This is a genomic window from Microbacterium suwonense, assembly GCF_030296555.1.
Taxonomy (GTDB): Bacteria; Actinomycetota; Actinomycetes; order Actinomycetales; family Microbacteriaceae; genus Microbacterium; species Microbacterium suwonense.
On the sequence record NZ_AP027728.1, the window covers coordinates 2978030 to 3088303 of the forward strand.

111 protein-coding genes, 1 tRNA gene and 11 pseudogenes (2 of these 123 only partly in view) are annotated in these 110274 nt (G+C 69.2%); 72 read left to right on the forward strand and 51 right to left on the reverse strand.

The genetic code is table 11. The features are described 5' to 3' along the window. From narH to QUE33_RS14850, 4 genes are all read left to right on the forward strand, one after another. Nucleotides 1–551: the 3' portion of a nitrate reductase subunit beta gene (narH, locus tag QUE33_RS14835; protein WP_286301020.1), read on the forward strand. 1150 nt of this gene lie to the left of the window's left edge; the window shows 551 of its 1701 coding nt (coding positions 1151–1701); its start codon lies off the left edge, out of view; it ends in the stop codon at nucleotides 549–551. Beyond that, nucleotides 548–1282, forward strand: a complete 735-nt coding sequence (gene narJ, locus QUE33_RS14840; protein ID WP_286301021.1) for a nitrate reductase molybdenum cofactor assembly chaperone — start codon at nucleotides 548–550, stop codon at nucleotides 1280–1282. The genes narH and narJ overlap by 4 nt, the downstream gene beginning before the upstream one ends. 5 nt (nucleotides 1283–1287) lie before the next feature. Beyond that, nucleotides 1288–2040, forward strand: a complete 753-nt coding sequence (narI, locus tag QUE33_RS14845; protein WP_286303180.1) for a respiratory nitrate reductase subunit gamma — start codon at nucleotides 1288–1290, stop codon at nucleotides 2038–2040. Between the two features lie 168 nt (nucleotides 2041–2208). Then, a complete protein-coding gene (locus tag QUE33_RS14850; RefSeq protein WP_286301022.1) occupies nucleotides 2209–2832 on the forward strand; it encodes a helix-turn-helix transcriptional regulator in 624 nt (207 codons plus the stop codon). 127 nt (nucleotides 2833–2959) lie between these two features. On the opposite strand, the gene QUE33_RS14855 is transcribed toward QUE33_RS14850, so the two are convergent. Then, entirely contained in the window at nucleotides 2960–3436 is a 477-nt protein-coding gene (locus QUE33_RS14855) for an HIT family protein (RefSeq protein WP_286301023.1), read from the reverse strand. 66 nt (nucleotides 3437–3502) lie between these two features. Between QUE33_RS14855 and QUE33_RS14860 the strand changes: the two genes are divergently transcribed. Further along, nucleotides 3503–3593: transfer RNA gene (locus tag QUE33_RS14860), tRNA-Ser, on the forward strand. A 58-nt stretch (nucleotides 3594–3651) separates the two neighbouring features. On the opposite strand, the gene QUE33_RS14865 is transcribed toward QUE33_RS14860, so the two are convergent. Continuing rightward, nucleotides 3652–3822, reverse strand: a complete 171-nt coding sequence (locus QUE33_RS14865) for a helix-turn-helix domain-containing protein (protein ID WP_286301025.1) — start codon at nucleotides 3820–3822, stop codon at nucleotides 3652–3654. Between the two features lie 205 nt (nucleotides 3823–4027). Between QUE33_RS14865 and QUE33_RS14870 the strand changes: the two genes are divergently transcribed. Next, on the forward strand, nucleotides 4028–4567 hold the full coding sequence (locus tag QUE33_RS14870; protein WP_286301027.1) for a YaeQ family protein: 540 nt from the start codon (nucleotides 4028–4030) through the stop codon (nucleotides 4565–4567). A gap of 42 nt (nucleotides 4568–4609) precedes the next feature. On the opposite strand, the gene QUE33_RS14875 is transcribed toward QUE33_RS14870, so the two are convergent. Beyond that, nucleotides 4610–5992: an MFS transporter gene (locus QUE33_RS14875; protein ID WP_286301029.1), complete on the reverse strand. Its 1383-nt coding sequence runs from the start codon at nucleotides 5990–5992 to the stop codon at nucleotides 4610–4612. A gap of 116 nt (nucleotides 5993–6108) precedes the next feature. Between QUE33_RS14875 and QUE33_RS14880 the strand changes: the two genes are divergently transcribed. Further along, nucleotides 6109–6510: a four-helix bundle copper-binding protein gene (locus QUE33_RS14880; protein WP_286301031.1), complete on the forward strand. Its 402-nt coding sequence runs from the start codon at nucleotides 6109–6111 to the stop codon at nucleotides 6508–6510. An 88-nt stretch (nucleotides 6511–6598) separates the two neighbouring features. Here QUE33_RS14880 and QUE33_RS14885 read toward each other — a convergent pair whose 3' ends face one another. The 6 genes from QUE33_RS14885 to QUE33_RS14910 all read right to left on the reverse strand — a co-directional run bounded on the left by QUE33_RS14885 (nucleotide 6599) and on the right by QUE33_RS14910 (nucleotide 10419). Next, on the reverse strand, nucleotides 6599–6943 hold the full coding sequence (locus tag QUE33_RS14885) for a hypothetical protein (protein ID WP_286301033.1): 345 nt from the start codon (nucleotides 6941–6943) through the stop codon (nucleotides 6599–6601). 114 nt (nucleotides 6944–7057) lie between these two features. Further along, on the reverse strand, nucleotides 7058–7288 hold the full coding sequence (locus QUE33_RS14890; protein ID WP_286301035.1) for a hypothetical protein: 231 nt from the start codon (nucleotides 7286–7288) through the stop codon (nucleotides 7058–7060). Between the two features lie 50 nt (nucleotides 7289–7338). Further along, nucleotides 7339–7677: a hypothetical protein gene (locus tag QUE33_RS14895; protein ID WP_286301038.1), complete on the reverse strand. Its 339-nt coding sequence runs from the start codon at nucleotides 7675–7677 to the stop codon at nucleotides 7339–7341. Then, nucleotides 7661–8479: a prolipoprotein diacylglyceryl transferase gene (locus QUE33_RS14900; RefSeq protein WP_286301039.1), complete on the reverse strand. Its 819-nt coding sequence runs from the start codon at nucleotides 8477–8479 to the stop codon at nucleotides 7661–7663. Before QUE33_RS14900 ends, QUE33_RS14895 begins: the two co-directional genes overlap by 17 nt. A gap of 1 nt (nucleotide 8480) precedes the next feature. After that, complete coding sequence (locus QUE33_RS14905) at nucleotides 8481–8714, reverse strand: hypothetical protein (RefSeq protein WP_286301041.1); 234 nt, start codon at nucleotides 8712–8714, stop codon at nucleotides 8481–8483. 73 nt (nucleotides 8715–8787) lie between these two features. Further along, the gene (locus QUE33_RS14910; RefSeq protein WP_286301043.1) at nucleotides 8788–10419 is read right to left on the reverse strand and encodes a radical SAM protein; all 1632 of its coding nucleotides are present in this window, start codon (nucleotides 10417–10419) and stop codon (nucleotides 8788–8790) included. A 257-nt stretch (nucleotides 10420–10676) separates the two neighbouring features. On the opposite strand from QUE33_RS14910, the gene QUE33_RS14915 reads away from it, so the two are divergent. Further along, the gene (locus QUE33_RS14915; RefSeq protein ID WP_286301044.1) at nucleotides 10677–11159 is read left to right on the forward strand and encodes an FBP domain-containing protein; all 483 of its coding nucleotides are present in this window, start codon (nucleotides 10677–10679) and stop codon (nucleotides 11157–11159) included. A 108-nt stretch (nucleotides 11160–11267) separates the two neighbouring features. On the opposite strand, the gene QUE33_RS14920 is transcribed toward QUE33_RS14915, so the two are convergent. The 4 genes and pseudogenes from QUE33_RS14920 to kynA all read right to left on the reverse strand — a co-directional run bounded on the left by QUE33_RS14920 (nucleotide 11268) and on the right by kynA (nucleotide 15190). Further along, nucleotides 11268–12065: a PaaX family transcriptional regulator gene (locus QUE33_RS14920; protein WP_286301045.1), complete on the reverse strand. Its 798-nt coding sequence runs from the start codon at nucleotides 12063–12065 to the stop codon at nucleotides 11268–11270. 159 nt (nucleotides 12066–12224) lie between these two features. After that, nucleotides 12225–13498 (reverse strand): annotated as a pseudogene (locus QUE33_RS14925) (kynureninase). 1 nt (nucleotide 13499) lies between these two features. After that, entirely contained in the window at nucleotides 13500–14321 is an 822-nt protein-coding gene (locus tag QUE33_RS14930; RefSeq protein ID WP_286301047.1) for an amidohydrolase family protein, read from the reverse strand. Nucleotides 14322–14335: 14 nt separating this feature from the next. After that, nucleotides 14336–15190, reverse strand: coding sequence for a tryptophan 2,3-dioxygenase (gene kynA / locus QUE33_RS14935; RefSeq protein ID WP_286301048.1), 855 nt, complete (start codon nucleotides 15188–15190; stop codon nucleotides 14336–14338). Nucleotides 15191–15315: 125 nt separating this feature from the next. Here kynA and QUE33_RS14940 point away from each other — a divergent pair, with 125 nt between their 5' ends. From QUE33_RS14940 to QUE33_RS14965, 6 genes are read left to right on the forward strand one after another with little or no spacing between them, the layout of a single operon-like run. Beyond that, a complete protein-coding gene (locus QUE33_RS14940; protein WP_286301050.1) occupies nucleotides 15316–17661 on the forward strand; it encodes a carbon starvation CstA family protein in 2346 nt (781 codons plus the stop codon). Beyond that, entirely contained in the window at nucleotides 17661–17909 is a 249-nt protein-coding gene (locus QUE33_RS14945) for a YbdD/YjiX family protein (RefSeq protein WP_378761006.1), read from the forward strand. Before QUE33_RS14940 ends, QUE33_RS14945 begins: the two co-directional genes overlap by 1 nt. Nucleotides 17910–17949: 40 nt before the next feature. Next, nucleotides 17950–19137, forward strand: coding sequence for a sensor histidine kinase (locus tag QUE33_RS14950; RefSeq protein ID WP_286301051.1), 1188 nt, complete (start codon nucleotides 17950–17952; stop codon nucleotides 19135–19137). Continuing rightward, nucleotides 19134–19862, forward strand: a complete 729-nt coding sequence (locus QUE33_RS14955) for a LytR/AlgR family response regulator transcription factor (protein ID WP_286301053.1) — start codon at nucleotides 19134–19136, stop codon at nucleotides 19860–19862. The genes QUE33_RS14950 and QUE33_RS14955 overlap by 4 nt, the downstream gene beginning before the upstream one ends. Further along, a complete protein-coding gene (locus QUE33_RS14960; protein WP_286301054.1) occupies nucleotides 19859–20263 on the forward strand; it encodes a heavy metal transporter in 405 nt (134 codons plus the stop codon). The genes QUE33_RS14955 and QUE33_RS14960 overlap by 4 nt, the downstream gene beginning before the upstream one ends. Then, on the forward strand, nucleotides 20260–21744 hold the full coding sequence (locus tag QUE33_RS14965; protein WP_286301057.1) for a sodium/solute symporter: 1485 nt from the start codon (nucleotides 20260–20262) through the stop codon (nucleotides 21742–21744). The genes QUE33_RS14960 and QUE33_RS14965 overlap by 4 nt, the downstream gene beginning before the upstream one ends. A 23-nt stretch (nucleotides 21745–21767) precedes the next feature. On the opposite strand, the gene QUE33_RS14970 is transcribed toward QUE33_RS14965, so the two are convergent. From QUE33_RS14970 to QUE33_RS14985, 4 genes and pseudogenes are all read right to left on the reverse strand, one after another. Next, on the reverse strand, nucleotides 21768–22334 hold the full coding sequence (locus QUE33_RS14970; protein ID WP_286301058.1) for a cysteine hydrolase family protein: 567 nt from the start codon (nucleotides 22332–22334) through the stop codon (nucleotides 21768–21770). After that, a complete protein-coding gene (locus QUE33_RS14975; protein ID WP_286301060.1) occupies nucleotides 22331–23782 on the reverse strand; it encodes a purine-cytosine permease family protein in 1452 nt (483 codons plus the stop codon). Before QUE33_RS14975 ends, QUE33_RS14970 begins: the two co-directional genes overlap by 4 nt. Before the next feature lie 121 nt (nucleotides 23783–23903). Continuing rightward, nucleotides 23904–25186, reverse strand: a pseudogene (locus QUE33_RS14980) (M18 family aminopeptidase). Nucleotides 25187–25231: 45 nt separating this feature from the next. Continuing rightward, nucleotides 25232–25888 carry a response regulator gene (locus QUE33_RS14985; RefSeq protein ID WP_286301062.1) on the reverse strand — a complete coding sequence of 219 codons (657 nt, stop codon included), beginning with the start codon at nucleotides 25886–25888 and terminating at the stop codon, nucleotides 25232–25234. A 231-nt stretch (nucleotides 25889–26119) separates the two neighbouring features. Between QUE33_RS14985 and QUE33_RS14990 the strand changes: the two genes are divergently transcribed. After that, entirely contained in the window at nucleotides 26120–27262 is a 1143-nt protein-coding gene (locus QUE33_RS14990; RefSeq protein ID WP_286301065.1) for a sensor histidine kinase, read from the forward strand. A gap of 295 nt (nucleotides 27263–27557) precedes the next feature. Here the strand turns inward: QUE33_RS14990 and QUE33_RS14995 are convergent, their stop codons facing one another. The 3 genes from QUE33_RS14995 to QUE33_RS15005 all read right to left on the reverse strand — a co-directional run bounded on the left by QUE33_RS14995 (nucleotide 27558) and on the right by QUE33_RS15005 (nucleotide 29453). Beyond that, a complete protein-coding gene (locus QUE33_RS14995) occupies nucleotides 27558–28295 on the reverse strand; it encodes a YidC/Oxa1 family membrane protein insertase (protein WP_286301067.1) in 738 nt (245 codons plus the stop codon). A 110-nt stretch (nucleotides 28296–28405) separates the two neighbouring features. Next, nucleotides 28406–28690, reverse strand: coding sequence for a DUF6412 domain-containing protein (locus tag QUE33_RS15000; RefSeq protein WP_286301068.1), 285 nt, complete (start codon nucleotides 28688–28690; stop codon nucleotides 28406–28408). 25 nt (nucleotides 28691–28715) lie between these two features. After that, complete coding sequence (locus QUE33_RS15005) at nucleotides 28716–29453, reverse strand: SDR family oxidoreductase (protein WP_434019602.1); 738 nt, start codon at nucleotides 29451–29453, stop codon at nucleotides 28716–28718. Between the two features lie 687 nt (nucleotides 29454–30140). Between QUE33_RS15005 and QUE33_RS15015 the strand changes: the two genes are divergently transcribed. Then, nucleotides 30141–30344, forward strand: a complete 204-nt coding sequence (locus QUE33_RS15015) for a hypothetical protein (protein WP_286301073.1) — start codon at nucleotides 30141–30143, stop codon at nucleotides 30342–30344. A 29-nt stretch (nucleotides 30345–30373) separates the two neighbouring features. Here QUE33_RS15015 and QUE33_RS15020 read toward each other — a convergent pair whose 3' ends face one another. The 3 genes from QUE33_RS15020 to QUE33_RS15030 form a co-directional block, all read right to left on the reverse strand. Continuing rightward, nucleotides 30374–30940 (reverse strand): FHA domain-containing protein, encoded by a 567-nt coding sequence (locus QUE33_RS15020; RefSeq protein WP_286301075.1) that lies wholly within the window; start codon nucleotides 30938–30940, stop codon nucleotides 30374–30376. Continuing rightward, nucleotides 30937–31368 carry a CBS domain-containing protein gene (locus QUE33_RS15025; protein WP_286301077.1) on the reverse strand — a complete coding sequence of 144 codons (432 nt, stop codon included), beginning with the start codon at nucleotides 31366–31368 and terminating at the stop codon, nucleotides 30937–30939. Before QUE33_RS15025 ends, QUE33_RS15020 begins: the two co-directional genes overlap by 4 nt. Nucleotides 31369–31494: 126 nt before the next feature. Then, complete coding sequence (locus QUE33_RS15030; protein WP_286301078.1) at nucleotides 31495–31659, reverse strand: hypothetical protein; 165 nt, start codon at nucleotides 31657–31659, stop codon at nucleotides 31495–31497. A 177-nt stretch (nucleotides 31660–31836) separates the two neighbouring features. On the opposite strand from QUE33_RS15030, the gene QUE33_RS15035 reads away from it, so the two are divergent. Together QUE33_RS15035 and QUE33_RS15040 are read left to right on the forward strand one after the other, a co-directional pair. Beyond that, the gene (locus QUE33_RS15035; RefSeq protein WP_286301079.1) at nucleotides 31837–32205 is read left to right on the forward strand and encodes a DUF7882 family protein; all 369 of its coding nucleotides are present in this window, start codon (nucleotides 31837–31839) and stop codon (nucleotides 32203–32205) included. 42 nt (nucleotides 32206–32247) lie between these two features. Then, nucleotides 32248–33291 (forward strand): NAD(P)H-dependent flavin oxidoreductase, encoded by a 1044-nt coding sequence (locus QUE33_RS15040; protein ID WP_286301081.1) that lies wholly within the window; start codon nucleotides 32248–32250, stop codon nucleotides 33289–33291. Nucleotides 33292–33424: 133 nt separating this feature from the next. Here QUE33_RS15040 and QUE33_RS16300 read toward each other — a convergent pair whose 3' ends face one another. Both QUE33_RS16300 and QUE33_RS15045 read right to left on the reverse strand, forming a co-directional pair. Then, complete coding sequence (locus QUE33_RS16300) at nucleotides 33425–33703, reverse strand: formyltransferase family protein (protein WP_350226474.1); 279 nt, start codon at nucleotides 33701–33703, stop codon at nucleotides 33425–33427. Beyond that, nucleotides 33655–34230 carry an ACT domain-containing protein gene (locus QUE33_RS15045; protein WP_350226475.1) on the reverse strand — a complete coding sequence of 192 codons (576 nt, stop codon included), beginning with the start codon at nucleotides 34228–34230 and terminating at the stop codon, nucleotides 33655–33657. The genes QUE33_RS16300 and QUE33_RS15045 overlap by 49 nt, the downstream gene beginning before the upstream one ends. A 179-nt stretch (nucleotides 34231–34409) precedes the next feature. On the opposite strand from QUE33_RS15045, the gene QUE33_RS15050 reads away from it, so the two are divergent. Beyond that, the gene (locus QUE33_RS15050) at nucleotides 34410–34622 is read left to right on the forward strand and encodes a hypothetical protein (RefSeq protein ID WP_286301082.1); all 213 of its coding nucleotides are present in this window, start codon (nucleotides 34410–34412) and stop codon (nucleotides 34620–34622) included. Next, nucleotides 34610–34759 (forward strand): hypothetical protein, encoded by a 150-nt coding sequence (locus tag QUE33_RS15055; RefSeq protein ID WP_286301084.1) that lies wholly within the window; start codon nucleotides 34610–34612, stop codon nucleotides 34757–34759. The genes QUE33_RS15050 and QUE33_RS15055 overlap by 13 nt, the downstream gene beginning before the upstream one ends. A gap of 31 nt (nucleotides 34760–34790) precedes the next feature. On the opposite strand, the gene QUE33_RS15060 is transcribed toward QUE33_RS15055, so the two are convergent. Next, nucleotides 34791–35507, reverse strand: a complete 717-nt coding sequence (locus QUE33_RS15060) for a glutamine amidotransferase-related protein (RefSeq protein WP_286301086.1) — start codon at nucleotides 35505–35507, stop codon at nucleotides 34791–34793. A gap of 99 nt (nucleotides 35508–35606) precedes the next feature. Between QUE33_RS15060 and QUE33_RS15065 the strand changes: the two genes are divergently transcribed. Further along, the gene (locus QUE33_RS15065) at nucleotides 35607–38153 is read left to right on the forward strand and encodes an ATP-dependent Clp protease ATP-binding subunit (protein WP_286301087.1); all 2547 of its coding nucleotides are present in this window, start codon (nucleotides 35607–35609) and stop codon (nucleotides 38151–38153) included. 89 nt (nucleotides 38154–38242) lie between these two features. On the opposite strand, the gene QUE33_RS15070 is transcribed toward QUE33_RS15065, so the two are convergent. From QUE33_RS15070 to QUE33_RS15085, 4 genes are all read right to left on the reverse strand, one after another. After that, nucleotides 38243–38980: a LysR substrate-binding domain-containing protein gene (locus QUE33_RS15070; protein WP_286301090.1), complete on the reverse strand. Its 738-nt coding sequence runs from the start codon at nucleotides 38978–38980 to the stop codon at nucleotides 38243–38245. Between the two features lie 29 nt (nucleotides 38981–39009). After that, nucleotides 39010–39690 (reverse strand): helix-turn-helix transcriptional regulator, encoded by a 681-nt coding sequence (locus tag QUE33_RS15075; protein ID WP_286301091.1) that lies wholly within the window; start codon nucleotides 39688–39690, stop codon nucleotides 39010–39012. Between the two features lie 111 nt (nucleotides 39691–39801). After that, nucleotides 39802–40167: a hypothetical protein gene (locus QUE33_RS15080; protein ID WP_286301093.1), complete on the reverse strand. Its 366-nt coding sequence runs from the start codon at nucleotides 40165–40167 to the stop codon at nucleotides 39802–39804. After that, nucleotides 40164–40937 (reverse strand): hypothetical protein, encoded by a 774-nt coding sequence (locus QUE33_RS15085; protein WP_286301095.1) that lies wholly within the window; start codon nucleotides 40935–40937, stop codon nucleotides 40164–40166. Before QUE33_RS15085 ends, QUE33_RS15080 begins: the two co-directional genes overlap by 4 nt. Nucleotides 40938–40958: 21 nt before the next feature. Between QUE33_RS15085 and QUE33_RS15090 the strand changes: the two genes are divergently transcribed. Then, entirely contained in the window at nucleotides 40959–41165 is a 207-nt protein-coding gene (locus tag QUE33_RS15090) for a hypothetical protein (protein WP_286301097.1), read from the forward strand. 57 nt (nucleotides 41166–41222) lie between these two features. On the opposite strand, the gene QUE33_RS15095 is transcribed toward QUE33_RS15090, so the two are convergent. Continuing rightward, nucleotides 41223–41747: a PspC domain-containing protein gene (locus tag QUE33_RS15095; protein ID WP_286301099.1), complete on the reverse strand. Its 525-nt coding sequence runs from the start codon at nucleotides 41745–41747 to the stop codon at nucleotides 41223–41225. Nucleotides 41748–41861: 114 nt separating this feature from the next. Here QUE33_RS15095 and QUE33_RS15100 point away from each other — a divergent pair, with 114 nt between their 5' ends. Further along, nucleotides 41862–43091, forward strand: coding sequence for an ATP-binding protein (locus QUE33_RS15100; protein WP_286301100.1), 1230 nt, complete (start codon nucleotides 41862–41864; stop codon nucleotides 43089–43091). Then, nucleotides 43084–43749 carry a LuxR C-terminal-related transcriptional regulator gene (locus QUE33_RS15105; protein WP_286301101.1) on the forward strand — a complete coding sequence of 222 codons (666 nt, stop codon included), beginning with the start codon at nucleotides 43084–43086 and terminating at the stop codon, nucleotides 43747–43749. The genes QUE33_RS15100 and QUE33_RS15105 overlap by 8 nt, the downstream gene beginning before the upstream one ends. A gap of 110 nt (nucleotides 43750–43859) precedes the next feature. Here QUE33_RS15105 and QUE33_RS15110 read toward each other — a convergent pair whose 3' ends face one another. From QUE33_RS15110 to QUE33_RS15125, 4 genes are all read right to left on the reverse strand, one after another. Continuing rightward, a complete protein-coding gene (locus tag QUE33_RS15110; protein WP_286301102.1) occupies nucleotides 43860–44267 on the reverse strand; it encodes a DapH/DapD/GlmU-related protein in 408 nt (135 codons plus the stop codon). An 80-nt stretch (nucleotides 44268–44347) separates the two neighbouring features. After that, a complete protein-coding gene (locus QUE33_RS15115) occupies nucleotides 44348–45121 on the reverse strand; it encodes a DNA-formamidopyrimidine glycosylase family protein (protein ID WP_286301103.1) in 774 nt (257 codons plus the stop codon). Continuing rightward, entirely contained in the window at nucleotides 45114–45869 is a 756-nt protein-coding gene (locus QUE33_RS15120; RefSeq protein ID WP_286301105.1) for an EI24 domain-containing protein, read from the reverse strand. Before QUE33_RS15120 ends, QUE33_RS15115 begins: the two co-directional genes overlap by 8 nt. Before the next feature lie 173 nt (nucleotides 45870–46042). After that, a complete protein-coding gene (locus QUE33_RS15125) occupies nucleotides 46043–50623 on the reverse strand; it encodes an ATP-dependent helicase (protein WP_286301107.1) in 4581 nt (1526 codons plus the stop codon). A gap of 83 nt (nucleotides 50624–50706) precedes the next feature. On the opposite strand from QUE33_RS15125, the gene QUE33_RS15130 reads away from it, so the two are divergent. Beyond that, nucleotides 50707–51321 carry a hypothetical protein gene (locus tag QUE33_RS15130; protein ID WP_286301109.1) on the forward strand — a complete coding sequence of 205 codons (615 nt, stop codon included), beginning with the start codon at nucleotides 50707–50709 and terminating at the stop codon, nucleotides 51319–51321. 86 nt (nucleotides 51322–51407) lie between these two features. Here the strand turns inward: QUE33_RS15130 and QUE33_RS15135 are convergent. Together QUE33_RS15135 and QUE33_RS15140 are read right to left on the reverse strand one after the other, a co-directional pair. Next, nucleotides 51408–53029 (reverse strand): annotated as a pseudogene (locus tag QUE33_RS15135) (ABC-F family ATP-binding cassette domain-containing protein). Nucleotides 53030–53390: 361 nt separating this feature from the next. Next, nucleotides 53391–54044, reverse strand: coding sequence for an alpha/beta hydrolase (locus tag QUE33_RS15140; RefSeq protein WP_286301110.1), 654 nt, complete (start codon nucleotides 54042–54044; stop codon nucleotides 53391–53393). 79 nt (nucleotides 54045–54123) lie between these two features. Between QUE33_RS15140 and QUE33_RS15145 the strand changes: the two genes are divergently transcribed. Both QUE33_RS15145 and QUE33_RS15150 read left to right on the forward strand, forming a co-directional pair. Continuing rightward, complete coding sequence (locus QUE33_RS15145) at nucleotides 54124–54711, forward strand: NUDIX hydrolase family protein (RefSeq protein WP_286301111.1); 588 nt, start codon at nucleotides 54124–54126, stop codon at nucleotides 54709–54711. Between the two features lie 678 nt (nucleotides 54712–55389). Further along, a pseudogene (locus QUE33_RS15150) lies at nucleotides 55390–56693 on the forward strand (M3 family metallopeptidase). Between the two features lie 182 nt (nucleotides 56694–56875). Here QUE33_RS15150 and QUE33_RS15155 read toward each other — a convergent pair. The 3 genes and pseudogenes from QUE33_RS15155 to QUE33_RS15165 form a co-directional block, all read right to left on the reverse strand. Then, nucleotides 56876–57942, reverse strand: a pseudogene (locus tag QUE33_RS15155) (threonine aldolase family protein). Nucleotides 57943–57972: 30 nt separating this feature from the next. Beyond that, nucleotides 57973–58608: an SDR family NAD(P)-dependent oxidoreductase gene (locus QUE33_RS15160; protein ID WP_286301112.1), complete on the reverse strand. Its 636-nt coding sequence runs from the start codon at nucleotides 58606–58608 to the stop codon at nucleotides 57973–57975. 162 nt (nucleotides 58609–58770) lie between these two features. Continuing rightward, nucleotides 58771–60191 (reverse strand): annotated as a pseudogene (locus QUE33_RS15165) (DUF6421 family protein). A gap of 72 nt (nucleotides 60192–60263) precedes the next feature. Between QUE33_RS15165 and QUE33_RS15170 the strand changes: the two are divergent. Continuing rightward, a pseudogene (locus QUE33_RS15170) lies at nucleotides 60264–60701 on the forward strand (Lrp/AsnC family transcriptional regulator); the annotation flags it as partial. 204 nt (nucleotides 60702–60905) lie between these two features. Here the strand turns inward: QUE33_RS15170 and QUE33_RS15175 are convergent. Further along, nucleotides 60906–61724 (reverse strand): PfkB family carbohydrate kinase, encoded by an 819-nt coding sequence (locus tag QUE33_RS15175; RefSeq protein WP_286301114.1) that lies wholly within the window; start codon nucleotides 61722–61724, stop codon nucleotides 60906–60908. 32 nt (nucleotides 61725–61756) lie between these two features. Then, nucleotides 61757–62524: a YggS family pyridoxal phosphate-dependent enzyme gene (locus QUE33_RS15180; RefSeq protein ID WP_286301116.1), complete on the reverse strand. Its 768-nt coding sequence runs from the start codon at nucleotides 62522–62524 to the stop codon at nucleotides 61757–61759. A gap of 63 nt (nucleotides 62525–62587) precedes the next feature. Here QUE33_RS15180 and QUE33_RS15185 point away from each other — a divergent pair. Further along, nucleotides 62588–63582 (forward strand): annotated as a pseudogene (locus tag QUE33_RS15185) (1,4-dihydroxy-2-naphthoate polyprenyltransferase). A 20-nt stretch (nucleotides 63583–63602) separates the two neighbouring features. Here QUE33_RS15185 and QUE33_RS15190 read toward each other — a convergent pair. Next, nucleotides 63603–63860, reverse strand: coding sequence for a DUF4229 domain-containing protein (locus QUE33_RS15190; protein WP_286301118.1), 258 nt, complete (start codon nucleotides 63858–63860; stop codon nucleotides 63603–63605). An 86-nt stretch (nucleotides 63861–63946) separates the two neighbouring features. Here QUE33_RS15190 and QUE33_RS15195 point away from each other — a divergent pair, with 86 nt between their 5' ends. Further along, nucleotides 63947–64288: a PLD nuclease N-terminal domain-containing protein gene (locus tag QUE33_RS15195; RefSeq protein WP_286301120.1), complete on the forward strand. Its 342-nt coding sequence runs from the start codon at nucleotides 63947–63949 to the stop codon at nucleotides 64286–64288. Further along, nucleotides 64285–65947 (forward strand): annotated as a pseudogene (gene menD / locus QUE33_RS15200) (2-succinyl-5-enolpyruvyl-6-hydroxy-3-cyclohexene-1-carboxylic-acid synthase). The gene QUE33_RS15195 and the pseudogene menD overlap by 4 nt, the downstream one beginning before the upstream one ends. A 152-nt stretch (nucleotides 65948–66099) precedes the next feature. Here menD and QUE33_RS15205 read toward each other — a convergent pair. Further along, nucleotides 66100–67674, reverse strand: coding sequence for a DNA recombination protein RmuC (locus tag QUE33_RS15205; protein WP_286301121.1), 1575 nt, complete (start codon nucleotides 67672–67674; stop codon nucleotides 66100–66102). A 76-nt stretch (nucleotides 67675–67750) separates the two neighbouring features. Between QUE33_RS15205 and QUE33_RS15210 the strand changes: the two genes are divergently transcribed. Next, nucleotides 67751–68605 carry a PPK2 family polyphosphate kinase gene (locus tag QUE33_RS15210; protein ID WP_286301122.1) on the forward strand — a complete coding sequence of 285 codons (855 nt, stop codon included), beginning with the start codon at nucleotides 67751–67753 and terminating at the stop codon, nucleotides 68603–68605. Nucleotides 68606–68608: 3 nt separating this feature from the next. Here QUE33_RS15210 and QUE33_RS15215 read toward each other — a convergent pair. Further along, nucleotides 68609–69321 (reverse strand): annotated as a pseudogene (locus tag QUE33_RS15215) (class I SAM-dependent methyltransferase). A gap of 154 nt (nucleotides 69322–69475) precedes the next feature. Between QUE33_RS15215 and QUE33_RS15220 the strand changes: the two are divergent. From QUE33_RS15220 to QUE33_RS15250, 7 genes and pseudogenes are all read left to right on the forward strand, one after another. Next, complete coding sequence (locus QUE33_RS15220) at nucleotides 69476–69943, forward strand: hypothetical protein (RefSeq protein WP_286301123.1); 468 nt, start codon at nucleotides 69476–69478, stop codon at nucleotides 69941–69943. Further along, the gene (locus QUE33_RS15225) at nucleotides 69943–70068 is read left to right on the forward strand and encodes a hypothetical protein (protein ID WP_286301124.1); all 126 of its coding nucleotides are present in this window, start codon (nucleotides 69943–69945) and stop codon (nucleotides 70066–70068) included. The genes QUE33_RS15220 and QUE33_RS15225 overlap by 1 nt, the downstream gene beginning before the upstream one ends. A gap of 137 nt (nucleotides 70069–70205) precedes the next feature. Further along, a complete protein-coding gene (locus QUE33_RS15230; protein ID WP_286301125.1) occupies nucleotides 70206–71471 on the forward strand; it encodes an isochorismate synthase in 1266 nt (421 codons plus the stop codon). Between the two features lie 118 nt (nucleotides 71472–71589). Next, nucleotides 71590–72650 (forward strand): annotated as a pseudogene (locus QUE33_RS15235) (polyprenyl synthetase family protein). Between the two features lie 14 nt (nucleotides 72651–72664). After that, complete coding sequence (locus QUE33_RS15240) at nucleotides 72665–74038, forward strand: FAD-dependent oxidoreductase (protein WP_286301126.1); 1374 nt, start codon at nucleotides 72665–72667, stop codon at nucleotides 74036–74038. 25 nt (nucleotides 74039–74063) lie between these two features. Further along, nucleotides 74064–75056, forward strand: coding sequence for an alpha/beta hydrolase (locus QUE33_RS15245; RefSeq protein WP_286301127.1), 993 nt, complete (start codon nucleotides 74064–74066; stop codon nucleotides 75054–75056). Then, on the forward strand, nucleotides 75035–75181 hold the full coding sequence (locus tag QUE33_RS15250) for a hypothetical protein (RefSeq protein ID WP_286301128.1): 147 nt from the start codon (nucleotides 75035–75037) through the stop codon (nucleotides 75179–75181). The genes QUE33_RS15245 and QUE33_RS15250 overlap by 22 nt, the downstream gene beginning before the upstream one ends. On the opposite strand, the gene QUE33_RS15255 is transcribed toward QUE33_RS15250, so the two are convergent. Beyond that, nucleotides 75166–75816 (reverse strand): GntR family transcriptional regulator, encoded by a 651-nt coding sequence (locus QUE33_RS15255; RefSeq protein ID WP_286301129.1) that lies wholly within the window; start codon nucleotides 75814–75816, stop codon nucleotides 75166–75168. The genes QUE33_RS15250 and QUE33_RS15255 overlap by 16 nt on opposite strands. A gap of 106 nt (nucleotides 75817–75922) precedes the next feature. Then, entirely contained in the window at nucleotides 75923–76411 is a 489-nt protein-coding gene (locus QUE33_RS15260) for a YajQ family cyclic di-GMP-binding protein (RefSeq protein WP_286301130.1), read from the reverse strand. A gap of 238 nt (nucleotides 76412–76649) precedes the next feature. On the opposite strand from QUE33_RS15260, the gene QUE33_RS15265 reads away from it, so the two are divergent. The 25 genes from QUE33_RS15265 to QUE33_RS15385 all read left to right on the forward strand — a co-directional run bounded on the left by QUE33_RS15265 (nucleotide 76650) and on the right by QUE33_RS15385 (nucleotide 100519). Further along, nucleotides 76650–77888, forward strand: a complete 1239-nt coding sequence (locus QUE33_RS15265; protein WP_286301131.1) for a sugar ABC transporter substrate-binding protein — start codon at nucleotides 76650–76652, stop codon at nucleotides 77886–77888. A gap of 72 nt (nucleotides 77889–77960) precedes the next feature. Beyond that, nucleotides 77961–79568 (forward strand): ABC transporter permease subunit, encoded by a 1608-nt coding sequence (locus tag QUE33_RS15270; RefSeq protein ID WP_378760949.1) that lies wholly within the window; start codon nucleotides 77961–77963, stop codon nucleotides 79566–79568. Between the two features lies 1 nt (nucleotide 79569). Beyond that, nucleotides 79570–80487, forward strand: coding sequence for a sugar ABC transporter permease (locus QUE33_RS15275; protein WP_286301132.1), 918 nt, complete (start codon nucleotides 79570–79572; stop codon nucleotides 80485–80487). A gap of 236 nt (nucleotides 80488–80723) precedes the next feature. Then, complete coding sequence (locus QUE33_RS15280; RefSeq protein ID WP_286301133.1) at nucleotides 80724–81056, forward strand: PadR family transcriptional regulator; 333 nt, start codon at nucleotides 80724–80726, stop codon at nucleotides 81054–81056. Further along, entirely contained in the window at nucleotides 81053–81601 is a 549-nt protein-coding gene (locus tag QUE33_RS15285; RefSeq protein WP_286301134.1) for an HAAS signaling domain-containing protein, read from the forward strand. The genes QUE33_RS15280 and QUE33_RS15285 overlap by 4 nt, the downstream gene beginning before the upstream one ends. Beyond that, nucleotides 81568–81732, forward strand: a complete 165-nt coding sequence (locus tag QUE33_RS15290) for a hypothetical protein (RefSeq protein ID WP_286301135.1) — start codon at nucleotides 81568–81570, stop codon at nucleotides 81730–81732. Before QUE33_RS15285 ends, QUE33_RS15290 begins: the two co-directional genes overlap by 34 nt. Nucleotides 81733–81960: 228 nt before the next feature. After that, on the forward strand, nucleotides 81961–82116 hold the full coding sequence (locus QUE33_RS15295) for a hypothetical protein (protein ID WP_286301136.1): 156 nt from the start codon (nucleotides 81961–81963) through the stop codon (nucleotides 82114–82116). 99 nt (nucleotides 82117–82215) lie between these two features. After that, the gene (locus QUE33_RS15300; protein WP_286301137.1) at nucleotides 82216–83310 is read left to right on the forward strand and encodes an ABC transporter; all 1095 of its coding nucleotides are present in this window, start codon (nucleotides 82216–82218) and stop codon (nucleotides 83308–83310) included. A 66-nt stretch (nucleotides 83311–83376) separates the two neighbouring features. Continuing rightward, nucleotides 83377–83871: a hypothetical protein gene (locus tag QUE33_RS15305; RefSeq protein ID WP_286301138.1), complete on the forward strand. Its 495-nt coding sequence runs from the start codon at nucleotides 83377–83379 to the stop codon at nucleotides 83869–83871. 49 nt (nucleotides 83872–83920) lie between these two features. Continuing rightward, a complete protein-coding gene (locus QUE33_RS15310) occupies nucleotides 83921–84568 on the forward strand; it encodes a spermidine/putrescine ABC transporter substrate-binding protein (protein ID WP_286301139.1) in 648 nt (215 codons plus the stop codon). A 120-nt stretch (nucleotides 84569–84688) separates the two neighbouring features. Next, a complete protein-coding gene (locus tag QUE33_RS15315; protein ID WP_286301140.1) occupies nucleotides 84689–85165 on the forward strand; it encodes a DUF2975 domain-containing protein in 477 nt (158 codons plus the stop codon). Further along, a complete protein-coding gene (locus tag QUE33_RS15320) occupies nucleotides 85165–85380 on the forward strand; it encodes a helix-turn-helix domain-containing protein (RefSeq protein WP_286301141.1) in 216 nt (71 codons plus the stop codon). Before QUE33_RS15315 ends, QUE33_RS15320 begins: the two co-directional genes overlap by 1 nt. Further along, nucleotides 85377–89231, forward strand: coding sequence for an SCO7613 C-terminal domain-containing membrane protein (locus QUE33_RS15325; RefSeq protein ID WP_286301142.1), 3855 nt, complete (start codon nucleotides 85377–85379; stop codon nucleotides 89229–89231). Before QUE33_RS15320 ends, QUE33_RS15325 begins: the two co-directional genes overlap by 4 nt. Nucleotides 89232–89448: 217 nt before the next feature. Continuing rightward, a complete protein-coding gene (gene rpsL / locus QUE33_RS15330) occupies nucleotides 89449–89817 on the forward strand; it encodes a 30S ribosomal protein S12 (protein ID WP_241927871.1) in 369 nt (122 codons plus the stop codon). A 5-nt stretch (nucleotides 89818–89822) separates the two neighbouring features. Then, entirely contained in the window at nucleotides 89823–90293 is a 471-nt protein-coding gene (gene rpsG, locus QUE33_RS15335) for a 30S ribosomal protein S7 (RefSeq protein WP_017201608.1), read from the forward strand. A gap of 84 nt (nucleotides 90294–90377) precedes the next feature. Further along, nucleotides 90378–92492, forward strand: a complete 2115-nt coding sequence (gene fusA, locus QUE33_RS15340; protein ID WP_286301143.1) for an elongation factor G — start codon at nucleotides 90378–90380, stop codon at nucleotides 92490–92492. Nucleotides 92493–92652: 160 nt separating this feature from the next. Then, complete coding sequence (gene tuf / locus QUE33_RS15345) at nucleotides 92653–93846, forward strand: elongation factor Tu (protein ID WP_286301144.1); 1194 nt, start codon at nucleotides 92653–92655, stop codon at nucleotides 93844–93846. Between the two features lie 301 nt (nucleotides 93847–94147). Next, nucleotides 94148–94522 (forward strand): type IV pilin protein, encoded by a 375-nt coding sequence (locus tag QUE33_RS15350; protein ID WP_286301145.1) that lies wholly within the window; start codon nucleotides 94148–94150, stop codon nucleotides 94520–94522. Between the two features lie 92 nt (nucleotides 94523–94614). Continuing rightward, nucleotides 94615–95022 (forward strand): prepilin-type N-terminal cleavage/methylation domain-containing protein, encoded by a 408-nt coding sequence (locus tag QUE33_RS15355; protein ID WP_286301146.1) that lies wholly within the window; start codon nucleotides 94615–94617, stop codon nucleotides 95020–95022. Next, entirely contained in the window at nucleotides 95019–95621 is a 603-nt protein-coding gene (locus tag QUE33_RS15360) for a pilus assembly FimT family protein (RefSeq protein WP_286301148.1), read from the forward strand. The genes QUE33_RS15355 and QUE33_RS15360 overlap by 4 nt, the downstream gene beginning before the upstream one ends. Before the next feature lie 74 nt (nucleotides 95622–95695). Next, nucleotides 95696–96466, forward strand: coding sequence for a hypothetical protein (locus QUE33_RS15365; RefSeq protein ID WP_286301149.1), 771 nt, complete (start codon nucleotides 95696–95698; stop codon nucleotides 96464–96466). A gap of 17 nt (nucleotides 96467–96483) precedes the next feature. Then, nucleotides 96484–97212, forward strand: a complete 729-nt coding sequence (locus tag QUE33_RS15370) for a hypothetical protein (protein WP_286301150.1) — start codon at nucleotides 96484–96486, stop codon at nucleotides 97210–97212. Beyond that, on the forward strand, nucleotides 97209–98129 hold the full coding sequence (locus QUE33_RS15375) for a prepilin peptidase (RefSeq protein WP_286301151.1): 921 nt from the start codon (nucleotides 97209–97211) through the stop codon (nucleotides 98127–98129). The genes QUE33_RS15370 and QUE33_RS15375 overlap by 4 nt, the downstream gene beginning before the upstream one ends. Nucleotides 98130–98166: 37 nt before the next feature. Beyond that, nucleotides 98167–99864, forward strand: coding sequence for a pilus assembly protein PilM (pilM, locus tag QUE33_RS15380; RefSeq protein WP_286301153.1), 1698 nt, complete (start codon nucleotides 98167–98169; stop codon nucleotides 99862–99864). Nucleotides 99865–99868: 4 nt separating this feature from the next. Then, complete coding sequence (locus QUE33_RS15385; RefSeq protein WP_286301155.1) at nucleotides 99869–100519, forward strand: hypothetical protein; 651 nt, start codon at nucleotides 99869–99871, stop codon at nucleotides 100517–100519. Nucleotides 100520–100600: 81 nt separating this feature from the next. On the opposite strand, the gene QUE33_RS15390 is transcribed toward QUE33_RS15385, so the two are convergent. The 3 genes from QUE33_RS15390 to QUE33_RS15400 all read right to left on the reverse strand — a co-directional run bounded on the left by QUE33_RS15390 (nucleotide 100601) and on the right by QUE33_RS15400 (nucleotide 104684). Further along, nucleotides 100601–101827 (reverse strand): type II secretion system F family protein, encoded by a 1227-nt coding sequence (locus tag QUE33_RS15390; protein ID WP_286301156.1) that lies wholly within the window; start codon nucleotides 101825–101827, stop codon nucleotides 100601–100603. A 1-nt stretch (nucleotide 101828) separates the two neighbouring features. After that, nucleotides 101829–102908, reverse strand: coding sequence for a type IV pilus twitching motility protein PilT (locus QUE33_RS15395; protein ID WP_286301158.1), 1080 nt, complete (start codon nucleotides 102906–102908; stop codon nucleotides 101829–101831). A gap of 111 nt (nucleotides 102909–103019) precedes the next feature. Continuing rightward, nucleotides 103020–104684: a GspE/PulE family protein gene (locus QUE33_RS15400; protein WP_286301159.1), complete on the reverse strand. Its 1665-nt coding sequence runs from the start codon at nucleotides 104682–104684 to the stop codon at nucleotides 103020–103022. A gap of 172 nt (nucleotides 104685–104856) precedes the next feature. Between QUE33_RS15400 and QUE33_RS15405 the strand changes: the two genes are divergently transcribed. Beyond that, nucleotides 104857–105615 (forward strand): sensor histidine kinase, encoded by a 759-nt coding sequence (locus tag QUE33_RS15405; protein WP_286301160.1) that lies wholly within the window; start codon nucleotides 104857–104859, stop codon nucleotides 105613–105615. A 22-nt stretch (nucleotides 105616–105637) separates the two neighbouring features. On the opposite strand, the gene QUE33_RS15410 is transcribed toward QUE33_RS15405, so the two are convergent. Beyond that, the gene (locus QUE33_RS15410; RefSeq protein ID WP_286301162.1) at nucleotides 105638–106390 is read right to left on the reverse strand and encodes a response regulator transcription factor; all 753 of its coding nucleotides are present in this window, start codon (nucleotides 106388–106390) and stop codon (nucleotides 105638–105640) included. Nucleotides 106391–106560: 170 nt separating this feature from the next. On the opposite strand from QUE33_RS15410, the gene QUE33_RS15415 reads away from it, so the two are divergent. The 7 genes from QUE33_RS15415 to rpsS all read left to right on the forward strand — a co-directional run. Next, nucleotides 106561–106773, forward strand: coding sequence for a hypothetical protein (locus QUE33_RS15415; protein ID WP_286301163.1), 213 nt, complete (start codon nucleotides 106561–106563; stop codon nucleotides 106771–106773). A gap of 486 nt (nucleotides 106774–107259) precedes the next feature. Beyond that, nucleotides 107260–107568, forward strand: coding sequence for a 30S ribosomal protein S10 (gene rpsJ, locus QUE33_RS15420; RefSeq protein WP_193596815.1), 309 nt, complete (start codon nucleotides 107260–107262; stop codon nucleotides 107566–107568). Nucleotides 107569–107579: 11 nt separating this feature from the next. Then, on the forward strand, nucleotides 107580–108239 hold the full coding sequence (rplC, locus tag QUE33_RS15425) for a 50S ribosomal protein L3 (RefSeq protein ID WP_286301165.1): 660 nt from the start codon (nucleotides 107580–107582) through the stop codon (nucleotides 108237–108239). Nucleotides 108240–108241: 2 nt separating this feature from the next. Next, nucleotides 108242–108904, forward strand: coding sequence for a 50S ribosomal protein L4 (rplD, locus tag QUE33_RS15430; RefSeq protein ID WP_286301166.1), 663 nt, complete (start codon nucleotides 108242–108244; stop codon nucleotides 108902–108904). Continuing rightward, nucleotides 108901–109221 carry a 50S ribosomal protein L23 gene (gene rplW, locus QUE33_RS15435; RefSeq protein WP_286301167.1) on the forward strand — a complete coding sequence of 107 codons (321 nt, stop codon included), beginning with the start codon at nucleotides 108901–108903 and terminating at the stop codon, nucleotides 109219–109221. Before rplD ends, rplW begins: the two co-directional genes overlap by 4 nt. Nucleotides 109222–109241: 20 nt before the next feature. Then, nucleotides 109242–110081 (forward strand): 50S ribosomal protein L2, encoded by an 840-nt coding sequence (gene rplB / locus QUE33_RS15440; protein WP_286301168.1) that lies wholly within the window; start codon nucleotides 109242–109244, stop codon nucleotides 110079–110081. A 12-nt stretch (nucleotides 110082–110093) separates the two neighbouring features. Further along, nucleotides 110094–110274: the 5' portion of a 30S ribosomal protein S19 gene (rpsS, locus tag QUE33_RS15445; RefSeq protein WP_286301169.1), read on the forward strand. Its footprint extends 101 nt past the window's final position; only the first 181 of its 282 coding nucleotides appear in the window; its start codon is at nucleotides 110094–110096; the stop codon falls past the right edge of the window.

Sequence of the window (110274 nt, forward strand, 5' to 3'; positions counted from 1 at the left end):
TGCGCATCCCGATCGGCTACCTGGCCGAGCTGTTCACCGCCGGGGACATCGCCCCGGTGGATGCCGCGCTGCGCAAGCTCGCCGCGATGCGCTCGTACATGCGCGGCATCAGCATCGACGATGAGCGCGACGAGCGCATCGCGAACGCGGTGGGCATGAGCGGACGCGAGATCGAGGAGATGTACCGGCTGCTCGCGATCGCGAAGTACGAGGAGCGCTACGTCATCCCCTCCGCCCACCAGGAGCAGGCGCACGACCTCGAGGAGATGGCCTGCTCGCTGGACTTCGAGGGCGGGCCGGGCATGGGCGGCGCCGGCGGGCCGTTCGGTGCGGCCAGCGGCCACTCGGTGCCGGTCGCGGTGGAGAACTTCCACATGCTCTCCGACCGGCAGACGGCTGACCGGCCGTCCACACCGGGACGGGTGAACCTGCTGAACTGGGATGGAAACGGGCGACCGGAAGGGCTGTTCCCGCCGTCTGAGCGCGCCCAGCCCCGCTCGTACGACGAAACTCCACCGGTTCCTGAGCGAGCGAAGCGAGACGAAGGATGAGCACCGTCCTGCCCCCGCGGGTCACGCCTCGGCGGGCCCTGCCCGACGCGCTCACCCCGGCGTCCCTCACGCGCGCGCAGCGGTGCACGGTGCACATGCTCGCCTCGCTGCTGCTGGACTACCCGGACGCGCAGTGGTTCGAGCGCCTGGACGTGTTCGAGGCGGGCGCGGCCACGCTCCCGGCATCCGTCTCCGAACCGCTGGAGCGGTTCATCACCCGCGCGCGCGAGGCCGGAACATCCGCGTGGCAGAAGATCTACGTGACCACCTTCGACCTCAAACGCAAGTGCTCGCTGTATCTGAGCTACTACGCCACCGGCGACACGCGTCGCCGCGGCACGGCGCTGGTGACCTTCCTCGACGCGTACCGCGCGGCGGGCTGGGAGTTCGATGCGGCTGAGCTGCCCGACTACCTGCCTGCGGTGCTGGAGTTCTCGGCCCGGTCGCAGTCGGAGGTGGCGGATGCCGTGCTCGCCGCGCACCGCGAGGGCGTCGAGGTGCTGCGTGCGGCGCTGGAGGGCATGGACAGCCCCTGGGCCGACGTCGTGCGCGCCATCACGCTGTCGCTGCCGAAGGTGGACCAGCGCACCCGCGAGCGTGTGCTGGCGCTGGTGAGCGAGGGGCCGCCCACCGAGACGGTCGGGCTGAGTCTGCCGATGCCGACCTTCGGGGCACCGGCCGGCGCGGGCCCGGCATCGCGAGGCTTCATCGGAACGGGGGATCGACCGTGAACACCATGCAGACCCTGCTGTGGGTGGCGCTGCCGTACATCTGCGCGGCCGTGTTCGTCCTCGGGCACATCTGGCGGTACCGCTACGACAAGTTCGGCTGGACGACCAGGTCGTCACAGAGCTACGAGAACCGGATGCTGCGCTGGGGCTCGCCGATGTTCCACCTCGGGATCCTGATGGTCATCGCCGGACACGTGGTGGGCCTGCTGGTGCCGCGGGAGTGGCTGTACGCGATCGGGATCAGCGAGGAGATCTATCACCTCGGCGCGACCGTGCTCGGCACTTTCGCCGCCGTGCTGACCCTGGCCGGCCTCGCCATCCTCGTGTTCCGCCGGCGCACGGTGCCGGCGGTGTTCCTGGCGACCACAGTGATGGACAAGATCATGTTCGTCTTCCTGGGTGCGACCCTGCTGTTCGGCACCGCCGCGACCGTCGTGCATCAGGTGTTCGGGGCGGGGTTCCACTACCGCGAGACGATCTCGCCGTGGGTGCGCGAAGCGATGATCTTCCGCCCGCGTCCCGAGCTGATGCTCGAGGTGCCGCTGCTGTTCCAGCTGCACGTGATCACCGCCTGCCTGCTGTTCGCTCTGTGGCCGTTCACCCGGCTGGTGCACGTGTTCTCGGCGCCGGTGGGCTACCTGTTCCGCCCGTACATCGTGTACCGCTCGCGTGACGAGCAGCGCGGCAGCCGTGCGCCCAAGCGCGGCTGGGATCCGGTGGGGGCGGCGCCCGACCCCGCCCGGCTGCGCAGGCCGTAGGCGGTTTCGTCGGGGACGGATGCTTCAGGTGGCGCGGATGGTGGCTTCCCTGTGCGGGAGGCTGCCATTCGGGTCCCGCGAAGGGGCTTTTCGGGGGCGATTCGCGCACCGTGATTATTCACGGCCCGGGGTCTCGCGGTTCTGGGGGTTCTGGCACACAATGGAGGCATGACAGGCGGTGGGCTCGTATACGGGCCGATCTCGAGCTACTCCCGGGTGCAGATCCTGCATCTGGTGCAGAATCGTGCCGAGCGCACCATCGGCGAGCTGTGCGAGGCCACCGGGCTGCACGCCAACACCGTGCGGGAGCACCTGCAGCGCCTGATCGACGGCGGTTACGTCATCCAGACCACCGAGCACCGCACCACTCGTGGTCGACCGCGCACGCTGTACAGTGCCGCGACGGGAACGCCGGAGGCGTCGAGCCCGGTCGCTCGCGACAAGGTCGCGGAGGCCGCCAGGCGCGGTGACATGATGCGCCGCATTCTTCGGGAGGATGGTTCGGAGCTGGGCCGCGAGGCCACCTATCAGCTGGACGCGCTGATCGAGCACCTGGAGGAGAGCGGCTTCGAGCCCGTCGTCGACGAGGAGGGGCTGACGGTGGAGCTCAGCCCGTGCCCGCATGCCGCAGCGAGGCCCGAGCATCGGCCGGTGCTGTGCCAGGTGCATCTCGGTCTGATGCAGGCTGTGCTGACGCAGGCCGGTGGTCCGATCGCCACCGAGTGCGTGCTCGCAACGACCCGGCCCGAGGAGTGCACGGTGCAGCTGCGCCTGGTCGAGGACGCTGCCTGAGCGCATCCGGCCGCACTCCTGGGTCGCCTTCGTGCACTCCTGGGTCGACTTAGGGTGGCGCGAACGGCTGCCTCGCCGTGGGATGACGCGGCGTGTTGCGCCCCGCGAACCAGAAGATCCCGCGCCGTCAGGCCCCGGTGGCGAGAAGCGTGGTCAGCTCCGCGGTGATCGAGGAGCGCAGCGCGTCGTGACGAGGGCCGAGGGCGTGCGCGGGGTCACTCCAGTGCGCGGCGTCGTAGAGCCAGACCGGCTTCTGCACGAGGCCTGCGGGCTCCCAGTCGTAGCGCGGCCACAGGTGCGCGTGCACGAAAGCATCGGTGTTGCCGAGGATCTCGATGTTCATGCGCCGGAACGCGGGGTCGTGCTTCCGGCAGGCGCGCTCGACCGCGGTGGCGAGCAGATCGACGTCGGAGAGGTACTGCACCCGCTCGGTGCGCGGCAGGTCGGCCAGGGCCCTGGCATCCGTATCGCGGCTCAGCAGCACGCTGTAACCCGGCAGGAACTGCACGTCCCCGATCACCGCGTACCCCGCCGGGGTCTGTGCCAGCAGCGTCGGGTTCTCGCCGCGTGCGGCCGAACCGATCCTGTCATCGCGCCAGTGCATGAGCATGAGCCTAACCGGGGCATTTCGATTAGCGCGCGGGTCTGCCGATAACGTAAGCTTGTCCGCGGTGACGTGTCCGAGCGGCCGAAGGTGCAACTCTCGAAAAGTTGTGTAGGGTAACCCCCTACCGTGGGTTCAAATCCCACCGTCACCGCCAAGTGTCCTGAGTCGCGACATCGTTTACGAACGTGTCGCGGCTCAGGACTTCTTCGCGGTCAATGATTGATGATGCGACTCACCTGCACTCGGGAGAGCCCGACTGCGTCGCCGATGGCGGACTGCCTCATCCCTGCCTTGTACGCGGCACGGATCGTCTCATCCCGTTCTCGGTGCGCCTTCTCGATGCGGCCCGCCGATGCGGCGAGCCGACGCTCCCAATCAGCCACGGCTCCTGACTTCTCTGAGGAGCGCCGCCGCAGCCACGATGAGGGCGATGACGGCGACCACTGTGATCACGTTCGCCATGGTGCTCCTTTCGCCGGCATGTGAGAGTCTGAACAGACAAGTGTAACACGGATGCATCAGAAATTCATCATGAGTGATACATGTGCGTGCGCAGCGGACGCGCCTCCCCGCGTAAGCTCGAACACCATGGCGACAGGCTCGACGATCCACACCTTCGATGTGCAGCTGGCGGATGTCGATCGGGGCGTGTACGAGCAGTTCGTGCTGCGCATGGCACGGCATCCGTCCGAGACAGACGCGTACCTGCTCACCCGTCTGCTGGCGTACTGCCTCGAATATGAAGAGGGCATCGCGTTCACCGAGGGCGTCGCGGCGACCGACGAGCCGGCCGTGCTCGTGCGCGATCTGACCGGTCGGGTCACCGCCTGGATCGAGGTGGGGGCGCCGGATGCCGGACGCCTGCACTTCGGGAGCAAACTGGCCGATCGCACCGTGGTGTACACCTATCGCGATCCCGCCAAGGTCCTCGCACAGTGGGCGGGGAAGACGATCCACCAGGCGGATGCCATCGTGCTGCACAGCTTCGACGCGGGTTTCCTCGACGGTGCTGCCGCTGCGCTCGCCCGGCGCAACACAGTGAGCGTCTCGGTCACCGAACGGCAGCTGTACCTGGAGCTCAACGCGGTGCACCTCGACTCAGCGGTGCACGACCACGCGATCCGTTAGCCGCGATCCCGCGTCCGCGGAATCGCCTTGCCCGCGACGCCGTCAGCTCGGCACGGAATCGGCGGCCGTCTCCGCAGCCGGATTCCGCCGGATGCCGATCCACGACACCACGCCGCCCACCGCGAACAACGTCGCGGTGACCCAGGCCGCGCTGTGGAACCCGTCCAGATCGAGCGTGCCGCCGACGATCGTCGACAGCAGGGCCACGACGAGCAGTCCGGCGACGCGGGATACGGCGTTGTTCACCGCGGATGCGATGCCGCTGCGGTGCTCGTCGATCGCGCCGAGGATCGCCGCCGTCAGCGGTGCGACGGTCAGCGACAGGCCGAGCCCGAGCACGACCATTGCGGGAAGCACCTGCCACCAGTAGGTGAAGTCGCTCCCGACGGTGAGCAGCAGCAGTGCGCCGGCGGCCATCAGCAGCGGCCCGACCGTCATGAACAGCCGCGGTCCCCGCCGTCCGGCCCAGGCGCCGGCACGGGAGCTGAGCAGGATCATCAGGATCGTGATCGGCAGGCTCGCCAGCCCCGCGGCCGTGGCGCTGAGCCCCGGGCCCTGCTGCAGGTAGACGCCGATCACGAAGCCGTTCAGCGACAGCGCTGCGTAGACGAACAGCGTCGCGAGGTTCCCCCAGCCGAAATTACGCACCCGGAACAGCGCGAGCGGCATCAGTGCAGCATCCGATCCTCGCTGCCGCAGCAGGAACACCGCCAGCAGCAGAATGCCGACCGCACCGGGGATCCAGATCGCCGGCGATGACCAGCCCATCCTCTCCTGCTCGATGAGGGCGAACACCAGTGCGCCGAGTCCCAGCGCGCAGATCACCCCGCTGAACCAGTCCACCCGGATCGTGCGCGGATGCTGCGGCAGCTGCACCTTCGCCAGCAGGATGAGGTTCACGGCGATCGGCAGCACGTTGATGAGGAACACGAACCGCCACGACAGCAGGTCGACGAACAGGCCGCCCATCAGCGGCCCGACCAGCTGCGCGCCGGTGGTGAACGCCGTCCACACGCCGATCGCCCTGGATTGCACCTCGCCGCGCATGGTCGTGGTGATCAGTGCGAGAGAGCTGGGCACCAGCAGCGCACCGGCCGCGCCCTGCGCCGCCCGGGCGATGATCAGCACCAGCGGGTCGGGAGCCGCGGCGACGGCGACGGATGCCAGGCCGAACGCGATCAGCCCGATCCGCATCACGGTGATGCGCCCGTAGGCGTCGGACACGGAGCCTGCCAGCAGGATCAGCGCGCTGAGCGTGATCAGATACGCGTCGACCACCCACTGCTGTGTGGCGATCCCGCCACCCAGCTCCCGGCTGATCGCGGGCAGTGCGACGGTGACGACGGTGCCGTCGAGAAAGGTCACGAACGAGGCCAGGATCGCGACCGATACGACCAGCCTCTGCAGTGCGGTGAACGTCGGCACAGCATGACACTACATCCGCCCATCGACGCCGGCATCGCTCAGGCGTACTCTGGCGTCAGGCGGGTTCACCTGCCCGCCCGCAGTCGGCGAGAGCCCAAGACGAGGAGCGGTGCGCGATGGATGCGACGATGATGGACGCCATGTCGGCGGAGATGAAGATGCCGGGCATGGAGATGATGGACATGGCCGCGATGCAGGCCTGTATGGATGCGTGCTCAGCCTGTGAGCAGGCCTGCACGGTCTGCTCGATGCAGATGATGGACTGTGCGCCGGCCTGTATGAACTGCGCCGACATGTGCAACACGATGATGCGCGCCATGCTGCGGATGCAGGGCATGACCCCGGCCGCGATGATGGCGATGCTCGACGCCTGCATCGCCATGTGCCAGACGTGCATGGACGAGTGCATGCAGCACGCCGAGAACAGCGACGTCTGCCGGATGTGCGCTCAGGCGTGCAAGTCGTGCATGGACGCCTGCATGGCCATGCGCGAGTCGATGGTGAAGATGGCCTCCTGATCCCTCATCAAGCGGCTCGGCCATGAGGTGGCCACGCGCCCCGAGGGTCGAGGCGTCGCGAAGCGGCGACTTGAGCGGGGCGTGGGGATCAGCGCGCGATGTTGTACTGCACCGCACCGATCGCCAGCACGTCGTGGTCGCGGTGCAGCGCCACCGGTGTGCCTGCGACGGCTTCGAGCGCAGCGCCTCCGGCGTTCCAGACGGTGATGGCGTCGCCGTCGAGGGTGCGCAGCGTCACGATGCCGGATGCCGGGTCGGCTGCCGCCACCAGAGCGTCCACCCAGCCCCGCGGCGTCGCCGACGCCATCCGCGCCTGGATCAGGTGCAGGGCGTGTCCCGGGGCGAACGACGAGCACGCGTACCCGTGCTCGCACATGCACGCCGCACGCTCACGCACCTCGAGGGGCGAAAGACGGGTCTGCGGCGTGGTCACGGTGATCTCCTCACGATCGGATGATCCGAGGTTACGACCGGCCGTCGCCCCCGTCGATCAGCGACGAAACGCGAAGAAACATTGCCGGTGGGTGTGTTCAGGCACCGCGTGCGGTCAGTTGAAGCCGCTGAGCCCGCCGAGGATCACGATGCACGGTCCGATGATCACGAGCCACATCGCGGCGGCGATGATCAGGATGCCGGTGGCGTACGAGCGGGTCTTCGCGAAGAACATCATCGCGATCGATGCGACGGCGATCAGGAGGAAAGGCCACAGCAGGCCGAACATCCCGCCCACCCCGCCCAGCGCGCCGAGCGAGGAGAACATCAGCACGATGCCGAACACGTGCGCGACGACGCCGATTCCCAGCCCGATGCCGAGACCGGCGCCGAAGCTCAGCCCACGACGCGCAGGGGTCGGCTGCGGCCATGGGCCGGGCGTGTATCCCCCGGGCCGGGCTGGTACGGCTGTCCCGGCTGCGGCTGGTAGGGCTGACCGGGGTAGGGCCGACCGGGGTGCGGCTGACCCGGGTAGGGCTGACCGGGTTGACCTGGCGGCATCGGCGGCGGAATCACCGGCGGGCCCGCGGCGTAGGGATTCTCCGGCGGAGCGGATGCTGGATCCGTCGGCGCCTCGGATGCCGGATCCGTCGGCGCCTCGGATGCGGGGGCCTCCGGCTGCCCGGGTTCGGGCTCCTCGGGGGACGGAACGGGCTCGTCAGGCGTGCTGTCCATCGCGCACCTTCCTCTCGTCTCTCGTGGCGACCTCGGCGCGGAAACGCCCGGTGCGCAGCATCCAGATCATTCTGGCGGCCAGCAGCGGAATCGTCACCAGCAGGAACAGCTGCGGGCGCGTCAAGCCCATCCAGGCCACCTCATTGCCGCGGACGAACTCGACCGCGAAGCGGAACACCGCGTACGCCGCGATGTACAGGGTCAGCGTCTCACCGGCCGCGATCGGGCGGTGCCGCAGCCAGAACCACAGCACCGCGAACGCGACCAGATGGAAGACGATCTCGTACACGAAACTCGGATGCAGGGGCACGCCCGCCGGTGAGCCGGTGCGGGCCGCGGCCTCCGCGTCGAGCACGATGCCCCATGACGCGCCGGTCGGGGTTCCGGGCTGCTCGGTGAGCAGGCATCCGATCCGTCCGACCGCCATCGCCAGCGCCACCGCCGGGGCGAACAGATCGCCGCTGCGCTCGGGATAGCCGCACAGTCTCTTCGCGATGTGCACGCCCAGCCAGGCGCCCACCAGAGCCGAGAGCATCGAGGCGTTCCCGCGGGAGAGCTGCTCGATCAGGCTGAGGTTCTGCGCGGGGTCCAGGTGCTGCGCCCAGGTTCCCAGCCGGGACAGCACGGCGGCGCCGACCAGCGCCCCCAGCACCAGGTAGGCGATGCGATGGTCGGTCACCCCGCGGCGGCGCTTCTCGATGAGGAACACGAGGCCGGCGGCGGCCAGCCCCAGAGCGACGAACACCGAGTGCGTGTCCACCGGCGGCAGCCAGCGCACGAGGTCGCTCAGGGTCGGGAACACGTCAGCCGCCCAGCATCCGCATCCAGAGCATCACCCAGAACGGGATCGCGACGATCGAGGCGACCGCGATCACGCTCAGATACGCGAGCACGAGCCGGGTGTCGCCCAGCTTGCAGCGAGAGCGCAGCAGCCCGCCGCGGCGGGCCTTCGCGTAACCGGCGATCGCGATCAGCGCGAAGGCGAGCACGGCGATCGGCCCCAGGACGGCGGAGATCAGCGCGATCGTGGTGAACACGCACAGCCGCAGCGGGTCGAACGGCGGCGCCGGGTCACCGACCGAGGCGTCGTACTGGTTCAGCGGGGAGTGGTCACGCTGACACCACCGGCAGACGTGTGCGAGCGCCGGTCTCGCGCACCTCGGTCGTCGTCGAGGCGGGCCGGCCGGTCGCGGTCGAGATGCGAGTGCGGCTCAGCGGCGCCCACGCCTGCAGCGCGCAGAACGGCGCGCACTGGTGCGCGTTCGTCTGCTCGTTCACGGTCGCCACATGCACGCAGCACTGCGTCAGGCGCTCCTCGATCATGGTGTTGATGTCCATGAACGGCTTCACGGTGACGCGCAGCACGCGGTCGGCGAGCATCGCCCGCATCCGCTTGTGCTGACCCGGCAGCTTCGACGCCGCGAGCGTGGCGAGGGTGCCGACGCCGAGGTCGCAGTTCACGCAGATGTCACGCCAGATGTCGCCCATCGACGGATGCGACAGGGACGACTGCTCGCTGAGCAGATCCAGCAGCGAGCTCTTCACGACGTCACGGATCGCCTTGTTCACATTCGAGTCGGCGATGCGATTGGCGATCAGGTCGGGGTTGAGATCGAGGAACTCCTTCAGCCGCTCATGGCCGATGAGACCCACCAGCGACTTCCACTCGCCCGCGTCGTCTTTGAGGAAGTACCCGACCGAACAGCAGTGCGGGTGGCTGCACGGCAGGGCGGTCAGATCGCGCCAGGTGATCTCGCCGTCGGTCTGCGGACCGAGCCGTGCCAGCACGCCGGTGTGCGTGAGCCGGTCGTTCGGGTCGATGCCCGAGCTGCGGCCCGAGCCGAACACCGGCTGGATGGTCACTCCGCCCACGTACGGGGTCGCCTGCGCTCGCCGGATCACCGCGCCGATCTCGTGGTCGTTCACGCCCAGCGTGGCCGTCATGGTCAGGGTGGTGAACACCCCGGCATCCGACAGCCTCTCCAGCGCCCGCTCCTTGAACCGGCGGATGTCCGCTCCGCGATGGAAGGCGACCGACGCCGCCTCCTCGCCGTCGTACTGCAGGTAGATCTCCACGCGCTCCCGGTGCTTGGCGAGGAACGCGACGAACTCGTCGTCGTTGGCGATGCGCAGCCCGTTCGAGTTCAGCAGGATGCGCACGATCGGCCGGGCGACCAGATGCTCGATGAGCTGCTCCAGCCAGGGATACAGCGTCGGCTCGCCGCCGGAGAGCATCAGCACGTCGATGCGGTCGTTCTCGCGCGACAGCTTCGCGTCGACGGATGCCAGCACCTCGGCCAGCGGGGCGACTGCGGAGGCGGCAGGGCTGGACTCGGCGAAGCAGGTCGGGCAGCGCAGGTTGCAGTGGTCGGTGATGTCCTCGAGCAGGATGCAGGTGTGCTGCGTCTGCATCTCGGGCAGGCCGTCCTCATAGGCCTGCGGGACGGGCTTGAAGTTGCCGGCCACATCGGGGGTGTGCACCTTGGTCGGTGCGGTCCATTGCTCCAGGTACCTCAGGATCTCCACGTTCTCGTCGTACATCGTCGACACGAGCCCGTGCTCCGGGCATCCGCGCTCCAGCCAGACCGTGCCGTCGCGGTCGGCCAGCCAGCCCGACAGACGGCGCACCTCGCTGAGCGGCTGATCCGGGTTCTCCTCGTGGCAGACCGGACAGAACGCGTTCACGTAGCGGTGGATGCGGTGATCGCGCAGTGGCATCCCCGCGCCGGGCTTCGTCGCCATGTGACCCCCTCGTTCGGTCTCAGAGTAGCCGCAGAACCGGCGGAGTACACTGGCGACGTGCTGTTCGCAATTTCTGTATCAGCAGAGTGCGCCCGTGTGGCGCGAGAGGTGATCGTCGGCGCGTCACGCGCCGACGGCAGAGGCTGAGAGCGATCCGGCGGCGGAACCCCCGTCACCGGAGAAACGTCGTACCCGGTTTCCGGGCTCCACTCTCTCCTTCCGCCGTCATCGGCGGTCCTGAAACAGAAAGCACTTCCATGCGTCCCATCGACGAGCGCGCCATCCGCGCCTCCTTCCGCAACGCCTCCCGCAAAGAGGTCTCATCCCTCACCCTGCCCGCCGACTTTGCCGAGCTCGACTTCGAGAACCTCGACTACCTCGGCTGGTTCGACCCGAAGATGCCCCGCCGGGCATATGTCGTCGCCGAGGTCGACGACGGCCTCGTCGGTGTGCTGCTGCAGCGCACCGAGCAGCGCACCGCCAGGCGGGCGCAGTGCGCCTGGTGCGACGATGTCACCCTGCGCAACGACGTGCAGTTCTTCTCGGCGCGCAAAGCCGGCGCGGCGGGCCGCAAGGGCGACACGATCGGCACGCTGATCTGCGAGAACTTCGGCTGCTCCGCGAACGTCCGCAAGCTCCCGCCGCTGGCCTACGAGGGCTACGACCGGGAACTCGCCCGCGACCTGCGGATGCTGCGTCTGCAGGAGCACGTGGCGTCGTTCCTGGGCGAGATCGGCTGACCTGCTCCCGCCCCACCCCTGCTCAGACTGTTCCCGTCGCACTTTCCGTCGCCCTCCGTGTAGGTCGGGCGGCAGAAAGTGCGACGGGGGCGATCAGTGGGTGGGTGGTCAGGCGCCCGGGGTGGCAGTCGTGCGAACGTGCTCCCATGCCGGTTCGGTGAGGGTCGCCGACAGTCGCTGGAACGTCTCGACGCTGCGGGCGCCGGGCCAGTCGGCGGGCAGCAGCTCGTGCGGAAGCCCGGGATCGATGTAGGGCAGCACCCGCCAGCTGTCGATCAGGCGCACGTATGCGGCGAACGGCATGGACGGGTCGAGTCCGTCGACGGATGCGAGGAATCGCTCGTGCTCGGCGCGCAGAGCGCCCAGATCCCACCACCTCGCGACGGCATCGGCGAGTGGCTCAGCGGGCCGGGGGTCGGAGGTGCGGAACAGCGTCGCGGATCCGCGTGCGCCGAGCTCTTCGAGAAGCTCCTCGACCTCGGCATCCAGATGCCCCGGAAGGATCCACAGTCCCGCCGACACCGCGCCGGCGCCGAGGAACTGCAGCCGGCGTCGCAGCTGGTGCCGCAGGTCGCGTCGGGTCTCCGGGATGGTCGCTGACACCAGCATCCACTCGTCACCGGGGTGCATGGTGCGCACGGCGAAGATGCGACGATCGCCGCGTTCGAGCATCCCGATCGCGGCCGGATTCAGGATGTACCCGCGATCATCGGCGAGCAGCAGTCCGCGCTGCTTGAGCCGGGTGATCGCGGTGCGTGCGCGGTCGGCCGGGATGCCGAGGTCGCCGGCGAGCCGCACCAGTGCGCTCGACGAGATCCGCTCGCCGAGCGGTCGCAGGTACAGCCCGATCACCGTCCGCAGCAGCGAGGTGGCGCTGCCCGGACGCGCATCGATGTCATCGAGCACCACCCGACGATTCCCCCTTCGCCGAGACCCCTCCTGATCGTCGATACCCCTCCTGATTCGCGCGATTCAGGAGGGGTCTCGGCGGCAGTGAGGGGTTTCGGCGGAGAGTTGCGGGGGTGGGGGCGGGAGCGGACACGGGGGTCGGCGAAGATGCGGGAGTCATGCCAGTGCGTCGCGGACGGCGTGGATGCCGTGCAGCGTCTCCTCGTGCGAGGTGCTCAGCGGCGACAGGCCCAGACGGATGCCGTCGGGGAAGCGGAAGTCGGGGATGACCCCGTCGGCCCACAGTCGCTGCGTGACCTCTTGGAACGAGTCGTGCCCGATCGTGATGTGCCCGCCGCGATGCGCAGCGTCCCGCGTCGACAGCAGTCGCACGCCCAGCGGGGCGAGCAGCGCGTCGTAGGCGCGCACCGCGAAGTCGGTCAGCGAGATCGACTTCGCGCGCACCGCGGTGATCCCCTCTGCGGCGATGATGTCCAGCATCCCCTGCATCGCGAGCATCGACATCACCGGCGGGGTGCCGCTGAGCAGCTGACGGATGCCGGCGACCGGCGCATACTCCGGGCCCATCGCGAAGATGTCAGCCGCACCCCACCAACCGTGGATGGGCTGCATGACGGCGCCGTGGTGCTCGGTGCGCAGGTACGCGAAGGCGGGGAGCCCGGGCCGCCGTTGAGGTACTTGTAGGTGCACCCCACGGCGATGTCGACGCCCCACTCGTCCAGCTGCATCGGCACGACGCCGACCGAGTGGCACAGGTCCCACATCATCAGCGCACCCGCGTCCTGCACGACGCGGGTGATGGCCGGCATGTCGGCCAGCGCGCCGGAACGGTAGTCGACGTGGCTGAGCACGACCAGCGCTGTACGCTGCGAGACGACAGCCGCGACATCGTCGACGGTGACGCCGGTGACGGCATCCGGCTGCACCCAGCGCAGCGTGGCACCGGCCTCCTTCGCGACACCCGCGGCGATGAACCGGTCGGTGGGGAAGTTGCCCGCCTCGATGACGATCTCGTCTCGTCCCGGTCGTGCGGTGACAGCGGCCCGCATCAGCTTGTACAGCAGCACGCTGGTGGAGTCGGCGACGACGGTCTGCCCGGCGGCGGCGCCCAGCGCGACCTCGGCGATGCGGTCGCCGAGCATCATCGGCAGCTCCATCCACTGCTCGTCCCACGAGCGGATCAGCCGGGTGCCCCAGTCGTCGCGGATGAACGCGCCGACCTTCTCGGGCAGGTCACGCAGCGGGCGCCCGAGCGAGTTGCCGTCGAGGTAGGCGGTCACGCCGGGGGCGTCGGCGAAGGAGTTCAAGTGGTGCGCCAGCGGGTCGGCGGCATCCAGTCGGCGGGCCTCGCTGAGCAGGTCGGGTGAGTCGATGCCGGCGATGCGGCGGTGCTCGTCCTCAAGGGATTCGGGTGAGGATGCTTCGGTCATGTCAGGCCTCCAGATCAGCGGGGGTGAGCGGGCGGGCGAGCGAAGGGTCGCCGACGGGAAGGAAGAGCGCCGGGGCGCCAACGGGCGCGAGTGCGTGCAGCAGACGGATGCCGTCGACGCCGGCTTCGCGGAGGGCATCGATCTCGGCCGTGTTCAGGTCGACGGGGGTGCGGCCGTTGCCCATGTCGGTGCCGTAGAGCACGACCCCGCCGGCGTCGGCGAAGCGGCGGACGTTGTCGATCGCGATCGCGCGGTGTGCGTCGTCGTGGATCGCGAGCGTCGAGACCCATTCCACGGATGCCGCCTGCTCGGCGATCTCGTCGTCGCTGAGCCGCTCGCTGAACGGCGCGTGCGCCAGCCTGCTCGCCCCCAGTCGCGCCGCGCGCTGTGCCTGCCCGGCGCCTTCGGCGTGCGCCACGACGGGCAGGCCATGGACGGATGCCGCGGCGACCACCGCACCGAAGCTCTCATCGTCCAGCACGGGACCTGCCTCGCTGTGCGCGACGATCTTGATGCAGCACGCTCCGGTCTCGGCGACCTCAGCCACGATGGCGGCCGCACTCGCAGCATCCGGAATCTCCCGAATGGAGCCCTCCGGCGCCCACGCGCGATCGGACGGGTACCCGCCCGGCGCCGTGAGGAACGGGCCCGCGTACTCGACGACCGGACCTGCCAGGGATCGGAGCACCGCCGGGTTCCCGCCGAGGTCGACCACGCGGCCGAGCCGCGAGCCGGACAGCAGGGTGTGATCGACCAGCTGCAGGTGCACGTGGTGGTCGGTGAAGCGGCCGGTGACGATGCCGCCGTCGACGTGCCGGATCATCCGCTGCCGACTCCTCATCGTCCGATCTCGGTACGCACGCTGTAGAGCTCGGGGAAGAAGGTCAGGTCCAGCGCGCGCCGCAGGAAGTCCACGCCGGTCGAACCGCCGGTCCCGCGCTTCATGCCGATCGTGCGGGTGACGGTGCGCAGGTGGCGGAAGCGCCAGAACTGGAAGTTGTCCTCCACGTCGACGAGCTCCTCGCACGCCTCGTACAGATCCCAGTGCTCGTGCGGGTGCTCGTAGATCTCGCGGATCGCCTCGACCAGTTCGGCGCTCTCCCGGTACGGCTGGCGCACGTCGCGTTCGAGCACCTCGGCGGGGATGGGCAGGCCGCGGCGGGCGGCCAGCCGCAGGAACTCGTCGTACAGGGTGGGGCGCTCCCACTCGCGGGTGAGCATGGCCAGGTTCTCGGGGTGGTCGCGGAAGACGCTCAGCATCCGCTCGTTCTTGTTGCCCAGCGCGAACTCGACGCAACGGTACTGCACCGACTGGAAGCCGGAGGAGCTTCCCAGGTCGTCGCGGAACTCGGCGTACTCGGTGGGGGTCAGCGTCGCGAGCACCGACCACTGCTGGGTGAGCACCTCCTGGATGTGCTTGACACGTGCGATGTGCTTGAGCGCTGCGCGGAGGTCGTCGCCGGCGAGGCGATCGCGGGCGGTGCCCAGTTCGTGGACGACGAGCTTGAGCCACAGCTCGGTGGTCTGGTGCTGGATGATGAACAGCATCTCGTCATGATGCTGCGGCTGCGAGACCGGATGCTGGGCGCTGAGCAGGCGATCCAGATCGAGGTACGAGCCGTAGGTCATCCGATCCTTGAGATCGGTGACGATGCCGTCTTCGAGTGCGCGCTCATTCGCTTCGGTGCCCATGCGCCGACGGTATCACTATCGTGTCGAGCGTCACAATATTGAAATCACCCAGCAGTCTCAGCAGTCGGCCCGCCGCTCGTCGCGGCGGCACCGCCGTTCGTCGCACAGTCGAACCCGCATGGCGGATGCGCCCCCGCATCCGTCACGCACTCTCTAGCCTGGCGACACGCAATGCCGCGTGTGAAGGAGAAACCCATGACAGCTGTCTCCCCGGAGGAGAGGGCGCCGACGGCACCCTCGAACAGGATCCCGCCCTGCCGCCGGTCGCCGTATCCGAAGCCGATCACGAACGGGAGTCCCGCTGGACCCTGCCGAAGATCCTGCTCTGGGCGGCGATCGCCCTGCTCGGCGGCGTCGCCTGGACGATGCTCGCGATCGTACGAGGCGAGACCGTCAACGCGATCTGGTTCGTGTTCGCCGCGGTCTGCACCTATCTGATCGGCTACCGGTTCTACGCGAAGGTCATCGAGAAGTACCTCCTGCGTCCGGATGACCGCCGCGCGACCCCGGCCGAGGTCCTTGAGGACGGCAAGGACTTCGTGCCGACCGATCGTCGTGTGCTGTACGGGCACCACTTCGCCGCCATCGCCGGCGCCGGCCCGCTGGTGGGTCCGGTGCTCGCCGCGCAGATGGGGTTCCTGCCGGGAACCATCTGGATCATCGTCGGCGTCGTGCTCGCCGGCGCTGTGCAGGACTACACGGTGCTGTTCTTCTCGATGCGCCGCGGCGGGCGCTCGATCGGTCAGATGGCCCGCGACGTGCTCGGGAAGTTCGGCGGCACGGCCGCCATCATCGCCTCGCTGCTGATCATGGTCATCATCATCGCCATCCTCGCGCTCGTCGTGGTCAATGCGCTGGGCGAGAGCCCCTGGGGTGTCTTCAGCGTCGGGATGACGCTGCCCATCGCCCTGTTCATGGGCGTCTACCTGCGCTACCTTCGCCCCGGCAGGGTCACCGAGGTCTCCCTGATCGGATTCGTGCTGCTGATCGCCGCGATCATCGGCGGCGGCGCGGTCGCCGGCACCGAGTGGGGCCAGGCCGTCTTCACCCTCGACCGCACCACGATCGCCTGGGGCATCATCGTCTACGGTTTCATCGCCGCGATCCTCCCCGTCTGGCTGCTGCTGGCGCCGCGCGACTACCTGTCCACCTTCATGAAGGTGGGCGTGATCGTCATGCTCGCCGGTGCCATCGTGCTCGTGCGTCCCGAGATCTCGGTGCCCGCGTTCACCGAGTTCGCCGAGACCGGCCTCGGTCCGGTGTTCTCCGGCGCGCTGTTCCCGTTCCTGTTCGTGACGATCGCGTGCGGTGCCCTCTCCGGGTTCCACGCGCTGATCTCCTCGGGCACCACGCCGAAGCTCATCGAGAAGGAGCGCCAGACCCGGTTCATCGGCTACGGCGGAATGCTGATGGAGTCGTTCGTCGCCATCATGGCGCTGGTCGCGGCGATCTCCATCGACCAGGGCATCTACTTCGCGATGAACGCACCGGCTGCTCTCACCGGCGGCACCGTCGAGAACGCGGCCGCGTTCGTGAACTCGCTCGGACTGACCGGCGTGAACGTCACTCCGGATGTGCTCAGCTCCACGGCGTCGGCGGTGGGCGAGGAGAGCATCGTCTCGCGCACCGGCGGCGCGCCGACCCTGGCGCTCGGCCTCGCGCACATCATGCACCAGCTCATCGGCGGCCCCGCCATCATGGGCTTCTGGTACCACTTCGCGATCATGTTCGAGGCGCTGTTCATCCTCACCGCCGTGGACGCCGGCACCCGCGTGGCGCGCTTCATGCTGCAGGACACCATCGGCGCCTTCCTGCCGCGCTTCCGCGACGTCAGCTGGCGACCGGGCGTGTGGATCTGCACGGCGATCATGGTCGCCGGCTGGGGTTACATCCTCATCCTCGGTGTCACCGACCCGCTGGGCGGCATCAACACCTTCTTCCCGCTGTTCGGAATCGCCAATCAGCTGCTGGCCGGCATCGCCCTGGCCGTGGTGTTCGCCATCGTCGCCAAGCGCGGGAAATCCTACGTGCGCTGGCTGTGGATCATCGCGCTGCCGCTCGCCTTCACTGCGGTGATCACGATCACGGCATCGCTGTACAAGATCTTCTCGCCGGTGCCGGGCATCGGGTACTGGGCGAACAACGCCAAGTACCGTGCCGCGCAGGTGGCGGGAGACGGCAGCCTGGGCAGCCCCGAGGTGGTCGAGGCGGTCATCCGCAACACGGCGGTGCAGGGCACGCTGTCGATCATCTTCGTGGTGCTCACGGCGATCGTGATGGTGATCGCCGTCGTGGTCGGCATCAAGGCGATCCGCTCCGGCGTCGTCGACGACAGCGGCGAGGAGCCCGCTGTGCCGTCGCGCCGGTTCGCCCCCGCGGGGCTGATCCCCACGCGCGCCGAACGCGAGCTGGAGAGCCGCTGGCAGGAGCACGAGCTCACGCAGCCCCGCCGAGGACCGTCGAGGCACTGATGGCCCCTCTCGCAAGGGCCGCCGACCCCGGCACCCGCTCCGCATCCGTCGCCGTGTGGCGGCGGATGCGGAGCGCCGCCACCGCGGTCCGCTGGTACGTGACGACGCTGATGGGCGACCGCGACTACGAGGTGTACGTCGCGCATCAGCGTGCGCACCACCCCGATGCGCCCATTCCGACCGAGCGGCAGTTCTGGCGCGACCGGATGGCGGAGCAGGACCGCAACCCGGGCGCCCGCTGCTGTTGAGCGCCCGTTCGAGGCCGACAGGCCACCGTATGCTGAGCGCATGACCGATCAGACGGTGCTCGCCGGCGCGATCGGCGTCGCTGTGGGAGTGCTGCTCGCCCTCGCCCTCATCCTCATCCGGCGGCTGGCCCGCGGCTCCCGCGACCTGGGTGGTGAGGTGGAGCGCGCCACCTCCCGCACCCTGCACGTCGCCGGCCTCGCCGCCGCCGAACTGCGGGGCGCGTCCGGGCCCGATCTGCCGCGAGCGGCTCGACACCTGCGGACGCTGCTCGGCGCGCAGGCCGTGGCCATCGTGCTGGCCGACGGCGAGGTCGCCACCGATGGGCCCGTGACGGGACTGGAGACCTCGGCGCGACGCATCGCCGAGCGCGTGCGCGAGACGGGGCGCCGGCAGGTGTTCCCACGGCGCGACGCCCGCGACGGCACGCAGTACGAGGCCGTCGGCGCGCCGATCCTCGTCGAAGGGCAGGTGCGCGGGGTGCTCATCGCCTTCGCCGACGCCGTGCGCGGCCCGCTGGTGCGGGCGACCGGCGAGGTGGCGGAGTGGTGCGCATCGCAGATCGTGCTCGCCGATCTGGAGGTGTCGCGCGCCAGTCTCGCGGAAGCCGAGCTGCGGGCCCTGCGCGCGCAGATCAGCCCGCACTTCATCTACAACTCGCTGGCGGCGATCGCCTCGTTCATCACCACCGACCCCGAGCGCGCGCGCACCCTGGTGCTGGACTTCGCGGACTTCACCCGCTACTCGTTCCGGCAGAAGGGCGAGTTCACGACCCTCGCGCAGGAGCTGGTCAGCATCCGTCACTACCTCGAGCTCGAGCGCGCGCGGTTCGGGGAGCGGCTGGACGTGCGCCTGCGGATCGCCCCCGAGACGCTCTCGACGGTGATCCCCTTCCTGTCGGTGCAGCCGCTGGTGGAGAACGCCGTCCGGCACGGTCTCGAACCGCTCGCGGACGGTGGGCGGATCGTGATCGCGGCGGCCGACGAGATGACGCACACCGAGATCTCGGTGGAGGACGACGGCGCGGGCATGGATCCCGACGTGGTGCAGCGGGCGCTGTCCGGTCCGGTTCTGAGCACGCACGTGGGGCTGCGCAACGTCGACACCCGGCTGCGCCGGCTGTACGGGCGAGCCGGAGGATTGGTCGTGGAGACGAACATCGGCGCCGGTACCATGGTCCGGATGCGGATACCGAAGTCGCAGCCGCTGCACGAGACGGAAGCGCCATGATCCTCGATGTGCTGATCGCGGACGACGAGCCGCCTGCGCTGGCGGAGCTGGCCGGTTTCCTGCAGTCGGATGCCAGGATCGGCGCGATCCACCAGGCGGCCAGCGGCGCCGACGCCCTGCGGCTGCTGTCGACGGCCGCCGTGGATGCCGTGTTCCTGGACATCCACATGCCCGGCATCAGCGGGTTCGACCTGGCTCGGGCGCTGGAGCGGTTCGCACAGCGCCCCGCCGTCGTCTTCGTCACCGCCGACGAGGCCGGTGCGCTGGAGGCCTTCGAGGTTCGCGCGGTCGACTACGTTCTCAAGCCCATCCGTCCCGAGCGGCTGCGCCGTGCGATCGACCGGGTGCTGGCTGAGCGCCGGGGGATGGAGGCCGGCGACGAGGAGGATGCCGAGACCATACCGGTACCCGTCGGCCAGACCGTGCGCCTGGTGCGACGCGGCGACGTGCGCTGGGTCAAGGCGGAGGGCGACTACTCCCGGATGTGGACCGCATCCGGGGACAGCCATCTCGTGCGGATGCCGATCTCAGAGCTCGAGGAGCGCTGGGCTGCGGCGGGGTTCGTGCGCATCCACCGCTCCTACCTCGTACACATCGACGCCGTCACCGAGGTGCGATTGAGCGGGTCGACGCCCGCGGTGGTGCTGGCCGAGGTGGAGCTGCCGGTCAGCCGACGGCTCATCCCCGCCGTGCGCAGCCGCCTGGTGCGGACGGACCGGAGATGAGCTCTTCGGCCGGCGATCGCCCTGCCCGCGTGCGGGTCACGGCCGATCAGACCTTGACCGCCGCCGAGAGTGCAGCGACGTCGGGAATCGCCCTGCCCGGAGCACCGGTGCACGAAGCCGACACCGTGTTCCTGAACGGGCTGATCCGCGCGCAGCTGCGATTGGCGGTCGGATGCCTGGGCGGCTTCCTGCTGGTCTCGCTCGTCCTCACCCTCATGATCTTCGTCATCGCCCGCACCGCCGACCCCCTCCTCATCGGCGTGCCGCTGTCGTGGCTGCTGCAGGCGTACGGCTACTACCCCGTCGTGCTCGTCTTCGCGATCCTGTACGCACGCGGCGCGACGCGCAACGAGCGGCGCTATCGAGCGCTCGCCGACGATGAGCGCGAGACGATCCTGTGAACGCGGCGCTGGATCTGACCGCCATCGCGCTGGTGGTCGTCGCGACCGTGGTGCTCGGCGTGATGGGCGTGCGCCTCAGCCGCACCACCGGCGACTTCTTCGTCGCCTCCCGCAGCGTGCGCTCGGTGTGGAACGCGTCGGCGATCAGCGGCGAGTACCTCTCCGCCGGCACCTTCCTCGGTCTGTCCGGCCTGGTGCTGCTGGTCGGCGCGGACGGCTTCTGGTTCCCGATCGGCTACGCGGCGGGGTACCTGCTGCTCCTGCTGTTCGTCGCGGCGCCGCTGCGGCGCAGCGGCGCGTACACGCTCCCCGATTTCATCGAGGCGCGGCTGGAATCCGGTGCCGCCAGGCGGATCTCCAGCCTGCTCGTGCTCGTGATCGGCTGGCTGTACATCGTGCCGCAGCTGCACGGTGCCTCGCTCACGCTGCGCGTCGTCGCGGATCTTCCGCCGTGGGTGGGAGCCGTGGTGGTGGTCGCCGTGGTGACGGGAATCGTCGCGGCCGGAGGTATGCGGGCGATCACCGTCGTGCAGGCGATGCAGTACTGGCTGAAGCTGACCGCTCTGCTGGTGCCTGCGGTGGTGCTGCTGATCGTGCTGTCCGGGCGGGAGCCGTCGCTGGAGCCGGCGCTCGCGTTTCCGGTCGAGGTGGGGCCGTCGGCGACGGATGCCTACTCGACGGCGTCGCTGATGATCGCCCTGCTGCTGGGGACGATCGGTCTGCCGCACGTGCTGGTGCGTTTCTACACGAGTCCGGACGGAGGCTCGGCGCGGCGGACGACCGTCCTGGTGGTGGCGATGATCGGGGCGTTCTACGCGGTGTCGGGGACTCTGGGCCTGATCGCCCGCGTCGCAGCTCCCGACCTCGCTCAGCCCGGTCTGGCCGACACCGTCGTGCTGGCGCTGCCGTCGCGCGTGCTGCCCGGCCCCATCGGGACGGCGCTCACCGCACTCGTGGTCGCGGGCGCGTTCGCGGCGTTCCTGTCGACCTCCTCCGGGCTGGTCGTGTCGCTGGCGGGGGTGATCAGCCAGGACGTCTTCGACGGCTCGGTGCGCTCGTTCCGGCTCTCGGCGGTGCTGTGCGCGACCGTGCCGCTGGCGATCGCCCTGCTCACGGGGCCGGAGGCTCTGGTGTCCAGCGTCGGCACGGTGTTCCTGGTCGCGGCGACCAGCCTCACCCCGGTCATCCTGCTCGGCGTGTGGTGGCGTGGCCTCACCGCCCGCGGTGCGGCGACGGGGATGCTGGTCGGTGCACTCACCTGCGGGATCTCGCTGCTGGTCTCGATGCTGTGGGGTGCGGATGCCGGGTTCGCCGGGGTGCTGCTGGCCCAGCCTGCGGCCTGGGCGATCCCGCTGACCACTGCTGTGGTGATCGTCGTCTCGCGGCTGGATCGGCATCGCGCTCCGACGAGGGCCGATCGCTATCTGGCGCGGCTGCACCTTCCCGAGCACCGGCAGCCCGATTCGACGCCTGAACGCTGAGCGACGCGATCCGGCGCCGGCCCTCAGGGGGCGATGCCGGCGGAGGCGAGCACGGCGGCGGTGTCGGCCAGTGTGATCTGCGGCGGGTACAGCCCCATGACGTGCAGCGCCGCCGCATGATTCTCTGCGGTGGAGCCCGCGCAGGCGTCGGTCGCGATGGTGAGCCGGGCACCGGCATCCGCGCCGGCCAGCGCCGTCGACAGCACGCAGCAGTCGGTCGAGACCCCGGTGAGCACGACGTGCCCGCCGCGCCCGACGATCGCCTCCAGCCCCGCGCCCCACTTGCCGAAGGTCGGCAGATCCAGCGTCGGATGCGGGGAGAGCGACGCGGCCTCGGGAACCAGGTCGAACAGCGGATCGGATGCCGGCTGGTCGGCGAACGGCCACGCCGCGAAGTACTCGCCCCACGACGTGGAGCGGTCGGCCGTCGGCATCCAGCGCGTCACCAGCACGCGCTCGCCGAAGGCGTCGGCGAGAAGGCGGATGTTCGTCATCGCCTCGTCGAAGAACGGCGAGCCCCACTCGGAGTCGGGCGAGGCGAAGATGTTCTGCGGGTCGATGACGACCAGCCAGGCCCCGTGCCGGTTCACACCTGCTCCTGGCGGCGGATCCTCCCGGCCCGTGCGAACCAGGTGACCAGGAACGACAGCACCAGGGCGAAGAAGACGCCGAGGTTCGCGCCCGCCCACACGCTGTCGTCGCCACCGACCAGGAACAGCAGATAGCCCTGCCAGTTGTTCCACGCGGCTTCAGCGGCGAACAGGTTCACGACGAAGCCCCAGCCGATGACCGAGGCGACGACCATCGTGACGATCGCGGTCCAGTCCCAGGCGCCGTAGCGGCCCTTCGGATCGAACAGGGCCAGCTCGTCGTAGTCCCGCTTGCGGCGCAGGATATCGGCGATGAGGATGCCGGCCCAGGCGGCCAGCGGCACACCGAGCGTGATCAGGAACGACTGGAACGGCCCGAGGAAGTCCTCGGCGAAGAAGACGACCCAGATCGTGCCGAGGGTCAGGATGAGCCCGTCGATCGCCGCGGCCGAGGGACGGGGGATGCGGATGCCCAGGCTCAGCAGTGTGAGGCCCGAGGAGTAGATGCCGAGCACGGCGCCCGAGACCAGCGCCAGCACGGCCGTGAGCAGGAACGGCACGAGCACCCAGATCGGCAGGATCGCAGCCAGGGCACCGATCGGATCGGCGCCGACGGCATCCATCAGCTTCTGGTCGGAGCCGGCGAGCAGCACACCGAAGACCACGAGGATCGCCGGGGCGATCGCGCCACCGAAGGTGTTCCAGAAGACGATCGCGCCGTCGCTCGCGGTGCGCTTCTGGTAGCGCGACCAGTCGGCGGCGATGTTGATCCAGCCCAGGCCGAACCCCGTCATCACCATCACCAGCGCGCCGATCACCTGACCGATGTTGCCGTCGGGGTGGGCGAGCACGGCGGCGAAGTCGATGTGCGGCACCGCCAGGATCACGTACAGGATGGTCACCGCACCGGTGATCCAGGTGAGCACCGACTGCATCTTCATGATCGTGTGGTAGCCGAGCACGGATGCCGCCACGATGAGCGCCGCGACGATCAGCGTCGCGATGATCCGCAGGGCGATGCTGTCACCGTCGCCGCCGAGCCGCGTGATCACGGTGGCGGTGGCGAGCACGGCCATGATCGCCAGGAACGTCTCCCAGCCGATCGAGGTGAGCCACGAGACGATGCCGGGCACCTTCTGACCGTGCACGCCGAACGCCGCACGGGAGAGCACCATGGTCGGCGTCGAGCCGCGTTTGCCCGCGATGGCGATCAGCCCGCACAGGAAGAACGACACGACGATGCCGATCACCGATACGACGGTCGCCTGCCAGAACGAGATGCCGAAGCCCAGCACGAACGAGCCGTAGCTCATGCCGAACACCGACACGTTCGCGGCGAACCACGGCCAGAACAGGTCGCGGGGTTTGGCGGTGCGATCGGACTCGGGGATGATCTCGATGCCGGTGCGCTCGATCAGCGCGGGCGCTGAGGGGATGTTCTCGGACATGCCCTCATCCTGGCACTGCGCACACCATCGTGGGGTGTTTCGGGCTTCGCGTGGCACGATTCGCCGCCTCAACGCGCGGGATTCGGCCAGCTGGGCCACCTGAAGTGCCCCAGCGCGCGGGTCAGCCGGCGAAGAAGGTGCGGGCCACGCGCGAGAGGTCGTACAGGTCGCTGACGCCGGCGAGCTCGCGGGCGGAGTGCATCGACAGGATCGGGATGCCGACGTCCACCGTGCGGATGCCGAGCCGCGTGGCGGTGATCGGCCCGATCGTGGACCCGCAGGGCACGGTGTTGTTCGACACGAACTCCTGCGAGGGCACACCGGCGCCCTCGCACCAGGCCGCCCAGGCTGCTGCTCCGACGGCATCCGTCGCGTAGCGCTGGTTGGCGTTGATCTTCAGGATCGGACCCGACCCGAGCAGCGGCTGCACCACGGGGTCGTGCCTGTGCGCGAAGTTCGGGTGCACAGAGTGGCCGACATCGCTGGAGAGGTGCCAGGATGCCGCGAACGCGCGGCGCTGATCGGCGGCATCCGCGCCGAGCGAGGCGTACACGCGGGCGAGCACGTCCTCGAGGAAGGGTCCGGCGGCGCCGGAACGGGATGCCGAGCCGAGCTCCTCGTGGTCGAAGGCGGCGAGCATCGGGATGACCGGCGCCGGCGCGTCCGCGGCCTCGATCAGTGCGACCACGCCGGCGTGCACCGAGGCGAGATCGTCGAGCCGGCCGGCGGCGAAGAAGGCGTCGTCCTTGCCGAACACGGCACCGCGGGCGGCGTCGGCCACTACGGCGTCGAAGCCGCGGATGTCAGCGGCGTCGACCCCGGCTGCCGACGCGAGCTCGGCGAGCAGATCGGCGGATGCCGCATCGCCGAGGCCCCACACCGGCTGCGTGCCGGTCTGCTTGTCGAGGGCGAGCCCGTCGTTCACTCCGCGGTCGAGGTGGATCGCCAGCTGCGGCAGGCGCAGCAGTGGCCCGGTCGCGGCGAGCACGACTCGGCCGTCGCTCAGGGCGAGGCGCCCGGCCAGGCGCAGCTCACGATCGAGCCAGGAGTTCAGCAGCGGGCCGCCGTAGACCTCGACCGCCGCCTGCAGCCAGCCATGCGAACCCGTCGTGGGCTTGGGCTTCAGTTTGAAGCCGGGGAGTCCGTGTGCGCACCCAACACGTGCACGGGGGTCGTGCCTGCGGCATCCGTCGGCACCGCCCAGGCGATCACCGCGCCGTCGCGCACCACGACGAACCGTCCGCCGGCCTGTGCCGGCCAGGACGCCGTCTCGTCGAGCCGGGTGAAGCCGGCATCCTGCAGCCTGCGGGCGACCTCGTGCGCCGCATGATAGCTCGACGGCGACACGGCCACGAAGTCCGCGAGATCGTCGGCATGGGCGAGGGCAGCAGCGCGGGCGGGCATGACTACGATGCTAGTCGGCTCGAGCAGGGGAGCCGAAGGTGCGGATCAGTGGAAGTCGATGAGACCAGCGTGCGCGGCGGTCACCAGGATCTGCACGCGGTCGCGCACACCCCATTTCGACATGATGCGGCCGAGGTGCGCCTTCACGGTGCCCTCCGAGACGATGAGCGCCTGGGCGATCTCGGCGTTCGACATGCCCTGAGCCAGACGCTCGAGCACCTCCATCTCGCGGTCGGTGAGTGCCTCGAGCGCCTCGGCAGCGCCGCTGGCCGGCTCGGTGCTGCGCACGTGCTTGACCAGCAGCGAGGCGATGCGCGGCGAGAGCGAACTCGCTCCGCTGTACACCTCGCGCACGCCTTCGAGGATGCTCTCGGCGCTGGAATCCTTCAGCAGATAGCCCGACGCCCCGGCGCTGAGCATCGGCAGCACGGTCTCGCTGCCGTCCAGGGTGGTGACGGCCAGGATGCGCACCTCCGGCCAGCGCTCGCTGATCGCTGCGGTGGCCTCGATGCCGTTCATCTCGGGCATCTGCACGTCCATCATCACGACATCGGGACGGTCGTGCTCGAGGAAGGCGATCGCCTCGAGCCCGTTCTCGGCCTCGCCCACGACGGTGACATCGGAGCCGCGCGAGACGAAGTGAGCGAGTGCGGAGCGCACCAGCGGGTCGTCGTCGACGATGAGGACGCGAATCTGCGGCATGGAAGAAGCCTATCGGTGCGGCGCAGGAGGTCAGGGAGAGACCTAGACCTTCGTCTAGCGAAGTATGACCGTGAGTTGGATGTGCTTTGAGGAGCTAACCGAGAAGATTAATGAGTACTTAGACATCCGACCACATCTTGGAGGTGAATTCGATGTCTTTCTGGGAGCAGATCGCACGCCTTTTCGGCGCCATTCGCTGATTATAACCGGCAAATAGGAGATACTCGACCTATGCCGTTCGGTCGAACGACCCGGGATGACCCCGGTCTTCTCCGCCTCAGTCGAGGAGAGCGTCTCACCACGCTCGAGCGCGTCGCCGTGCTCGTGTTTCTGGTGGTCGTCACCTTCTTCGACGTCATCGGCCTCATATCCACCCCTGATATCGATCCGATCGGACCGCTGTTCAGCATCGCGGCCACGGTCGTCTTCGCCTTCTACCTGTGGTGGCCGCCCGTCGCCACCATCCTGCTGGGGAGTGTCTTCCTCCTCTCGTTCGTCGTCGGCCAGGACTCGATCGTCCTGATCCCTGCTGCGGTCGCCGCAGGGATGGTCATGCGCCTGGGATCCACGGCATTGGTTCTCGCCTATGCTGGCGGTTTTCTCGTCGCCACCGCTGCGGTCGCCTACGGCGACCACCGCGTGCCCGTCAACGTCGGCATCTATCTGGTCGTGGCCGCCGTCGCCGGTGCCCTCGGCTATGCGCTGCGCCTGGCTTCCGCCCGCGGTAACAGCCTTGAGCGACGCCTCGCGGAGAGTGCGGAACAGGAGCGGCAGGCCGTGCTCGCCGAGCGGCGATGGATCGCCGGCGAACTGCACGACAGCATCGCCCACCACCTCACCGTCGTCGCGCTGCACGTGCAGATGCTCGACGACCCCGATATGACCACGGCCTCGCAGGAGGCCATCCGGGTGGCCGCACGCAAGGCGATGGCCGACCTCCGATTCGTCATCGAGCTCGCCGACGACGGACCGCGCGTCGCCGGCGTGCACACCGGCGATCTGGACGAGGCGATCGGCGAGGCGATATCGGAGATCGATGCCGCCGGCCACACCGTGCGCGCCGAGGGCAGTCCGCTCGACGAGCGGATCCCGCGCGTCGCGGACATCGTGTTCGCCCGGATCGTCAGGGAGTCGGCGACGAACATCCTCAAGCACGCCGGCCCCGGCGAGGTGCTCATCCGCCTGGACGTGGACGACGAGCATGCCGCACTGACCATTCGCAGTCCTCTGCCGCAGACGCCACGCCGCGACCTGCCCTCCAGCGGAACAGGACTGAATCGGATGGCGGAACGCGTCATCGGTGCGAGCGGCGAGTTCAGCGCGGGGCCCTCGGATGGGGCCTGGCAGGTGTTCGCACGGCTGCCGCTGTCATGACATGCGGGTCGATATTAGACGAAAGTCCAGCTAGATCTCGCCCTTCGGCTCTAGGTGCCGCATCGCGCCCGCACATATCCTGAAGGTTCCCAGATGGGCGTCCCCAGCGCCTATAGCGTCCCCAGCGCTACGATCGCGAGCGTGATCTCTAGGCTTTTGTACCGCCACGCTCGCGATCGTCTCTGTTTCTGAGCGCAAGCAGTGCTGTGAGACTCCGGGTTGTATGACTCCGCCCAACCAGCCTTGTCCCGCGCGGTTCACGCGCGCTCACGCCCGCCCTGCGCTCGTGCCGCGTTCATGACGGCAGCGGGTAGCGACGCCGCAGCACCGCGCGCTGCCCGAGCGTCCAGGTCACCGTGACCACGAGGTAGAGCGCAGCGGCCAGCGGAACGAGCACGGCGAACACGGCGGTCAGATAGTGCAGTGCGCTCATCAGCCCCAACATCCCTGGTGTCGCCAGCGGGCCCTCTGTGGGCACCTGCGGACGGAACAGTCGGCGCGTGATGTCGGCGACGATCAGGATGATCAGCAGCACCACCGCCCAGACGACTCCGGTCGGCGCATCGATCCCCGCGCCGAACGCGTGCACCAGCGACGTGCCCAGTGGCGCACCGAGCAGATCGTGGGTCAGCAGGGCATTGGCATGCCCGGCGATCTGCGGGCGCAGGAACAGCGTGTACAGGACGCCGACCACGGCCGCCTGCACGATCAGCGGCAGGCATCCGGCCAGCGGTGAGGCCTGCTCGTCACGGTACAGCGCGAGGGTCTCCCGCTGCAGGCGCTCACGATCCTTCCCGTGCCGCTGCTGCAGAGCGCGCATCTTCGGGGCGAGTCGGGCACGCAGCTGCTCGGCCCTGGCCTGCGAGACGCCGACGGGGATGAGGCATGTGCGCACCATGAGGGTGACGAGGATGACGGCGAGCGCTGCGGAGACCGAGCCGGTGAACGGCTGCAGCACCCCCACGAGCCAGAGCAGGGCGTTGTAGGCGCCATCGAGAAGAAAGGTCAGTGGAGGGAAGGCGAAGATGTCCATGGGTGTCCGTTCGCAGGGTCGGAAGGGGTCGGCGAAGGCCGCGGTCTCCCGACGTCAGCGGAGGGCTGCTCTCGGTGTTCTGCGCAGAGGAGCACCCCGCCCGCACGGGATCACGCGGCGGACGCGACTCCCGGGGCCCGCGGGCGCGGATGACCGGAGGCATCCGGATCGCTCTGCGCGAGCAGGGTGGACACATCGATGGCGCGCCGCGGGTGCGGCGCGGAGCGGATGCCGAAGACCGGCGTCACCGTGGTGAGCGCGATCGCGATCACGGCGACGGCGACGAGGATCGCGGCCACGCCGAGCATGCCGCCCGCTGTCATCCCGGCAGGGAGGGGAACCACGCCCAGCGCCGTCAGCATGAGCTGCAGCAGCGAGCCGATCGCCTCGGTCATGAGCGTCCCCCTTCTGCGGAAGAGGTTAGCAGCCAGTCCTGGAATCGGGTGGGAAGGATCCGCGCACCGGCATCCGGGAGCAGTGTCTCGGCGGCCGGCCGGCCCCGAAGTACCGGCCCTCAGGTCCGGAGCGTACGTCGCGGTCGTCGTGGCGGGCCCGCAGCGCCCGGGAGACGAAGCCTGCCAGCGGCATCCGCTCGGGGCCGGCGATCTCGATGTCGGCCTGCAGGGGCGCCGCCAGAGCCAGTTCCACCATCACGTCGGCCACATCGGCACCCGCTGCGGGCTGCACGTCGACGTCCGGCAGGGTGATCGCGCCGTCGGCATCGGCCATCGCGGCGATCGCCGGAGCGAACTCGAAGAACTGCGTGGCGTGCACGAGCGACCACGGCACACCGGAATCCCGAACGGTGCGCTCGCCGAGCGTCTTCGCCCGGTAGAAGGGGATGTCGTGCGGACGCCCCGAGCCGACGATGGTCAGCCCCAGGTGGTGACGGATGCCGTGCGCCCGTTCGGCGCGCATCAGATTGGCCGTGCCGGTGGTGAAGAACTCCTGCACCGATGCCGGGTCGCCTGCGTGCGGCTTGGAGACATCGATCACGACCGAGGCGCCGGCGAGCACAGCATCCAGACCCCTGCCGGTGACCAGGTCGACTCCGGTGCTCGGGGATGCCGCTGCGGCGCTGTGACCGCGCTCACGCAGCCGGGCGACCGTCTTCGCGCCGATCTGCCCGGTGCCGCCGACGACGATGACCTCCACCATGACCCCACGGTACAGCGGCCCGGGTCAGCGGAGCCGGGGTCAGCCGCCCTGGGTCGGGACCGCGCCGGTGGCGGGGTAGTCGGGCCGCTCGGGCTGGCGGTTCTGCCGCCCTCCTCGCCGCCTTCCCGGCCGCCGTACGGACGCCCGTGATCGGCGAACTCCTCCCGGCTGAACACGAGTGTCCAGTCACCGATCGTGAAGCGCGCACCCGTGCGCAGGGTCTCGACGCGCTCGCCGTGCTCTCCGGGCGGGCTGCTCGCGTTCATCCGGCCCGCACCGTGCATCGTGAGGACGTACTCGTCGCGGTCGTCGTGCGTGATCGTGGCGTGCAGAGCCGCGGCGCCCGCCAACGCCAGCGTGCAGTCGTCACCCGAGCCGATGGTCACGACATCCGTCGTGAGGTGGTGCACGAAGCGATCCGCGTCGTCGCGGGAGACCAGCAGACGCGGGTCTCCCGCTCCCCACTCGGCGTGCGTGGTCGTGGGCGTGTACCCGCGCCCGTGCTCTGCGCTGTCCTGCTCGGCCATGTCCTTCCTCCTCTGCTGCCGACCATACTCACCGGGACGCTCCGAAGGTAGGCGATCTGCGACGCAGGGATGCGCTGCGAGACGCGAGGCGGTGGGTGTCAACCCCTCCGCGTTCGACGGTGCGGAATGCGAGCATCGGGCGAAGTGAGAGGAGGCCGACATGACCGATCCCGAGATCCACACCTGGTGGCCGCGGCTGTCCGCTGAGGCCAAGGAGGTTCTCGACGCCCTGGGCGGAGAGATCATCCCCGACATCGTGCGCGACGAGGTCGAGCTGCTGACCGGCACCCGGATGCTGAGGGCCGAACGCCTCACGGTTCGAGACCGCGACTTCATCCGCACGCAGCGCGAAGCCGTGGACTGATCCACGGGGCGTCCGGCCGACGGCATCCGTCAGCCGTTGCGGACTTCCCAGCCGCCCTCCTCGCCGTCCTCGCCGGAGCCGGCGGCATGCTGCTGATCCGAACCGGACGCCTGCTGCCGCGCGTAGTCCGGACGCTGCGGCTGCGGGGGCTGATCCGAGAGCTCGCCGCCCTCGCGCCCGCCGAAGGGGCGACCGTGATCGGCGTACTCCGCTCTCATGAACACCAGCGTCCAGTCGGCGATCGTGAATCGGGCGCCCGTGCGCAGCACCTCGGTGCGACTGTCGTCCTCCGACCAGGCGTTCATCTGGCCTTCGCCGTGCATCGTGAGAACGTACTCGTCCCTGTCGTCGTGCGTGATGGTGGCGTGCAGCGGATCCGCTCCGTCCAGCACGAGTTCGGCATCCGTCGCCGAGCCGATGCGGATCAGCTCCTGAGCGATGCCGAATGTGCTTCGTTCGCCCTCCCTGGTCACCAGCAGATGCGGGTCGCCCGAGCCCCATTCGGAATGGGTCGTGCCGGCATCCGCCGGTCGTCGACGCAGATCCTCAGCCATCGCTTCGCGGTCACCTCCCACGCCGGATCTGTTCTCGTTCATCGTGAGATCCGTTCCACGGTCTCGCCGGTGTCCTGCGCGTCAAGACGCCGTGCGATGTCGGCCTCGGCCACGATGCCGACCAGCACGTGGTCGTCGATGACCGGGATGCGGCGCACCTGGTGCTCCTGCATCAACTCGAGCACATGGCGGGCGTCGTCCTCGGTGTCCACCATGAACGGCCTGCCCTCAGCGAGAGCCCCGGCTGTGGTCGTGTCGGCCGCGTGGCCGTTCGCGATCGCCTTGACGACGATGTCGCGGTCCGTCAGCATGCCCTTGAGCTTGCCGTCTTCACCGCAGATCGGCAGCGAGCCGATATCCAGATCCGCCATCAGCCGTGCCGCGGTCTCCAGCGAGTCGTTCTCGCCGATGCACCGGGCGCCGGGCGTCATGATGTCCTTTGCCAGAAGCTCTGTCGTCAGCGTCATCATCTCTCCTCGGGGTGCGTTCAGGATGCTGCGGGTTCAGGGTCTGACCCTACGGAGTTCCCGCCGGGCCCCGCAGGGGGTTGACAGTCCTTCGAGTGCGGCATCCGTGCCGTCACACGGCTGCGGCCATCACACCGAGTTGCGGCCCGAGATCATGCGGATGAGCCAGGCGATCACCGCAAGTGCCAGCAGGACGAGTCCGACCCAGAGCAGGAAGCTCAGGGACTGCACGAGTCCACCGGTGACCGCGAGGATGATCGCGACGACGGCGATGATGATGAACAGGATATTCATGGCGAACCTTCCATCCTGCGGGGCAGGGGTGCCCCGGCATCCGTGACACTACGCCGGGCCGCGAACGGCGAACAGGGGGTTGACGGCAGGCTGCGGCGCTGTCATCGGCGGGATCGCCTAACGTAGTGCTCAGGCCGGATGCCGTCGGACGGCAGCCGGTGGTCGGACGGAGGATGCATGGGCAAGTTCATCTACGAGGGCGGGGTGAAGGCGGAGTTCGAGGATCGGGCTCTGATGCATCTTCAGCTCGTCATCACGGCGAAGCTGAGACGCGGCGAACCCTTCCCGTTCAGCTGGCGTGAGGACGTCAGCGTGGGCGGCGGACGCACGACGGTGTGGATCCACCCGGGCAGCTCGCTCGTCTTCAAGTACTACGGCAGCCGCCAGCCTTCCATCAATCGCGGATGGACCGAGGGGCTCGCATTCACTGCGAACTCTCCCGGCGGCCTCTACCTCGTCCCGGAGACGGCCGAGGGCAGCGACGGCGGCGAGGGCGCTGGCGGCGTCGAGGCGAGCGAGCTGCGCGTGGGCATGCCCGACAACTGAGCGGCGGCATCGAGCGCGGATGCCCGGGCGTAGCCTCGAAGAATGACTGATCTGCGCGAACTGCTCGGCATCCGGCATCCGATCATCCTGGCGCCGTTCGGCGGACTGTCATCCGTCGCGCTCACCGCCGCGGTGAGCGATGCCGGCGGGCTGGGGTCGTACGGGCTCTACGGGTACGACGGCGAGCGGATCCGGGCGACGGCGCGCGCCCTGCGCGAGGCGACGTCGGCGCCGTTCTCGCTGAACATCTGGCTCCCCACCGGCGACGAGGTGCTGCCGGGGCCGGAGCACGATGCGTACGCGGCGGCCCTCGAGTCGTTCTTCGCCGAGGTCGGCATCGAGCGGCCCGCCAGGCCGGAGCGGTATCTGCCGTCGCTGGAGGAGCAGCTCGACGCGATCTGGGAGGCCGCGCCCGCTGTGCTCAGCGTGGTGTTCGGCGTGCCGGCAGCGTCGCTGGTGGACGAGGCGCATCGCCGCGGCATCCGGGTGCTGGGCACGGCGACGACGGTCGCCGAGGCCGTCGCACTGGCGGACGGCGGCGTGGATGCGATCGTCGCGACCGGTGCAGAGGCGGCCGGGCATCGCGTGTCGTTCCTGCGTGCGGCGGAGGAGTCGCTGGTCGGGCTGGTCTCGCTCGTGCCCCAGGTGGCGGATGCCGTGGATGTGCCGGTCATCGCGGCGGGCGGCATCGCGGACAGGCGCGGTGCGGCGGCGGCGTTCGCGCTCGGTGCCTCCGGTGTGCAGGTCGGCACGTCGTTCCTCGTCACCGAGGAGTCGGCCGCCAACGACGCCCATCGCGCGGCGATCCGATCCACCGCGGCGGATGCCAGTGTGCTCACCCGCGCGATGAGCGGCCGACTCTCCCGGGGCGTGCGCAACCGTGCGGTGGCCGAGATCGAGGCATCCGCGGCCATCGCGCCCTTCCCGGCGCAGAACTGGCTGACCGGGCGATTCCGTGCGGTGGCGGGTCAGCGGGGCATGGGCGAGCTGCAATCGCTGTGGCTGGGCCAGTCGGCGCCGCTGGCGAGCCGGGCCACTGCCGCCGCCGTCTTCACCGAGCTGCTCGCCGGAGTGCCCGCAGTCTGACCCACACCCGTCTATCTGGCGCTTGTGCACGGGGCGCTCGGCGTGTCGCGTGCAGGAGTGACATATAGACGGGCTGGTCAGAGGATGACGGTGGAGCGGCCGTGCACGATCACGCGGTCCTCGGCGTGCCATTTCACCGCGCGGGCCAGCACGAAGCGCTCCACATCGGCGCCGCGGCGCTGCGCTCGGCGGCGGACTCGGCGTGCGTGACGCGCGTGACGTCCTGCTCGATGATCGGCCCCTCGTCGAGGTCGGCGGTGGCGTAGTGCGCGGTCGCGCCGATCAGCTTCACGCCGCGGTCCTTGGCCCGCGCGTACGGGTTGGCGCCGACGAAGGCGGGCAGGAACGAATGGTGGATGTTGATCACCGGCGCCCCGATGCGTGCGATGAAGTCGTCGGTGAGGATCTGCATGTACCGGGCGAGCACGACCAGATCGACGTTGCCCTGCAGCAGCTCCAGCTGACGAGCCTCCATCTCGGCCTTCGCATCCGCTCCTCGCCGCGGGGGATGTGCACGAACGGCACCCCGAACGAGCGCACCGACTCGGCCAGATCCGGGTGGTTGGAGACCACCATGGTCACGTCGATGTCGAGCTCTCCGCGCTGGGTGCGCCACAGCAGCTCCATCAGGCAGTGGTCGTACTTGGACACGAAGATCGCCACCCGCTTGCGCGTCGCGGTGTCGTGCAGCGACCACTCCATCTCGAACCGCTCCGCGACATCGCCGATCGAGGTCTCCAGCGCAGGGCGCTTGGCCGCCAGCCCGTCGAGGTGCAGCACCGTGCGCTGGAAGAAGCGACCGCCCTGCTCGTCGGTGGAATGCTGATCGAGGGAGATGATGTTCGCGCCGTGCTCCGCCAGCACCCCGGCGACGGCCGCGACGATTCCGGGCTGGTCGTCACAGGCGATGAGAAGGCGTGCGGTGTCGGACTGCGGCATGGGTGCTCCTTGCAGGGGTTGTCTCGATTCTGCCTGCATTCACCGGCAGTGGGCGAATCGTTAGCCTGGAGGAATGACCACCACCGCCGCGCTGCTGGAGAGCGCGCGCCGGCGCCTGGAGGAGGCCGCGCGAAGGGCTCGGCCTGCTGCGCACCTCGCGCTGGCGCGCCGACCGCATCGTGCGGGCCGGGGAGGCCTGGCATCTCGGAGTGCTGCTGCTCACCGACGACGGGGTCGCCGAGACGGGGGAGATCCTGCGCGCGGCCGAGGAGGTGCGCCGCGGCTACCCGGCGGAGTCGGCGCGGGCGCGAGCAGAACGCCGGGCACAGGCACGGCGAGGCGGGTTCGCCGAGGGGAGGTGGTGCACGTCGGCTGGCGGATGCTGGATGTGACGGCGGTCGACGCCGGCACGGCATCCGGCCCCCTCGCAGTGGTCGACGGTGTGCCGAGCGTGCGCTGGTCGCGCGCCGGCGGGCTGGTGCCGCTGGCCGGCTACCTCGACGAGAGGATCGCCCTCCTCGGCGGTTGACGCCGTTGGTGACTGAGCCGCCTCGCCGGGCTCAGCGTCCGAGCAGCCCCGGGAAGCGGCCCAGCAGGTCGGCTCCCTCGACGGATGCCGAGAGCACCTTCTGCTCGATCGCGGCGTACTCGCCGGGGTCGAAATAGCCCGCCGCGCGATACACCGCCATCCGATCCGCGAAGTCCTGCGGCGACGCCTCGGGGTGGAATTGCGTGGCATAGAGGCGCTCGCCCACCCGGTACGCCTGCACCGGGCATCCGTCGTTGCTCGCCAGAAGTTCGGCATCCGGCGGGGTCTCGGCGGCGGATTCGTTGTGCGCGGTGAACACGGACATCGCCGGAGCACTGGGGCCGAACAGAGGATCCTTCGTGCCGGCGGAGGTGATGCGGATGCGCGTCGCCTGCACGCGCTCCGGGTGATCCATCGTCACTCTGCCACCCAGCATCCGCGTGACCACTCCGATGCCGTAGCAGGTGAACAGCGCCGACGCGGCGCCGTCGATCGCCCTGGCGGCGATGCGCTCAAGGTCGTGCTCCACCGCCTGCTGGGCTTCGCTCTTGTCGGCGCTGGTGACGTTGAACGGCGAGCCTCCGATCACGAAACCGCCGTACTGCTCCCACTCGACGGATTCCAGGGACGCATGCAGCAGGTCGATGCGGGCGAGGTTCCGGATGCCGAGATCGCGAGCGAAGGAGCGGTGCTCGGCATCCGCCGCGCTGCGCTCCGGACGCACGCACACGTACAGCACCGAGGACATGCACCGATTCTATGGGCCGGTTTGACGTCGGCCGGGAATAGGCGTCATCATATGTCGTTGAACTTGATAGAAGCACGCTCAAGTTTGAGAGGAAGCGAAATGCCCAACGACTTCAACGAGGCGGGTTCGGGCTCGTTCGACGAGTTCCTGGCGCGCTACCTGGCGGGTGAGCAGGCCCGGCAGACGCGGTCGATCGACCTCAGCCGGTTCCTCACCGCGCGCACGCAGCAGATCCTGCAGCGTGCCGGCCGCTTCGCGCTGGAGCGCGGCCAGACCGAGCTGGACGCCCTGCATGTGCTGCGGGTGATCGTCGAGGACGAGGCCGTCTCGCACGCCATCCGGCGCATCGGCGCCGACCCCGTCGCTATCGCGAAGGCCGTCGATGCGGGTCTTCCGGAGAGCCGTCCGGCAGCTGAGGTGGATGCCGCGAGCCTGACCTCCAGCGCCAGCCGGGCGCTGTTCCACGCCTACCAGGTCGCCCGGTCCTCGGGCTCGACCTACATCGAACCCGAGCACGTGTTCTTCGCCCTCGTGATCGCCCAGGACTCGCCCTCCGGGCAGATCCTCGCGCGCTCCGGCGTCACCGCCGAGGCGCTCACGCAGAGCCTGCGCGGCGAGCCGGTGCCGGCAGGTGTGGCACCGAGCACGCAGGCCGGTGACCCGGCATCCGAGACCCCGATGCTGGACCAGTACGGACTCGACCTGACCGCGCTGGCACGTGCAGGCGAGCTGGACCCGGTGATCGGACGCGCGTCCGAGATCGAGCAGACCATCGAGATCCTCAGCCGGCGCACCAAGAACAACCCGGTGCTGATCGGCGAGGCCGGTGTCGGCAAGACCGCCGTCGTCGAGGGCCTGGCGCGCGCGATCGTCGAGGGCGAGGTGCCTGCGCAGCTGAAGGATCGTCGCGTGGTCTCGCTGGATCTGCCGGGGATGCTCTCCGGCACCCGGTACCGCGGAGACTTCGAGGAGCGGCTGACGAAGACGATGGACGAGATCGCCGCGCACAAGGGCGAGATCATCGTGTTCGTCGACGAGCTGCACACCGTGGTCGGCGCCGGCGGCTCGGGCGAGAGCGGCGGGATGGATGCCGGGAACATCCTCAAGCCGCGGCTGGCGCGCGGCGAGCTGCACCTGGTGGGCGCGACCACGCTCGGCGAGTACCGCCGGATCGAGAAGGATGCGGCGCTGGAGCGCCGGTTCCAGCCCGTGAAGGTCTCCGAGCCCTCGATCGAGGATGCTGTGCGGATTCTGCAGGGGCTGAAGCCCGCGTATCAGGAGCACCACGCCGTCGCCTACACCGATGAGGCGATCCGCGCCGCGGTCGAGCTGAGCGCCCGCTACCTGCCCGATCGGGTGCTGCCCGACAAGGCCATCGACCTGATCGACCAGGCCGGGGCCCGGCTGCGCCTGCAGCTGGGCGCCACCGCCGATGTCGATGCGCTGCTGGCGCAGCTGGCCGAGCTGGAGGCGCAGAAGAATGCCGCCGTCAGCGCGGAGCACTACGAGGAGGCTTCTCGCGTGCGAGACGAGATCCTCGCCGTGCAGGCGCGGATCGACCAGGCGGGAGCGCCCGCCTCGGCGGACGCCGTCGTCGACGAGGCGCAGATCGCTGCGGTGATCTCGCGCGCCACCGGGATCCCGGTCAGCCGTCTGACCGAGACCGAGCGCGAGCGTCTGGGCGGCCTGGAGGCCGACCTGCACTCCCGGGTGATCGGTCAGGACGATGCGGTCGCGGCCGTGGCCCGCGCGGTCCGTCGCAGCCGCACCGGCATGGGCGACGCGCGCCGGCCGGTGGGCTCGTTCCTGTTCCTCGGGCCGACCGGTGTCGGCAAGACCGAGCTGGCCAAGGCCCTCGCAGACCGTCTCTTCGACGACGAGACCGCCGTGATCCGATTCGACATGAGCGAGTTCGGCGAGCGGCACACGGTGTCGCGCCTGGTCGGCGCCCCTCCGGGATACGTCGGCTATGACGAGGCCGGTCAGCTCACCGAGCGCGTGCGGCGCAACCCGTACTCGATCGTGCTGTTCGACGAGATCGAGAAGGCGCACCCCGACGTGTTCAACCTGCTGCTGCAGGTGCTCGACGATGGTCGGCTCACCGATGGTCAGGGGCGCACGGTCGACTTCCGCAACACCGTGGTCGTGATGACCTCGAACATCGGATCGGAGTTCCTGGCGTCGCGCTCGGGCGCGCTCGGGTTCGTGGCCTCGCAGGATGCGTCGGCATCCGGATTCGCCTCGCAGGAGGACCTGCGGGCGCGGGTGATGGGCAAGCTTCGCGAGGCGATGCGTCCGGAGTTCCTGAACCGCATCGACGAGATCGTGATCTTCCAGAAGCTCTCGCGCGAGGAGCTGGGCCGCATCGTGCGGCTGATGCTCGAGGCGACGGCGAAGCGGCTGGCGGATCGTGAGATCGCGTTCGAGGCGACGGATGCCGCGGTGGAGTGGCTCGGCGAGCATGGCTACGAGCCGGAGTACGGTGCGCGTCCGCTGCGTCGCCTGATCCAGCGCGAGGTCGACGATCGCATCGCCGACCTGCTCGTCGCTGGCTCGCTGGCAGACGGCGGCCAGGTGCGCGTGGACGCGTCCGATGGCGCCCTCCAGGTCGCCGCCCTGGCCGCATCCCTGGCCCCCGCCGCCTGACCCCCACCCCACCCCCAAGCCCGTCTATTTGTGCCAAATGCGGGCGGTCCCCTCGGAATCGGCCGCGTTCGGCACAAATAGACGGGCTTTCAGCGGGAGGAGTTCGGGGTGCGGCCGCGCACGATGCCGACGAAGGCCTCGACATCGGGCGTGGTCGCCTCGCGCGGCCAGGCCAGTGCGACCGTCGAGGCGGGGCCGCCCTGCAGTGGCCGATAGTCGGCATCCTTGCGCTGGTGCAGCCGGGCCAGCGACATCGGCACCACCAGGATGCCGACGCCGGATGCCACCGTCTCCACCGCGTCCCTGGTGGTGGCGAGCATCGGGAACGACGGTGTGATCGTGGGCAGATCGAGCGGGCCGAGCACGTCGTCGGCCGGGGTGATCAGCACCTCACCGGCGAGATCGTCGGCGGTGAGCTGCTCGGCGGCCAGCAGATGCGATTCGCGGGATGCCACCACCACCGGCACCTCGTCGTAGAGCGGGATGACGTGCAGCTCGTCGGTGCGTTCCAGGGGAAGGCGGATGAGCGCGAGATCCACCTCGCTGAGACGCTCGCGCTGCCCGGCGAACGTCAGTGGAACGAGTTCGAGCTCGACGTGCGGCATCCGCTGCTTCCAGGTGTCGATCCACCTGCCCGGCGTCGTCCCTGGCACCAGCCCGAGGCGAAGCGTGCGCGGCTGCTCCGGCGCGGGACGCTGCTGCTTCGGGGTCCTCGCAACGGGCTTCGCGGTCGACTGCCTCTTCGGAGCTGCTTTCTTCGGTGCCGCCTTCTTCGATGCCGGCTTGCCGGGGCGCGGCCGCGCGGGGCGGCGCCGGTCGTTTCTCATCGCATCAGCGTAGACCGCGGATGCCGAGATCACTGCGCGCGACGGATCGCCACGCAGCACTGCCCGACGTGCGGCTCTCCGTGCGCGCGCAGGTGCGGGCAGTGCATCCCCTCCAGGACGCCGCCGATCAGCGCGAGGTTCGCCGAGCAGACCAGCTCGGTGTGCTCGCGGGCGAGCGAGTCGAAGGGGCAGTTCGCGAGCGTGAGCGCACCGTCCTGCTCACGCGGTTCGAACCCCTGGGCGGCGAGCACAGCGGACACGCGCTCGAGATCGTCGGCAGGATCATCGGGTTCGGGCCCGGATGCCGCGATGCGCAGCCCCTCATCGTGCGCGACCTCGGCGACGGAGGCGTTCAGATCGGCGCCTTCGGCGGCACGCTCGATCGCGCCGGCGAGCAGGTGCCCGACCAGGTCGTACCGGCGCTCCGGCAGCGACACCGAGATCGTGCCGTCGGAGCGGCGGTACAGCTTGGACGGTCGCCCCGCCCCGGGGCCGGTGCGTCCGGTCAGCCGCCGGAACTCGGTCTGCAGCAGCCCGGCGTCGACCAGCTTGTCCAGGTGGAAGCGCGCCATGTTCGGGGAGACGCCGACGGCGCTCGCCGCGGCCTCACGGCTGACGGGCTCGGGTTGGGCCGAGACGTGCTCGTACAGCGCCCGGCGGGTGTCGTCGGAGAGGGTGCCGATGCTCGAGGCCCGTGCGGTGATGTCCATGATGAACCCTCTGCAAGAAGAACGCCGTGCGCTGAGAACTCAGTGCTTCTATCTGCAATCGTAACTTCTTTTAGAAGAGGTTGGGCTTGAGAATGGACTCGGCGCCTCCGATCAGACGCGCGTCGTGAGTCGCCGCTGGGCGTGTCGGATCAGGCCGACCAGACCGGTGATGAGCACCAGCACACCGATCGTCAGCAGCACGAGGGCGGTGATGGTACCCGGCGTGAGCGAAGCGAAGGCATCCGCGACCCCGTCCCGGCGGTCTGCACTGCCGAGCATCCAGATCCCCGCCCAGGCGATCCCGGCGAAGCACACACCCCAGACGATCGCCGCCCAGCGGGTGCGAGGCAGGGGCGCGGATGCGGGCAGCTCGGCATCCGCACTGAACGCAGTCGTGCCGTCGGCGGGCGCCGACGCATCCGGGAGCGGGAGCGTCTCGGCCGAGTCCGGCAGCGGCGTGGTGGGCTCGGCGTTCATTCTGGCTTCTCCTGGTCGGGACGGGTCAAGTAGAGGACGCGGATCTGTCCGGAGTCCTGGTCGATGGTGACGGGCACCGAGACGACGGTCTGTGGGACATCAGGATCATCAGCTGGACGATTCGGGTCGAGTGGTGTCGTGACCGTCTCGCGGTAGACCGTGCTGCCGTCGGCCTGTCGTGAGCCGGAGTACGAGCCATCTTCAGTGCCGATGGTGTCGCCATCGGCACTGAGGTCGATTCGTTGCCATTGCACTCTGACGTCGCGCACGGTCGCGGTCAGCTGCAGCTTCACGCCGTCACCCACATAGATCTCCGTGTATCCGGATCCCTTGTGAACTGTCACCGGAGGCGAGGCCAAGCTCGGCAGATTCTGGAGCTGGATCATGGTGGTCCCGAACGGCTGTCGGATCGAGTTGCTGCCTTCTGAATTCCATACGCTGGTGCTCCCGAACCGCACATCTCCCAGCGTGGCGGCTCCGCCGGTGATCAGTGCGGCGACCAGCGCGATCACGGTGACGAACGCCAGGAAGCCGCTGCGCCGGCGTGCCACGCCGGCGACCACCATGCCCAGAGCCAGCACGAGCGCGGCCGAGAACAGCGCCAGCCCTGCGGTCACGACATCCGGGTTCTGCGACAGCAGCCACACGACGGCGCCGGCGACTACGGCCAGGCCGATCGCGGTGGCCACGTAGGCGAAGCTCGCACGCGGGTTCGACGCACGGCGGATGCGGCGCCGTTCGGCGGCCTCGGCGGCGAACTCGGCGGCCATCGTCTGCCGCTCCCGGCGTGCTTGATCGCGCGCCGCGCGCTCGGCATCCTGCTGCTGCCGCCGCCAGGCCTGATCCTGCTCCTGCCAGGCAGCGTGCTGCGCACGCCAGGCCTCCAGCGCGGCAGCGTCGGCGGTGGGGGCGCCGAGGGGAGGGAGGATGCCGGTATCGCGCCCTCCGCGGCGGCATCCTCCTCTCGTGTCTCCGCATCGACGGCGGCGCCCGAATAGCCGGCCGGAGCGGAGGGGAACGGGGAGGTGCGACCGCGGAAGCCATGCGCGGGTCGGTCACCTCACCCCGGGAGTGCGGCGCGCGGCGCGCACGATCAGGACGAGCAGGATGCCGACCAGCACCAGCCCGATGACGAACAGGAAGACCCCGAACGCACTGATCCCGTACGACGGGTAGGCGTAGGGGTTGAGGATGCGCGCGACGAGGAACAGCGTCGCCGGCGGCGACATGGTGGACAGCCCGACGATCAGGCCGGCGAGGATCCCCAGCTGTGCGGGCTGGAAGCGCCCGCGGAACAGCTCCCGCAGGTGGATGCGCCCCTCCGGATCGGGCAGCAGCGCCCACGCCAGCGCGTAGACGAGGATCATCGGCAGTCCGCACAGTGCCGCCACCACCAGCACGCCGCGCACGATCAGCGGGTCGATGCGCAGCCGCGAGGCGATGCCGGCGGCGACCCCGCCGATCCACCCATCGGAGCGGGCGATTCCGAGACCGGCGACCCACGCGTAGAAGCGATCGGAACGGTGCGGCGGCTCGGGGCGCGCTGTCTCGGCGGACGGCGGAGCGGTCGGGAAGGTCATGCTTCGATCATTCCGGTGCGCGGACCAGTGCCGCCATGGGGTGATCCCCTGACTCGACCCTGAACCTCGCCCTCCCCGCCCCGGATCGCCCGGGGCGGGTGGTTGGATGGCGTCATGTCCTCTTCCCTGTCGCATCCGTCAGCGACCGCGGTTCGCCCTCCGGGCGCGGCCCTGCCGCCGCGACCGGTGCTGTCGCGCGTGCGCGAATGCCTGATCTCCGGAACTGCTGCAGGTCTGGCCCGCCATCTCGGCGCACAGGTCTGGCAGGTGCGGATGCTGTTCATCGCCCTCACGGTGCTCGGCGGAGCGGGCGTCCTGCTGTACGCCTGGTGCTGGGCGTTCACGCCGTGGGAGCGGGGAGAGTCTGCGCCGTCGCGCCGGGCACCGGTGGCGTGGATCCTGCTCTCCGTCGCAGTGCTGCTGGAGCTGGTCGTGCTTCCGCAGTTGGGGAGCGGGTACATCATCAGCATCCCGCTGCTGGACGGATTCGCCTACAGCTACACGTCCGCGCGTCTCTCGATCGTCGCGCTGCTCGGCATCGTGGCTGTTCTCGTCGCCGCTGCACTGTGGGCGGACCTCATCGACCGCGGCGACCCGGCACGCGGGCCGCGTCATGCCGCCGTCGTGCGAGGGGTCTCGGTGCTCCTGCTCGTGGTGCAGATCGTGATGCTCGCGCACAACCCGGGGTTCGTGTTCGTGCCGTTCGCGGGTCTGCTGGCGATGTTCGCCTCGGCGCTCGTGCACCGCTGGCACGAGCTGGCGGGTGAGCGGGTGCGCCGCATCCGTGAGGAGCAGCGCAGCGAGATGGCCGCGCACCTGCACGACTCGGTGCTGCAGACGCTCGCCCTGATCCAGAACCGGGCCGGCGCCTCGAGCGAGGCTGCGCGTCTCGCCCGCGCGCAGGAGCGGGAGCTGCGGGCCTGGCTGTACGACGGCGACGCCCCGGCCGACAGCGATCTGGCCACCGACCTGCGCGACTACGCCGGCGCCCTGGAGCTGGACTATCCCGTGCGCATCGACGTCGTCTCGGCGGGACTGTCCACCGAGCGTGCCAGTGGGGAACTGGCTGCCGCAGCGCGCGAGGCGATGCTGAACGCCGCGCGCCATGCCGGCGACGAGGTCTCGGTGTACATCGAGGGATCGGCATCCGGCGTCGACGTGTTCGTCCGCGACCGCGGACCCGGCTTCGACCTCGACGAGGTGGCCGACGACCGGCTCGGCGTGCGCCAGTCGATCATCGGACGGATGCGGCGAGCCGGCGGGTCGGCGAGCGTGCGCAGCGACGAGAACGGCACTGAGGTGCATCTGCGGATCATCGGAGCAGCGGGAGAGAACCATGACTGACGGCATCCGTGTCGTGATCGTCGACGATCACTCGATCTTCCGGTCGGGCCTGCGCGCCGACCTCGACACGGCCGTCGAGGTCGTGGGCGAGGCGGCCGACGTTCCCTCAGCGATCCGGGTGATCGGCGAGACGCAGCCCGACGTCGTACTGCTCGACGTGCATCTGCCCGGTGGCCCGTCCACTGGTCCGGAGGCCGCCGGCGGTGAAGCCGTCATCCGGGGCAGTGCTCCCACCGGCGTGCGATTCCTGGCGCTGAGCGTCTCGGATGCCGCGGAGGATGTCGTGCGGGTGATCCGGGCAGGCGCCCGCGGATACATCACCAAGGGCTCGTCGGGCATCGAGGTCTCGAAGGCGGTGCAGGCGGTCGCCGAGGGCGATGCCGTGTTCTCACCGCGACTGGCCGGCTTCGTGCTGGACGCGTTCGGCGCGGTCGCCGGCGAGACCGCTGCGGTGGACGACGAACTCGACCGGCTCTCGGCGCGCGAGCAGGAGGTCATGCGCCTGATCGCTCGCGGCTACGCCTACAAGGAGGTCGCCGCCGAGCTGTTCATCTCGATCAAGACCGTGGAGACGCATGTCTCGGCAGTGCTGCGCAAACTGCAGCTCTCCTCCCGGCACGAGCTCACGGTATGGGCATCGGAGCGTCGCCTGCTCTGACCCCCGCAACCCCGTCTATATGGCGCTGATGCACGCGACACGCCGGTCCGTGCGTGCACGCACGCCAGATAGACGGGGGTTGAGGTCAGGCGTGCTCCCGGATCGGACGTTCAGGCCGCCAGCCAGAGCCCTTTCCGGTCGGTGGTGATGCGCAGTCCCGCAGCGACGGTCTCGTCGTCGCCGATACGCGCGCCCCGGGCGATGCGGGCCCCCGCTCCGACCTCGGTGCGCACGCCGATGTGAGCGTCTGCGCCGATCACCGCGCCCTGCCCGACATGCGCGTGCGCGTCGATGTACGCGTTCTCGCCGATCACAGCATCCGATTCGACCCATGCGCCGCGGACGATCCTCGCCCCGGCGCCGATCTTCGCCCCGGGTTCGACATAGGCCCCGGCTTCGATGAGCGCCTTGGGGTTCACCTTCGCGCCGTGCGCGACGAGGCCACGGCCGTTGGCGTGCTTGCGATACCGCAGCGTTCCGCCCCGCTCGTCCTCGATGTCGATGTAGTTCTTGCCCACGATCCCTCCCGTGTCCGGATACGTTCGGATATAACTACAACCACAGACGGTGAAAATTCATTCCCCGGTCGGGGTGAAGGTCAGTGCTGGCAGTTCGGACACCAGAATGTGACGCGCTCGCGGGTGGCGTCGGCGCCCAGTTCGCCGCGGCGGATCAGCGTTCCGCATCGACGGCAGGGGCGTCCCGCGCGGCCGTACACCCAGTCCGTCGCGCCGCGCCGGGCGTGGCCGGTGAACGTGCGATCGACGCGATCGCGGTTGGCGCGGATCGTGCGGACCCCGAGGTCGAGGAGCATAGCGACGTCGACATCCGTCACCGGCGTCTCGGGAAGGATTCCGCGCAGGAACAGTAGCTCTGCGGCGTACTCGTTGCCGAAACCGGCGACGTTGCGCTGGTCGAGCAGGGCGACATGGATGCTGCGGGTGTCGATGCTCAGACGCCGGACGGCCTCCCCGGCATCCCAGTCCTCGGCGAGCGGATCGGGTCCGAGGTGGCCGACCAGCTCCTGCTCGTCGCGGGTGGCGACGACCTTCACCTCGGCGAGGTCGACGCCGACGGCCTCCCGGGTTGCCGTGCCGACGATCGCGCGAACCTTGAAAGCCGGATGCCGCCACTTCTCGCCGGGCCGGTGCAGTCGCCAGGAACCGTCCATGCGCAGATGGGAATGCAGCGTGTGCTCGCCGATGCGCATCAGGATGTGCTTGCCGCGCGGTGCGACCTCGCGCACCGTCTCGCCGGTCAGATCGACGGTTGCGGCGCGGGGGACGCGCAGGTCGAATCGCGTGACGACCTGCCCCCGCAGCGCCTCATCGAGGCGGCGCGAGGTCTGGAAGACGGTGTCGCCCTCAGGCATGTGCGGTTCGCGGGGGAGGGGGATCGGCGAGCAGCTCGCGGGCGAGCAGGGTGGCGCCGGCGACGGCGGTGGGCATGATGAACACGGCGCCGAGGGGCACCATGAAGCACAGCTGCGTCGCGACGCCGAAACCCAGCAGGCGGGAGCGGCGCGTTGCGAGCAGGCGGGAGCGCTCGCGGCTGGGGACGTCGCGCGCGTTCAGCGCACGGCCGGTGAGCTCGCGGGCGAGGAGCCGCCCGGTGAGCAGCACGCTGACCACTGCGGCGACGGGCGCACCGATGCCCGGTACCAGTCCGACGGCCAGCGCGAGGATCGCGACCAGGATGCCCAGCGCGACCAGACGGATGCTCTCGCCGAGCGCCACGCGCAGCCCGCCGTCGCCTTCGGGAACGTCTCCGCCCAAGTCCAGCTCGACTGCCCGCCAGATGCGCTGATAGAACGGGTCGCCGATCAGCAGCGTGAGCGCGGTGAACACCACGCTGGCCAGTACGAGCGAGCCGATGACGATCACCACGCCCACCGCGATCCGAAGCGCGGTCTCCCATCCCGGATCCCAGGAATCCGCGAACGGGGTGAGCCAGGCAGTGATCGACCCGAGCGAGAGCAGCAGCGGGATGATCGCCGCAGCCAGGATCATCAGCGCGATCAGCCCCGGGATGAGCCCCCGCAGCATCAGCCCCGGCATCCGCTTCCAGTAGCCGAAGCCGCGCCCCAGAAACCGGATGCCGGTGAGCAGCTCACTGATCATGATGGCCAGACTATGGCAGGTCGCCTCAAGGAATCCCCGTGGGCGGGGTGTCGAGGCGCTCCCGCACCTGTATCAAAAGTGAGACGGTGTGAGTCATGGGAGAACTGGCCACGATGGCCGGATCACTCTCCGCTACGCCGAACATGGTGGCACTTCGCCCTGAGGCGGACTGCTCACACGACTCTGCGCAGGGCATAGCCGCGCGGGGTGGGCACGAAGCCGGCCTCCTGGAGGGCCAGGGCGAAGGGCGTGCCGTAGACCCCGGCGCCGTTGATCTTCTCCACCGTGAGGGTCTCCAGCTTTCGGGCGCGGGAGGTGGTGACGAGATCGGATGCGGCGACCCGCAGCACCTCGGGATCGTCGTCGAAGGCGAGCACCGTGCGACCGCCGCGCTCCAGGTACAGCACGAGCGCACCGTCGACGAGCACAACCAGGCCGCCGGCCTTGCGCCCCGGCCGGTGCGAGACCTCATCGAGCCGGGGCCAGCCGAGCGCCGCACCGTAGGGGTTCGCGGGATCGGTGGCCGCGAGAGTGACAGCCCGGCGCGGGGGAGGATCGGCCAGTCCCGCGAAGGTGCGCAGCCGGTCGACGGTCGTGGATGCCGCGAACTGCGCCGCGCCGAGCTTCTCGATCACGTAGCCGCGGCGGCAGTGCCCGGCCTCCTCGAAGCCGGCGAGTACCCGATAGACCTGGGCGAACCCGCCGGGGATGCCTTCGGCCTGCACGGCGCCGCGGGTCACGACCCCGTAGCGGTCGAGCAGAAGCCCGGCGGTGACCGTGGCGCGACGCGCGGCATCCGGATCGGTCTCCGGCAGCACCGCCCAGCGCCCGCCGAACCCGACCGATGACGGTCGTGCGTCCGGCCTCGCCAGCGAGATGCCGCGGTAGGTGCGGGTGCGCGGCGCGCGCCGGGTGGTCTTGTGCGCCTGCGAGCCTCCGGCGAGCAGCGCCCGCACCGGTGAGAACGTGTCGTTCGTCACGTGCCCCTGCCAGGTGAGCGTCCACAGGGCATCGAGCACGGACTGTTCATTCTCGGCATCCGTCATCGCCTTCACTGCACTCGCGAAGGAGGCGCCGCTCAGTCGCAGCGAGTCGAGCACTCTCTCCTCGAGGGAGCCCGCGGCCGGAGCCTCCTCGGGGACGGGCAGTGTGAACGGAGCGAGGTCTGCCGGATGCAGCGACACCCAGCCGTCGCGCCCGGGCAGGGAGCCGTGCCCCGCCCAGACGACCTCGCCGGAGGCGGTGAGCTCGTCCAGCAGCGACGGGGCATAGTCGCGCACGCGCCCAGGCAGCACGAGGGACTCCCAGGCGCTGGCCGGGATCGGCACACCGGCGAACTGCTCGATCACGCTCAGCACGCCGTCGACGCCCTCCAGCGGACGGGCGAGGTGCTGCCAGTCGGGCAGGAACCGCGCATAGGCCCGTGGGCTGACCGGCTCGACACTGCCCCGGATCGCCGCCAGCGACCGCATCCGCAGCCGGCGCAGCACCTCGGCGTCGCACCACTCCTTCGCCCCGCCGGGGTCGGCGTCGGCGGCCGGCAGGAAGTACCCGCTGGTCAGCCGTCCGGCGGATTCCAGCCGCTGCAGGGTGTGCCGGGCCACGGCTGCGCCGATGCCCAGGCGTGCGGCCACGGCATCCGTCGTGAAGGGACCGTGCGTGCGGGCGTGCCGCGAGACCAGGTCGCCGAGCGGGTCGGCGACGGGCTCCAGGAAAGCGACCGGGATTCCGGTGGGCAGCGCCGCGCCGAGGGCGTCGCGCAGCCGCCCGGCATCCTCGATCACGGCGAAGCGCGCATGCCCGGCGATCGTGACGGCGATGGCGCGACGGGCGGTGACGAGTTCGGAGAGGAGAGCGGATGCCTGCTCCCGGCGCGCTGAAGTGGTCGGATCGTCGGCGTTCTCCAGCCGCTCGGCGACGTCGGCGGCATCCATCGGGCCCAGCATCCGCAGCAGATCCGCGACGCCCTCCAGACCTCGTGCACGGCGCTGCGGATCGAGCCGCTGCGCCTCGCGCTCGAACTGCACGATCACATCGGGGTCGAGCAGCTCGCGCATCTCGACGGTGCCCAGCAGCTCGCCCAGCAGGGACGGGTCGACCGAGAGGGCCGCCGCACGCCGCTCGGCCAGTGGCGAGTCGCCCTCGTACATGAACGCGCCGACGTAGCCGAACAGCAGATCGCGGGCATACGGAGACGGCTGTGCGGGCTCGGTCTCGACCAGGCGGATGCGGCGCTCGGCGACGTCGGTGATGAGCCGGCGCAGCGACGGCAGATCGTAGACGTCCTGCAGCACCTCGCGCAGGGTCTCCAGGATGACCGGGAAGGTCGGATGCCGGCGAGCGACCTCCAGCAGCTGGGCCGAGCGCTGGCGCTGCTGCCACAGCGGTGTGCGCTTGTTCGGGTTCATCCTCGGCATCAGCAGCGCACGGGCCGCGCACTCGCGGAAGCGCGAGGCGAACAGCGCCGACCCGCCGACCTCGGCGGTGACGATCTGCTCCAGCTCATCGGCGTCGAACACGAACAGCTCGGCGCCGGGCGGCTCGGCATCGGCATCCGGGATGCGCACGATGATGCCGTCGTCGCTCGCGACCGCCGAGCCCTCCACCCCCAGCCGCTCGCGGATCCGCGCGTTGACGGCCAGCGCCCAGGGCGCGTGCACCTTCATGCCGTATGGGGAATGCAGGATGACCCGCCAGTCGCCGACCTCGTCGTGCCCCCGCTCCACGGTGAGCGTGCGGTCGGTCGGCAGCGTTCCCGTCGCCTCGCGCTGCTCGGTGAGGTGGCCGATCAGGTTGTCGCGGGCCCGCTCGTCGAGCCCCGCATCGATCAGCCGCTGCTGCGCCTTGGCCGGTGTCGCGGTGGAGACCTCGCGCGAGAAGCGGCCCAGGGCCTCGCCCAGCTCGAACGGCCTGCCGATGCCGTCGCCGTGCCAGAACGGCACCTTTCCGGGCTGCCCGTAAGCGGGGATCACATTGACGCGGTCGTGGGTGATCTCGGCGATCCGCCAGCTCGTGGTCCCGAGGGTGAACACGTCGCCCACGCGCGATTCGTAGACCATCTCCTCATCGAGCTCGCCGACCCGCGCGCCCGTGCTCTCACCCGCGACGAAGACCCCGAACAGTCCGCGGTCGGGGATCGTGCCACCGCTGGTCACCGCGATGCGCTGAGCCCCTGGGCGCCCGGTGAGGGTGCCGGCATCCCGATCCCACACCAGCCGTGGCCGCAGCTCGGCGAACTCATCAGAGGGGTACTTTCCGGCCAGCAGATCCAGTGTCGCCTCGTACGCGGAGCGGGGCAGGGTCTGGAAGGGAGCGCTGCGGCGCACGGTCTCGTACCAGTCCTCCACCGAGATCGGATCCAGCGCGCAGGCCGCGACGGTCTGCTGGGCGAGGATGTCCAGCGGGTTGCGGGGCACGGAGATCGCCTCGATCTGACCCTTCAGCATCCGCTCGGTGACGATGGCGGTGTGCAGCACGTCGCCGCGATGTTTCGGGAACAGCGAGGCCCGGCTGATCTCGCCGACCTGGTGCCCCGCACGGCCGACCCGCTGCAGACCGGATGCCGCAGACGGCGGCGCCTCCACCTGGATCACCAGATCGACCGCGCCCATGTCGATGCCGAGCTCCAGGCTGCTGGTGGCGACCACGCAGCGCAGGATGCCGGACTTCAGCTCCTCTTCGACGATGGCGCGCTGCTCCTTCGAGACCGACCCGTGGTGGGCCTTCGCGAGCACGGGATCGGCGTCCGTCCGACTCGTCTCGCTGTGCTCGCCCGACGATCGGGCTTCGTAGATCTCGTTGAGCCTGCCGGTGAGCCGCTCGGCCAGTCTGCGCGAGTTGGCGAACACGATCGTGGACTGGTTCTGGAGCACCTTGTCGACGATCGCCTCCTCGACGTGCGGCCACACCGAGCCGGTGACTTCGGTGTACTCGGCCTCGGCGGCATCCGTCGGCGATGGCGCGCCCGGTGGCGGAGGAGGATTGCGCATGTCGTCGATGGGGACGATCACACCCAGTTCGAAGGTCTTCACCGCGCGCGGCGCAACGATCTCGACCGGTGCCGAACCACCGAGGAACCGCGCGACCTCGTCGATCGGACGCACCGTCGCCGACAGGCCGATGCGCTGCGCTGGCTGCTGGCTCCCATGTGCGGCGCGCAGCGCGTCCAGCCGTTCCAGGCTGACCGCGAGGTGCGCGCCGCGCTTGGTGGCCGCGACCGCGTGCACCTCATCGATGATCACCGTGTGCACCCCGCGCAGCGTCTCGCCGGCACGGCTGGTGAGCATGAGGTACAGCGACTCGGGAGTGGTGATGAGGATGTCGGGCGGATTGCTGACCAGCCTGCGCCGGTCGCCCGCGGTCGTGTCGCCCGAGCGCACTCCGACCGTGATCTGCGGCGGGTTCAGACCGAGGCGCCGCGCGGACTGGCCGATGCCGATCAGGGGCGAGCGCAGGTTGCGCTCGACGTCGACGCCCAGAGCCTTCAGCGGTGAGATGTAGAGGACGCGGGTGCGCGGCGGGGCGTCATCGCCGGCATCCGCCGTCTGCCTCTGGGCCTGCTCGCGGAACACGCTGTCGATCGCCCACAGGAACGCCGAGAGCGTCTTGCCGGATCCGGTCGGAGCGACGACCAGGGCGTTGCGCGCCGCCGAGATCGCTTCCCACGCGCCGGCCTGGGCCGGGGTGGGCGCGTCGAACGCCCCGCGGAACCAGTCCTGGGTCGCGGGAGTGAAGCGGTCGAGCACATCGCCCATCCCTCCATCATGCGGCAGGCCGCCGACACCGGGACTCCCTCGCCGCCGGTGCGGCGCATCCCACGTCCGGATAGCGTGGTGTGATGGACGACGCGGAGTTCGAGCGGCTGTACGGACGATGGGAACCTCGCACTCCGGACGACGTCCGCGACCTCTTCGACGACTACCCGGGCGTCTGGTGGGTCGCGGGCGGGTGGTCGCTGCAGGCCTTCACAGGCATCGAACGTCATCACGAGGACATCGATCCCGGCATCCTGCGCGATGAGCTGCCGCTGCTGCGTGCGCACGTGAAGGGGCGTCTGGACCTGTGGGGCGCCTCGTCGGGCGCGCTGAAGCCGGTCGCATCCGACGACCCCGCCGACCTGCTGGAGGGATGCGGGCAGCTCTGGGCGCGCCGCAGCGCCGCAGAACCCTGGGAGTACGACATCCTGCTGGGGCCAGGAACCCGCCAGGAGTGGCAGTACAAACGGGACACCAGCATCCGGATGCCGATGCGCCGAGCGCTCTGGGAGCGGGACGGCATCCGCTACCTGCAGCCCGAGATCCAGCTGCTGTACAAGGCGAAGGGGCTGCGGGAGAAGGATCGGGCCGATTTCGACGCGACCCTGCCGTTCCTCGACGCGCGGCGCAGGGAGTGGCTGGCGGGTGTCCTCGAGCAGACACTGCCCCGGCATCCGTGGCTCGACCGGCTCAGCTGAGGTGCGCGGGCATCGCCTCTCGACAATGTCGGAAGTGCGCCCGGCCGAATACGCCGCGCTCGCAGCGGACCCCGAGATCGGAGGCGTCACCCGACCTCGGACAGGCGGCCCTCTGCACTCAGCTCGAGGGTGAGGTCGAGTCCGAGGCGTTCCAGGAACACGTCGTCGTGGCTGACGACGAGCACCGCTCCGCGATACGCGCGCAGCGCCTGGACCAGCTGATCGACCGTGTCGAGATCGAGGTTGTTGGTCGGCTCGTCCAGCACCACGAGATGCGGAGCAGGATCCGCGAGCAGCAGCCTGGCCAGCGCGACGCGGAACCGCTCCTCCGGAGAGCGCGCTGACCGGGCGGTTCATCGTCTCCTCGGATCAGGAACCGGGCGAGCCGGTTGCGCAGCTCTTTGTCGGGCACGTGCGGTGCGGCGGAGGCGATGCTCGCCACCACCGAGGCGTTCTCGTCGAGCCCGTCCACGCGCTGAGAGAGGTAGCCGATCCGGTCGGTGTGCACACCGGAGTCGTGCACACCGGAGTCCTGCACGCCGGAGTCGTGCACGGAAGCCGTCACCAGCCGCCGTAGCAGGGTGGTCTTGCCGACCCCGTTGCGGCCGATCAGCGCGACCCGCTCCGGCCCCTGCACCATCCACGAGCGCTCGCCGTCCCCGATCGTCACGATTCGGCGTGACGATGACACACCCGGGTCGGGCAGCTCGATCCTCATGCTGTCATCGTCGCGCACGCGGTGACCGGCGGCGTCCAGCGCCTGCCGTGCGGCATCCTCCTTCTCCTCCACCTCGGTGCGCAGTTTTCCTGCCGAGACCTGCGCGGCCATCTTGCGTCCGTTGGCGACGATCTTCGGCACCCGCTTCTCCTCAAACGCCTTGCGCCCCATCTTGGCGCGAGTGGCGAGCTTCGTCTCGGCCTCGATGCGCTGGCGCCTCTCCTTCTTCAGCGCTCGCTTCGCGTCGCGCTCGTCCTGCCGGGCGGCCTCCTGCTCGGCATCCAGCCACGCCCGCCACTGCGAGTACGGGCCCCCGAACACGCTCAGGCTGCTGCCGTACAGCTCGGCGGTGTCGTCCATCAGCTCCAGCAGTGCGATGTCGTGACTGACCACGATCAGAGCTCCCCGCCAGCTGCGGACCATCTCGGCCAGGCGCGCCCGCGCCTCGCGATCGAGATTGTTGGTCGGCTCATCGAGCAGGGTGATCGGTGCGCGGCGCAGACGGATGCCGGCGATCGCCACCAGCACGGATTCGCCGCCGGACAGCTCGCCGACCGTGCGATCGAGGAACGAAGGATCGAGCCCCGCCTCGGCGAGCGAGGCCTCGGCCCTGGCCTCGATGTCCCAGTCGTCGCCGACGGCGTCGAAGTGCGCCGGGTCGACGTCTCCCGCGGCGATGGCGCGGACGGCGTCGAGAGGCCCCGCGACGCCGAGCAGGTCGGCGACGCGACGGTCGGTGTCGAGTGTGAGGCGCTGCGGCAGGTACGCGACGTCGTCGGTGCGGATGATCAGGCCCGATGTGGGCGCGAGCTCACCGGCGATCAGACGCAGCAGCGTGGATTTTCCGGCGCCGTTGCGCCCGACGAGCCCGGTGCGGCCGGATCCGAACGAGCCGGAGACGGCGTCGAGCGCGACCGATCCGTCCGGCCAGGTGAAGGTCAGCCGGTCGAGTGTGATGGTGGCGGTGGTGAAAGTGGTCGGTGTTGACATGGGCGACTCCCGGAGTGTGCGGGTGCGCGGATGCCGACGGCCGCGGTGCCTGAGTCTCGCGGCGGGTCACGTCACGAAGGACGGAGGATGACCGGATGCCGGTGGAGCAGGACCTGCCCTGAACGAGCTCGGGCGAGCCGAAGTGAGGTCGTCGGATCAGCGCGTGGATGAGAACGCGGAGAGGCGACGATTCAGATCAAGGGACTTCCAGACACGGCGGACAGAACCCTGAGACCCTATCCGCAGTGCGGTGGATCGCGCAACCCGGGCGTGTCGCGATATCCGTCGTGCGGGGATGCTCGGCATCCGTTCCCGCCGTACCGTGGTGCTCCGGGATCGGCTGATCCTCAGCCGGTGACGCTCAATCGGCGATGCCGTCTTTCCACTGCGACAGGAACACGTTCACATCGGCCAGCTCCTGCTCGGAGATCGAATGCGTCAGCCCGGGATACACGCGTCCGGACAGCTCGGAGTGGCCCGGCAGCCATTGCGCCGTGTGGTCGATCAGGTTCGGAGGGATCACATCATCCCGATTGCCGCGTCCCCAGAACACCGGCGGCTTCTGCTCCTGCAGCACGGCATCGTTCGGCAGCTCGCCGAGCGCCGCATAGCCGCTCAGCGCCACGACCGCGTCGATCCGCTCCGGGGCGAGCCGCAGTGCCTGCAGCGACACCGCAGCACCCTGCGAGAAGCCCAGCAGGGCCACGGAGGGTGCATCGCCGACAGCCGCGTCGAGCCAGCGCAGCAGCGCCTCCGCGGCGAGCGTGATGCCCGAGGCATCCCGGGAGCTCAGCGAGTCGATCGCGTACCAGGAGCGGCCGGGCATCGGCCACGGCGGGGCGAGCGGAGCGGCGACGGATGCCACGGCGATGCCGTCCGGCAGGTAGGCGGCCAGCCCGAACAGGTCGTTCTCGTCGGCGCCGTAGCCGTGCAGCAGCACCAGCAGCGGAAGGCCTGTGCGCTCACCGGGAGTCCAGCGGGTCAGGCCGTCGTCGATCGTCAGCACGTCGTCCATTCCTCCATCTTGCCTGCTGCGCGCTCACGGGCTGGTGCCAGGGCAGGTCGATGTCGTCATCGCCTGGTAGAACAGACACATGGCGGTGCGCACTCCAGACCCTGACCCCGACGACGGCTTCGGGTTCGACGACGAGCCGTCTGCGAATGCCAATCCGGCCTGGCTGACGGACATCGAACTGGAACAGGCCCGGCGGCGTCTGCCCATGCTCTACGTCGAGGCCGTTCCGGTCATCACCGACGGCTCGGGACAGGTCACCTCGATCGGGGTGCTGCTGCGCTCCACGCCGCTCGGTGAGATCACCCGCACGCTGGTGTCGGGCCGGGTGCGCTACGGCGAGACCGTGCGCGATGCACTCTTCCGGCACATCGAGAACGATCTCGGCCCGATGGCGTTCCCGCTGCTGCCGGTGTCGCCGACGCCGTTCGCCGTGGCCGAGTACTTCCCCATCCCGGGAGTGAGCGCCTTCCACGACGACCGGCAGCATGCCGTCTCGCTCGTCTTCGTCGTCCCGGTCACCGGCACCTGCGAACCCCGTCAGGATGCGCTGGAGGTCACCTGGTTCTCGCCCGAGGAGGCGGCGTCCGACACCGTCTCGGCCGAGATGGAGGGCGGCCGCGGCACACTGCTGCGCCAAGCGCTCGCTCACCTCGGTCTGCTGCGCTGATCGGCATCCGCCGCCGACCTCTCGCCGACCAGCTCTCTGTCGGCGGCCGCTGACGCGTAGGCTCGTCGGGTGACCGACAACATCGTCTTCCCCACGGCATCCGGCGACTGGCTCGCCTTCGTCACCACCCGCGTCTCGGAGCGGCTCGGCCGCGTCGAAGAACTCGCCGATCGGCTCAAGGACGGCACCGCACGCACCACGATCGAGACCCTCAGCCTGTGGAACGAGCTGCAGATCGCACTGCGGCGCGCGCACAGCGAGTCCAGCGTGCTGTGCGAGGTGCATCCCGACGCCGAGGTGCGCGCCGCCGCCGAGAAGGGCGTCACCGACACGCAGGCCGTCGAATCGGCGCTGATGGCGGATGCCGCGCTCGCCGCCGTCTTCGCCGCGACGGATCCGGCTGGTCTCGACACGGACGCCGCGCGCGTGCGGGACCATCTGCTGCGCGACTTCCGCCGCGGTGGGGCGGATCGCGACGAAGCCACCCGGCAGAGGGCGCAGGAGCTGGCCGCCCGCGACAGCGAGCTGAGTCTGGCCTTCGCGCGGAACATCCGCGAGGGGCGTCGTGAGATCCGGGTCGCGCCGGAGGCTCTGGACGGGCTGCCCGAGGACTTCATCGCTCAGCATCCGATCGGCGAAGACGGACTGGTCGCGCTGTCGACCGACAACCTCGACGTGATGGCCGTGGTCAGTTACGCCCGCGATCGCGCGACCCGCGTGGCCCTGCACCGGGCCCGTGCCGACCTCGCCTGGCCCGCGAACGACCCCGTGCTCGCCGAGCTGCTCGACGTGCGCCAGCAGCGCGCCGACCTGCTCGGCTACGCCAGCTGGGCCGACTACGAGACCGAGACCCGGATGGCGGGCTCAGCGGCACGCATCGCCTCGTTCCTCGATGAGGTCGACGAGGCATCCCGCGCGGCATCCGATGCCGAGTATGAGCTGCTGCTCGCACGGCTGCGGCAGGAGATCCCGGATGCCGCCGAGGTCAGCACCGCCGACCAGTACTATCTGCTCACCCGCCTGCATGAGGAGCGCTTCGCCGTGGACTCGCAGGAGGTGCGCCGCCACCTGGACTTCGAGCGCGTGCTCGCCGGGCTCCTCGACACCACCGGTCGGCTGTTCGATATCGAGTACGTGCCGACGGACGATCCGGCCTGGCACCAGGACGTGCGCTCCTACGACGTCGTGCGCGCGGGGAGCGGCTCGGCCGCATCCACCTCGATCTGCACCCGCGCGAGGGCAAGTTCAACCACGCCGCGTGCTTCCCGCTCGCGCCGGGGGTGCGCGGGCAGGTGCTGCCCGAGGCGGCGCTGGTGTGCAATTTCCCTCGCGGACTGATGGAGCACCGCGAGGTGCAGACCTTCTTCCACGAGTTCGGGCATCTGGTGCACGACATCCTCGGCGGCGACCAGGAATGGGTCGAGTTCTCGGGCGTCGCCACCGAATGGGACTTCGTCGAGGCGCCCAGCCAGATGCTGGAGGAGTGGGTGTGGGATGCCGAGGTGCTGGCATCCTTCGCCACTGACGAGTCCGGCACGCCGATCCCTGCCGACCTGGTCGCCCGGATGCGCGAGGCCGACGCCTTCGGGCGCGCGCTGCTCGTGCGCATGCAGCTGGGCCACGCCCGCGTCTCATACCACCTGCACATGGACCGCCCGGCCGACATCGCCGCGGCATCCGACCACTGGTACGAGGTCTCCAGCCCCGTCGGCAAGCTCGAGGGTACGCACTCCTACGCGGCGTTCGGGCACCTCACCGAGTACGGCTCCTGCTACTACACCTACCAATGGAGCCTCGTGATCGCCCGCGACCTGCTCACGGGCTTCGCGGGGCTGATGGATCCGGCATCCGCCACCCGCTACCGGCGCGAGATCCTCGAGCCCGGCGGCCGCCGCGACGCCGCCGACCTGGTCGAGGCGTTCCTCGGTCGCCCGTTCACAGTCGACGCATACCGCGAGTTCCTCGGCGAGCCCTCCTCCTGACCCGCCCTCTTCCTGACCCCGCCCTCTTCCTGCCCCGCCCTCTTCCGCCGAGACCCCTCATGGTTGCCGACACCCCTCCTGATTCGCGCGACTCAGGAGGGGTCTCGACGCTGGTGAGGGGTCTCGGCGGACAGCGCCAGGGGAGAGCGCAGGGGGAGCGCAGGCAGGGGGAGCGCAGGGGGTCAGGTTGTGGTGAGGCGAGCGAGCTCGGCGACGAAGGCGTCGACGTCGGACTCCTGGGTGTCGAAGCTGCACATCCAGCGCACCTCATTGCGGGAGGCATCCCAGTCGTAGAAGCGGAAGCTCTCGCGAAGCCGGTCGGCGATGCCGTCGGGCAGCGTCGCGAAGACGCCGTTGGCCTGGGTCGGCTGGGTGAACCCGACACCGCGGATGCTGCCATCGGCGAGCCCGGCCTCGACCGCGTTGCGCAGACGCTGCGCCATGGCATTCGAATGACGTGCATTGCGCAGCCACAGGTCGCCCTCCAGCAGTGCGATCAGCTGTGCGGACACGAAGCGCATCTTCGAGGACAGCTGCATGTTGTATTTGCGGCTGTAGATCAGGCCGTCCGATGCCTCGGGGTTCAGCACGACGACGGCCTCGCCGAGCATGGCGCCGTTCTTGGTGCCGCCGAAGCTGAGCACGTCGACGCCGGCGTCACGGGTGAAGGCGCGCAGCGGCAGATCGAGGGCGGCTGCGGCGTTGGAGATGCGGGCGCCGTCCACGTGCAGCTTCATGCCGCGCTCATGGGCGTGGTCGGCCAGGGCCGTGATCTCCTCGGCAGTGTAGAGCGTGCCGAGCTCGGTGGACTGCGTGATCGAGACCACCAGTGGCTGCGCCCTGTGCTCGTCTCCCCAGCCCCACGCCTCGCGGTCCACCAGCTCGGGGGTGAGCTTGCCGTCGTCGGTCGGCACGGTCAGCAGTTTGAAGCCGCCGATGCGCTCCGGGGCGCCGCCCTCGTCGACATGGATGTGCGCGGTGGATGCCGAGATCACGGCCCCCAGCGCGGCAGCATCGACTGCAGTGCGGTGACGTTGGCCCCGGTGCCGTTGAAGACCGGGAACGCCTGCACACCCTCGCCGAAGTGCTGCGCGAAGATCTGCTGCAGTCGCTCGGTGTAGGCATCCTCGCCGTAGGCGATCTGGTGGCCCTCGTTGGCTGCGGCGATGGCCGCGAGCACCTCGGGATGGATGCCGGAGTAGTTGTCGGATGCGAAGCCGCGGACGGCGGTGTCATGCAGAGTGCTCACGAAGACAGCCTAGTTTTCGGTCGGAATCGGTCAGGACAGGGTGATGGTCTGGTCGTTCAGCTCCGCGGCATCCGCATCCCACAGCCCGACGACCGCGCGGGCCAGCGCGTCGGCGTCGAGTCCGCCGTCGGCACGGAAGACGACGGATGCCGCCTGCAGCGTCGCGCCCGCATCCCTGGCCGCCTTCGCGTAGCCCTGGGCGACGGCACGCGCCCACGTCTCGCTCGCGGCCTTCATGCTCGCGTAGTTCGCGCCGCCGGCGAGTGGGCGTTCCACAACGGTCGATGACACGATCGCGAAGCGCCCGGCATCCGATGTCCTGATCGCCGCGTCGAACGCGCGGCTGGTCGCACGCACGGCCTGCAGTGCTGGCAGCAGAGCGTCGAAGTCCTCATCAGTCTGCCCGGCCAGGCCGCCGCCGCCGCGCCAGCCGCCGACCAGCGACACCACCCCGTCCACGGCGCCCACACGCTCGGCCAGTTCGGTCATCTCCGCCAGCGAGGTGGCATCCGCGACCTCGGTCTGCGCTCCGGCATCCGACAGCTGCGCCAGCCGCTGGGGCGACCGGCCGGTCGCGATCACCCGGGCGCCGGCGTCCAGGAGCGCTCGGGCGGTGGTCAGACCTGCGGCGCTGCTTGCGCCGGCGAGGAGGACGGTGCGGTTCATGGATTCTCCTGTCACAGATGTCGGCGCAGACGACGGATGTCGGCGGATACTGGGCGTTTCCGCCGACATCCGTCGAATCTGCCGACATCCGTATCCTGCCAGCCGCGCGGGCTGAAGAGCCGCGCGGGCTGAAGAGCCGTGCGGGCTGAAGATCGGTGCGGTCTATAGGTCGGTGCCGCGGATGCCGACGGTCGACTCGATGACCGGCTTCATCTTCTTGCTGAGCGCTTCGAAGAACATCGACAGCGGGAACTCGTCGTCCAGTACCTGATCGGTGTATCCCTTGGGCGCGCCGGCGAGGATCTCGTCCGGCAGACCGCGGGCCCACACGGATGCCGGGTTGGGAGTCAGCACGCTGCGCACCAGGTCGTACGCCGCCAGCCAGTGTGCGGTCTTCGGCCGGTCGATCGAACGCCAGTACAGCTCATCGATCGCATCTCCGAGGGCGACCACCGCGTCGGGCACGCCGTCCCAGTCGAAGGCGAGCTTCGTGTCGGTCCAGTGCAGCACGCCGCGCTGGTGCAGCCAGGCGAACAGCAGCTGCCCGCCCAGCCCGTCGTAGTTGCGCACCCGGGTGCCGGTGATCGCGAACCGGAAGATCCGGTCGAAGATCACCGCGTACTGCACGAGGCCGGCATGCTCGAGCATCTCCTGCTCGGCATCCGTCAGATCGTCGCCCGCGGAGAGCCGCTTCTGGATCCTGACCGACTCGCGGAAGGCGGTCAGATCGCACCGCAGCTCTTCCAGCGAGTAGAGGAAGAACGGCATCCGCTGCTTGATCATGAACGGATCGAAGGGGAGGTCGCCGCGCATGTGGGTGCGGTCGTGGATGATGTCCCACATCACGAACGTCTTCTCGGTGAGGGACTGATCCTCCAGCATCCGCGCCGCCTCGGCGGGCAGGTCGAGCTTGGTGATCTCGGATGCCGCGCGCACGACGCGGCGGTAGCGGGCGGCCTCCCGGTCCTGGAAGATCGCCCCCAGGTGAATGACGGGATCTCCCGCATCGCGACCGTCTCCGGGAACAGCACCGCGGAGTTCGTGTCGTACCCGGGCGTGAAGTCGATCAGCCGCAGCGAGACGAACAGCTTGTTGCCGTAGTCGCCGGCCTCGAGCTCGGCGATGAACTCCGGCCAGATGGTCTCGACGATCAATGCCTCGACGAGCCGCTCCGTGGAGCCGTTCTGGGTGTACATCGGGAAGACGACGAGATGACGGATGCCATCGATGCGGTGCTGTTGCGGCTGGAAGGCCATCAGCGAGTCGAGGAAGTCGGGCACGCCGAAGCCGCCGTCGGCCCAGCGTTGGAAGTCGACGACGAGAGCGTCGAGGTAGTCGGCGTCGTGCGGGAACGCAGGAGCGAGAGAGCGGATGCCGGCGACGATCGCGGCGACGTGCTCTGCGGCCGCGTCATGGTCGGACTTCTCGGGGATCGAGCCGTCCTTGATCTGCAGCGGGCGGATCGCGATCGCGGCGTCCTTGAGGAGCTTCCACGCGTCGCTGCTCTCGGCGGTCGATGCGTCTTCCACGACTTCCGGTTCGCCGATGATGGCCTTGGTGTGGGTGGTGGTGGTGAGGGACATCGGAACCTCCGATCGCGTGAAATAGTGGAAATGTTCCGGTGGTAACCGGTTGTGACCGTTATTCTTCCACGTATGGATGATGCTGTCGACCATACGCTCCTTGCCGTGATCTCCCGCGATGGGAGGGCGACCCTCGCCCAGCTGTCCGACGCCGTCGGGCTGTCGACCTCGGCCGTGCAGTCGCGCCTGAAGCGCCTGGAGAGCCGCGGCGTGATCACCGGCTACCAGGCCGTGCTCGACCCCGAGGCCGTCGGCGCCCCGCTGTCGGCGTTCATCGAGATCACGCCGCTCGACCCGGCGCAGCCCGACAACGCCCCCGAACTGCTCGAGCACCTCACCGCCATCGAGGCGTGCCACTCGATCGCCGGCGACGCGGCGTACATGCTGTTCGTGCGCGTCGCCTCGCCGCGTGCGCTGGAGCAGCTGGTGCGCGATGTGCGCCTCGCCGCGAACGTCAGCACGCGCACCACGGTCGTGCTGCAGACCTTCTACGAACGCCGCCCGATCGTCTCCCCCGGACCCCCTGATCCCCCGGGCTCCGGGGCCGCCCGGGCCCGGGGGCGACCCGGCGGATGCACTCCGGGGGCCGACACGCCAGATGTCGGACGCTTTTGCGGGAACGGTCCGACATGTGGCGTGTCGGCCCCCGATTCGTAACCGGACACCCAGGGCGCCCCGGGGCAGAAGACGGGCGGAGGGCAGACGGCGGGCGGGTCAGGACAGCAGTGCGCGGACCGCGGAGGCGGCCGTGGCGACGGCATCCGTCACGGGGGAACCGCGGCGCAGCGCAGCGAGCAGGGCTCCGGCGAAGGCGTCGCCGGTGCCCTTGACGGTGGTCGGGATGAGCGGATGCTCGAGGTCGGCGCGGCCTTCGCGGGTGACCACGAGGTCGACCAGCGTGCTGCCGGCGACGGTGCCTCCGCTGATCACGGCCCATTCCGCGCGCGGGCCGAGCAGCGCGCGGGCTGCTGCCTCGGCATCCGTCTGCGCGGCATCCGCGTCGTGCCCGCTCAGCAGCCCCAGCTCGAACCTGTTGGGCACGAATCCGGTGGCCAGCGGCAGCATCCGCTCGCGCAGCGCCGGGGCGACGGCCGGGTCGGTGTACAGGCCCACGTCGGCGTCGCCGAGGGTCGGGTCGACCAGCACGCGCAGGTCCGGTCGGCGCGCGACCAGCCGCTCGAGTGTGTCCGCGACGGCCTCCACCTGGTCGGGCGAGGCGAAGTAGCCGGTGCACACGCTGTCGATCTCGTCGAGCAAGCCCAGCGACTCCAGGTCGCGGATGCTGCCGGCCAGCCAGTCCGCCGACATCGGAGCGGCATGCACGCTCGGATAGTGCGGCAGATTGCTCAGCACGATCGTGGGCAGCGGCACCACGCGCGCCTCGTCGAGCATCGGCAGCACGCCGTTCATGCCCACTGAGCCGAACGCGACCTGCGAGCCGATCAGCAGCACCTCAGCCGGATGCCGGTTCAGCTCCCAGCGGGTGCGCCCCTCCTCCCACGCCGGGACGCTCGCAGCGTCCGGGGTGCTCACCTCGCCCGGGGTGCTCGCGTCGCCCGGCGCGTTCACTTCGCGAAGCCCGGCCAGTACTCGGCATCCGAGGTGTTGCGGGCCCCGAAGATCGCCTGGCCGACGCGCACCACCGTCGCGCCCTCTTCGATGGCGGCCTGGTAGTCGCCGGACATCCCCATCGACAGCCCGCCGGGGCCGACGAGGTCGCGCTCACGCGCCTGATCGCGCAGATCTCGCAGGATGCGGAAGCACTCGCGCACGCGCTCGGTGTCGCTGGTGAACAGCGCCAGGGTCATCAGGCCCTGCACGCGCAGGCTGTCGCGGTGCTGCAACTCCTCGAGGAAGGCCAGCGTCTCGCCGGGCTCCAGGCCGAACTTCGACTCCTCGGCCGAGGTGTTCACCTGCACGAAGACGTCGAGCGACCGACCGGCCGCCTGCAGGCGGCGGTCGAGGGCATCGGCGAGACGGATGCTGTCCAGCGCCTGGAACTCGTCGGCGAAGGCGACGACGTCCTTGGCTTTGTTGGTCTGCAGGTGTCCGATCACCGACCAGCGCACGTCCTGGTCGGCGAGATTCTCGGACTTGCGCTTCGCCTCCTGCACCTTGTTCTCGCCCAGATCGACCGCTCCGGCCTGGATCGCCAGCAGCAGCCGCTCCTCGGGGACGGTCTTGCTGACCGACAGCAGACGGATGCCGGCGGCATCACGTCCCGCACGTTCAGCGGCGGCGGCAATGTTCGCACGCACGTCGGCCAGGTTGTGGGCGAAATCCTCCACGGAGTTCGCCTGCGGGTACAGGGCGCGGGCAGGCTGGTCGGTCACGCTTCGAGCGTACCGGCAGCGGCCACGTGGCGCGGCGGCCACGTGGTGCGGCGAGCCAGTAGGATGCCGACCGTGGCGACCCGTTCCAAGAAGCACCGCAGCAGCGGCAAGAAGAAGCGCACCGGACCTGGAAAGCAGCGCACCAGCGGCAACCCGGCCAAGCGGCCCGTGATCGAGGCAGGGCCGGTGACCGTCGGCGACTGGATCGGCGCCGCACGTCTGCGCACCCTGCCGCTCGCCGTCGCGCCCGTCGTACTGGGCACCGGCGCCGCGCAGGTGACCGACCGGGAACTGCACTGGGTCATCGCGTTGGCCTGCCTGGCCGTGGCTGTGCTGCTGCAGATCGGCGTGAACTTCGCGAACGACTACAGCGACGGCATCCGCGGCACCGACGCCCACCGCGTGGGGCCTGCACGACTGACCGCGTCGGGCCGGGTCTCACCGCGTCGGGTGCTGATCACCGCACTGGTCTTCTTTTCGCTCGCCGCCGTCGCCGGGCTCGCAATCGTGGTGCGCACGCAGCAGTGGTGGATGCTGGTGGTGGGGGCGCTCAGCATCGTCGCCGCCTGGTTCTACACCGGCGGAAAGCGCCCCTACGGGTACAACGCGCTGGGCGAGGTGTTCGTGTTCGTCTTCTTCGGGCTGGTCGCGACCCTCGGCACCACCTGGGTGCAGTCCTTCGCCCTGCCGCTGGAGGCCTGGCTGGCGGCCGTTGCGGCGGGCCTGTTCGCCTGTGCGGTGCTGCTGGCGAACAACCTGAGGATATCGACCAGGATCGCCAGGTCGGCAAGCGCACCCTCACCGTGCTGATCGGAAAGCGCGCGACGCAGGTCGTGTACACGCTGTTCGTGCTGGTTCCATTCGGCATCGCCGCGGTGTTCGCCCTGCTGCTGTACCCGATCGCCTGGCTGTCGATGCTGGTGCTGCTGGCCGTGCTGCCGGCGATCCTCATCGTGTGGACCTACCGGCAGGCCCGCGAGCTGATCATCGCCCTCAGCCTCACCTCGCTGTCATCGGTGGGTTATGCCGTGCTGATGTACTGGGCGCTCGTCGGCTGAGGCCCACTCGCCCGGGGCGGTCATTCCGACGCGCTGTCCTCGACGTTCTCGTCGACATTGTGGCGGTTGCGTCGCTCGTAGATCTCGCGCGAGGCGTTGGAGAGCGGGGCGCGCAGGAAAAGCAGCGAGATGCTCATGCCGATCAACGCCGCGAACAGTGCGGCCAGCCACCAGAACTCCCGGAAGATCGGGAAGAAGACCCACATGATCGCCAGAGGCACGATGAACGCCAGCAACCGCAGCACGGTGTAGACGAGGAGGGGCGGCAGCTTCTTCACCCGGCCAGTCTAGGAGCCGTCGCTAGGCACCGGCTGTGCAGTTCACAGCGGGCCCCCACCGATCCGGACCGACTTACACTGGAGGTATGGCGCGTTTCCTGATCATCGGCGGATTCCTCGCCGTGGTGTTCTGGGTGTTCAGCATCGTCGACTGCGCCGCGCAGCCGGCGACGCGGCACCGTGGCGTGTCCAAGGCGGTGTGGGTGCTCATCGTCGTGCTGCTGCCGGTGATCGGTGGTGTGCTGTGGTTCACGCTCGGGCGGCTCAGGGCCGGTGAGGTCGACACCGGCTATGTCGTGCCGCCGGACGACGATCCGCGCATGTTCCGACGTGCGGACAATGCCGAGCAGGACGCCCGTATCCGCGAGCTCGAAGCAGAGCTGGCCCGCCTCGACGACGAATCCGACGGCGCGGATCCGCGCTCGTGACGGCCTCGCCGGCCAGTGACGCCGCGGCCGGTCTTCTCGCCGAGCTCATCGGCGCCGGCGTGCGCGATCTTGTGCTCTCGCCGGGCTCGCGCTCGCAGGCACTCGCGCTCGCGGCGCTGGAGCTCTCACAGCAGGGGCTGCTGCGCGTGCACGTGCGCATCGACGAGCGAGTGGCCGGGTTCACCGCGCTCGGCATCGCGCGCGAGAGCGGACTGCCGACGGCGGTGGCCTGCACATCGGGAACCGCGGCAGGCAACCTGCTGCCGGCGACCATGGAGGCGTTCCATTCCGGCATCCCGCTGCTGCTGCTGACAGCTGACCGTCCGCCGGAGCTGCGCGGAGTCGGGGCGAATCAGGCGACGATCCAGCCCGGGATCTTCGGGTCGTTCGTCCGGTGGGTGACGGATGCCGAGACGCCGACCACCGAGGGCGGGGAATGGGCGGGGCTCGGCGCACACGCGGTGCGGGCGGCTCTGGGCCTGGCGGGCGACGGGCTTCCCGGTGTGGGCGGGCCGGTGCAGCTGAACCTTCCCGCACGCGAGCCGCTCTCCGGGGAGAGCAGCGTCGTGGCCGAGCCTGCGCCGGCACCCGTCGCGCCGAGAGCGCAACCGGTCGTGCTCGAACGCGGCCCCCGCACGGTCGTGATCGCGGGAGCGGATGCTGGAGCGGATGCCGAAGAGCTGTCGCACCGGGGAGGCTGGCCGCTGATCGCCGAGATCGTCAGCGGCGCGCGATATGGCCGGCTGGTCGTGCACGGCTACCGCGCCCTGCTGAGCGACGATGCTCTCGGGGGCGCATCGAGCGTGCGATCGTCTTCGGTCACCCCACGCTCAGCCGGGAGATCGCTGCGCTGCTCGCTCGCACGGACGTCGAGGTAGTCGCCGTGCGCCGCGGGGGCGAGGAGCTGAACCTCAACGGGCGCACACACGCCGTCGCCGCCGTCACGGTGTCGGAGGGAGCTGCCGATCGCCAGTGGCTCGGCGCGTGGATGAACGCCTCGGCGGCGCAGGCCGTCGATCTCAGTGCCCCGGCACCGGATCAGGACGGTCTCTCGTCGGAGGACAAGGCCGCCCGGCTGAGCGCTGTGCGCGCCGAGTTGGAGGCCGTGCGGCGTCGGGTGGATCGGGAGATCCTCGCGGATGCCGTGTGGCGTGCCACCTGGCCGCATGACCGGCTCGTGTTCGGATCCTCACGGCTGGTCCGGGTGGCTGACGAGGTTCTCGGAGGCAAGAAGGTTCCCGTGCACGCCAACCGGGGCCTGGCCGGGATCGACGGCACGATCGCCACGGCGCTCGGCATCGCCCTGGCCAGTCAGGCGGAGGGGGCCGCCGGGATCACCCGGGTACTGCTGGGCGACCTCGCCTTCCTGCACGATGTGGGAGCGCTGCTGCTGCCGGCGGACGAGCCACGACCTCGCATCCAGGTGATCGTCGGCAATGACGGCGGGGGCACGATCTTCGACGGGCTCGAGGTGGCGGGATCGGCGCCGAGGAGCATCTCGACCGCGCGTTCTACACGCCGCACGCGGCGAACCTGCAGGAGCTCGCCGCCGCCTACGGCTGGGAGTTCACGCAGGTCACCACGCGATCGGCGCTGGACCAGGCGCTCACCTCGCCGGCGGCGGGCCCGCAGATCATCGAGGTCCCCCTGGAGCGCTGAGTCTCGTGCCGGCCCGGCGCGGCGGTGCGGCGGCCCGGTGCGTGCGGATGCCGAGGGTTCAGGTGTCACGGATGGTCGCTTGCGGTGCCTTGAGGCGGCAAAGTGCGCCACCTGAAGCGCGACACCTGAACACGAACGCGCCGCGGCGCGGATCAGTCCAGGCGCTCACTCACCTCGCCGACGTCGGCGCTCGCGTAGCGCCCTTCGAGCTCGAGGGCGCCGTCGGGGCTCTCCTCGTCGTACAGGTCGGCCTTCTGCGGCGCGATCGCGAGCGCCTCGACGGGGGAGGTCTCGGTGAGCACCTCGTCCAGCCCCTGCAGTGCACTGAACCGGCGGGCCTGCGTGACCACGTTGCGATCCAGCGAGCCGGCGAAGCGGTTGTACGCATCGACCGTGGAGTTCAGGCTCCGGCCGAGTTTGGCCAGGTGCTGGCCCAGCGTGCCGAGCCGCTTGTGCAGCTCCTTGCCGACCGTGAAGATCTGCTGGGCCTCCTGCGCCAGCTGATCCTGACGCCAGGCATGGCCGACGGTGCGCAACAGTGCGATCAGGGTGGACGGCGTGGCGATCACGACATTCCGCTCGAAGGCGTACTCGTACAGCGTGGCATCCTGATCCAGCGCCGCGGCGAGGAACGGCTCGGCGGGCACGAACATCACCACGAATTCGGGGGAGCCGGCCACGACGTCCCAATACTCCTTGGCGCCGAGATCGTCGATGTGCTTGCGCAGGTGGCGGGCGTGCGCGGCCAGACGCTGCGCACGCACCGTGTCGTCAGTGGCCTCCATGGCCTCGAGATATCCGTTGAACGCGACCTTGGAATCGACCACGACCCGCTTGTCGCCCGCGAGGTGCACGACCAGGTCGGGACGCAGCGCACCCTCATCAGTGGAGTGATGCAGCTGCTCGTCGAAGTCGACGTGGTTGATCATGCCCGAGGCCTCCACCACGCGACGCAGCTGCAGCTCTCCCCAGCGGCCGCGCACCTGCGGCGCGCGCAGCGCGTTCACCAAGTTGCGGGTCTCGGCGCCCAGCGTCTCCGACGTCTGCCGCATGAACTGCAGCTGCTCGCCGAGCGCGGCGTTGGCCTCCAGGCGCGCCTTCTCGGCGCTGGTCATCTCGGTCTTGACGGTGTCGAGCGTCTTCTGGATCGGCTCGATGAGCTGCTGAACGGCATCCTGACGCTTTTGCAGTTCTGCCGCGCCCTCGCTCTGGCTGCGTTTGAGCCGTTCCTCGGCCTGCTGCAGGAACGCCTTCGTGTTGGCCTCCAGCGCCCGCCTGCTCAGCGCGTCGAACTCGTCGGCCAGCCGTTTCTGATCGGCCTTCAGCTCCTCCAGACGCTCGGCGGCCCGGCGGCGTTCGGCCGCGACATCGGCATCCGCCTCGTCGCGCAGCTCCGCCAGCCGCTTCACGTGCTCGGCTCGCTCGTGCTCCAGCCTCGCCTGCGCCTGAGCCCTGGCATCCGCCACCGCTGCTTCACCCTGCTGCCGTGCTTCGGCGACCCGCTGGTCGCTGAGCGCGCGCTCCTCCTGCACGCGCGCGGCGGTCTCCGCGCGCAGCGCGGCCGCATCCCGTTCCAGCGACTCGATGCGCGACTGTGCGGCGCTCGCCTCGGCGCGGACCGCGGCATCGGTGGTGCGGCCGCGCTGTGTGCCGAGCACGAAGCCCAGCCCTCCGGCCAGAGCGGCGGCGAGCACCGCGACCACGATCACGAGAAGCAAAGTGTCCATGATCCGATTGTGCACGGGGCCACCGACACGAGGGGTGCTCCGTGCCTCGCGACGGCGCGGCGGGCATGATGTCTGCATGGGAAAGCATGAATGGACGTCCGTGCCGGGTGAGATCCTTCGAGCAGGCGAGGGCTTCCGGCTCCGCGACGTCGACCCCGACGGAGCCCCCGGCTTCGACGGCGACAAGAAGCACGGGGAGAAGCACCTCGCCGCGCGTCGCGAGGTGCTCGGCGATCTGCAGGAGCGGCTGTTCGCCGGCTCTCGCGTCGGGGACGCTCCGGATGCCGTGCTGCTGGTGCTGCAGGCGATGGACACCGCCGGCAAGGGCGGCATCCTGCGCCACGTCGTCGGCGGAGTCGACCCCCAGGGTGTGGAACTGGCCGCGTTCAAGGCGCCGACGCCCGAGGAGCTGGCGCACGACTTCCTGTGGCGCATCGAGCGGCGCCTGCCGCAGCCCGGGTTCATCGGCGTCTTCGACCGCTCGCACTACGAGGACGTGCTGATCGGCAAGGTGCGCGCACTCGCCGAATCCGACGAGATCGAGCGCCGCTACGACGCGATCGTCGAGTTCGAGAAGCGCGTCGCGGCCTCCGGCATCCGCATCGTCAAGGTCATGCTGCACATCTCCCGCGAGGAGCAGAAGGACCGGTTGATGGAGCGTCTCGACCGTCCCGACAAGCACTGGAAGTACAACCCCGGCGACGTGGACGAGCGGATGCTGTGGGACGACTACATGGCTGCCTACCAGGCAGTCTTCGAGCGCACCTCCACACCCGAGGCGCCCTGGTACGTCGTGCCCGCGAACCGCAAGTGGTACGCCCGGCTGGCTGTGCAGGAGTTGCTGATCTCGGCGCTGGAGGACATCGACCCGCAGTGGCCCGCCGCCGACTTCGACGTCGAGGCAGAGAAGAAGCGGCTCGCGGCGAGCTGAGTCTCAGGAGAGCGGCTTGCGCGCGCGGTGCAGCGCGACGATCCCGAAGGTGAGGTTGCGGTATTCGACATCCGTCCAGCCGGCCTCGCGGATCCACGCCGACAGGGTGCGCTGATCGGGCCAGTCGCGGATCGACTCGTTCAGGTAGTCGTAGGCGTCGCCATTGGTGCCTGCGAGACGCGCGACCTTCGGCAGCACCTGTGCATTGTAGAACCGGTACAGACCGCGGAACAGCTTTCCGGGAGGAGTGGAGAACTCGTTGATCACCATCCGCCCGCCCGGCCTGGTCACTCGGAACAGCTCGGCGAGCGCCTTCTTCGGCTGCTGCACGTTGCGTAGACCGTATGACATGGTCACGGCGTCGAACTCGTCGTCGCCGAAGGGGAGATCGGTGGCATCCGCCTGCACGAAGGTGAGATTGGGCAGGTGGCCGTGCCGACGGCGCCCTTCCGCCAGCATCCCGGGGAGAAGTCGGCGGCGACGACCTGCGCCCCGCTGCCGGCCAAGGAGGCCGATGAGGATGCTGTGCCCGCGGCCAGATCGAGGATGCGCTCGCCGCGCTTCGGGGCGACTGCGCGCGTCGTCGCGGCACGCCACAGCGCGTCATTGCCGAAGGTCATGGCGGTGTTCGTGCGGTCGTAGCCGGCGGCGACCTGATCGAACATCCCGCTGACGTGCGAGGGGTCTTTGCCGAGGTCGGCGCGGTTCGGCTCCATCCTTCGATCCTAAGCGGCGCCGTGTCGCCTCATCTGTCGGTCGAACGACGGATGTCGGCCCGAATCCGAGATCTCAGCCGACATTCGTCGTCTCGACCGACATCCGTGGAAGGCATGCCACGAAGGCGGCGCGCCGCGGTCGTAGACTCTGCGGGTGAGCGAGAAGCGTCCCGAACCCGGCACCCCGATGATCCTCCAGTGGCGCAAATGGGACGGCTCACCGCACTGGACGAACGAGGAGATCTACCTCGGCTCCGATCAGTGGGGCGACTGGCTGGGTCAGCCGAGCGGATGGCGCAGTGCTCGCCCCGGGCGGGAATTCCTCGCGCACTCTCCCGACGTCACGCTCATCCCCCGAGCGGATGTCGCTCATGGCGCCGAGTACGCGCCGACGGTGCATCGTCGGCATCCGAAGGGCATGCGCGTCTACATCGACCTCGGCTGGGATCTGCGATGGACGGATGCCGGCGACCTCGACCCCGTCAGCGGCATGCCGATCCTGCTCACCGGCATCGACATGGATCTCGATGTGGTGCGGGTCGAGGGGAGCGCGGCACCTGGGTCGACGACCGCGACGAGTGGGCGGAGCACAGCATCCGCTACGGCTACCCGACCGATGTGATGACGCAGCTGGAGGCGCTCGCGCTGGATCTGGAGACCCGGGTCCGCGCGCAGGTCGCACCGTTCGACGACGCGACTGCGGATGCCTGGCTCGACCGCCTCGAGGCCCTGGGCCTGGACCGGTGACCCGATGCGAAATGGGGGCCGACACGCCAGATGTCGGACAGAATGCGGCAAAGCGTCCGACATCTGGCGTGTCGGCGGACGGGGCGTGACCCGCCACTGGTGCAGGTGAGCTCCCCGCACACAAGTAGGCTGGAGGGGTGAGCAGCATCCGCCTGGTCGCGCAGACCCGCGAGATCCCACCCGTCGACGATCTGCTGTCGCACACCTCCGCCGTGAGCCCGATCGCCTGGCTGCGCCGTGGTGAGGGGATCGTGGCAGCAGGAGACGGGATCGCGGCATCCGTGCGCATCCCCGCCCGACGGGACCGCAAGCGCAGCGAGATCATCGCCGACGCTTGGCGCGAGATCGCCGCGGCCGCTGAGATCGACGACCCGCTCGACCTGCCCGGCACCGGCCTCGTCGCCTTCGGCGCCCTCGTGTTCGACGAGCAGTCCGCCTCCGACAGCGCCCTCGTCGTGCCGCAGACCGTGTTCGGCCGTCGTGACGGGCGCAGCTGGATCACCCGCATCCGTGCCGCCGACGGCGAGTTCGCACCCGTCCCCGAGCCGGTCGCCTTCTCGCCGCACTGGGCGGGCCGTGTCGGCCCCGGCGCGCAGACCCCGCAGGGCTATCAGGAATCCGTGCGGCAGGCGCTGACCGAGATCGCCGCCGATGCATACAGCAAGGTGGTGCTGGCACGCGACCTCGCCGGCACGATCCCCGGCGACGCCGACCTGCGGCGCCTGGTGCGCGCGCTGTCCACCGACTACCCCGACACGTGGACGTTCGCGGTCGACGGCCTCATCGGCGCCAGCCCCGAGACCCTGGTCACCACGCATGCCCGCGCGGTGACCGCGCGGGTGCTGGCAGGGACGACGGCTCGCGGTGCGGACCCGGATGCTGATGCCGCGGCCTCGGCGGCGCTCGCCGCCAGTGCGAAGGACCTCGACGAGCACAGCTACGCGGTGCAGAGCGTGGTTGCCACGCTGCGTCCGCACACCCGCACGCTGACCGCCAGCGACCATCCGTTCGTGCTGGAGCTGCCCAACCTGTTCCACCTCGCCACCGACGTGCGCGGCGACCTCGGCGACGGCGATTCCGCGCTTGACCTGGTGGGAGCCATGCATCCCACCGCTGCCGTCGCAGGCACGCCCACGGATGTCGCGATCGAGGCGATCCGGCGCCTGGAGCCCTTCGACCGTGGCCGCTACGCCGGGCCGGTCGGCTGGATCGATGCGGCGGGCGACGGCGAATGGGCGATCGCCCTGCGCTGCGCGCAGTTCGCCGACGCCCCCGAGGACGAATCCGGCGCGCGCCGGGTCACGGCCTTCGCGGGTGCGGGCATCGTCGAGGGGAGCGATCCCGAGTCGGAGCTGCTGGAGACCCGCGTGAAGTTCCGTCCGCTCGTGGACGCCCTCGCCTGATCCATCGGGATGCGGCGGGCCGCCGAGGACTCGTCGGCGCGCTGCCCGCGTCGCAGGCGACGGATCTGCACTCCGACCGCGGACATCAGCGGGTGTGCACGCAGGTAGGCTTGTGGGCGTGACTTCGAGCCCCGCCACCCCGGGCACGCGACTTGCGAGCCGTCTCGGCTTCAGCGACCGCGTCTTCCTCGGCATCGCCGGCCGACGCATCGCCGCACGCATCGAAGAGGGCATCGATCTCGTCGAGGCGGGGCTGGCAGAGGAACTGAAGGTCGCCGACCCTGTGGCCGATGCCGCGGCCCGCTACCTCTACGAAGCCGGCGGCAAGCGCATCCGTCCGGTGCTCACGCTGCTGACCGCGCAGCTGGGCGAGGGGAACATCCCGGCCGTGATCGACGTCGCCAAGGCTCTGGAGCTCACCCACCTCGGCTCGCTCTATCACGACGATGTGATGGACGGCGCGGACACCCGCCGGGGCGTGCCGGCCGCGCACGGCGTGTGGGGGAACAACGTCGCGATCCTCACCGGCGACATCCTGTTCTCCCGGGCCAGCCAGATCATGTCGCGCTACGGCGAGCGGGCCATGCGGCTGCAGGCCGACACCTTCGAGCGTCTCGTGCTCGGGCAGATGCACGAGACGGTGGGCGTGGGGACGGATGACGACCCCATCGAGTTCTACCTGCAGGTGCTCGCCGACAAGACCGGCTCGCTGATCGCCGCGGCCACCCAGGGCGGGGCCATCTTCTCCAACGCGCCCGCGGAGTTCGAGGAGCCGCTTCGCGTCTACGGCGAGAAGGTCGGGGTCGCGTTCCAGCTGCTTGACGATGTGATCGACCTGTCGGCGGATGCCGAGGAGACCGGCAAGGTGCCCGGCACCGATCTTCGCGCAGGCGTTCCGACGATGCCGTCCCTGCTGCTGAGCACCAGCGGCGACCAGGCCGACATCGATCTCGCCCGGCGCATCGACGACGGCGTCACGCGCATCGCCGAGGGGAGGACCCCGTTCTCCTCGACGGTCCGCTGGCCGAGCTGCGCGACCACGACGCCACCCGACGCACCATGCAGCTCGCCCGCACCTGGACGGCGGATGCCGTCGCCGCACTGGGCCCGCTGCCCAAGGGCACGGTGCGCGAATCGCTGACCCGGTTCGCAGAGACTCTCGCTGATCGCAGCAGCTGACGGAAGGAACCCCCATGACCAAGCTCAGGCTGGCCATCGTCGGGGCGGGACCGGCTGGCATCTATGCCGCTGACATCCTGCTCAAGGCAGAGCGCAAGTTCGATGTCTCCATCGACCTGTTCGAACAGCTCCCCGCGCCCTACGGGCTGGTGCGCTACGGCGTCGCCCCCGATCACCCCCGCATCAAGGGCATCATCAACGCGCTGCGCGATGTGCTCGACCGCGGTGACATCCGGCTGTTCGGCAATGTGCGCTTCGGCACCGACATCACCCTCGACGACCTCAAGCGGCACTACAACGCGGTGATCTTCGCCACCGGGGCGGTGCGCGACTCCGGCCTGGACATCCCCGGCATCGACGCGGATCACTCCTTCGGCGCCGCCGAGTACGTCAGCTGGTTCGACGGCCACCCCGACGTGCCGCGTGAGTGGACGCTGGATGCCGAGTCCGTCGGCGTGATCGGCAACGGGAACGTCGCCCTGGATGTGTCGCGCATGCTCGCCAAGCATGCCGAGGATCTGCTCGTCACCGAGGTTCCGGACAACGTCTATCAGTGTCTGAAGGCCAGCCGCATCACCGATGTGCACATCTTCGGGCGGCGCGGCCCTGCGCAGGTGAAGTTCACCCCGCTCGAGCTGCGCGAGCTCGGCGAGCTGCGCGACGTCGACATGGTGGTGTACGACGAGGACTTCGAGTACGACGAGGCGTCCAAGCAGGCCGTCGCCAGCAACAAGCAGGTGATGGTGATGGATCGCATCATGCAGTCCTGGCGCAAGCTGGACTCGGTCAACAACGCCGGCGGCACGGCATCCCGCCGCCTGCACCTGCACTTCTGGGCGCGGCCGGTGGAGGTCAAGAAGGACGAGAACGGCCGGGTCGCCGCACTCGTGTACGAGCGCACCGCCTCGGACGGCGCCGGGGGAGCGGTCGGCACCGGCGAGATGCGCGAGATTCCGATGCAGGGGCTGTACCGCGCGATCGGCTACTTCGGCTCCCCGCTGCCCGGCGTGCCCTTCGACAAGAAGCACGGCGTGATCCCGAACCGTGAGGGTCAGGCGCTGGAGGCCAAGTCGAACCAGCGCGTGCCGGGCATCTACGCCACCGGCTGGATCAAGCGGGGGCCGGTGGGCCTGATCGGCCACACCAAGTCGGATGCCATGGAGACCGTGCAGCATCTGATCAACGATCAGGGCTCGTGGTGGCAGCCCGAGGACCCCTCGGACGAGGCGATCCCCGCACTGCTTGCCGAGCGGGGCGTGGCATGGACAGATCTGGACGGCTGGCATCGCCTGGATGCGCACGAGATCGCCCTCGGCGCTTCGCAGGAGCGCGAGCGGGTGAAGCTCGTGCCCCGCGACGAGATGGTGCGCGTCTCGCGCGGGGAGTGAGTCGACGCCCGGATAGGGTGACCTCATGGGGGAGTGGGTCGCGGATGTGCTCGGCGACGAGTTCGAGCAGCTGACGCTGCCGCTGGAGCCGGATGCCGAGGGCGAGGTCGTCGCGACCCTCGTGCGTGCGCTGCCGGATGCCGTGCCCTGGTGGCACCTGGGCGGTGACCGGAGGCTGCTCGCCGACGTCGACGTGCTGTACGTGCACGGCTGGTCGGACTACTTCTTCCAGAAGCGGCTCGCCCGGTTCTGGACCTCGCGCGGAGCACGCTTCTTCGCCCTCGATCTGCGCAAGTACGGCCGCAGCCTGCGGCCGGGGCAGACGCCGGGATTCATCACCGACCTCGCCGAGTACGACGCCGAGATCGAGGCGGCGCTCGCCGCGCGCGGTGAGGCGACGGGCCGCCGGCTGGTACTGCTGGGGCACTCCACCGGCGGGCTGGTGCTCAGTCTGTGGGCTTCCCGGCATCCGGAGCAGGTCCATGCCGTCATCCTGAACTCGCCGTGGCTGGAGTTCCAGCTGGGCGCCGCGCGCACGGCGATCGCGCCGATGGTCGGGCTGCAGGCCCGATGGTGGCCGAAGGATGCCGCCCCGCAGGTGGATCTGGGCTTCTACACGCGCGCGCAGAACGAGGTCGCCGATCCCGACGACCCGATGGAAGTGGATCTCGCGTGGCGCCCGGAGCAGGCCATGATCGTGCATGCGGCCTGGCTGCACGCCATCCTGCAGGGCCATCGAGCGGTGTCCAGCGGTCTCGGCATCCCCGCGCCGGTATGCGTGCTGCTCTCGGCACGCACCGCCGTGCCGACCAGGTGGTCGGAGGAGCTCACCCGCGCCGACAGCGTGCTGGTCGTCGACGACATCGCCCGCGCCGCGCTCAAGCTCGGCTCCTCGGTGACGGTCGAGCGCATCGACGGTGCCCTGCACGACGTCTTCCTGTCACGACGTGAGGCGCGTCAGGACGCCTACGCGCGACTGGAGCGCTGGGTCACCGGGTGGGCGGCATCCGGCGGTTGACGGAGACGCCGGATGCCGGGGTCGTGACGCTGGCGTCGGATGCCGGGGTCGTGACGCTGGCGTCGGATGCCGGGGTCGTGACGCTGGCGTCGGATGCCGGGCGAGCCCTTCAGACGAGGCCGTAGATCGCCCGGACAGCGCGCTCGGCGGCATCCGCATCGCCGCTGCGCAGCGCGGCATCCAGTTCGACGCAGCCGGCGAGCAGCGAGGGCCGATGCGCCGGGGTGATCGAGAGCACGCGGAGGGCTCTGGCCAGTGCCACGCTCGCCTCGTCGACGAGCGCCTGCTGCAGCGGGTTGCCGGTGCGCTCCGCCAGATAGCCGACGGCATCACGGCGGGCCTGCGAGCACGCCGCATCGTCGTCGATGCTGGCGGCGACCTGGGCGATCAGGCCGGACATCGTGGCGACGTCGGCCTCGGTCAGGCGCGGGCAGGCGAGCCGGGCGATGATGCCGGCCTGATAACCGGCGAAGGCATGCGCGGCCTCGATGGCCTCCGGGGTGAGCTCGCTGACCTCGGTGTACCGGCTCGGGTACATCACGACCAGCCCGATGCGCTCCAGCCGCTGCAGAGCCTCGCGCACCGGTGTGCGGGATATGGCGAGTTCCTTCGCGAGATCCGCGTCACGGATGCGATCTCCAGGCGCGAGCTCCCCGCTCACGATGCGTTCCCCGATCAGGTGGAACACGCCCTCGGCCAGCAGATGCTTCCTGCTCTTGTTCTCGCGGACCTCCACCCGCGGTCGTTCGACGTCCGTCATCGTCCCCATCCCCCAGAATGCCTCCCGAGCGCCCCTGGCGCCCCGTACTGTGCACTCTAGCGGGTGAATCCGACAGTGCCGGGTGGTCGCGGAATGCCCGGCGCGACTACCGGTAGTTGATGAACTGCAGGTCGACGTCGAGGTCGCTGCTCTTGAGCAGGGCGATCACGGACTGCAGGTCGTCGCGGCTCTTGGACTGCACGCGCAGTTCGTCGCCCTGGATCTGGCTCTTCACGCCCTTCGGGCCCTGATCGCGGATGATCTTGCTGATCTTCTTCGCGTTCTCGCTGGAGATGCCGTCCTTCAGGGTGCAGACGATGCGGAACTCCTTGCCGCTGGCGAACGGCTCGCCGGATTCCAGGCTCTTCAGCGAGATGCCACGCTTGATGAGCTTGGACTGGAACACATCCAGCACGGCCTTCGCGCGTTCCTCGGTGTTCGCCTTGATCAGGATCGACTCACCGCTCCACTCCACAGAGGCGCCGGTGCCCTTGAAGTCGTAGCGCTGCTCGACCTCCTTGCGCGCCTGGTTGAGGGCGTTCTCCGCCTCCTGGTGGTCGACCTTGCTGACGATGTCGAAGGATGAATCTGCCATGGCGTCATCCTACCGAGGATGCCGTTCTCGGGTCCCCATGGAAGCGTTTCCACGAGATCGTTCTCCTTTGGCGCTCGATAACGGCTTGGTATCAGTGGGGTCCGGCGTTGCGCCCGAGCCGGGTTTCTGTGCAGAATGTAAGCGCTTGCAATTTGGCAGGCGCGAACGGCTCGCATCGATGCATCCATCGGTGACCGGAGCCGATCGGATTCCCGCATCGAGAGAGGCACACACACCAATGAAGGTGAACATGAAGGGCATCGTCGCCTTCGGCGCGATCGCCGCCGTATCGGCCATGACGCTCACCGGCTGCTCCAGCAGCGCCGACGACGCAAGCGGCGACAAGGCCGCCGCGGACAAGGCGACCAGCACGCTCACGGTCTGGGTCGATTCCGAGCGGGTCGACGCGCTCAAGGGCGCGGCTGACGCCTACCAGGAGAAGACCGGCGTCAAGGTCGACATCGTCGGCAAGAACGTCGACGACGTCAAGGACGATTTCATCCAGCAGGTTCCGACCGGCAAGGGTCCGGATGTGGTGATGGGTGCCCATGACTGGCTCGGCGAGCTCTCCACCAACGGCGTGGTCGCGCCGCTGGAGCTCGGCGACTCCGCGGACGACTACCTCGACGTCGCCCTGCAGGCCGCCACCTATGACGGCACGGTCTACATGCTTCCGTACGCGGTGGAGAACATCGCGGTGCTGCGCAACGCCGACCTGATTCCCGAGGCCGCCACCGACTTCGACGACATGATCGCCAAGGGCAAGGCCGCCGGCCTGGACCAGCCGTTCGTCGTCGAGCAGGGCGCCGAGGGCAACCCGTACCACCTGTATCCGTTCCAGACCGCCTTCGGGGCACCCGTCTTCGGCACCGACGCGTCGGGAAGCTACGACGCGACTGATCTGCAGCTGGGCAGCGACGGTGGCTTCGCCTTCGCCGACTGGCTGGGCGAGGAAGGCGCCGCCGGCGTGTTCAACACCGACATCGACGGCGACATCGCCAAGCAGCAGTTCCTCGACGGCAAGGCCGCATTCTGGCTGACCGGTCCGTGGAACGTCGGCGCCGCGGTCGACGGCGGGATCAACGTCGCCATCGATCCCGTCCCCAGCCCCACCGATCAGGCAGCCTCGCCGTTCGCCGGCGTGAAGGGCTTCTTCGTCTCCTCTGAGTCGAAGAACAAGGTCGCGGCGAACGACTTCCTCGTCAACTACATCGGCACCGAAGAGGTGCAGCTCGACCTGTTCGAGGCCGGCAACATCCTCCCCGCTCTGACCGCCGCCGCCGACACCGCGGCATCCGATCCGATCATCGCCGGCTTCCAGTCGGTCGGCGCCGATGCGGTGCCGATGCCCGCCATCCCCGCGATGGGCTCCGTGTGGCAGTTCTGGGGCATCGCCCAGGCCGCCATCATCAACGGCGCCGACCCTGCCGCCACCTGGCAGGGCCTGACCGACGACGTGTCGGCTGCGATCAAGTAGCACTGCTGTCTACGTCGGGGCCGGTGTGCGAGCACCGGCCCCGGCGACGCAGAGCGACCGGATGGACGAGGGATGACGGACGTGACGACCACTGAGAAGATGCCGCAGACCAGGCGGCAGCGGCAGGCTGCGCAGCTCGCCGACGCGGCATCCCAGAAGATCCGCTGGATGCTGCTGAAGATCGTGCTGCTGGCGATCGTGGATGCCGTGGCGCTCTACGGCGCATTCGTGCTGTTTACGCACCGGGAGTGGGTGGTGCTCGCACTGGTGGTCGTCGTCACGATCATCGTCAACGCGATCTACTTCTCGAAGAAGCACATCCCCGGCAAGTACCTCGCACCTGGCATCCTCTTCCTGGTCGTCTTCCAGGTGTTCACGCTGCTCTACACCGGGTACATCGGCTTCACCAACTACGGCACCGGCCACAACGGCTCCAAGGAGCAGGCGGTCTCCGCGCTGATGGCGTCCGCCCAGGAGCGCGTCGCCGACTCGCCCACCTACCCGGTCACCGTCGTGGAGCAGCTCGGCACGCTGGGTCTGCTGGTCACCGAACCAGACGGCGACGTCAGCGTCGGCACGAACGAACAGCCGTTGCACGAGGTGACGGATGCCGAGATGGAGGGCGGCCGCGCCGTCGCGCTCGACGGCTGGAACTCGCTCAGCTTTGCCGACGTGCTCTCGCGCTCCAGCGAGATCGAGGCGCTCTCGGTGCCGTTCAGCGACGACCCGAATGACGGCTCGCTGCGCACGCCCGACGGTCAGAACGGCTACCTCTACGTCTCCAACCTCGCCTACGACGCCGAGGCGGGCACCATGACCGACACCCGATCCGGGGTGGTCTACCGCGACATCGGCACCGGCGCCTTCACCGCTGACGACGGCGCGCAGCTGCTGCCGGGCTGGCAGATCACCGTCGGCTTCGACAACTTCATCCGCGCCGTCACCGACGGCTCGATCCGCGGGCCGCTCATCTCGGTCACCGTCTGGACCTTCGCTTTCGCACTGATCTCGGTGGCGTCGACGTTCTTCCTCGGGCTGCTGCTTGCGATCGTGTTCAACAAGACGCGGATGCGCTTCCGCAACGGCTACCGCATCCTGCTGATCCTGCCCTACGCGTTCCCCGCCTTCCTGTCGGCGCTGGTGTGGGCCGGCATGATGAACGAGAGCTTCGGGTTCATCAACCAGGTGCTCTTCGGCGGAGCATCCATCCCCTGGCTGACCGACCCCGTCCTTGCCAAGGTCTCGGTGCTGATCGTGAACCTGTGGCTGGGCTTCCCGTACATGTTCCTGGTCTGCATGGGCGCGCTCCAGGGCATCCCCGAGGACGTCAATGAGGCAGCCGTGGTCGACGGGGCGAACCCGTGGCAGATCTTCCGGCAGATCAAGCTGCCGCTGCTGCTGGTGACGGTGACCCCGCTGCTGATCTCGTCGTTCGCGTTCAACTTCAACAACTTCAACCTGATCTACATGCTCACCGGCGGTGGCCCCCGCTTCGAGGGCGTCTCGATCCCGGTCGGCCACACCGACATCCTGATCTCGATGGTCTACAAGGTGGCCTTCACCGGCCAGACGCGAGATTACGGACTGGCTTCGGCGTTCACGATCATCATCTTCATCGTGGTCGCGGTGATCTCGATCATCAGCTTCCGCAAGACCAAGGCCCTCGAGGAGCTGAACTGAGATGAGCACGGCAACCGCAGCTTCCATCCCCACGGTCCCCGTCCCTCGCCGGCGGAACCGGCAGTCGTTCGGCAGGTGGTTCGCCGACACCGGATGGCGTCATCTCGTCGCGATCGTGGTGAGCATCTTCGCGATCTTCCCGCTGCTGTACGTGGTCTCGGCGTCGCTGAATCCGCGCGGTACGCTCACCGGCTCGAACCAGCTGTTCTCGGCGATCGGCATCGACAGCTACGTGCGCATCCTCACGGATCCGCAGAACCCGTACCCGCAGTGGTTCCTGAACACGCTGCTCATCGCGGTCGTGACCGGGCTGGTGACCGTGTTCATCGGCGCCTGCGCGGCATATGCCTTCTCGCGTATGCGATTCACCGGGCGCCGTGTGGGACTGGTCACGATCGTGGTCGTGCAGATGTTCCCGCAGCTGCTGGCCGTGGTCGCGATCTTCCTGCTGATGTCGACGATCGGAGACTGGTTCCCCGCCATCGGCCTGAACACGCACACTGGCCTGATCCTCGTGTACCTCGGTGGAGCGCTCGGTGTGAACACCTATCTGATGTACGGCTTCTTCAACACGATCCCCAAGGAGCTCGACGAGGCCGCCCGCATCGACGGTGCCGGTCACGCGCGCATCTTCTTCACGATCATCCTGCGTCTGGTGGCGCCGATCCTCGCTGTCGTGGGCCTGCTGAGCTTCATCGGCACGGTCAACGAGTACGTGGTCGCGAGCGTGATCCTCATCGACCCGGAGCAGCAGACCCTCGTCGTCGGGCTCGCCAAGCTCGTGGCCAACCCGCGCTATGCGGACTGGTCGGCGTTCTCGGCGGGTGCCGTGATGGCGGCGATCCCGGTGATGATCCTGTTCCTGTTCCTGCAGAAGTACATCGTCGGCGGCCTGACCGCCGGCGCGACCAAGGGCTGATCGGGCGCGGCTCCCGGCATCCGCTGCACTTTCCTGAGTTCTCTCCCGAATCCGCTGCAGTTCCCTGCGCCCCTCTCGCATCCGCTGCAGTTTCCTGAGTTCTCTCCCGAATCCGCTGTACTTTTCGGCATCCGCGCCATCGATCGATGGCGCGGATGCCAAAAGATGCAGCGCACGGCCATGCGCTCCGTCGAACCTCGCGCAGCTAGCTTGTCAGGCATGCTAACTTGTGAGGCATGACAGCGGATGTCGGGGCGCAGATGCGCAAGGGGGTGGTCGAGTACTGCGTGCTCGGCCTGCTCGCCCGCGAGCCGATGTACGGCTGGCAGCTCGCCGAGGCGCTCACTGCGGCGGGGCTGATCGCCAGCATCGGCACGCTGTATCCGCTGCTCGGGCGGCTGCGCGACAACGGCTGGGTGTCGACCTTCGACCAGCCCTCGGATGCCGGCCCGGTGCGCAGGTACTACCGGCTGACGGATGCCGGGATCGACCGGCTCGCGCTGTTCCGCGCGCAATGGCAGCCCTTCGCCCGAACCGTCTCGGGCCTGGTGGGAGAGGAACGACCATGATGACCACTGCCTCCGACTATCTCGCGCGGCTCGATGCCGCGCTGCGCGAAGTGCCGCACGGCATCGCCGCCGACATCCGCGCGGGCATCGCCGAGGAGCTCTCGAGCCTCGATCCGGATGCCGCAGAGGCGCGCATCGCGCAGCTGGGCGATCCCGCGGTGATCGCGCGGGAGGCGATGGATGCCGGCGGGTATGCGCCGGCCGCGACTCCTGCATCAGCAACTCCAGCCACCGTCCCCACGACGAGCACACGCGGCTTTGCGATCATCGCCGCTCTGTCTCTGAGTGTCGGCGCCTTCGTGGTGCCCGTCGTCGGATGGTTCGTCGGCGTCGCGCTGGTGCTGGCCAGCGGGATGTGGCGCACGGGGAGAAGATCGTCGCGATCGTCTCGCCGCTGGTGCTGTTCGGGATCCTGCTCCTGCTGTCGCTGCCGGCGTACGCGGTCTCCGGTGGGGTCGTGGTGCACGAAGCAGGAGGCACGGGAAGTGCGCCCGAGGCGTCGAATCCGCTCGTGCCGACGCTGGTCGACTCTGCACATCTGCTGATCCTGCTGCTCGTGCTGGTGGCGATCCCGGCATCCGGCCTCTGGCTGCTCTGGCGCATGCGCGGCCGCACGGCCCCTGACGCGCCGCCACATCCTGCGCATGCCTGCATCCTGGGCGCCGCCGCATCCTGAGCATGGCCGCACGGCATCCGCTGCACTTTCCGGCATCCACCCGCCGAGACTTCTCTTCGGGCACGAGACATTCGCGCGTGCGTGCTGTCTCGTGCTGGAAGGGAAGTCTCGTGGTGGGGAAGGGAAGTCTCGTGCTGGAAGGGAAGTCTCGTGGTGGGGGTCGATCGGGCGACGCGACACGAGACAGGGATGAGCGGGGGAACGGACGGGCGCGCGTATGGTGTGGGCATGACGGCGCGCGTGGGAGGGCGGAACGCGGCGATCAGCTGGATCGTCGGCCTCCTGTGCGCGGCAGTCGTGGGCGGCCTGATCTGGCTGTCGCTGCCGGCGGGGCCGGGGATGCTGGCCCTTATCGGACAGCTGCTGGGCGGACACGGCGGATGATCGCCCCGCAGTGAAGCGCCGACACGTCGGCACGCCTCCGGCACGCGGGATTGCGCGGGAGTTACCCTCACTGTGCACCCATCCACGAGAGGCGAATCCATGAGCGACCCCGAGGTTCCCCAGAACGACCAGCCGAGCGACATCGACGACGTCGTCGGCAGTGCCAACGAGGGTCTTGACGCGGCTGCCGCGGCTCGCGCCGATGTGCCGTCCGAGAGCACCCCGCAGGACGTCGATCACGATGCGGAAGCGGAGGCGTTCGCCGCCGCCGAACGCGACTATCCGGGGGTCTTCAGCGGAAGCGCCGCCGAGACGGATGCCGAGCAGCGCACCGCCGAGACGGATGCCGAGCAGCGCACCGCCGAGAGCGGTGCGCCCACCGGACCGGCCATCTACGCAGAACCTCCCGTCGACGCCGCGGGCGAAGCCGAGGCCGCAGCATCAGCCGCGCCGAGCATCGAACCGGACTACGGGGTCCCATCGGCATCCGACGCGGCCGACGTCACTGCGGTTCACGCCACCGAGCCGACGCCGTCCGTCGCCGACGAGGCCTACGCGGCAGGTGCCGCGTCGTCGGCCACCGTGCCGCTGGTCTCCGCCGCCGAGCCCGTGGCTCCGCCGCCCGCCGCGCAGCCGATCTTCGTCCAGGCGCCCGAGCCCCCGCGCGAGCTGGGCAACCGCGGCGCCGCCGGAGCAATCGGACTCGTCGCCACGATCGTCTTCGCGATTCTCTATCTGGGTGCGACGCTCGGCCTCGCGGCGCTCGCCGGAGACGTGACCACCGAGAACATCGGCACGGCCGCGCTGACACCACTGAGCACTTGGGCGTTCTGGGTGCCCGTGGTCGTGTTCTTCCTGGCGTTCTGGCTGCTGGGCGCCTTCGTCAACCGGGCGCGCTGGGGCAAGTGGGTCGTCCTCGGGCTGCTCGTGGCTGCGGCGACCTACGGCGGACACCTCCTGGGGCAGCTGTTCCAGGCGCCGTTCTGGAGCATCACCCCGAGTGCATCGGCCGAGCTGATCGACGAGCAGATGCTGGCGCCCCTCGCGATCGCCGCGTTCGTGTTCGCACGTGAGCTGACCATCTGGTTCGGCGCCTGGGTCGCCCGCAGCGGCGCCCGCAAGAAGGCGCTGAACGCCGAGGCCCAGGCCGAGTACGAGCGCACGCTCGAGGCGGGCCCGAGCGCACTGCGCTGACCGTTCCGCGCACGGTCGCGCTGACTCGTGCGACCGCGAACCCGAACGACAGCGTATGGTGACGCCATGACCACCACGCGAGACCCCCACGAGATGCCATCGTCGGGGGTCTCGGCGTTCCTCGCCCTGGTGATCGGGTTCGTCCTCTTCGCGGCGCTGGGCATTCTTGGGCTCGGGATGCTGAGCTTCTTCGCCGACGTCGACATCCTCGACGTCCCCGGGCTGGAGTGGTGGCCGGGCATCGTCGGCATGATCGCGGCGATCGGCGCCTTCGCGTGGATGCTCTGGCCGGCCCTGGTGCGTGAGCGACCCTCGTTCCTGTCGATCATGCCCGTGGCGCTGATCGCTGCCGTCGCGCATGTGTTCGTGGTCGCGGCCTGCGCGCTGCTGGGTGGAGCGGGAATGGCGTCGGCGCTTACCGCCGTCGCGCAGCTGGTCACGCGGGGTTCGAGCGGTGTGCTGATGGCGTCGGCGCTGATCGCCGCCTGGGTCGCCATCGCCCTGCGCCGCACGCGTGGGAGCGCGCCGAGCTGGCCGTGGGAGCACCAAGACACCGAGTGACACGCACGGATGCCGGGACGAATGCGCCCGGCGGCCATACGCTGTATGCATGGAGAGGTCGCTGGAAGCCCAGGTCAGCCAGGCTGTCGATGCCTGGCTGCGGTGGGTGCCGCGGTGGGCGCCGGCGACGCACCGCGGCCGGGTGGCGCCGTGTCGCCGTTGCTTGGGATCGCCGATCCTCTCGGCGGCCGGGATCGGGGCGAACGTGCCGCACGGGGTGCAGCACGGCCTGTCCACGCGCGTGAAGGCGATCGTCGATCACGCCGTCGCCGAGTACACCGCGCGGAACCTGCCGATGCTGCAGGCAGAGCTCGACCATCAGGCCGATCGCAACCGGTCGCGCGCATATCGGCCGGCGGAGGGGCTCGATCCGGAGTACGAGGGGATGCCGCTGGATCCCGATCCGGTGCCCGGGGCTCCTTTCCTGTTCACGATCGCAGGCATGGCAGATGAGGCCTCGGCCGAACTGCCGCCGCTGCCGCCGCTCAGCGACGAGGCGAAGGCAGCACTGCGCCAGGAAGTCGCGCTGGCCGACGAGTACGCCAACATGGTCGGTCGTGAGATCTGCACCCTGCTTCTGCGCCACCGCCTCAGCGTGCAGGCGGCAATCTCGCAGTACGTCGAACCGCAGATCGAGGCGATGCTGGCGGAGCTGAGTGAGGCGCTGGACTCGCCGTTCGACCCCGACACCCCGTGACGCGAGCGCCGGCGCTGCTTCGAGCGCCCGGCTGGGAATCACCTGCATCCGCTTGAGCTCGCCGTTCCCATCGGTCTATCGTTTTTCGATAGATTCATATTGTCTTTCGATAGGAACATCATGCAGCCCCTCGCCACCCTCCTGCTCCGGTGGATGATCGTCCTCCTGCTCGCCCTACTGCTGTTCGTGCAGATCTTCCTGATCCCATTGGTGGCTGCCGAGACAGCCGCACGCAACCCGGATCTCGCCTACCTCGAGGTGCCGGGGATCGTCGGAGCGGTGCTGTTCCTGGTGCTCGTCGAGATCGTGCTGGTGTGCGTCTTCGCCCTGCTCTCGCTCGTGCGCGCCGACCGGATCTTCAGCCCGCACGCGTTCCGCTACGTCGATGTCATCGTCGGCGCACTGCTGGCATCCGCTGTGCTGCTGATGGCCTCGTTCCTCGTGCTCGCCGCCGGCCGTGCCGTCAATCCGGGCATCCTCGTGCTCGCCGTGTTCGGCATCGTCGTCAGCGTCTCGCTCGCGCTGCTGGTCGGCGTCATGCGGGGACTGCTGCGCAAGGCGCTGCAGCTCGAGCAGGACCTCTCCGAGGTGGTCTGATGCCCATCGTGATCGACATCGACGTGATGCTGGCCCGCCGCAAGATGAGCGTGCAGGAGTTCGCCGACGCCATCGGCATCACGCCGGCGAACGTCGCCGTGCTCAAGAACGGGCGGGCCAAGGCCGTGCGCTTCACCACGTTGGACGCCATCTGCCGGGTGTTGGACTGCCAGCCCGGTGACATCCTGCGTCGTGTGCCGGAGGGCGAGTCGTGAGCCCGGCGTGGGCGGATGCCGCCATCGCGCGCCTGCATGACGCCCACAGCTGCCCGGTCTGCGAGTCGGCCTGGCTCGTGAACGGCGGATGCCCGGCCTGTGGCGCCGACCTCACCGGCGAGCCGGGTGCGCGGCTGTGGAGCGCCTCGGTCGCAGCGGCCGAGGCGCTGCGCCGGCGGGAGTCGCTGCTCTCCCGGGTGCCCCGCCGCATGCCGGTTCCCGCCGTCGCCGGCCCTGTGCCGGTCCCCGTCGCCGGCGCTGTGCCGATCCCCGTCGTCGGCACCGTGCCTGGCACTGCCGTGCGAAGTCACATCGCACCTGAGACTCCGACGCACGCGGGGATTCCCGCGCCGGATGCGGTCTCGCCATCGGAGAGCAGCGACAGCACCAGCCTGCAGTCGGTGCTCGCCATCGCTGGTGCGGCGCTCTTCGCCGTCGCCGCCATCGTCTTCACCTTCTTCAATCCCGAGCTGGCCGACCGGACTGTGCGCAGCACGATCATCGGCGGTGTGACGTTGGTGTTCCTCGGCGGCGCGTGGCTGCTCGCGCGCCGCCGACTGCAGTCCTCCGCAGAAGCCGTCGGCGGGCTGGGCCTGGTGTTCCTGGGGCTGGATGTGCAGGCGATCGGCGGCTCCTTCCTCGACGGCGGATCCGCGTGGGTCGCCGCGGCGATCGCCACTGCGGCCGCCGGCGGTGCGATGCTCGTGGCGGCTCTGCGGGCCGGCATCCGTATCTGGCTGTGGACGTCGCTGCTCGCGCTCGCCGCCTCGCCCGCGATGCTCGGCTTCGCCTTCGGCGGCGCCGCGGCGGCGCTCTGGCTCGCGGCGTCGGCATTCGCCGCGACAGGTCTGATGACGCTGCTGCCCCGGTTCGCCGCTCGGTTCCCCGGCGGGGACGTGCGGTTCCCCGCCGGCGCGGAGGCGACGGATGCCGGCATCACCGGCGTCGCGGGCCCCGGCGTCCTCGCCGACCCGGCCCCCGGCCGGCGTCTCGGCGCTGAGCTCGTCGCGCTCACCGTGCTGCAGCTGATCGTCACGATGCTGTCACTGCCGCGTGTGCTGTTCTCCGGTGCGGAGCCGATCGTCGTGGCGGGAGTGCTCGCCGTGCTCGCTGTGCACGCCGTGCTGGCCGCCGTGCGGACGATCACGCCGGTCTGGTCGTTCACGGCGGGAGTGCTGGCAGTCGCCGCGGCGACCGCCGCGGCGATGCAGACGGCGACCGCGGCAGCCTGGACCAATGCTGTTCTCCCCGCGGGTGCGGTGCTGGCGCTGCTGCTGTGCGCTCTCGTGCCCCTGCCGAAGCGCACCGCACGCATTCCGCTCGTCGTGGGGGCCGGCCTGGCTGCGGGCGTGACCAGCGCACCCGCCGTCCTCTCCGGAGCCCTGGTCGGCGTCGCCCTGCTGAACGCGGCCGGTGCGAACGCCGGAATCCCGGGTGGAGCGGCCGGGTTCAGTCCGGTGCTCGGCAGTGTCGCGGCCACATGGTCGACGATCCTTGCGCTCGCGGTCATCTCCGCCGGATTCGCCGCCTTCACGCTGTGCATCCGGCGCCGGCACGAGCTGCGCGTGCTGCGCACGGCCGCTCTGATCGTCGCGGCGCTGTACGCGATCGCCGCAGTGCTCTGCCTGTCCAGCGCGCAGCTGCTCCCGCGCCCGCTGAGCATCGCCGTGCTGCTGGCGGCTGTCGCGGCGACCGCGCTGGCGCTGATGGGTACGAGAGGGCGCGGTGCGGCATCCGTTCGCGGGATCCTCATCGTCGGCGGCCACCTCGCGCTGCTGGTCGCAGTGATGCTGGCCTGGCAGGATCGCGCTCTCGTGCCGATCGCCGGCATCGCGACGCTACTCGCGCTCGCGGTCGTGGCGGGCACGATGCCCGCGGCGGTGCGGTTCCTGCACGTCGGAGTCGGCTACGGCTATGCCCTGATGCTGGTCGGCACAGCTCTCTCGCTGGCCGGCGTGGGCGGAATCGCGCTGCTGTGCCTGACGGCGTCGGCCGGACTGCTCGGCGCGGTCGGCGCGACGTTCGCGCCGTGGCTGGGCGCCCGCAACTGGCAGGCGGTGCTCGTCGTCGCGGCGGTGCCGTTCGCGATCGGCATCGTGCAGGTGGTGTTCGAGCGCAGCGGCTGGACCGCGCTGTCGACGGGGCTGATGTTCGTGCTGGCGCTCGTGCTGCTGGTGACTCGGCGTGCGGGGCTGACGATCGTGATCCGCACGCTCGCTGCCGCGGTGCTGGTGCCTGCACTCGCCGTCGTCATCCTGTGCCTCGGCGCGCAGCTGCTGGTGCAGAGCGGCTCGCCGGTCGTGCTGCCGCTGATCGCGATCGTGGTCGCACTGGTTCTGCCGTCGGGGCGGATGATCCGCGACGCCCTGGTCGCCCACGGCCGCATCGCGGCGACCGCAGATGCCGCCAGGGTCGCCATCGAGGCATCCGCACTGCTGACCGGGAGCATCGCCGTGCTCCTCTCGCTGGTGCGGGCCGCCGCCGGCTTCGGCACCGCGTGCCTGGTGCTGATCCTGCTCGGGATCGGTGCGGCACTGACCTCGCTGCTCGCCGGTCGGCGCTACGGCTGGTGGGTCTCGGGCGTCGCGTTCACCGGCGCGCTGTGGTCGCTGTGGGCGTTGAACGGAGTGCAGCTGCCCGAGGCCTATCTGCTTCCGCCGGCGCTCGGCGCGGCACTGATCGCGGGGCTGCTCACGCTGCGCGGTGCGCGCGCCGTGCCGTTGTTCGCGACGGGGCTGGCGGCAGCGGTCGTGCCGGTGCTGCTGCTGCTCATCGCCGGTGATGCGACGGCGGCGACTCCGTGGCGCGCGCACGGGCTGCTGGCCTGCGGGTGGCTGCTGCTCGGCATTGCCGCCGTGATGCTGCGCTCCTCCCGCCCGTGGCCGCGTCGACTGCGTCCGCTGCGCGCGGCGACGGTCATCGCCGCCGGTGTCGCCGCACTGGGCGGCACCGTGCAGGCAGCGCGCTGGGGGAGCGGGCTGGACGCCGCCCCGGTGCGCGGCGGAGAGGCGGGACTGTTCCTGTTGAGCGTGGGGCTCAGCGCGGTCGCTGCGCTCGCACTGCTCGCCGCCGCACGGATGCTGCGGCCCTCGGCATCCGTGTCCTCCGCCCTCGCGCGGATGCTGCCGGTGCGCTGGCTCGCGGTGCCGGCGGCGCTCGCCTTCGCGATCGGCGTGTGGCCGGCCATCGCCCGCGACTGGTTCGTGATCTGGGGGATGTGGACGCTGATGATGTGCTGGCTGGTGGTCATGGTGCTCGCCGCCCGCGGCTCGCTCCGGCCCGGGGATCGCAGCGGGATGACCCCGCCGGTGTGGGTGCTCTTCGGCATCGCCTTCGTCACCGCCGTGGTGGCGTGGAGCCCCCGCGAGCTGCGGGTGGAGATGTTCTCGCTGCCGCTCGGGCTCTTCCTGCTGGCTGCGGGTGCGCTCGGAATACGCGCGGGGACGGATGCCGAGCAGCAGCCCGCGCGCCTCGACGACTGGCCGCGCGGACGGCGGGGCTCCTGGGCGCTGCTGGCGCCCGGACTGCTGGCGATGATGTCGGCATCCGTCGTCTCCACCTTCACCGATCCGCTCACCTGGCGCGCCATCCTGGTGATGGCGCTGGCGCTCGCCGCGATCCTGCTGGGGGCCGCCAGGCGCCTAGCCGCCCCGTTCGTGATCGGCCTGATCGCACTGCCGGTCGAGAACGTGTTCGTCTTCGCCGTGCAGCTCGGGCGCGGCATCGAGTCCATGCCGTGGTGGATCACGCTGGCCACGGTGGGGGCGGTGCTGCTGATCATCGCCGTGGCCGGCGAGCGGCGCGAGGGCACGGGCAGGGGAGTGATGGCCCGCATGCGGGATCTGCGATGATCGGCGTGGCGGCCGTCGGCATTTGACCAGCATGGTTACGCAGGATTACACTTGATCGAGTGTGCGCACGACTGTGCGTGCGCGCAGGGCGCAGGCAGACGCCGATTCGCCCCCACGGCATACCCACCACACCAAAGGCAGCGCGGTTCCGCTCTGCCGGTGGGTCATGATGTGAAACCCATCATGCTGTCACCGTGCAGCACTACGAGGAGAGAACGTGCCAACTATTCAGCAGTTGGTTCGCAAGGGACGTTCGCCCAAGGTCACCAAGACCAAGGCGCCCGCTCTGAAGTCGAACCCGCAGCAGGCAGGCGTGTGCACCCGCGTGTACACCACCACACCGAAGAAGCCGAACTCGGCGATGCGCAAGGTCGCCCGTGTCAAGCTCCGCAACGGTACCGAGGTCACCGCCTACATCCCCGGCGAGGGGCACAACCTGCAGGAGCACTCGCTGGTGCTCGTGCGCGGTGGGCGTGTCAAGGACCTGCCCGGTGTCCGCTACAAGATCGTCCGTGGTGCGCTCGACACCCAGGCTGTCAAGAACCGTAAGCAGGGTCGCTCCCGCTACGGCGCGAAGAAGGGTTGAGATAGATGCCTCGTAAGGGACCCGCTCCCAAGCGCCCGGTCGTCAACGACCCGGTCTACGGTGCCCCGATCGTCACCTCGCTGGTGAACAAGATCCTCGTCGACGGCAAGAAGTCGCTGGCCGAGTCGATCGTCTACGGCGCCCTCCGCGGCGTCGAGGCGAAGAACGGCCAGGACGCCGTCGCCACCCTCAAGAAGGCGCTCGACAACGTGCGCCCCACCCTCGAGGTCCGCAGCCGCCGCGTCGGCGGCTCGACCTACCAGGTTCCGGTCGAGGTCAAGCCGCACCGTGCGAACACGCTCGCACTGCGCTGGCTGGTCAGCTACGCGAAGGGTCGTCGTGAGAAGACGATGACCGAGCGTCTGCAGAACGAGATCCTCGACGCGTCGAACGGTCTGGGAGCCGCGGTCAAGCGCCGCGAGGACACCCACAAGATGGCCGAGTCGAACCGGGCCTTCGCTCACTACCGCTGGTAATCAGCGCTGCCGGCTCCGAGTCCACTGACTCGGAGCCGGCACTCCACACTTCGCACAGCGACCGCAGCAGATAAGGAAACACCCGTGGCTCAAGAGGAGCTCGCCGACCTGAACATGGTCCGCAACATCGGCATCATGGCGCACATCGATGCCGGAAAGACCACCACCACTGAGCGCATCCTGTTCTACACGGGTGTCAACCACAAGCTCGGTGAGACCCACGACGGTGGCGCGACGACCGACTGGATGGAGCAGGAGAAGGAGCGCGGCATCACGATCACGTCTGCCGCCGTGACCTGCTTCTGGAACAAGAACCAGATCAACATCATCGACACGCCGGGCCACGTCGACTTCACCGTCGAGGTGGAGCGCTCGCTGCGCGTGCTCGATGGCGCCGTCGCCGTCTTCGACGGCAAGGAGGGCGTCGAGCCCCAGTCCGAGACCGTGTGGCGCCAGGCCGACAAGTACAACGTCCCGCGCATCTGCTTCGTCAACAAGATGGACAAGCTGGGCGCCGACTTCTACTACACCGTCGACACGATCGTGAACCGCCTCGGCGCCAAGCCGCTGGTGCTTCAGCTGCCGATCGGCGCCGAGAGCGACTTCATCGGCGTCGTGGATCTCATCGAGATGCGCGCACTGGTGTGGGAGGGCGACTCCAAGGGCGATGTGACCATGGGCGCCAAGTACGAGGTTCAGGAGATCCCCGAGAACCTCAAGGAGAAGGCCGCCGAGTACCGTCAGGCGCTGCTGGAGACCGTCGCCGAGACCGACGACGCGCTGCTGGAGAAGTTCTTCGGCGGCGAGGAGCTCACGGTCGCCGAGATCAAGGGCGCCATCCGCAAGCTCGTCGTGGCCAGCGAGATCTACCCGGTGCTGTGCGGCTCGGCGTTCAAGAACCGCGGTGTGCAGCCGATGCTGGACGCCGTGGTCGACTATCTGCCGAACCCGCTCGACGTCGGCGCCATCGAGGCGCACGACCCGAAGGACGAGGAGAAGGTCATCGAGCGTCGTCCCGACGCCAACGACCCCTTCGCGGCCCTCGCGTTCAAGGTCGCGGTGCACCCGTTCTTCGGCCGGCTCACCTACATCCGGGTGTACTCCGGTCACCTGGACTCCGGTTCCGCGGTCATCAACTCGACCAAGGGCAAGAAGGAGCGCATCGGGAAGATCTTCCAGATGCACGCCAACAAGGAGAACCCCGTCGACGCCGTCTCGGCCGGCAACATCTACGCCGTCATCGGCCTGAAGGACACCACCACCGGTGACACCCTCGCCGACCCGGCCGCTCCGGTCGTGCTGGAGTCGATGACGTTCCCCGAGCCCGTGATCGAGGTCGCGATCGAGCCGAAGACGAAGGCCGACCAGGAGAAGCTCGGCGTCGCCATCCAGAAGCTCGCCGAAGAGGACCCGACCTTCCGCACCGAGCTGAACCCCGAGACCGGTCAGACGACCATCAAGGGCATGGGCGAGCTGCACCTGGACATCCTCGTCGATCGCATGAAGCGCGAGTTCCGCGTCGAGGCGAACGTCGGCAAGCCCCAGGTGGCCTACCGCGAGACGATCAAGAAGGCCGTCGAGAAGCACGACTACACGCACAAGAAGCAGACCGGTGGTTCGGGTCAGTTCGCGAAGATCCAGTTCACTATCGAGCCGCTCGAGCTCGACGGCGACAAGACCTACGAGTTCGTCAACTCCGTCACCGGTGGTCGCATCCCGCGCGAGTACATCGGCTCGATCGACGCCGGTTTCCAGGACGCGATGAACGTCGGCGTGCTGGCCGGCTACCCGATGGTGGGCGTGAAGGCGACCATCGTCGACGGTGCCGCGCACGACGTCGACTCCTCGGAGATGGCGTTCAAGATCGCCGGCTCCATGGGCTTCAAGGAGGCCGCCCGTCGCGCCAACCCGGTTCTTCTCGAGCCGCTGATGGCCGTCGAGGTGCGCACTCCCGAGGAGTACATGGGCGACGTCATCGGCGACCTGAACTCGCGTCGTGGTCAGATCCAGTCCATGGAGGACGCCCAGGGCGTGAAGGTCGTTCGTGCGTCGGTCCCGCTGTCCGAGATGTTCGGCTACATCGGTGACCTGCGCTCGAAGACCTCGGGTCGTGCGGTGTACTCGATGGAGTTCGACAGCTACGCGGAGGTTCCGCGCGCCGTCGCCGACGAGATCATCCAGAAGACCAAGGGCGAGTAAGCCCTTCATCCGGATGCTGGGGACCACTCGTCCACAGCATCCGGATACCCCACAACTTCACATTCCACTCTCTACTAAACTGAGAAAACCAAACCCAGTAGCGAACCGGTCACAATCCAGTGCCCGGCGATCACTACACGAACGTCCTGAGGAGGACCCAGTGGCCAAGGCCAAGTTCGAGCGGACCAAGCCGCACGTCAACATCGGAACGATCGGTCACGTCGACCACGGCAAGACCACCCTGTCTGCCGCGATCTCGAAGGTGCTCGCCGACAAGTACCCGTCGGACACCAACGTCCAGCGTGACTTCGCGACGATCGACTCCGCTCCTGAGGAGCGCCAGCGCGGCATCACGATCAACATCTCGCACATCGAGTACGAGACCCCGAAGCGCCACTACGCGCACGTCGACGCCCCCGGCCACGCCGACTACGTCAAGAACATGATCACCGGTGCCGCTCAGATGGACGGCGCGATCCTCGTGGTCGCCGCCACCGACGGCCCGATGGCTCAGACCCGCGAGCACGTGCTGCTCGCCAAGCAGGTCGGCGTGCCGTACCTGCTGGTCGCGCTGAACAAGAGCGACATGGTCGACGACGAGGAGATCCTGGAGCTCGTCGAGCTCGAGGTCCGTGAGCTGCTCTCGTCGCAGGGCTTCCCCGGCGACGACGCTCCGGTCGTCAAGGTCTCGGCTCTGGGCGCCCTCAACGGCGAGCAGAAGTGGGTCGACTCGATCCTCGAGCTCATGCAGGCCGTCGACGACAACGTGCCCGACCCCGAGCGCGACCGCGACAAGCCGTTCCTGATGCCGATCGAGGACGTCTTCACGATCACCGGTCGTGGCACCGTCGTCACCGGTCGCGCCGAGCGCGGCACCCTGGCGCTGAACTCCGAGGTCGAGATCGTGGGTCTGCGTCCGACGCAGAAGACCACCGTCACCGGTATCGAGATGTTCCACAAGCAGCTCGACGAGGCATGGGCCGGCGAGAACTGCGGTCTGCTGCTCCGCGGCACCAAGCGCGAGGACGTCGAGCGTGGTCAGGTCGTCGTGAAGCCGGGCTCGATCACCCCGCACACCAACTTCGAGGGCACCGCCTACATCCTCTCGAAGGATGAGGGTGGCCGCCACAACCCGTTCTACACGAACTACCGTCCGCAGTTCTACTTCCGCACCACCGACGTCACCGGCGTCATCACGCTGCCCGAGGGCACCGAGATGGTCATGCCCGGCGACACCACCGACATGGCCGTCGAGCTGATCCAGCCGATCGCCATGGAGGAGGGGCTGGGCTTCGCCATCCGCGAGGGTGGCCGCACCGTCGGCGCCGGCACGGTGACGAAGGTCATCAAGTAAGCGCTGCTTTCTCGGAAAGGGGTCGAGCCTTCGGGCTCGGCCCCTTTTTCGCGCCTCTGCGAGGGCTGCGCGCACTCTTCAGCAGGGCTTGCGCAGACGTTGACCCAATCCTGAGCCAAATCCGTTGACACCCCGACACCGACTTCAGCACCATGGAAACGAAGAGGGGAACACGCGTTTACGGCGTGACTCTTCCGGGGTCGGACACAACCGTGGATGCTGAGGGGCACCATCCGGGATACCCGTGTGTCCGCGCCCGTGTTCCGTCACCAGCGCCCGTACACCGATTGGGAGATCAACCATGCGTGCCACCATCAAGAACTACTCCGAGGCCATGAAGGCCCGCCGCGAAGAGACCGGCGACGAGGGCTTCTCGCTCATCGAGCTCATCGTCGTCGTCGTGATCCTCGGCATCCTCGCCGCGATCGCGGTGCCGGTGTTCACCGGGCTGCAGGCACAGGCCGAGCAGAGCGCCCAGGACGCAATCGCCGGCAACGTCGCCAGCCAGGTGGCTTCCGACATCGCACAGGATCAGGCCTACGACGATTTCTCCGGATTCGACACTGTGAAGTACGACATCTCGGTAGATCCTGCGACTGGTGCGCAGGTCGATAACTTCTGCGTGACTGTGAAGGACGGCGCTGCTGAGGAGTCGAAGTCGGGCCCCGGCTGCTGACCCAGCCGCTATAACCACTCAAGGCCGACCCGAACCCGACGGGTCGGCCTTGAGGCCGAACTGAACACACATGCTTTTCTGGGGAGGGGATCATGGGCGAATCGCACGCCGACGACGGCTTCAGCCTGGTCGAGGTCATCATCGCGATGTTCCTGCTCGCGGTGATCGCACTGGCGCTCCTCCCGCTCATGATCGGCGCGACCCGCACCGGTGTGGTCAACCGCGATCTCGTCGCCGCGACCAGCTTCGCGAACGCGCAGCTCTCGCCGATCACCGCCGATTTCCCGCTCGTGGCAGGCACAGCCTCCACCTGTACTGCGCTGCAGGGCCGCAAGGCCAGTGACGTGCCAGATCCTGCCGGCACCGGGCTGCTCGCCAGCATCGAGGTCGGCGGCTGCCCCGCGGCATACCCGGGCGCCGTCACCGTGACGGTCACGGTCCACGCCGCCGACGGCGGCACGCTCGTGACGCTGCCCACCCGCATCCCGGTGGTCGGATGATGAACGTGCGTGCGAGGGACGACGACGGCATCACGCTCATCGAGGTGATCGTGTACCTCGTCATCAGCGGGATGTTCCTGGCCCTGCTCGCGGGGCTGTTCGTCGCGGGCCTGCGTGCGCAGACGACCGCGACGGATCTGGACTCGGCCACCGGCGCCTCCGGCGTCGTGAGCAGCTCACTGCAGTCCGGCATCCGCAACGCCGCCGCGTTCGCCCTCTCCGACGACAACCAGACCGTCGTCGCGACCGTGATCGCCGACGACGGGCCGTCGTGCCGGGGCTGGCGGGTCACCGCGGATGGCGACCTGCTCTATCAGCGCTCCTCCTCGGCGATCCCGCTGACCGGAGGCTCGGGATGGACGGCGATCGCGCACGGCGTCGTCGGCAGCCTCAGCCGCGTCGACGGCACGGATGCCGATGGCGCGCCGAAGATCGTTCCGATCGACGCGGACGGCGACGGCCGCACCGACGCTTTCGCCCGCACTGGCACGCTGCTGCAGGTGGGCATGGACATCAAGGTCGGCGACGGCACCGTCGCCTGGACCACAGGCATCACCGCGCGAGCGGTGGGCGAAGGAGTGACCACGACATGCTGGTGAACACACCCCCGGCACACAGGCGATCCGATGAGAGGGGATCCACGCTCATCTCGGTGCTGGTGATCATGCTCGTCATGAGCATCGGAGCTCTCACAGTCGGCGCTGTCGTCGTCAACACGACGGGCATGCTCGTCGACGCCCGCAGCACGACCCAGTCACGTGCGGCCGCGGATGCGGGGCTCGCAGACGCGGTCACCGCCGCGCAGCGCAGCGGCCAGTTCTGCGACCTGGACTTCGCCCCCGACGCCGCGGATCCCGTCTTCGGTTTGGGAAAGCGTGGCAACTACCACGTGACGAGCACCTGTGACACGGCCGCCGGGACCGTCGCCTTCACCGCAACAGGCACCGTCGACGGCGCCAAGACGACCACGGAGTCGGTGTACAGCTACTCCACGGCCCACACCGGGCACGGTGCCGATATGGTGTTCTACTCGGACGCCACCTTCACCGCCGAGGTGCTCACGTCGGCGGCCGACAGCTCACTGCTGTCGATCGTGATCCCGTCGGGAAAATTCACCTGTCAGGTGCACATTCCCGCGAACATCGTGATCGCAAAGGGCTTCGAGTCCAAGGGAAACTGCACCGTCGACGGCTCCGTGATCGCCGGCGGCACCGCCGCGATGGCCGTCTCGAGCGACACCATCAAGGGGAATCTCAGTGCGTCCTCCGAATCCGACCACACGATCAACGGCAAGGTGCTCGGCGATATTCATCTCGGCGGTCCGCTGTCGGGCACGGGCGGAAGCTCCTTCACCTTTCCCGGCAATGTCTCGGTGCGCGGCGATGCGAACATCGGGGGGACGAGCATCGGCGGAACGCTGACGCTCCCCCGACGAGCAAGCTGAAGTTCAATGGCACGACGGTGCAGCCTCCGGCGACGTCATCGAGCCGAGTCGCCGGCGGCATCGTCTGGAATACTCCCGAGATACCTTCGACGCCGAATTTCGAGGACTGGTTCGACTACGCCTACAGCCTCAACGACTGGCGGCCGTACAACGGCACGTATTTCACTGAGATCGTACTCACCGGCGGCAGCGGGAAGTGGACGTGCGATCGCTTCTCCACCTGGCCGAACCAGGGCTGGCTCGATCTCGCCGAGCTCACCACCCCGACTGTCATCGATGCGAGCGCATGCGGGAGCCTCTCCGCCAACAACGGCGGCAACCCCGACGTGACCCTCCAGACCGACGTCGTGCTCGTCGCGAAGAGCTTCGATCTCACGCATCTCACCTTGAGGTCGCAGGGGGCGACGAAGCAGAAGGTCTGGTTCATCGTCGATGACGGACAGCCGAAGGGCAGCGGCGAGGGCGTGCCGTCCTGCACGAACGGTGCGGGAAGCATCGGAATCAACCACACGGACGCATCCCGGGTGATCGCGATGGTCTACACGCCGTGCTCGATCAATGTGCAGGGCAACAGCCAGTGGACAGGTGCATTCTACGGCGGTGCGTTCAGCTACGGCGGAGGCATGAACTTCCTTGGTGCGGGAATCGCGTTGCCCGGCATGCCCGCCAGTGCGACGATGCCCGGCGCCGGCGCCTCTTCGCAGGCCACGCTGGGCACCCTCGTCTCCACTCGGGATGTGCGATGATCGATCCAGCGCTGTCCGGCCCGCTGCTGGCGTACGCACTCGTCGTCGCCGGCGTGTTCGGGCTGGTGATCGGATCGTTCCTCAACGTCGTGATCCACCGCGTCCCTGCCGGGGTCTCGCTGCTGCGGCGCAGCCAGTGCCCGCACTGCGATGAGCCCGTACGGGCCTGGCAGAACGTGCCGGTGATCTCGTGGATCGCCCTGCGCGGACGATGCGCCCGCTGCGTCGCGCGCATCTCCCTGCGCTATCCGCTCGTCGAGCTCGGCACCGGTGTCGTCTTCGCCGGCATCACATGGTGGTGGAGCCGGCATCAGGGCGTCGCAGGCGACCGGACGGCGTTCGCCTGGCCGCACGATGCCGCCGACCTGTCCGGTCTGCTCTTCGGTGCCGACCCCTGGAGCGGGCACGTCGCCGCACAGGCGCTCGTGCTGCTCGCGCTGCTCTGGTTTGCGGCATCCGGCATCGCTCTCACCCTCATCGACCTCGACGTGCGCCGCCTGCCGGCGTCGATCGTGCGCATCGGCCTGGTCGTCGTGGCCGTGCTGCTGGCGTTGGCATGCGTGCTGGGCGCCGACGTCTGGGCGCTGGTGCGCGGCATCGCCGGATGCCTGGTGCTGTACGTGTTCTATGCGCTGCTGCGCGGCGCACGCCCCGGCGGGATGGGCGGCGGAGATGTGCGACTGGCGGGATTGATCGGGCTCGTGCTCGGCTGGTTCGGCGCATCGGCGCTCATCATCGGCGCGTTCGCCGCGTTCGTGCTCGGCGGCGTGTACGGCGTGCTGCTGATCCTGCTGCGCGGCGCCCGCCGCACCACGGCCGTGCCCTTCGGCCCGTGGATGATCATCGGAGCCTGGGTGGGGCTGGTCGCCGGACCGCTCATCGCGGGATGGTATCTCGGACTGCTCGAACCGCGCTGAGGCGCCGGATCGAGCAGCGCAAGAAGAAAGCACACAGATGGCCAAGTCAGTCGTAGCGGTGGAGATCACCGAAGACAGCGTCCGTGCGGCGGAGGTGAGCGCCGGGCGCACTCCCGTGCTCCTCAAGGCGGGCGAAGTCGCGCTGCCCGCCGGGGCGGCACGGGACTCCGAGGTGCTCGACCGCGACGCCGTCGCACTCGCCCTCACCCAGCTGTGGAGCGAGGCCGACATCTCCTCCCGTCAGGTGATCATGGGGCTCACCAGCCGCCGCATCCTGGTCCGCGAGCACAGCACCACGCTGCGCGACGCCGTCCAGATCCGTCAGGCGCTGCCGTTCCAGGTGCAGGACCTGCTCCCCGTGCCGGTGGAGCAGGCCGCACTGGACTTCTACGCTGCCAAGGACGACGGCGAGCAGATCCACGGCCTGCTCGTGGCCGCGGTGGCCGAGAACATCGAGGAGATGATCGCCACCCTCGCTCAGGCGAAGCTCCACACCGATGCAGTGGACCTCGGGGCGTTCGGGCTCTCCCGCGTGCTCGGCGCGATCGCCCCCGCCGATCGCACCGCCCTGCTGATCTACATCGGCGAGCACACCACGCAGCTCGTGATCGCGGTCGACGGCGTGCCGCAGTTCGTCCGCGTCATCCCCCTGGACCTCTCGCCGAACCGCGGGGATGTGCCCGTCCCCCTCCGCCGCCGGCTCCCGAGCCGAACCTGCGCGGTGCGCTCCGGCGCGCGCGGGCCGGGGAGCGGCCGTCGCCCCCGCACCGACCGAGCCGACCCCCGAGGAGCAGGCCGCCCTGATCGACCTCACCGGCCGGCTGCGCAGCACTCTGGCGTTCTACCTCGACCGGGAGGACGGGCGGGCCATCGACGTCGCGTGGGTCGCCGGAGCCGGAACCCGCCATGGGCGACTGCGGGATGTGCTCACCCGCATCGTGGGCGTCGATGTCGCGCCGCTGACCGCACTCGATGTGGTCGATGCGAAGGGGCCGCTGGAGCCCGGGCTGAACACGCGACTGCTCTCCACGGTCGCTCTCACGATCGGAGGGCGCCGATGAGCGCAGCCAAGAGTCCTCGCGGCGTCGTGGTCGGCGCCATCCCCCGCGTCAACCTGCTGCCGAAGTCCGAGCTCGACCGGCGTTCCAATGCGGCGCTCGCCCGCCGATGGGTCGCCGTCGGCATCGGAGCGCTCCTGATCGTGGTCGTCCTGATCGGCGGAGGCTATGCGTACAGTCTGATGTCGTCGATGCGCCTCACCGCCGAGCAGAACCGAGCGTCGCAGCTCTCGATCGACCTGGCCGAGCTCGCCCCGGTGAGCAGGTCGGTCGCGCAGCGCCGATCGCTGAGCGCCCAGCTCGAGCAGGCCATGGCCGGAGACCTGGCCTGGCGTCCCGTGCTGGACGGTCTGGCGGCCCAGCTGCCGGACGACGCGGTGGTCACCGGGTACTCGCTCGCCGCCGGACCCGTTCCCGCGGGCGACGACCCGAGCGTGCAGGTCGGCATCGATGGCACCCTCACGGTCATCACCGCCACACCGCTGCCCGTCGCCGAGGTCATCGACGCGGTGCGCGGAGTCGAAGACGTGCTGTACGTCGACATCCGACAGCTCCTCCGCGACGCCGACGAGGAACCGGACTCCTACGAGTACACCATCCAGGTGCAGCTGGATCAGACCGTCTACTCGCGCCGCTTCGTCCCGGCATCCGAAGACACTCCGAAGACCCAGGACTGATCGCATGACCAAGCAGCTCATCAACCTCATCGGCGGCCTCGTCTGCGCCGTCGTGCTCGTGGCCGGCGGCTTCCTGTTCGCCCTGCCGCAGTACCTGCAGGCCGAGGGCACAGAGCAGGCGGCGCAGAGTGCCCGCCAGAACAATGCCACTCAGCAGTCCATCATCGACGCGCTGCGCGTGCAGCAGTCCGACTCCGCATCGCTGGAGGCCGACATCGCCGCGCTGCGCGCGCAGATCCCGGCCGAGCCGCACATCGATGACATCGTGCGTCTCGCGCTCATCGCCGCCGCACGCCACGGCGGGGCGGTCGACTCCGTCGCGCCCGGTGATCCCGTGCCGTTCGCTGCGCGCACCGCCGTCGAGGGTGCTCCCGCCTCGAAACCGGCGGATGCCGAAGCCGGCTCCTCCGAGGCATCCGCTTCACCCGGCTCCTCCACCTCAACCGGCTCCGGCGCCTCCGCCGCATCCGACCCGCGGCAGGTGCCGATCGAGATCACCTTCACCCCGCCGAGCGTGCAGGCGGCCACCGACATCGTCGACGCGCTGCGCGCCGGACCGCGCGTGGTCGCCATCGTCCAGGCCACCACGGTCACCGACGACGACGGTGAAGTGCACCTGACCGTCTCGGCGCTCGCGTTCTCCGACCCGTCCTGAGCGCGCCGGCATGCCGGCGAGGCGGGATCCGGCGGTGAGGCGGGATCGCTCAGCGAGGGGCGGTCGCTCAGCGAGGGGCGGTCAGCCCTGCCCCATCTGCTCGTAGATGCTGAACATCGGCATGTACAGCGAGATCACCATGCCGCCGATGATGACGCCCAGCACTGTGATCATCACCGGCTCCAGCGTCGCCGTCAGCTGCTCACTGGCGGTGCTCACCTCGGTCTCGTAGAAGTCCGCGATGCTCTCCAGCATGTCGGGGAGCGTGCCGGCCTCCTCGCCCACCGCGACCATCTGCGCGACCAGCGGCGGGAAGACATCCGACTTCGACAGCGGCAGCGCGAATGATCGGCCCTGGGTCACGGACGTGGCGACATCGGCGAGGGCGTTCTCGACCGCGCGGTTGTTCGCCGCCTTACCGACGACTTCCAGGGCCTGCAGCAGCGGCACTCCTGCGTTGAGCATCATCGAGAGGTTCCTGGCGAAGCGCGCCACCGCGATCTTGCGCACGAGCGACCCGAAGATCGGCAGTTTCAGCTTGAGCGCATCGGCCCGCTCGCGGAAGCCTGGTGTGTTCTTCACCCGGCGGTGCCAGACCACGACGGCGATGACGAGCACCGCCAGCAGCGGGATGATCCACACCATGTTGCGGGAGAGCACCACGAGGATCTGCGTCGGCACGGGCAGCTCGCCGCCCATGCTCGAGAACATCTGCTCGAAGATCGGGACGACGAAGGTCAGCATCGCCAGCACGCCCAGCAGAGCGATGCACAGCACGATCGTCGGATACGTCAACGCCGACTTGATCTTCTGCTGCAGATCGACATCCGAGCGGTAGCTCCGCGCGATGGCGGCGAGCGAGTCGCCCAGGAAGCCGCCGGTCTCGCCGACGCGCACCAGGCTGACCATCAGCGGCGGGAAGGCATCCGGCTGCGCGGCCAGGGCCGCCGAGAACGACTTGCCCGACTCGATGTCGGCATGCACGGCGGTCAGGGCGGACTGCAGCTTCTTGTTCTCGGTCTGCTCGATGAGCACCGACAGGGCGCGAAGCAGGGGAAGGCCGGCGTTGATCAGCCCCGCGAACTGCTTGGTGAACACTGCCAGGTCGTTCAGCTTCACCCGCTTCTCGAACCAGGGGATCTCCTGGTTCAGGCCGGTCGTCGACTGCGCGACCACCTGCAGGGGCATGAGGCCCTGCGCCCGCAGCTTCGCCACGACCGCGCTCTCGCTGACGGCCTCCATCGAGCCCTTGACGACGGCGGAACCGCCGGCGCCGACCGCGCGGTAGTTGTACTCCTGGACGGCCACGTCAGTACTTCCAGTCCTCTGCCGCCGCCTGGTGCTGGGCACCATGGCTGAGCCAGGTCTCGGCGTCGAAGTCGGGAACCTGAACGCGCACGTCGTCCAGCGCGCGCGGATCGGTCAGGTAGTGCCTGGCCAGTCCCGGCGCGACCCGGCCGCGTGCCACCAGGTCCTTCAGCGACTGGTCGAGCGTGTGCATGCCATGCGCGGCCCCGGCCTGCATGGCGTTGTACAGCTGCGGGATCTGATTCTCGCGGATCAGGTTCGCCACCGCGGGCGTCGAGACCAGCACCTCGGTGGCGATCACCCTGCCATCGCCCTGCGCCGTGGGCACGAGGGTCTGGCTGATCACGCCCTGGAGCGTGTCGCCCAGCTGACTCCGCACCTGATCCTGCTGGTGCGCGGGGAAGGCGTCCACGATGCGGTTGATGCTCTTGGAGGCGCCCTGGGTGTGCAGGGTGGTGAGCACGAGATGGCCGGTCTCGGCGGCGGTCAATGCCGTGGAGATCGATTCCGGGTCGCGCAGCTCGCCGATCAGGATGACATCCGGATCCTGTCGCAGGATCCGTCGCAGTGCCTCGGCGAAAGAGTGGGTATCGGAGCCGACCTCCCGCTGGTGCACGAGCGAGCTGCGGCTGGTGTGCACGAACTCGATCGGATCCTCGACCGTGATGATGTGGCCGCTCTTCTCACGGTTGATGATGTCGATCATGGCCGCGAGGGTGGTCGACTTGCCCGATCCGGTGGGCCCGGTCACCAGCACGAGCCCGCGCGGCCGCAGCGCCAGCTCGCGGGCGATCGCGGGCGCGCCGAGCTCCTCCAGGGTGAAGGCGCGCGAGGCGATGAGGCGGAACGCGGCGGCCACGCTGCCGAGCTGACGGAACACGTTCACGCGGAAGCGTCCGGCACCCTCGACCGTATGCGACAGGTCCACCTCGCCCTGCGTGCGGAACTCCTCGCGCTGCGTGGCGGACATGATCGCCAGCAGCTCGTCCAGCAGCTGCGCCTGCGAGATCGCCTCGGGGAACTCCGGCATCGGCGCGAGCGAGCCGTTGAGCCGGTTCACCGGTGCGGCGTCCGCCGACACGTGCACATCCGAGCAGCCGCGCCCCGCAGCCACCGCGAGGACGCGGTCGAGCAGGCCCGGTGAGGGCGCCGCCGCGGGGAGTGCATCATCAGGTGGCTCGGCTCGTGCGTCTCATGCAGTGACACGGAGGATCTCCTCGATCGTCGTCAGGCCCTCCCGGACCTTGGCCCATCCGTCCTCGCGCAGGCTGCGCATTCCCTGCGCGGTGGCGACCTCGCGGATCTCGGTGGCGGTGGCGTTGCGGACCACCAGCTTCTCGATCTCATCGGACATCGTCATCACCTCGTGCAGGCCGATCCGGCCCTTGTAGCCGGTGCCCGAGCACGACGGGCATCCTTTCGGCCGGTAGATCACGGGGGGCGCGGCGGGATCGAACGGCAGCCCGAGGTCGCGCAGGATCTCCTCGGTCTGGTCGTGCCGCTCACGGCACTGCACGCACAGCCTGCGGGCCAGACGCTGGGCCACGACGGCCGACAGCGCCGTGGCGACCAGGAAGGGCTCCGTGCCCATCTCGGTCAGACGGGTCACAGCGCTGGGCGCGTCGTTGGTGTGCAGGGTGGAGAGGACGAGGTGCCCGGTGAGGGCGGCCTCGACCGAGATCACCGCGGTCTCGCGGTCGCGGATCTCTCCGACGAGGACGACATCCGGGTCGCTGCGGAGGATGCTGCGCAGCGCCGCCTGGAACGTCATCCCCGCTTTGGCGTTGACCTGCACCTGGTTGATGCCGGGGATGCGGTACTCCACCGGATCCTCCACGGTGATCACGTTCACCTGCGGTGTGGACACCTCGCGCAGCGCGGTGTACAGCGTCGTCGACTTGCCCGACCCGGTGGGGCCGGTCACCAGCACCATGCCGTGCGGCCGGGTGATCGCGTCACGGAAGCGCGTGAGATTGGATCGGCTCATCCGCAGGTCGGCCAGGGAGAGGCTCACCCCGGAGTTGTCCAGGATGCGCATGACGACCTTCTCGCCCCACACGGTCGGCAGCGTGGCCACGCGAAGGTCGACCTTGCGTCCATGATGGGTCACCGAGAGCCGGCCGTCCTGGGGCCGGCGGCGTTCGGCGATGTCGATCGCCGACATGATCTTCAGGCGCGAGATGATGCCGTCCTGGATGTTCCGGTCGGGGCGCTGCAGCTCGTGCAGCACTCCGTCGATGCGGTAGCGCACCTTGAGGAAGGTCTCACCGGGCTCCAGGTGGATGTCACTGGCGCGGTCGTCGATGGCCTGGGTGATGAGCAGGTTGACGAAGCGCACGATCGGCGCATCGCTGTCCTGCTCGACCAGCTGCTCGGAGGCGGTGTCCTGCGTGGCGGCGGTCTCCTCGAGCGTCGCCGACAGATCCGACAGCTCGTCGTCCGAGCGCATGTAGCGCTGGAAGGCGTACTCCAGTGCATCTTCGGCGACCACGACGGGATCCACACGCAGGTCCGCGACCGTGGCGATGTCATCGATCGCGATGATGTCGGTGGGATCGACCATGCCGACCACGAGGCGGTCGCCGCTGTGCGAGATCGGGATCAGCCGATGCCGACGCGCGAGGCCGCCCGGGACCAGGGCGACGGCATGCGGGTCGACGGTCTCGGTGAACAGATCGACGAAGGTCTGCCCGGACTGCAGGGCGATGGCCTCGGCGAGCTGCCGTTCGGTGATGACCCGCTGCGTGACGAGTTTGCGGGCCAACTCCGGGCCGTCGCCGAGCTCGGCCATCTCGTCCATGACGGCCGAGGCGCGTACGGCCCCGGTGAGCACGAGCGTCTGCACGACTCCGCGCATGCTGAGGTCCCCTCCCCGTCCCGCCGACGCCGCGTATGAGCACGACGCTTGTCATACTAGCGATCGACGGATGCCGGGCCCCGGCCCGCATCCTCAATTCTTGGGCAGGTATCCTCAGGGTTTCCTCAAGGAATGTCCCACGAGGCGGCGGCGTGCGCGGTAACGTCAAGGCGTGACATCCCTCTCGGCCGACGGCGGCGCACTCCTGGTCCCCGATGACTCGACCGCGGAGGAGCTCGCACTGCGCGCCCAGGAGGAGCTCATCGCCTCGGTGTCCCACGAGCTGCGCACGCCTCTCACCGCGATCATCGGCTACCTCGACCTGACGCTCGCGCACGACGAGATGAGCGAGCGGGCTCGCCGCAGCATCGGCATCGCCCAGCGCAACGCCACGCGCATGCTCGAGATCGTCTCGGATCTGCTCGAGGCCTCCGCCGTGTCCTCCACAGGCGGTGCGTCCGCCATCGCGCCCGAAGACATCGACCTGTCCGAGATCGTCATGGCGGCCGTCGAGTCGGCTGGGCACCAGGCGGATGAGCGCGCGATCGCGGTGGACACGGCGGGAGTGCGGGTGCTGCGTGCGTGGGCGGATCCGCACCGCATCCGCCAGGTGCTCGACAACCTGATCTCGAACGCGGTCAAGTACGGCCGCGACGGCGACACGGTATGGGTGGCGACGGCGCAGGAGCAGGGGAGTGCCGTCATCACGGTGAGGGACGACGGGCCGGGAGTGCCCGAGGACGAGGTTCCGCACCTGTTCGAGAGGTTCTTCCGCTCCGCGCTGGCGAGCGGGTCCACCACGCACGGCAGCGGGCTCGGCCTCTCGATCAGCCGTGACATCGTCCGGGCTCACGGCGGCGAGCTCACCGCGACGTCGACACTCGGTGAGGGGTCGACGTTCGCGGTGCGACTTCCGCCGAAGGCCGGGTGACGATCGCCCCGGTCGGCCGGAGCTAGAGAGCCAGGCGGTAGCCGGTGCCGCGGACGGTCTCGATCCAGCGGGGTCTCGTGGCCGACTCGCCGAGCTTGCGGCGCAGGTTCGCCATGTGCACCTCGATGGCACGCGCATCGTGCTCGTTGACATAGGTGCTGTCGCCGTGGCGCTCGCCGCGCAGCATGATCGCGAGAGCTTCCTTGGCCACGGTCGCGCTGCCCGCTCTCATGAGGTCGTGGAGGATGTCGAACTCGCTGCGGGTGAGTTCGACCTCGGCGCCGTCCGCCACGACCAGGCGCATCTCGGGGTGCATGCGCAGGCCGTGGTGCTCGAGCCAGCCGCTCGCCGTCGGGTCGGCGGCGGCCTCGGGGCTCTGTCCGGCGCGGTGCGCGTCGCCCATCGCGCGCGGACGGCGCAGCATCGCTTCGATCCTGGCGCGCAGCTCGCGCGGGCGGAACGGCTTGGTCACATAGTCGTCGGCACCCGAGCGCAGACCCTGCAGCGCATCGACCTCATCGGATCGGGCGGTGAGCATGATCAGGTAGGTGCTGCTGATGGCGCGGATGCGACGTGCCGTCTCGAAGCCGTCCATCCCGGGCAGGCTCACATCGAGCGTCGTGACCAGCGGGTCGTGCTCCTCGACCAGGCGCAGGCCGTCGGCTCCGCTGCCCGCAGCCAGCGGGATGAATCCCGCGTGCTCCAGGACCTCGCTCACCAGTCCGCGGGCGTCGGGCTCGTCCTCGATGACCACGGCGATCTGCGAATCGGTCAAGAGAACTCCTCGATACGGCCGGGTCGTCCGCGCCGACACCGGTGATGTTAGCGCAGAACACGGCGGATCCCGCGGATCTCACTACCGTCGCGGGGCGGGTCGGTGCAAGATGGTGGGAGCTGGCGAGCGCCGGCGCACTGGATGCAGTGAAGATGCGAAGGGGATCCCGCATGGGACTCGATGACCTGGTGAACAAGGGCAAGGCCGCCTACGAGCAGAACAAGGACAAGATCGACGCCGCTGTCCACAGCGAGCAGGCCGAGGACATCAGCGACAAGGTCCTCGACGGGGTCGCGGACTTCGCCAAGAAGGTCGCGCCCGGAGCATCCGAGAAGATCGACGAGATCCGCGACGCCGCGGACAAGTCCGTCGGCAACGAGTAGACGCTCCCGAGACGCAGCAGAGGGCGGCGCACCGAGAGGGTGCGCCGCCCTCTGCGTGCCCCGCGATCCCGCTCCGGGCGCGGCCTGCACAGCCGGGACGCACACGCGACACGCCCGGGTTTGCAGTAGGTGAATCCGTCATGGCAGAATAGACAGGTTCCACATTCCGGCGCTCTTCGTGATGCGCGGGATCACTGCCACGACAGTGCATAGGCGGCGCGCTCCTCGCGAGCGGCGCAGGGTTCTAGGCCGCGGGCAGCAGAACGACAAAATCCGACACCTCCTCACAGGGGTCCTGGTGTGCCTGCATGGCAGGAGGTCGGAACCGCGCGCTGCGGCGTGCGGGATGACAGCAGAACAGTGGTGCAGCAGATCGACTCGCATGAGTCGTTCGAGTGCCGAGGCGTGAACAGCGCCGACGTGCGTCCAATGCCCCAGGGTCACCCGGCCCCGGACGGTACGACGCCTATAGAGAGAGAGCAGACAATGGCGGGACAGAAGATCCGCATTCGCCTGAAGTCGTATGACCACGAGGTCATCGACACGTCGGCGCGCAAGATCGTCGACACCGTGACCCGTGCGGGCGCGACTGTCGTCGGCCCGGTGCCGCTTCCGACCGAGAAGAACGTGATCGCCGTGATCCGTTCGCCGCACAAGTACAAGGACAGCCGCGAGCACTTCGAGATGCGCACCCACAAGCGTCTGATCGACATCGTCGACCCGACGCCCAAGGCTGTCGACTCGCTGATGCGCCTCGACCTCCCGGCCGACGTCAACATCGAGATCAAGCTGTAAGGGGTCCTCGAATGGTTGACATCAACGCAAAGATCTCCAAGGGCATGCTCGGCACCAAGCTCGGCATGACCCAGGTATGGGACGAGAACGGCAAGCTCGTTCCCGTCACCGTCATCGAGCTGGCGCCCAACGTGGTCACCCAGGTCCGCACGCCCGAGAAGGACGGCTACAACGCCGTTCAGATCGCGTACGGCCAGATCGACCCCCGCAAGGTCACCAAGCCGCTCACCGCTCACTTCGAGGCCGCCGGCGTCACGCCGCGTCGTCACGTCACCGAGATCCGCACCGCGGATGCCGCTGACTACACGCTCGGCCAGGAGCTGACCGCCGAGGCCACCTTCGAGGCCGGTCAGTTGGTCGACGTGGTCGGCACGAGCAAGGGCAAGGGCACCGCCGGTGTCATGAAGCGCCACAACTTCAAGGGCGTCTCGGCATCGCACGGTGCGCACCGCAACCACCGCAAGCCCGGTTCGATCGGCGCCTCGTCGACTCCGAGCCGCGTCTTCAAGGGCATGCGCATGGCCGGCCGTATGGGCGGCGAGCGCGTGACCGTCCTCAACCTCACGGTGCACGCCATCGACGCCGAGAAGGGACTCATGCTCGTCAAGGGCGCGGTTCCCGGCGCACGCGGCCGCATCGTCTTCGTCCGCAACGCAGTGAAGGGTGCCTGATCATGGCTGACTCGACTCTCGCGCTCGACGTCCTCTCTGTCGACGGCAAGAAGGCGGGCTCGATCGAGCTGCCCGCCGCCGTCTTCGACGTCAAGACCAATGTCCCGCTGATCCACCAGGTCGTCGTCGCGCAGCTCGCTGCGGCTCGCCAGGGGACGCACTCCACCAAGACCCGCGGCGATGTGTCCGGCTCCGGTGCCAAGCCCTTCAAGCAGAAGGGCACCGGCAACGCGCGCCAGGGCTCGATCCGCATGCCGCAGCACCGCGGCGGTGGCACGGTCCACGGTCCGAAGCCGCGCGACTACGCGCAGCGCACCCCCAAGAAGATGATCGCCGCCGCCCTGCTGGGCGCGCTCAGCGACCGCTTCCGCGGTGAGCGCCTGCACGCTGTCGAGGCGTTCGTGGCTGACAGCACCCCTTCCACCAAGTCGGCCGCCGCGCTGATCGCTGCGGTGACCGGTTCGAAGAACGTGCTCGTCGTCATCGAGCGCAGCGACGAGCTGACGCTGAAGAGCGTCCGCAACCTCGCGAACGTGCACGTGCTGAGCTTCGACCAGCTGAACGCCTACGACGTGGTCGTCTCCGACGACATCGTCTTCACCAAGGCCGCACTCGAGGGCTTCATCGCCTCGAAGACCGGCGCAACCGAGGAGGTCTCGGCATGACTGAGCAGAACTCCCTCGCAACGGCCCTGAACAAGGACCCGCGCGAGATCATCCTGGGTCCGGTGGTCTCCGAGAAGAGCTACGGCCTGATCGACGAGGGCAAGTACACCTTCCTGGTGGACCCGCGCGCCTCGAAGACCGAGATCAAGCTCGCCATCGAGAAGATCTTCGGCGTCAAGGTGTCGTCGGTCAACACGATCAACCGCGTCGGCAAGGCCCGCCGCACCCGCTTCGGCACTGGCAAGCGCAAGGACACCAAGCGCGCCATCGTCGCACTGAAGTCGGGCTCCATCGACATCTTCACGGCAGTCGGCTGACCGGGGGATAAGGACTAATAATGGCTATTCGCAAGTACAAGCCCACGACCCCGGGTCGCCGCGGTTCGTCGGTGGCCGACTTCGCCGAGATCACGCGATCGACGCCGGAGAAGTCGCTGCTGCGTCCGCTCTCGAAGACCGGTGGTCGCAACAACCAGGGCCGCATCACGACCCGTCACATCGGCGGCGGACACAAGCGCCAGTACCGCGTCATCGACTTCCGTCGCAATGACAAGGACGGCATCAACGCCAAGGTCGCTCACATCGAGTACGACCCCAACCGCACCGCGCGCATCGCGCTGCTGCACTACTTCGACGGCGAGAAGCGCTACATCCTCGCGCCGACGAAGCTGAAGCAGGGCGACATCGTCGAGTCCGGCGCCAGCGCCGACATCAAGCCGGGCAACAACCTCCCGCTGAAGAACATCCCCACCGGAACCGTGATCCACGCGATCGAGCTGCGTCCCGGTGGCGGAGCGAAGATGGCACGTTCGGCCGGCGCCTCGGTGCGCCTGGTCGCCAAGGACGGCCCCTACGCTCAGCTGCGTCTGCCCTCGGGCGAGATCCGCAACGTCGATGCGCGCTGCCGCGCGACCATCGGCGAGGTCGGCAACGCCGAGCAGTCGAACATCAACTGGGGCAAGGCCGGCCGCAAGCGCTGGAAGGGCGTGCGCCCGACCGTCCGCGGTGTCGCGATGAACCCGGTCGATCACCCGCACGGTGGTGGTGAGGGCAAGACGTCCGGTGGTCGTCACCCCGTCTCCCCGTGGGGCCAGGCTGAGGGTCGTACCCGTCACGCCAACAAGGAAAGCGACAAGTACATCGTGCGTCGCCGCAACGCCGGCAAGAAGCGCAAGTAGGAGTAGAGGAAGATGCCACGCAGTCTTAAGAAGGGCCCCTTCGTCGACGAGCACCTGCTTCGCAAGGTGATCGGTCAGAACGAGGGCGGTTCCAAGAACGTCATCAAGACCTGGTCCCGTCGGTCGATGATCGTGCCGGCGATGCTCGGTCACACGATCGCCGTCCACGACGGTCGCAAGCACATCCCTGTGT

Coding starts and splice junctions, on each gene's coding strand:
- narJ (WP_286301021.1), top strand. CDS start 548: ATGAGCACCGTCCTGCCCCCGCGGGTCACGCCTCGGCGGGCCCTGCCC.
- narI (WP_286303180.1), top strand. CDS start 1,288: ATGCAGACCCTGCTGTGGGTGGCGCTGCCGTACATCTGCGCGGCCGTG.
- QUE33_RS14850 (WP_286301022.1), top strand. CDS start 2,209: ATGACAGGCGGTGGGCTCGTATACGGGCCGATCTCGAGCTACTCCCGG.
- QUE33_RS14855 (WP_286301023.1), bottom strand. CDS start 3,436: ATGCACTGGCGCGATGACAGGATCGGTTCGGCCGCACGCGGCGAGAAC.
- QUE33_RS14870 (WP_286301027.1), top strand. CDS start 4,028: ATGGCGACAGGCTCGACGATCCACACCTTCGATGTGCAGCTGGCGGAT.
- QUE33_RS14880 (WP_286301031.1), top strand. CDS start 6,109: ATGGATGCGACGATGATGGACGCCATGTCGGCGGAGATGAAGATGCCG.
- QUE33_RS14895 (WP_286301038.1), bottom strand. CDS start 7,677: ATGGACAGCACGCCTGACGAGCCCGTTCCGTCCCCCGAGGAGCCCGAA.
- QUE33_RS14910 (WP_286301043.1), bottom strand. CDS start 10,419: ATGGCGACGAAGCCCGGCGCGGGGATGCCACTGCGCGATCACCGCATC.
- QUE33_RS14915 (WP_286301044.1), top strand. CDS start 10,677: ATGCGTCCCATCGACGAGCGCGCCATCCGCGCCTCCTTCCGCAACGCC.
- QUE33_RS14930 (WP_286301047.1), bottom strand. CDS start 14,321: ATGATCCGGCACGTCGACGGCGGCATCGTCACCGGCCGCTTCACCGAC.
- kynA (WP_286301048.1), bottom strand. CDS start 15,190: ATGGGCACCGAAGCGAATGAGCGCGCACTCGAAGACGGCATCGTCACC.
- QUE33_RS14940 (WP_286301050.1), top strand. CDS start 15,316: ATGCGCCCCCGCATCCGTCACGCACTCTCTAGCCTGGCGACACGCAAT.
- QUE33_RS14945 (WP_378761006.1), top strand. CDS start 17,661: ATGGCCCCTCTCGCAAGGGCCGCCGACCCCGGCACCCGCTCCGCATCC.
- QUE33_RS14950 (WP_286301051.1), top strand. CDS start 17,950: ATGACCGATCAGACGGTGCTCGCCGGCGCGATCGGCGTCGCTGTGGGA.
- QUE33_RS14955 (WP_286301053.1), top strand. CDS start 19,134: ATGATCCTCGATGTGCTGATCGCGGACGACGAGCCGCCTGCGCTGGCG.
- QUE33_RS14960 (WP_286301054.1), top strand. CDS start 19,859: ATGAGCTCTTCGGCCGGCGATCGCCCTGCCCGCGTGCGGGTCACGGCC.
- QUE33_RS14975 (WP_286301060.1), bottom strand. CDS start 23,782: ATGTCCGAGAACATCCCCTCAGCGCCCGCGCTGATCGAGCGCACCGGC.
- QUE33_RS14985 (WP_286301062.1), bottom strand. CDS start 25,888: ATGCCGCAGATTCGCGTCCTCATCGTCGACGACGACCCGCTGGTGCGC.
- QUE33_RS14990 (WP_286301065.1), top strand. CDS start 26,120: ATGCCGTTCGGTCGAACGACCCGGGATGACCCCGGTCTTCTCCGCCTC.
- QUE33_RS14995 (WP_286301067.1), bottom strand. CDS start 28,295: ATGGACATCTTCGCCTTCCCTCCACTGACCTTTCTTCTCGATGGCGCC.
- QUE33_RS15000 (WP_286301068.1), bottom strand. CDS start 28,690: ATGACCGAGGCGATCGGCTCGCTGCTGCAGCTCATGCTGACGGCGCTG.
- QUE33_RS15005 (WP_434019602.1), bottom strand. CDS start 29,453: ATGGTGGAGGTCATCGTCGTCGGCGGCACCGGGCAGATCGGCGCGAAG.
- QUE33_RS15015 (WP_286301073.1), top strand. CDS start 30,141: ATGACCGATCCCGAGATCCACACCTGGTGGCCGCGGCTGTCCGCTGAG.
- QUE33_RS15020 (WP_286301075.1), bottom strand. CDS start 30,940: ATGAACGAGAACAGATCCGGCGTGGGAGGTGACCGCGAAGCGATGGCT.
- QUE33_RS15025 (WP_286301077.1), bottom strand. CDS start 31,368: ATGATGACGCTGACGACAGAGCTTCTGGCAAAGGACATCATGACGCCC.
- QUE33_RS15030 (WP_286301078.1), bottom strand. CDS start 31,659: ATGAATATCCTGTTCATCATCATCGCCGTCGTCGCGATCATCCTCGCG.
- QUE33_RS15035 (WP_286301079.1), top strand. CDS start 31,837: ATGGGCAAGTTCATCTACGAGGGCGGGGTGAAGGCGGAGTTCGAGGAT.
- QUE33_RS15040 (WP_286301081.1), top strand. CDS start 32,248: ATGACTGATCTGCGCGAACTGCTCGGCATCCGGCATCCGATCATCCTG.
- QUE33_RS16300 (WP_350226474.1), bottom strand. CDS start 33,703: ATGCAGATCCTCACCGACGACTTCATCGCACGCATCGGGGCGCCGGTG.
- QUE33_RS15045 (WP_350226475.1), bottom strand. CDS start 34,230: ATGCCGCAGTCCGACACCGCACGCCTTCTCATCGCCTGTGACGACCAG.
- QUE33_RS15055 (WP_286301084.1), top strand. CDS start 34,610: ATGCTGGATGTGACGGCGGTCGACGCCGGCACGGCATCCGGCCCCCTC.
- QUE33_RS15060 (WP_286301086.1), bottom strand. CDS start 35,507: ATGTCCTCGGTGCTGTACGTGTGCGTGCGTCCGGAGCGCAGCGCGGCG.
- QUE33_RS15065 (WP_286301087.1), top strand. CDS start 35,607: ATGCCCAACGACTTCAACGAGGCGGGTTCGGGCTCGTTCGACGAGTTC.
- QUE33_RS15070 (WP_286301090.1), bottom strand. CDS start 38,980: ATGAGAAACGACCGGCGCCGCCCCGCGCGGCCGCGCCCCGGCAAGCCG.
- QUE33_RS15075 (WP_286301091.1), bottom strand. CDS start 39,690: ATGGACATCACCGCACGGGCCTCGAGCATCGGCACCCTCTCCGACGAC.
- QUE33_RS15080 (WP_286301093.1), bottom strand. CDS start 40,167: ATGAACGCCGAGCCCACCACGCCGCTGCCGGACTCGGCCGAGACGCTC.
- QUE33_RS15085 (WP_286301095.1), bottom strand. CDS start 40,937: ATGGCCGCCGAGTTCGCCGCCGAGGCCGCCGAACGGCGCCGCATCCGC.
- QUE33_RS15095 (WP_286301099.1), bottom strand. CDS start 41,747: ATGACCTTCCCGACCGCTCCGCCGTCCGCCGAGACAGCGCGCCCCGAG.
- QUE33_RS15100 (WP_286301100.1), top strand. CDS start 41,862: ATGTCCTCTTCCCTGTCGCATCCGTCAGCGACCGCGGTTCGCCCTCCG.
- QUE33_RS15105 (WP_286301101.1), top strand. CDS start 43,084: ATGACTGACGGCATCCGTGTCGTGATCGTCGACGATCACTCGATCTTC.
- QUE33_RS15115 (WP_286301103.1), bottom strand. CDS start 45,121: ATGCCTGAGGGCGACACCGTCTTCCAGACCTCGCGCCGCCTCGATGAG.
- QUE33_RS15120 (WP_286301105.1), bottom strand. CDS start 45,869: ATGATCAGTGAGCTGCTCACCGGCATCCGGTTTCTGGGGCGCGGCTTC.
- QUE33_RS15125 (WP_286301107.1), bottom strand. CDS start 50,623: ATGGGCGATGTGCTCGACCGCTTCACTCCCGCGACCCAGGACTGGTTC.
- QUE33_RS15130 (WP_286301109.1), top strand. CDS start 50,707: ATGGACGACGCGGAGTTCGAGCGGCTGTACGGACGATGGGAACCTCGC.
- QUE33_RS15140 (WP_286301110.1), bottom strand. CDS start 54,044: ATGGACGACGTGCTGACGATCGACGACGGCCTGACCCGCTGGACTCCC.
- QUE33_RS15145 (WP_286301111.1), top strand. CDS start 54,124: ATGGCGGTGCGCACTCCAGACCCTGACCCCGACGACGGCTTCGGGTTC.
- QUE33_RS15160 (WP_286301112.1), bottom strand. CDS start 58,608: ATGAACCGCACCGTCCTCCTCGCCGGCGCAAGCAGCGCCGCAGGTCTG.
- QUE33_RS15195 (WP_286301120.1), top strand. CDS start 63,947: ATGGCGCGTTTCCTGATCATCGGCGGATTCCTCGCCGTGGTGTTCTGG.
- QUE33_RS15205 (WP_286301121.1), bottom strand. CDS start 67,674: ATGGACACTTTGCTTCTCGTGATCGTGGTCGCGGTGCTCGCCGCCGCT.
- QUE33_RS15210 (WP_286301122.1), top strand. CDS start 67,751: ATGGGAAAGCATGAATGGACGTCCGTGCCGGGTGAGATCCTTCGAGCA.
- QUE33_RS15225 (WP_286301124.1), top strand. CDS start 69,943: ATGACGCAGCTGGAGGCGCTCGCGCTGGATCTGGAGACCCGGGTCCGC.
- QUE33_RS15240 (WP_286301126.1), top strand. CDS start 72,665: ATGACCAAGCTCAGGCTGGCCATCGTCGGGGCGGGACCGGCTGGCATC.
- QUE33_RS15245 (WP_286301127.1), top strand. CDS start 74,064: ATGGGGGAGTGGGTCGCGGATGTGCTCGGCGACGAGTTCGAGCAGCTG.
- QUE33_RS15255 (WP_286301129.1), bottom strand. CDS start 75,816: ATGACGGACGTCGAACGACCGCGGGTGGAGGTCCGCGAGAACAAGAGC.
- QUE33_RS15260 (WP_286301130.1), bottom strand. CDS start 76,411: ATGGCAGATTCATCCTTCGACATCGTCAGCAAGGTCGACCACCAGGAG.
- QUE33_RS15265 (WP_286301131.1), top strand. CDS start 76,650: ATGAAGGTGAACATGAAGGGCATCGTCGCCTTCGGCGCGATCGCCGCC.
- QUE33_RS15270 (WP_378760949.1), top strand. CDS start 77,961: ATGACGGACGTGACGACCACTGAGAAGATGCCGCAGACCAGGCGGCAG.
- QUE33_RS15275 (WP_286301132.1), top strand. CDS start 79,570: ATGAGCACGGCAACCGCAGCTTCCATCCCCACGGTCCCCGTCCCTCGC.
- QUE33_RS15280 (WP_286301133.1), top strand. CDS start 80,724: ATGACAGCGGATGTCGGGGCGCAGATGCGCAAGGGGGTGGTCGAGTAC.
- QUE33_RS15285 (WP_286301134.1), top strand. CDS start 81,053: ATGATGACCACTGCCTCCGACTATCTCGCGCGGCTCGATGCCGCGCTG.
- QUE33_RS15295 (WP_286301136.1), top strand. CDS start 81,961: ATGACGGCGCGCGTGGGAGGGCGGAACGCGGCGATCAGCTGGATCGTC.
- QUE33_RS15300 (WP_286301137.1), top strand. CDS start 82,216: ATGAGCGACCCCGAGGTTCCCCAGAACGACCAGCCGAGCGACATCGAC.
- QUE33_RS15305 (WP_286301138.1), top strand. CDS start 83,377: ATGACCACCACGCGAGACCCCCACGAGATGCCATCGTCGGGGGTCTCG.
- QUE33_RS15310 (WP_286301139.1), top strand. CDS start 83,921: ATGGAGAGGTCGCTGGAAGCCCAGGTCAGCCAGGCTGTCGATGCCTGG.
- QUE33_RS15315 (WP_286301140.1), top strand. CDS start 84,689: ATGCAGCCCCTCGCCACCCTCCTGCTCCGGTGGATGATCGTCCTCCTG.
- QUE33_RS15320 (WP_286301141.1), top strand. CDS start 85,165: ATGCCCATCGTGATCGACATCGACGTGATGCTGGCCCGCCGCAAGATG.
- rpsG (WP_017201608.1), top strand. CDS start 89,823: ATGCCTCGTAAGGGACCCGCTCCCAAGCGCCCGGTCGTCAACGACCCG.
- QUE33_RS15350 (WP_286301145.1), top strand. CDS start 94,148: ATGCGTGCCACCATCAAGAACTACTCCGAGGCCATGAAGGCCCGCCGC.
- QUE33_RS15355 (WP_286301146.1), top strand. CDS start 94,615: ATGGGCGAATCGCACGCCGACGACGGCTTCAGCCTGGTCGAGGTCATC.
- QUE33_RS15360 (WP_286301148.1), top strand. CDS start 95,019: ATGATGAACGTGCGTGCGAGGGACGACGACGGCATCACGCTCATCGAG.
- QUE33_RS15365 (WP_286301149.1), top strand. CDS start 95,696: ATGAGCATCGGAGCTCTCACAGTCGGCGCTGTCGTCGTCAACACGACG.
- QUE33_RS15375 (WP_286301151.1), top strand. CDS start 97,209: ATGATCGATCCAGCGCTGTCCGGCCCGCTGCTGGCGTACGCACTCGTC.
- pilM (WP_286301153.1), top strand. CDS start 98,167: ATGGCCAAGTCAGTCGTAGCGGTGGAGATCACCGAAGACAGCGTCCGT.
- QUE33_RS15385 (WP_286301155.1), top strand. CDS start 99,869: ATGACCAAGCAGCTCATCAACCTCATCGGCGGCCTCGTCTGCGCCGTC.
- QUE33_RS15400 (WP_286301159.1), bottom strand. CDS start 104,684: ATGCGCGGAGTCGTGCAGACGCTCGTGCTCACCGGGGCCGTACGCGCC.
- QUE33_RS15415 (WP_286301163.1), top strand. CDS start 106,561: ATGGGACTCGATGACCTGGTGAACAAGGGCAAGGCCGCCTACGAGCAG.
- rpsJ (WP_193596815.1), top strand. CDS start 107,260: ATGGCGGGACAGAAGATCCGCATTCGCCTGAAGTCGTATGACCACGAG.
- rplC (WP_286301165.1), top strand. CDS start 107,580: ATGGTTGACATCAACGCAAAGATCTCCAAGGGCATGCTCGGCACCAAG.
- rplD (WP_286301166.1), top strand. CDS start 108,242: ATGGCTGACTCGACTCTCGCGCTCGACGTCCTCTCTGTCGACGGCAAG.
- rplW (WP_286301167.1), top strand. CDS start 108,901: ATGACTGAGCAGAACTCCCTCGCAACGGCCCTGAACAAGGACCCGCGC.
- rplB (WP_286301168.1), top strand. CDS start 109,242: ATGGCTATTCGCAAGTACAAGCCCACGACCCCGGGTCGCCGCGGTTCG.